This is a genomic window from Hymenobacter cellulosivorans (assembly GCF_022919135.1).
GTDB lineage: Bacteria > Bacteroidota > Bacteroidia > Cytophagales > Hymenobacteraceae > Hymenobacter > Hymenobacter cellulosivorans.
This window is the reverse complement of sequence record NZ_CP095049.1, coordinates 1,802,501-1,917,843: the sequence shown is the minus strand read 5'-3', so window position 1 is coordinate 1,917,843 and position 115,343 is coordinate 1,802,501. Positions and strand designations below refer to the sequence as shown.

98 protein-coding genes, 2 rRNA genes and 3 pseudogenes (2 of these 103 running past the window's edge) are annotated in these 115,343 nt (G+C 58.8%); 43 read left to right on the top strand and 60 right to left on the bottom strand.

All coding sequences use genetic code 11. The features are described from left to right. Both MUN80_RS08280 and MUN80_RS08275 read left to right on the top strand, forming a co-directional pair. A protein-coding gene (locus MUN80_RS08280; RefSeq protein ID WP_244722172.1) for a sensor histidine kinase crosses the window boundary here: on the top strand, positions 1 to 17 show its final stretch. 1,027 nt of this gene lie to the left of the window's left edge; 17 of the gene's 1,044 nt are visible here — the last part of the coding sequence; the start codon falls outside the window, past its left edge; it ends in the stop codon at positions 15 to 17. Between the two features lie 4 nt (positions 18 to 21). Then, entirely contained in the window at positions 22 to 753 is a 732-nt protein-coding gene (locus MUN80_RS08275) for a LytR/AlgR family response regulator transcription factor (protein ID WP_244722169.1), read from the top strand. A gap of 6 nt (positions 754 to 759) precedes the next feature. Here MUN80_RS08275 and MUN80_RS08270 read toward each other — a convergent pair whose 3' ends face one another. Beyond that, the gene (locus MUN80_RS08270; protein WP_244722167.1) at positions 760 to 3,858 is read right to left on the bottom strand and encodes a lantibiotic dehydratase; all 3,099 of its coding nucleotides are present in this window, start codon (positions 3,856 to 3,858) and stop codon (positions 760 to 762) included. A 248-nt stretch (positions 3,859 to 4,106) separates the two neighbouring features. Here MUN80_RS08270 and MUN80_RS08265 point away from each other — a divergent pair, with 248 nt between their 5' ends. Continuing rightward, on the top strand, positions 4,107 to 4,658 hold the full coding sequence (locus MUN80_RS08265; protein WP_244722165.1) for a hypothetical protein: 552 nt from the start codon (positions 4,107 to 4,109) through the stop codon (positions 4,656 to 4,658). 50 nt (positions 4,659 to 4,708) lie between these two features. On the opposite strand, the gene MUN80_RS08260 is transcribed toward MUN80_RS08265, so the two are convergent. Beyond that, a complete protein-coding gene (locus tag MUN80_RS08260) occupies positions 4,709 to 5,920 on the bottom strand; it encodes a PAS domain-containing sensor histidine kinase (RefSeq protein WP_244722163.1) in 1,212 nt (403 codons plus the stop codon). A 169-nt stretch (positions 5,921 to 6,089) separates the two neighbouring features. Here MUN80_RS08260 and MUN80_RS08255 point away from each other — a divergent pair, with 169 nt between their 5' ends. Beyond that, on the top strand, positions 6,090 to 6,512 hold the full coding sequence (locus tag MUN80_RS08255; RefSeq protein ID WP_244722161.1) for a response regulator: 423 nt from the start codon (positions 6,090 to 6,092) through the stop codon (positions 6,510 to 6,512). A gap of 384 nt (positions 6,513 to 6,896) precedes the next feature. After that, positions 6,897 to 8,567, top strand: a complete 1,671-nt coding sequence (gene pruA / locus MUN80_RS08250; RefSeq protein WP_244722158.1) for an L-glutamate gamma-semialdehyde dehydrogenase — start codon at positions 6,897 to 6,899, stop codon at positions 8,565 to 8,567. 120 nt (positions 8,568 to 8,687) lie between these two features. Here the strand turns inward: pruA and MUN80_RS08245 are convergent, their stop codons facing one another. From MUN80_RS08245 to MUN80_RS08220, 6 genes are all read right to left on the bottom strand, one after another. After that, a complete protein-coding gene (locus MUN80_RS08245) occupies positions 8,688 to 10,010 on the bottom strand; it encodes a gluconate:H+ symporter (protein ID WP_244722154.1) in 1,323 nt (440 codons plus the stop codon). Positions 10,011 to 10,056: 46 nt separating this feature from the next. Next, positions 10,057 to 10,569: a gluconokinase gene (locus tag MUN80_RS08240; RefSeq protein ID WP_244722150.1), complete on the bottom strand. Its 513-nt coding sequence runs from the start codon at positions 10,567 to 10,569 to the stop codon at positions 10,057 to 10,059. Positions 10,570 to 10,795: 226 nt separating this feature from the next. Then, positions 10,796 to 13,657 carry a TIM-barrel domain-containing protein gene (locus MUN80_RS08235; RefSeq protein WP_244722148.1) on the bottom strand — a complete coding sequence of 954 codons (2,862 nt, stop codon included), beginning with the start codon at positions 13,655 to 13,657 and terminating at the stop codon, positions 10,796 to 10,798. A 104-nt stretch (positions 13,658 to 13,761) separates the two neighbouring features. After that, on the bottom strand, positions 13,762 to 16,044 hold the full coding sequence (locus MUN80_RS08230) for a glycoside hydrolase family 3 C-terminal domain-containing protein (RefSeq protein WP_244722145.1): 2,283 nt from the start codon (positions 16,042 to 16,044) through the stop codon (positions 13,762 to 13,764). A gap of 157 nt (positions 16,045 to 16,201) precedes the next feature. Next, positions 16,202 to 17,713: a RagB/SusD family nutrient uptake outer membrane protein gene (locus MUN80_RS08225; RefSeq protein ID WP_244722130.1), complete on the bottom strand. Its 1,512-nt coding sequence runs from the start codon at positions 17,711 to 17,713 to the stop codon at positions 16,202 to 16,204. Between the two features lie 48 nt (positions 17,714 to 17,761). After that, positions 17,762 to 20,914 (bottom strand): SusC/RagA family TonB-linked outer membrane protein, encoded by a 3,153-nt coding sequence (locus MUN80_RS08220; protein ID WP_244722127.1) that lies wholly within the window; start codon positions 20,912 to 20,914, stop codon positions 17,762 to 17,764. Positions 20,915 to 21,550: 636 nt separating this feature from the next. Between MUN80_RS08220 and MUN80_RS08215 the strand changes: the two genes are divergently transcribed. Continuing rightward, positions 21,551 to 22,339, top strand: coding sequence for an NUDIX hydrolase (locus MUN80_RS08215; protein WP_244722124.1), 789 nt, complete (start codon positions 21,551 to 21,553; stop codon positions 22,337 to 22,339). 125 nt (positions 22,340 to 22,464) lie between these two features. Here MUN80_RS08215 and MUN80_RS08210 read toward each other — a convergent pair whose 3' ends face one another. Next, the gene (locus MUN80_RS08210; RefSeq protein ID WP_244722121.1) at positions 22,465 to 22,839 is read right to left on the bottom strand and encodes a DUF7079 family protein; all 375 of its coding nucleotides are present in this window, start codon (positions 22,837 to 22,839) and stop codon (positions 22,465 to 22,467) included. A 403-nt stretch (positions 22,840 to 23,242) separates the two neighbouring features. On the opposite strand from MUN80_RS08210, the gene MUN80_RS08205 reads away from it, so the two are divergent. The 12 genes from MUN80_RS08205 to MUN80_RS08150 all read left to right on the top strand — a co-directional run bounded on the left by MUN80_RS08205 (position 23,243) and on the right by MUN80_RS08150 (position 32,572). Next, positions 23,243 to 23,638: an NADH-quinone oxidoreductase subunit A gene (locus MUN80_RS08205; RefSeq protein WP_244722118.1), complete on the top strand. Its 396-nt coding sequence runs from the start codon at positions 23,243 to 23,245 to the stop codon at positions 23,636 to 23,638. A 78-nt stretch (positions 23,639 to 23,716) separates the two neighbouring features. Further along, complete coding sequence (locus MUN80_RS08200; protein WP_100339094.1) at positions 23,717 to 24,274, top strand: NADH-quinone oxidoreductase subunit B; 558 nt, start codon at positions 23,717 to 23,719, stop codon at positions 24,272 to 24,274. Positions 24,275 to 24,340: 66 nt separating this feature from the next. After that, on the top strand, positions 24,341 to 24,910 hold the full coding sequence (locus tag MUN80_RS08195; RefSeq protein WP_244722115.1) for an NADH-quinone oxidoreductase subunit C: 570 nt from the start codon (positions 24,341 to 24,343) through the stop codon (positions 24,908 to 24,910). A gap of 104 nt (positions 24,911 to 25,014) precedes the next feature. Then, on the top strand, positions 25,015 to 26,280 hold the full coding sequence (gene nuoD / locus MUN80_RS08190; protein ID WP_244722112.1) for an NADH dehydrogenase (quinone) subunit D: 1,266 nt from the start codon (positions 25,015 to 25,017) through the stop codon (positions 26,278 to 26,280). A 21-nt stretch (positions 26,281 to 26,301) separates the two neighbouring features. Then, positions 26,302 to 26,478, top strand: coding sequence for an NADH-quinone oxidoreductase subunit NuoE family protein (locus tag MUN80_RS08185; RefSeq protein ID WP_244722110.1), 177 nt, complete (start codon positions 26,302 to 26,304; stop codon positions 26,476 to 26,478). Further along, positions 26,463 to 26,876: an NADH-quinone oxidoreductase subunit NuoE family protein gene (locus MUN80_RS08180; RefSeq protein WP_244722107.1), complete on the top strand. Its 414-nt coding sequence runs from the start codon at positions 26,463 to 26,465 to the stop codon at positions 26,874 to 26,876. The genes MUN80_RS08185 and MUN80_RS08180 overlap by 16 nt, the downstream gene beginning before the upstream one ends. Before the next feature lie 27 nt (positions 26,877 to 26,903). Further along, positions 26,904 to 28,244 carry an NADH-quinone oxidoreductase subunit NuoF gene (gene nuoF / locus MUN80_RS08175; protein ID WP_244722105.1) on the top strand — a complete coding sequence of 447 codons (1,341 nt, stop codon included), beginning with the start codon at positions 26,904 to 26,906 and terminating at the stop codon, positions 28,242 to 28,244. A gap of 93 nt (positions 28,245 to 28,337) precedes the next feature. After that, positions 28,338 to 29,345 carry an NADH-quinone oxidoreductase subunit G gene (locus tag MUN80_RS08170; protein ID WP_244722102.1) on the top strand — a complete coding sequence of 336 codons (1,008 nt, stop codon included), beginning with the start codon at positions 28,338 to 28,340 and terminating at the stop codon, positions 29,343 to 29,345. A 98-nt stretch (positions 29,346 to 29,443) separates the two neighbouring features. Continuing rightward, the gene (gene nuoH, locus MUN80_RS08165) at positions 29,444 to 30,526 is read left to right on the top strand and encodes an NADH-quinone oxidoreductase subunit NuoH (RefSeq protein ID WP_244722099.1); all 1,083 of its coding nucleotides are present in this window, start codon (positions 29,444 to 29,446) and stop codon (positions 30,524 to 30,526) included. Positions 30,527 to 30,578: 52 nt separating this feature from the next. Then, positions 30,579 to 31,124 carry a NuoI/complex I 23 kDa subunit family protein gene (locus tag MUN80_RS08160; RefSeq protein WP_244722096.1) on the top strand — a complete coding sequence of 182 codons (546 nt, stop codon included), beginning with the start codon at positions 30,579 to 30,581 and terminating at the stop codon, positions 31,122 to 31,124. A 100-nt stretch (positions 31,125 to 31,224) separates the two neighbouring features. After that, complete coding sequence (locus tag MUN80_RS08155) at positions 31,225 to 31,746, top strand: NADH-quinone oxidoreductase subunit J family protein (RefSeq protein WP_244722095.1); 522 nt, start codon at positions 31,225 to 31,227, stop codon at positions 31,744 to 31,746. A 199-nt stretch (positions 31,747 to 31,945) separates the two neighbouring features. After that, complete coding sequence (locus MUN80_RS08150; protein ID WP_244722094.1) at positions 31,946 to 32,572, top strand: hypothetical protein; 627 nt, start codon at positions 31,946 to 31,948, stop codon at positions 32,570 to 32,572. Positions 32,573 to 32,659: 87 nt separating this feature from the next. On the opposite strand, the gene MUN80_RS08145 is transcribed toward MUN80_RS08150, so the two are convergent. The 3 genes from MUN80_RS08145 to MUN80_RS08135 all read right to left on the bottom strand — a co-directional run bounded on the left by MUN80_RS08145 (position 32,660) and on the right by MUN80_RS08135 (position 34,518). Next, a complete protein-coding gene (locus MUN80_RS08145) occupies positions 32,660 to 33,175 on the bottom strand; it encodes a DUF1003 domain-containing protein (protein ID WP_244722093.1) in 516 nt (171 codons plus the stop codon). A 217-nt stretch (positions 33,176 to 33,392) separates the two neighbouring features. After that, positions 33,393 to 33,785, bottom strand: coding sequence for a DUF1682 domain-containing protein (locus tag MUN80_RS08140; RefSeq protein ID WP_244722092.1), 393 nt, complete (start codon positions 33,783 to 33,785; stop codon positions 33,393 to 33,395). A 130-nt stretch (positions 33,786 to 33,915) separates the two neighbouring features. Continuing rightward, positions 33,916 to 34,518: an RNA polymerase sigma factor gene (locus MUN80_RS08135; RefSeq protein WP_244722090.1), complete on the bottom strand. Its 603-nt coding sequence runs from the start codon at positions 34,516 to 34,518 to the stop codon at positions 33,916 to 33,918. A gap of 359 nt (positions 34,519 to 34,877) precedes the next feature. Between MUN80_RS08135 and nuoK the strand changes: the two genes are divergently transcribed. From nuoK to MUN80_RS08115, 4 genes are all read left to right on the top strand, one after another. Then, entirely contained in the window at positions 34,878 to 35,210 is a 333-nt protein-coding gene (gene nuoK, locus MUN80_RS08130) for an NADH-quinone oxidoreductase subunit NuoK (RefSeq protein ID WP_073109636.1), read from the top strand. A 122-nt stretch (positions 35,211 to 35,332) separates the two neighbouring features. Next, positions 35,333 to 37,315: an NADH-quinone oxidoreductase subunit L gene (gene nuoL, locus MUN80_RS08125; RefSeq protein WP_244722088.1), complete on the top strand. Its 1,983-nt coding sequence runs from the start codon at positions 35,333 to 35,335 to the stop codon at positions 37,313 to 37,315. A 61-nt stretch (positions 37,316 to 37,376) separates the two neighbouring features. After that, positions 37,377 to 38,861, top strand: a complete 1,485-nt coding sequence (locus MUN80_RS08120; RefSeq protein ID WP_244722085.1) for a complex I subunit 4 family protein — start codon at positions 37,377 to 37,379, stop codon at positions 38,859 to 38,861. Positions 38,862 to 38,878: 17 nt separating this feature from the next. Next, entirely contained in the window at positions 38,879 to 40,276 is a 1,398-nt protein-coding gene (locus MUN80_RS08115) for an NADH-quinone oxidoreductase subunit N (protein ID WP_244722083.1), read from the top strand. A 76-nt stretch (positions 40,277 to 40,352) separates the two neighbouring features. On the opposite strand, the gene MUN80_RS08110 is transcribed toward MUN80_RS08115, so the two are convergent. The 5 genes and pseudogenes from MUN80_RS08110 to MUN80_RS26180 all read right to left on the bottom strand — a co-directional run. Then, entirely contained in the window at positions 40,353 to 41,705 is a 1,353-nt protein-coding gene (locus MUN80_RS08110) for an OmpA family protein (protein WP_244722081.1), read from the bottom strand. 189 nt (positions 41,706 to 41,894) lie between these two features. Continuing rightward, positions 41,895 to 42,689 carry a 3'-5' exonuclease gene (locus MUN80_RS08105; protein ID WP_244722079.1) on the bottom strand — a complete coding sequence of 265 codons (795 nt, stop codon included), beginning with the start codon at positions 42,687 to 42,689 and terminating at the stop codon, positions 41,895 to 41,897. 435 nt (positions 42,690 to 43,124) lie between these two features. Next, entirely contained in the window at positions 43,125 to 43,781 is a 657-nt protein-coding gene (locus tag MUN80_RS08100) for a response regulator (RefSeq protein ID WP_244722078.1), read from the bottom strand. A gap of 126 nt (positions 43,782 to 43,907) precedes the next feature. Further along, complete coding sequence (locus tag MUN80_RS08095) at positions 43,908 to 46,493, bottom strand: sensor histidine kinase (protein ID WP_244722076.1); 2,586 nt, start codon at positions 46,491 to 46,493, stop codon at positions 43,908 to 43,910. A 23-nt stretch (positions 46,494 to 46,516) separates the two neighbouring features. Next, positions 46,517 to 46,981, bottom strand: a pseudogene (locus tag MUN80_RS26180) (ligand-binding sensor domain-containing protein); the annotation flags it as partial. A gap of 207 nt (positions 46,982 to 47,188) precedes the next feature. On the opposite strand from MUN80_RS26180, the gene MUN80_RS08090 reads away from it, so the two are divergent. Continuing rightward, positions 47,189 to 48,223, top strand: coding sequence for a phytanoyl-CoA dioxygenase family protein (locus MUN80_RS08090; RefSeq protein ID WP_244722073.1), 1,035 nt, complete (start codon positions 47,189 to 47,191; stop codon positions 48,221 to 48,223). Positions 48,224 to 48,295: 72 nt separating this feature from the next. Here MUN80_RS08090 and aspS read toward each other — a convergent pair whose 3' ends face one another. Continuing rightward, positions 48,296 to 50,059 carry an aspartate--tRNA ligase gene (gene aspS, locus MUN80_RS08085; protein WP_244722070.1) on the bottom strand — a complete coding sequence of 588 codons (1,764 nt, stop codon included), beginning with the start codon at positions 50,057 to 50,059 and terminating at the stop codon, positions 48,296 to 48,298. A 299-nt stretch (positions 50,060 to 50,358) separates the two neighbouring features. Between aspS and MUN80_RS08080 the strand changes: the two genes are divergently transcribed. The 4 genes from MUN80_RS08080 (at position 50,359) to MUN80_RS08065 (ending at position 52,919) form a co-directional block, all read left to right on the top strand. Then, entirely contained in the window at positions 50,359 to 50,817 is a 459-nt protein-coding gene (locus MUN80_RS08080; protein ID WP_244722067.1) for a T9SS type A sorting domain-containing protein, read from the top strand. Positions 50,818 to 50,979: 162 nt separating this feature from the next. Beyond that, positions 50,980 to 51,549, top strand: a complete 570-nt coding sequence (locus MUN80_RS08075; protein WP_244722064.1) for a DUF1795 domain-containing protein — start codon at positions 50,980 to 50,982, stop codon at positions 51,547 to 51,549. Between the two features lie 218 nt (positions 51,550 to 51,767). After that, entirely contained in the window at positions 51,768 to 52,202 is a 435-nt protein-coding gene (locus MUN80_RS08070) for a nucleoside deaminase (RefSeq protein WP_244722062.1), read from the top strand. Positions 52,203 to 52,310: 108 nt separating this feature from the next. Beyond that, the gene (locus MUN80_RS08065; RefSeq protein WP_244722060.1) at positions 52,311 to 52,919 is read left to right on the top strand and encodes a superoxide dismutase; all 609 of its coding nucleotides are present in this window, start codon (positions 52,311 to 52,313) and stop codon (positions 52,917 to 52,919) included. A 78-nt stretch (positions 52,920 to 52,997) separates the two neighbouring features. Here the strand turns inward: MUN80_RS08065 and MUN80_RS08060 are convergent, their stop codons facing one another. Genes MUN80_RS08060 through MUN80_RS08045 form a run of 4 tightly spaced genes read right to left on the bottom strand, consistent with a single transcriptional unit; the run spans position 52,998 to position 54,847 of the window. Next, positions 52,998 to 53,303: a winged helix-turn-helix domain-containing protein gene (locus tag MUN80_RS08060; RefSeq protein ID WP_244722058.1), complete on the bottom strand. Its 306-nt coding sequence runs from the start codon at positions 53,301 to 53,303 to the stop codon at positions 52,998 to 53,000. Beyond that, on the bottom strand, positions 53,287 to 53,877 hold the full coding sequence (locus tag MUN80_RS08055; RefSeq protein WP_244722056.1) for a hypothetical protein: 591 nt from the start codon (positions 53,875 to 53,877) through the stop codon (positions 53,287 to 53,289). Before MUN80_RS08055 ends, MUN80_RS08060 begins: the two co-directional genes overlap by 17 nt. Before the next feature lie 45 nt (positions 53,878 to 53,922). Continuing rightward, entirely contained in the window at positions 53,923 to 54,249 is a 327-nt protein-coding gene (locus MUN80_RS08050) for a hypothetical protein (protein WP_244722054.1), read from the bottom strand. A gap of 31 nt (positions 54,250 to 54,280) precedes the next feature. After that, positions 54,281 to 54,847 carry a hypothetical protein gene (locus MUN80_RS08045; RefSeq protein ID WP_244722045.1) on the bottom strand — a complete coding sequence of 189 codons (567 nt, stop codon included), beginning with the start codon at positions 54,845 to 54,847 and terminating at the stop codon, positions 54,281 to 54,283. Positions 54,848 to 55,227: 380 nt separating this feature from the next. Between MUN80_RS08045 and MUN80_RS08040 the strand changes: the two genes are divergently transcribed. After that, positions 55,228 to 56,517, top strand: a complete 1,290-nt coding sequence (locus tag MUN80_RS08040) for a nucleoside permease (RefSeq protein WP_244722043.1) — start codon at positions 55,228 to 55,230, stop codon at positions 56,515 to 56,517. Positions 56,518 to 56,857: 340 nt separating this feature from the next. Here MUN80_RS08040 and MUN80_RS08035 read toward each other — a convergent pair whose 3' ends face one another. Then, positions 56,858 to 57,277 (bottom strand): nucleoside-diphosphate kinase, encoded by a 420-nt coding sequence (locus MUN80_RS08035; RefSeq protein WP_244722040.1) that lies wholly within the window; start codon positions 57,275 to 57,277, stop codon positions 56,858 to 56,860. Between the two features lie 374 nt (positions 57,278 to 57,651). On the opposite strand from MUN80_RS08035, the gene MUN80_RS08030 reads away from it, so the two are divergent. The 5 genes from MUN80_RS08030 (at position 57,652) to MUN80_RS08010 (ending at position 61,388) form a co-directional block, all read left to right on the top strand. After that, positions 57,652 to 58,695 carry a DHH family phosphoesterase gene (locus MUN80_RS08030; protein ID WP_244722038.1) on the top strand — a complete coding sequence of 348 codons (1,044 nt, stop codon included), beginning with the start codon at positions 57,652 to 57,654 and terminating at the stop codon, positions 58,693 to 58,695. Between the two features lie 39 nt (positions 58,696 to 58,734). Further along, a complete protein-coding gene (locus MUN80_RS08025; protein WP_244722036.1) occupies positions 58,735 to 59,691 on the top strand; it encodes an FKBP-type peptidyl-prolyl cis-trans isomerase in 957 nt (318 codons plus the stop codon). 76 nt (positions 59,692 to 59,767) lie between these two features. Continuing rightward, positions 59,768 to 60,274, top strand: a complete 507-nt coding sequence (locus MUN80_RS08020; RefSeq protein WP_244722033.1) for an FKBP-type peptidyl-prolyl cis-trans isomerase — start codon at positions 59,768 to 59,770, stop codon at positions 60,272 to 60,274. A gap of 70 nt (positions 60,275 to 60,344) precedes the next feature. Then, the gene (locus MUN80_RS08015; RefSeq protein ID WP_244722031.1) at positions 60,345 to 60,896 is read left to right on the top strand and encodes an FKBP-type peptidyl-prolyl cis-trans isomerase; all 552 of its coding nucleotides are present in this window, start codon (positions 60,345 to 60,347) and stop codon (positions 60,894 to 60,896) included. A gap of 12 nt (positions 60,897 to 60,908) precedes the next feature. Next, a complete protein-coding gene (locus tag MUN80_RS08010; protein WP_244722029.1) occupies positions 60,909 to 61,388 on the top strand; it encodes an FKBP-type peptidyl-prolyl cis-trans isomerase in 480 nt (159 codons plus the stop codon). A 92-nt stretch (positions 61,389 to 61,480) separates the two neighbouring features. On the opposite strand, the gene recO is transcribed toward MUN80_RS08010, so the two are convergent. The 3 genes from recO to MUN80_RS07995 all read right to left on the bottom strand — a co-directional run bounded on the left by recO (position 61,481) and on the right by MUN80_RS07995 (position 65,332). Further along, positions 61,481 to 62,200: a DNA repair protein RecO gene (gene recO, locus MUN80_RS08005; RefSeq protein ID WP_244722026.1), complete on the bottom strand. Its 720-nt coding sequence runs from the start codon at positions 62,198 to 62,200 to the stop codon at positions 61,481 to 61,483. Positions 62,201 to 62,303: 103 nt separating this feature from the next. Further along, positions 62,304 to 64,652: a type IX secretion system anionic LPS delivery protein PorZ gene (porZ, locus tag MUN80_RS08000; protein ID WP_244722023.1), complete on the bottom strand. Its 2,349-nt coding sequence runs from the start codon at positions 64,650 to 64,652 to the stop codon at positions 62,304 to 62,306. Positions 64,653 to 64,711: 59 nt separating this feature from the next. Continuing rightward, positions 64,712 to 65,332 carry a thymidine kinase gene (locus MUN80_RS07995; RefSeq protein ID WP_244722020.1) on the bottom strand — a complete coding sequence of 207 codons (621 nt, stop codon included), beginning with the start codon at positions 65,330 to 65,332 and terminating at the stop codon, positions 64,712 to 64,714. A 279-nt stretch (positions 65,333 to 65,611) separates the two neighbouring features. On the opposite strand from MUN80_RS07995, the gene MUN80_RS07990 reads away from it, so the two are divergent. Continuing rightward, the gene (locus MUN80_RS07990) at positions 65,612 to 66,808 is read left to right on the top strand and encodes a PAS domain-containing sensor histidine kinase (RefSeq protein ID WP_244722017.1); all 1,197 of its coding nucleotides are present in this window, start codon (positions 65,612 to 65,614) and stop codon (positions 66,806 to 66,808) included. 10 nt (positions 66,809 to 66,818) lie between these two features. Here MUN80_RS07990 and MUN80_RS07985 read toward each other — a convergent pair whose 3' ends face one another. Then, positions 66,819 to 67,142: a 2Fe-2S iron-sulfur cluster-binding protein gene (locus MUN80_RS07985; RefSeq protein ID WP_244722011.1), complete on the bottom strand. Its 324-nt coding sequence runs from the start codon at positions 67,140 to 67,142 to the stop codon at positions 66,819 to 66,821. 34 nt (positions 67,143 to 67,176) lie between these two features. Here MUN80_RS07985 and MUN80_RS07980 point away from each other — a divergent pair, with 34 nt between their 5' ends. Both MUN80_RS07980 and MUN80_RS07975 read left to right on the top strand, forming a co-directional pair. After that, the gene (locus tag MUN80_RS07980; protein WP_244722006.1) at positions 67,177 to 68,382 is read left to right on the top strand and encodes a DUF8457 domain-containing protein; all 1,206 of its coding nucleotides are present in this window, start codon (positions 67,177 to 67,179) and stop codon (positions 68,380 to 68,382) included. Then, positions 68,375 to 69,475 (top strand): hypothetical protein, encoded by a 1,101-nt coding sequence (locus MUN80_RS07975; protein ID WP_244722003.1) that lies wholly within the window; start codon positions 68,375 to 68,377, stop codon positions 69,473 to 69,475. The genes MUN80_RS07980 and MUN80_RS07975 overlap by 8 nt, the downstream gene beginning before the upstream one ends. Here MUN80_RS07975 and MUN80_RS07970 read toward each other — a convergent pair. The 22 genes from MUN80_RS07970 to MUN80_RS07865 form a co-directional block, all read right to left on the bottom strand. Beyond that, positions 69,472 to 71,046: a hypothetical protein gene (locus MUN80_RS07970; protein ID WP_244722001.1), complete on the bottom strand. Its 1,575-nt coding sequence runs from the start codon at positions 71,044 to 71,046 to the stop codon at positions 69,472 to 69,474. The genes MUN80_RS07975 and MUN80_RS07970 overlap by 4 nt on opposite strands. 24 nt (positions 71,047 to 71,070) lie before the next feature. Then, complete coding sequence (gene rodA, locus MUN80_RS07965; protein ID WP_244721998.1) at positions 71,071 to 72,369, bottom strand: rod shape-determining protein RodA; 1,299 nt, start codon at positions 72,367 to 72,369, stop codon at positions 71,071 to 71,073. Positions 72,370 to 72,371: 2 nt separating this feature from the next. Beyond that, positions 72,372 to 74,204 (bottom strand): penicillin-binding protein 2, encoded by a 1,833-nt coding sequence (gene mrdA / locus MUN80_RS07960; protein ID WP_244721996.1) that lies wholly within the window; start codon positions 74,202 to 74,204, stop codon positions 72,372 to 72,374. A 264-nt stretch (positions 74,205 to 74,468) separates the two neighbouring features. Then, complete coding sequence (locus MUN80_RS07955) at positions 74,469 to 75,002, bottom strand: hypothetical protein (protein ID WP_244721991.1); 534 nt, start codon at positions 75,000 to 75,002, stop codon at positions 74,469 to 74,471. After that, on the bottom strand, positions 74,999 to 75,925 hold the full coding sequence (mreC, locus tag MUN80_RS07950; protein WP_244721988.1) for a rod shape-determining protein MreC: 927 nt from the start codon (positions 75,923 to 75,925) through the stop codon (positions 74,999 to 75,001). Before mreC ends, MUN80_RS07955 begins: the two co-directional genes overlap by 4 nt. 96 nt (positions 75,926 to 76,021) lie before the next feature. Further along, entirely contained in the window at positions 76,022 to 77,047 is a 1,026-nt protein-coding gene (locus tag MUN80_RS07945) for a rod shape-determining protein (protein WP_100339144.1), read from the bottom strand. Positions 77,048 to 77,465: 418 nt separating this feature from the next. Beyond that, a complete protein-coding gene (purH, locus tag MUN80_RS07940; RefSeq protein WP_244721987.1) occupies positions 77,466 to 78,998 on the bottom strand; it encodes a bifunctional phosphoribosylaminoimidazolecarboxamide formyltransferase/IMP cyclohydrolase in 1,533 nt (510 codons plus the stop codon). A 236-nt stretch (positions 78,999 to 79,234) separates the two neighbouring features. After that, positions 79,235 to 79,720: a DUF4890 domain-containing protein gene (locus MUN80_RS07935; RefSeq protein ID WP_244721985.1), complete on the bottom strand. Its 486-nt coding sequence runs from the start codon at positions 79,718 to 79,720 to the stop codon at positions 79,235 to 79,237. A gap of 70 nt (positions 79,721 to 79,790) precedes the next feature. Next, positions 79,791 to 80,249 carry a hypothetical protein gene (locus MUN80_RS07930; RefSeq protein WP_244721984.1) on the bottom strand — a complete coding sequence of 153 codons (459 nt, stop codon included), beginning with the start codon at positions 80,247 to 80,249 and terminating at the stop codon, positions 79,791 to 79,793. Positions 80,250 to 80,773: 524 nt separating this feature from the next. Continuing rightward, complete coding sequence (locus MUN80_RS07925) at positions 80,774 to 82,102, bottom strand: DUF4270 family protein (protein WP_244721982.1); 1,329 nt, start codon at positions 82,100 to 82,102, stop codon at positions 80,774 to 80,776. Beyond that, positions 82,095 to 83,099: a Kelch repeat-containing protein gene (locus MUN80_RS07920; protein WP_244721980.1), complete on the bottom strand. Its 1,005-nt coding sequence runs from the start codon at positions 83,097 to 83,099 to the stop codon at positions 82,095 to 82,097. The genes MUN80_RS07925 and MUN80_RS07920 overlap by 8 nt, the downstream gene beginning before the upstream one ends. A gap of 309 nt (positions 83,100 to 83,408) precedes the next feature. Then, positions 83,409 to 84,152 (bottom strand): LytR/AlgR family response regulator transcription factor, encoded by a 744-nt coding sequence (locus MUN80_RS07915; RefSeq protein ID WP_244721979.1) that lies wholly within the window; start codon positions 84,150 to 84,152, stop codon positions 83,409 to 83,411. After that, complete coding sequence (locus MUN80_RS07910) at positions 84,149 to 85,249, bottom strand: sensor histidine kinase (protein ID WP_244721977.1); 1,101 nt, start codon at positions 85,247 to 85,249, stop codon at positions 84,149 to 84,151. Before MUN80_RS07910 ends, MUN80_RS07915 begins: the two co-directional genes overlap by 4 nt. Before the next feature lie 133 nt (positions 85,250 to 85,382). Then, the gene (locus tag MUN80_RS07905) at positions 85,383 to 85,781 is read right to left on the bottom strand and encodes a DoxX family protein (protein ID WP_244721975.1); all 399 of its coding nucleotides are present in this window, start codon (positions 85,779 to 85,781) and stop codon (positions 85,383 to 85,385) included. A 64-nt stretch (positions 85,782 to 85,845) separates the two neighbouring features. Continuing rightward, the gene (locus tag MUN80_RS07900; protein WP_244721972.1) at positions 85,846 to 87,015 is read right to left on the bottom strand and encodes a BamA/TamA family outer membrane protein; all 1,170 of its coding nucleotides are present in this window, start codon (positions 87,013 to 87,015) and stop codon (positions 85,846 to 85,848) included. A 179-nt stretch (positions 87,016 to 87,194) separates the two neighbouring features. Beyond that, positions 87,195 to 88,397: a BamA/TamA family outer membrane protein gene (locus MUN80_RS07895; protein ID WP_244721970.1), complete on the bottom strand. Its 1,203-nt coding sequence runs from the start codon at positions 88,395 to 88,397 to the stop codon at positions 87,195 to 87,197. Between the two features lie 95 nt (positions 88,398 to 88,492). Further along, positions 88,493 to 89,401, bottom strand: coding sequence for a geranylgeranylglycerol-phosphate geranylgeranyltransferase (locus MUN80_RS07890; RefSeq protein WP_244721967.1), 909 nt, complete (start codon positions 89,399 to 89,401; stop codon positions 88,493 to 88,495). A gap of 143 nt (positions 89,402 to 89,544) precedes the next feature. Then, positions 89,545 to 89,739, bottom strand: coding sequence for a cold-shock protein (locus tag MUN80_RS07885; protein ID WP_044511773.1), 195 nt, complete (start codon positions 89,737 to 89,739; stop codon positions 89,545 to 89,547). Positions 89,740 to 89,868: 129 nt separating this feature from the next. Continuing rightward, complete coding sequence (locus tag MUN80_RS07880; protein ID WP_244721964.1) at positions 89,869 to 90,375, bottom strand: KdsC family phosphatase; 507 nt, start codon at positions 90,373 to 90,375, stop codon at positions 89,869 to 89,871. Between the two features lie 50 nt (positions 90,376 to 90,425). Beyond that, complete coding sequence (iscX, locus tag MUN80_RS07875) at positions 90,426 to 90,665, bottom strand: Fe-S cluster assembly protein IscX (protein ID WP_244721961.1); 240 nt, start codon at positions 90,663 to 90,665, stop codon at positions 90,426 to 90,428. A 107-nt stretch (positions 90,666 to 90,772) separates the two neighbouring features. After that, positions 90,773 to 91,102 (bottom strand): 2Fe-2S iron-sulfur cluster-binding protein, encoded by a 330-nt coding sequence (locus tag MUN80_RS07870; RefSeq protein ID WP_244677258.1) that lies wholly within the window; start codon positions 91,100 to 91,102, stop codon positions 90,773 to 90,775. A 100-nt stretch (positions 91,103 to 91,202) separates the two neighbouring features. Next, positions 91,203 to 91,994, bottom strand: coding sequence for a Rossmann-like and DUF2520 domain-containing protein (locus tag MUN80_RS07865; protein WP_244721958.1), 792 nt, complete (start codon positions 91,992 to 91,994; stop codon positions 91,203 to 91,205). Positions 91,995 to 92,178: 184 nt separating this feature from the next. Here MUN80_RS07865 and MUN80_RS07860 point away from each other — a divergent pair, with 184 nt between their 5' ends. After that, positions 92,179 to 94,065, top strand: a complete 1,887-nt coding sequence (locus tag MUN80_RS07860) for a T9SS-dependent choice-of-anchor J family protein (protein ID WP_244721955.1) — start codon at positions 92,179 to 92,181, stop codon at positions 94,063 to 94,065. A 353-nt stretch (positions 94,066 to 94,418) separates the two neighbouring features. Here the strand turns inward: MUN80_RS07860 and ccsA are convergent, their stop codons facing one another. From ccsA to MUN80_RS07815, 9 genes and pseudogenes are all read right to left on the bottom strand, one after another. Further along, positions 94,419 to 97,016 carry a cytochrome c biogenesis protein CcsA gene (ccsA, locus tag MUN80_RS07855; RefSeq protein ID WP_244721951.1) on the bottom strand — a complete coding sequence of 866 codons (2,598 nt, stop codon included), beginning with the start codon at positions 97,014 to 97,016 and terminating at the stop codon, positions 94,419 to 94,421. A 110-nt stretch (positions 97,017 to 97,126) separates the two neighbouring features. Further along, on the bottom strand, positions 97,127 to 97,555 hold the full coding sequence (locus tag MUN80_RS07850; protein ID WP_244721949.1) for a cytochrome c maturation protein CcmE domain-containing protein: 429 nt from the start codon (positions 97,553 to 97,555) through the stop codon (positions 97,127 to 97,129). A gap of 138 nt (positions 97,556 to 97,693) precedes the next feature. Beyond that, positions 97,694 to 97,942, bottom strand: a complete 249-nt coding sequence (locus MUN80_RS07845) for a CcmD family protein (RefSeq protein WP_244721946.1) — start codon at positions 97,940 to 97,942, stop codon at positions 97,694 to 97,696. Continuing rightward, positions 97,923 to 98,594 (bottom strand): cytochrome c biogenesis protein, encoded by a 672-nt coding sequence (locus MUN80_RS07840; protein WP_244721943.1) that lies wholly within the window; start codon positions 98,592 to 98,594, stop codon positions 97,923 to 97,925. Before MUN80_RS07840 ends, MUN80_RS07845 begins: the two co-directional genes overlap by 20 nt. A 121-nt stretch (positions 98,595 to 98,715) precedes the next feature. Continuing rightward, on the bottom strand, positions 98,716 to 99,384 hold the full coding sequence (locus MUN80_RS07835; RefSeq protein ID WP_262922071.1) for a heme exporter protein CcmB: 669 nt from the start codon (positions 99,382 to 99,384) through the stop codon (positions 98,716 to 98,718). Positions 99,385 to 99,549: 165 nt separating this feature from the next. Then, complete coding sequence (locus MUN80_RS07830; RefSeq protein ID WP_244721941.1) at positions 99,550 to 101,067, bottom strand: T9SS type A sorting domain-containing protein; 1,518 nt, start codon at positions 101,065 to 101,067, stop codon at positions 99,550 to 99,552. A gap of 126 nt (positions 101,068 to 101,193) precedes the next feature. Then, on the bottom strand, positions 101,194 to 104,418 hold the full coding sequence (locus tag MUN80_RS07825) for a hypothetical protein (RefSeq protein WP_244721938.1): 3,225 nt from the start codon (positions 104,416 to 104,418) through the stop codon (positions 101,194 to 101,196). 23 nt (positions 104,419 to 104,441) lie between these two features. Further along, complete coding sequence (locus MUN80_RS07820; RefSeq protein WP_244724851.1) at positions 104,442 to 105,107, bottom strand: NAD(P)/FAD-dependent oxidoreductase; 666 nt, start codon at positions 105,105 to 105,107, stop codon at positions 104,442 to 104,444. Positions 105,108 to 105,220: 113 nt separating this feature from the next. Next, positions 105,221 to 105,535, bottom strand: a pseudogene (locus tag MUN80_RS07815) (FAD-dependent oxidoreductase); the annotation flags it as partial. Between the two features lie 166 nt (positions 105,536 to 105,701). Here MUN80_RS07815 and MUN80_RS07810 point away from each other — a divergent pair. The 6 genes and pseudogenes from MUN80_RS07810 to MUN80_RS07785 all read left to right on the top strand — a co-directional run. After that, positions 105,702 to 106,337: an MBL fold metallo-hydrolase gene (locus MUN80_RS07810; RefSeq protein WP_244721936.1), complete on the top strand. Its 636-nt coding sequence runs from the start codon at positions 105,702 to 105,704 to the stop codon at positions 106,335 to 106,337. Positions 106,338 to 106,360: 23 nt separating this feature from the next. Beyond that, positions 106,361 to 107,047 (top strand): CDP-alcohol phosphatidyltransferase family protein, encoded by a 687-nt coding sequence (locus MUN80_RS07805; RefSeq protein ID WP_244721934.1) that lies wholly within the window; start codon positions 106,361 to 106,363, stop codon positions 107,045 to 107,047. Between the two features lie 136 nt (positions 107,048 to 107,183). Further along, a complete protein-coding gene (gene porU, locus MUN80_RS07800) occupies positions 107,184 to 111,158 on the top strand; it encodes a type IX secretion system sortase PorU (protein ID WP_244721932.1) in 3,975 nt (1,324 codons plus the stop codon). A 73-nt stretch (positions 111,159 to 111,231) separates the two neighbouring features. Further along, positions 111,232 to 112,407 (top strand): type IX secretion system outer membrane channel protein PorV, encoded by a 1,176-nt coding sequence (gene porV / locus MUN80_RS07795; RefSeq protein WP_244721930.1) that lies wholly within the window; start codon positions 111,232 to 111,234, stop codon positions 112,405 to 112,407. A gap of 9 nt (positions 112,408 to 112,416) precedes the next feature. Continuing rightward, on the top strand, positions 112,417 to 113,694 hold the full coding sequence (locus tag MUN80_RS07790) for a M16 family metallopeptidase (RefSeq protein WP_244721928.1): 1,278 nt from the start codon (positions 112,417 to 112,419) through the stop codon (positions 113,692 to 113,694). 173 nt (positions 113,695 to 113,867) lie between these two features. Continuing rightward, positions 113,868 to 113,951: pseudogene (locus MUN80_RS07785) on the top strand (trehalase family glycosidase); the annotation flags it as partial. Positions 113,952 to 114,118: 167 nt separating this feature from the next. On the opposite strand, the gene rrf reads toward MUN80_RS07785, so the two are convergent. After that, a 5S ribosomal RNA gene (rrf, locus tag MUN80_RS07780) occupies positions 114,119 to 114,230 on the bottom strand. Between the two features lie 78 nt (positions 114,231 to 114,308). After that, a 23S ribosomal RNA gene (locus MUN80_RS07775) occupies positions 114,309 to 115,343 on the bottom strand (it continues 1,869 nt past the right edge of the window).

Here is a 115,343-nt window from a genome sequence, read left to right as displayed (position 1 = left end):
TCACCATTGACCTCTAAGCCAATGATTTCCTGCCTGATAGTGGATGACGAACAGGGTGCCATCGACATTCTGAAGACGTTTATCGATAAAACCCCTTTCCTGACACTGGCGGGCAGTACAACCAATCCGATTGAGGCGTTGAGTATTGTGCAGGATCAGGCCATCGACCTGATTTTCCTGGATATTCACATGCCCCAGATTTCGGGCCTGGATTTTATGCGCTTGCTCAAGGGCAAGAGCAAAGTCATCCTGACCACGGCCTACAGCGAGTTTGCCGTGGAAGGCTTTGAACTCGAAGCCCTTGACTACCTGCTCAAACCCATTGCCTTCGAGCGGTTTCTGAAAGCGGCTCAAAAAGCCCTGAACACCTCCATGGACAGCACCGCCCGCTGGCAGACCGCCGAAAAGGAGGATGACTACATTTTCGTGAAAACGGAGAGCAAGGGCAAGATGACCAAGGTCAACTTCGATGAAATTGTATTCGTCGAAGGAATGAAGAATTACATCTCCATCAATACCGCCGACGACCGTATTGTTACCCTGCTGAATATCAAGGACCTGGAAGACCGACTGCCCCCCAAAAACTTTATGCGGGTGCATAAATCCTACATCGTATCCTTAAACAAAATCAAGGCACTGGACGGCAACCAGATTCTGTTTAAGGACATGAAGGCCTACGTGCCGCTGGGCGAAACCTACCGCAACGCCTTTTTTGAGGCGTTGCAGGAAAAGGTCATGGGAGGGAAGAAGTAACGGCGGCTAGGCCGTTATGGGCGCGCTTTTTTGCAGGGCCTGCTGCGACTGGTACTGCCGGTGCAGAAAGTCGTAGAGCACCATTTCGTGCAGGCGGGCATCCACCGGAATCAGGCGGTTGAGCAGCATGTGAATGTAGCTGCTCAGCAGGCTGGGCAGCTCTACTTCCAGAGCACCCTGCCGGCCCAAGGCATTGATTTGCTGGGCAAGGCTGCGCACCCGCTGCTTGTGCGTGGTGCCACCCGCCAGCTCCTGCTGCCATAGCGCCTGCTGAATCGTGGGGCGGTAGCTGCGGTACTTGGCATCGAGTTGCAGCTTCAGGTTTTTATCCATCCCAAACTCGCGGCCGAAGCTTTCCTTCAGGGAGTGCAGCAGGGCTAGCTTTTCGGTCAGCGGGTAGTCGAAGGCATCGAGCAGCTCGTCAATCTGGTGCAGGCCCCACACCCAGAGGTTGGCACTGTCGTCGCCGGCGGTTTCGGCCAGCATGGCCAGCACGGCTCGGCTGTTTTCGAAAAACAAGGACTCGGACAGCTCTATGCTACTTGAGCCGTAGCGCTCCAGCTCACGCCGGTAGGTGTCAATCTGGGTTTTCCAGATGTAGCCGTTGCTCACGTAGGGCTGCACGCAGGCATTGACCAAGTGCACGATGCTGCCGATGCGCTGCACGTCGGGCAGGTGCAGGCGCAGACGAATGTGATTGTCCGGGTCGGCATAGCGAATGAAAAACCACTTATCAATCAGCTCCTGGCGCAAGAGCTCCTCGGTGAGGGGCCGGATAACGTCGATTAGCACCCGGTCGGCTACTTTCTGACCGCAGTAGAACTTGTAATAGAGCCACTCCGAGCCCATCGAAAACTCCCGCACCACCTCGGTGTGCTGGCTCATCTGGGTTCGGCCCAGCGCTGTGTAGCAGGGCGCCTTGCGCAACAGCAGCGCCACAAGCTGGTGTACATAGGCCCGCCCCTGGGCGTCTTGCACGGGGCTAGCCGCGCCGGCAAACAGAAACTCCTTGAGCTTGACCACCGGCCGGCTTCGAATGGCGCCCAGCCACACGGCCACGCTGGTGGGGTTATCGGCATCCACGAGCAGCTCGTTGTCGCCGTCGGCCAGGGTGAAAAAGCGCGGCAGCTGCCAGCGGGGGCGAAATTCGAGCAAACGGGCTTCCACTTCGGCCGCCGAAGCCGCCAGCAGGTCGCGCAGGTCGGCGCGGTCGAGCTGCCAGGAGGCTGCCTGCAACACTACTTGGCGGAAAGTGAGGCGGGGCAAAAACTTGGCGTAGAGTGACACCGCGCTCCACGAAAAGCCCAGTTGGTGCTGCAGGCCCTGGGTTTGCAGATCACACAAAAACTCGTACACCGGCAGGGCGTGGTGGGCAAAGTTGTGGGCTGTGCTCAGGCGAGGCACAATAACCTGGTTGGTAAGGCGGGAACGAAGCACCAGTTGCTGGCCCTGCATGGCCAGAGTCAAATCCTGGAGACGGATCTGGTCTTCCGCCGGCCGTCCCGACTGAGCCAAATAGGGAATTTCGAAGTCGCGAAACGCGGGCCGCAGCAGAATATTTCCCACGCGGCTCACCGGCAAATGGGCTATTTCAGCAAAGGCCACGCCTGGGTTCTGGTCTTGCTCGTGCCGGGTTACTTCCCGGATAATCTCCTCAATCCGGCTGTCGGCATGGGCAAAGCGGCCCAGCAGGTTGACGGCGCTGGAGCCGCCTGCGTTTTCGAGCAGAACCTGCCCGTCATCGAGCAGACGGAACATCACCGGCAGGGACGGCGGCAGCGGGTTGGTTACGGCCGTGAAGTCCTGCACCTCGGCCCGGGTAATTTCCACGCTGTACTGGTGGTTGCGGTCGGCTTCGCGCAGCTTTTGGTACATGAAGTGCTGCACCTCGTTTTGGCGCAAAGAGCGGCCCTTGCTGCTTTGCCCGCCCAGGGCCAGGTCGTGGACCAGGGGCGAATAGGTGCTTTTGCCAAAATCGGAGTAGCGCAGACCACTTTCGTTGTCGAGGGCTTCGAGTAGCGGTACGGCCTGGCCCTCGTAGCGCGCCTGAAACCGCTCCTTGAAGTCTTCCAGCCGCTCGTTGCGGTGGGGCGTGGCCAGATAGGTCAGCACGTCCAGGGCTTCGAGCAGCTGGTCCTGCACGGCGGTGCTGAGTGTGGCAGTGGGCTCCAGGCCACGGATGGAATCAGTCTGAAACAGCTTGTTCTTTTGAATCGGAATACCCAGCGGGAGCAGGGCCGCCACGATTTGCTCGTAGGCAGCTGCCGAATTTACCGTGTTCTGGTCGAGGCGGTGCAGCAGCTCGGCCACCTCTTGCAGGGTGGCTTGCAAGGCCTGAATTTCGGCATTGGGTGCGGCGGCCTGCAGGCGGGCCAGCACAGATTGCAGGTGGGTGTAAAACTCGGGACCAGTAACGGTGGGCTCCAGCTCACTGACCAGCACCTGGGCCTGGATCAGCTGGTCGATGTAAGCTTGGGCGGGCGGCAGCTCGTCGTCGTTTTCGGCCAGCAGCTGGGCCAGCTCCCGGCGGGTTTGGCCCGGCTGGCTGGCTTCGATGACCTGCCGCAACGTGTCTGAAGCCGCCGCCGAGCTGATCTGGTGCACCCGCTCGTCCTGCACGAAGTGGTGCTCGATGTAGCGCACCTCCTGCCCGATCTGGTAGATACTGGTGTTAGGAAAATATCGAATCCGCTCTTTTACCGCCGTCAGCTCCGAAATCTGGTAGGCCAGGGCGCACAGGTAGTGCATATCGAGGCGGGTGTGGCGGGAGTTGTGCTCGGAGGCCAGGGTTATGCGGCTAGCCGGGCCCCATTGCAGCACCGAGCACCCTGCAAACAGGCCAAACGGCGTGCAGCGGCTGCTCATGCGGGCGTAGTAGCGCGCTACGGTGCTTTGCAGCTTCTCAATCTTCTTGGGGTCGGTCAGCTCGCCGCTCTGCCACTTGCGGCACTCCTGGCACAAATCGGGGGAAGCCAGGTATAGTGCTTCCATAAAGCCGGTGTCCTGCAGCTGGCTTTGCAGCGTGGCCCCATCGAAGCTACTATCGAAAGGGGCGGCGGGGGTACGTAAAACGAGGTTGGGATGAAAATGGTAGAGGTGTTTCATCAGCAAGTAGCGCAATAAGTGGGATGGCGAAGCAGGTGACCAAGCGCCTCAATCGTTGAGCGGCCAAAGCCTTGGATTTCCGGATCATCAAATTGCACAAAACATTTTCATCAACAAAACGTAGCAGCTCGACTATATTTTATTATTTCTACTCCCCACCAAGCCGGAACTACGCCAAAAACTGGTCGGTAATTGGAAGCCAGCAAAACCCATCGGACCTTGCGGCCTTTTCCATCCCCCGACTTCCTATGGTTCAGCTCATTGGTCTTTCCGGCAAGCGCGGTAGCGGCAAAGACACCGTGGCCCGCTTGCTGCAGCAGCTTCAGCCCGAACGCAACTGGCAGATCCTTTCCTTCGGCGACGCCATCAAGGCCGTGTGCGCCACGCTGGCCGGCGAAGAAACGGCACCGTACTACCACCAGCGGGGCAAGGCAGAGCTGCTGCCCGATTTTGGCCGCACCCGCGGCGAAATGCTGCAGCAGGTAGGCGGGGCGCTGCGGGCCTGGGACTACGAAATCTGGGTCAAGGCCTTTTTTGCCCGCCTGCCGCCCGGGCAGTGCGTGCTCGTGCCCGATGTGCGCTTTCCCAACGAGGCCCAGCCCATCCTGGACCGGGGCGGCATCATGCTGCGCGTGGAAGGCGACCCGCTCAAGCAGCAGGGCGACGGCACCCGCGACGACAACCACCCCAGCGAAACGGTGATGGACACTTACGGGCAGTTTACGGCCGTGCTGCACAACTCAGGCAGCCGCGAGCAGCTCCAGCAGCAGGTCAAGCAACTGGTGCTGCCCTTGTTGTAGAAGGCCGGCACTGCTGTTTGCGGCCGGCTTTCAGCGCGGGAAAGTCGTCCTTACAAGTCGATAAAGAAGGTGGTGCCCTCGTTTTCCTTGCTTTCGAGCCATATTTTGCCCTGGTGCATTTCCACGATCTGCTTGGTGATAAATAGCCCCAGGCCCGTAGTCGTGTCACCGTAGAGGCCGGGACGGGAAGCGGAGGTAAACTTGTCGAACACGTGGGGCTGCAGCGCTTCCGGAATGCCTAGTCCGGTGTCGTGCACTACGAGCCGGATGCGCCCCTTTACCTTGCGCAGCCCCACGCGAATCTTTCCTCCGGCGGGCGTAAAGTTCAGGGCGTTGGAAAGCAAATTGTCGAGAATACGGCCAAACTTGTCGGCGTGAATGTTGGCGTGTAAAAGCGTTTTGGGCAGCTCCAGCCGGAGCTGAATGCCCTTTTCCAGGGCGGAGAGGCGGAACACGGCCATGCGCTTGTCCAGAAAAGAGCCTAGGTTGGTGCGGTGCTTTACCGAGCGGGTAGCCTCCAGCTGCCCCAGAAACATCACGTCGCGCAGCAGGGCATTGGCCTTGCCGCAGGCCTGCTCCACCAGCACAATTAGCTCCTGCACATCTTGCCGGGCCGTAGCCGAGTCGATACTAAGAATCCCGGCGTGACGCCGCAGCAGCGTCATAATCATTTCAATGTTGTGAATGGGGCTTTTCAAATCGTGAGCCGCCAGCTGCAGAATAGTTTCCTGGGTATCGTAGAGCTGCTGGTTGGCCAGCTCTAGTTTCTTGCGCTCAGTTATGTCTTCCAGCGTGGTATAGCCTAACTCGCCCTCATCGTCGGGGAAGAGCACCGACGTCACCCGGCACCAGAAAGACGACTTATCGTGGCGCACCAGGCAGGTTTCCAGCACAAAGCTGGGCTCTTTGTGGTCCCAAAGCCGCTGCTGCAGCTTTTCCCAATCCTGTACAAAGTCGGGATGGGCAAAGTCCATGATTTTACGGCCTACCACCTTGGCCGGGCTTTTCAGGCCCAGCATGCCCGCCAGCGCCTGATTGGCTTGCCGGATGCACAGGTCGGAGCCAATGATTTTCTGGCCCAGCGGGGAGTTCTCAAAGACAGTGCGGAACCGGTCCTGGCTGCGCTTATAGCGTTCAGCAACGGCCTGCTGCTCATCGGCCACCGACTTCTGCTTCTGCAGGCGAGTGTTTTTCTGCTGCAGAGTTTTTACCTGGGCCGTTTGAGCATCAAGCGAAGTCGGCTTAGGAGAACGAGAAGTCATACAACAAACGTAAGGCACTGGTTTAGGCAGAGAAAGCCCGTTCTGGCGCTTACGCAGAAAAAGGATAACCGACCAAATGCCCCCGGGCAGTTCCTACCCGGAAGATATTAGTTTTGCCATTTCAGAACTACCCGGTCCTGGGCGCGGTTTCGTAGCCATACTCAGTATCATGAAAAAGCTATCCAGTGTATTGCTGGTCGATGACGACCAAATGACGAATACGCTCAACGAACGTCTGCTCAAAGATTTGAATGTAGCCGAGCAGTATCTTAGCGCCCGTGACGGCGCTGAGGCGCTGATGGTACTCGATGAAATCAGTGCCAGTGCCACGCCCCTGAGCCCGGTGCTCGTACTGCTGGATATCAAGATGCCGGGAATGGACGGCATGACGTTTCTAGAAGCCTACCAGGGCCTGTCCCAGGCCCAGCAGGAAGCCGTGGTGATTGTACTGCACACAGCCTCCATGCACTCGCAGGACTTAAACCGGATTGATGAGCTGCCCGTGGCAGGCCTGGTCAGCAAGCCCCTGACCAAGGAGAAAATGGACACCATTCTCAAGCTGCATTACCAGCGGCAGTTTCCGGCCAGCTAGCCCGCCAGCCTTAGCGTTAGGGCGGCCAATGGCTCAGGCGGGGTATTTTTGCTTCTTTTCCAACAGTGCCCGCCAGCGTGAACTAGCTTTCGCGCTGGCGGGCACTCTTTCCTAGTACTGGCCAGTAACGGCTCCTTGAGGGCAAGCTGGCCCTGGGTTGGGGCAACGGCAGCGTTACCGGGCAGGTTTGCGCCACTGATTCCTGGCTGGTCGGGCCGACTGACACCCTGCAGCGCTGAAAGGCCACCAGATACGGTGGGGCCAGTAGTAGCCGGATGCTTGCCCTTGGCTTTGGAATGCTCCTGATGGCCGGGGCACACCGCCTTTCTCTCTACCTTTGTGCTCCCCACTCTCCGATAAAACAAAACCAACCCCTTTTCCGCTATGGCCAACGGCTTTTTCAACGTCCCGACCCCGATCAATGAACCCGTCAAAGGCTACGCGCCCGGCTCCAAGGAGCGCGCCGAGCTGCAACAGGCCCTAAAAGACCTCAAGAAGCAGCAGGTTGACATTCCGATGCACATCGGGGGCCAGGAAATCCGGACCGGCAACACCCAGAAAATTACCCCGCCCCACGACCACCAGCACGTGTTGGGTTACTTCCACGAGGGCGACGCCTCCCACGTGCAGCAGGCCATTGACGCCGCCCTGGCCGCCCGCACCCAGTGGGCCGAGCTGCCCTGGGAGCACCGCGCTTCTATCTTCTTGAAAGCCGCTGAGCTGCTGGCCGGCCCCTACCGGGCCCGTATCAACGCGGCCACTATGCTGGGTCAGAGCAAGAATGCCTTCCAGGCGGAAATCGACGCGGCCTGCGAGCTGATCGACTTTTTCCGCTTCAACGTGTTCTTCATGCAGGAAATCTACAAGCAGCAGCCCGAGAGCCTGCCCGGCATGTGGAACCGCCTGGAGCAGCGCCCTTTGGAAGGCTTCGTGTTTGCCCTCACGCCCTTCAACTTCACCTCTATTGCCGGCAACCTGCCCACGTCCGTGGCCATGATGGGCAACGTGGTGGTGTGGAAGCCCGCCTACACCCAGATCTACTCGGCCCAGGTGCTGATGGAGCTGTTTAAAGAGGCTGGCGTGCCCGACGGCGTCATCAACCTAGTGTATGTGGATGGCCCCACCACCGGCGACGTTATCTTCAACCACCCCGACTTTGCCGGCATCCACTTCACCGGCTCGACGGGCGTGTTCCAGAACATCTGGAAGACCATCGGCCAGAACATTCACAAGTACAAGAGCTACCCGCGTATCGTGGGCGAAACCGGCGGCAAGGACTTTATCCTGGCCCACCACTCGGCTCACCCGCGCCAGGTAGCCACCGCCATTACCCGCGGCGCCTTCGAGTTCCAGGGTCAGAAATGCTCGGCCGCCTCGCGCGCCTATATTCCCAGCAACATCTGGGACGAGGTGAAAGGCTACGTGCAGGAAGATCTGAAGTCCATCAAGATGGGCGACGTGGAAGACTTCTCCAACTTCGTCAACGCCGTTATCAGCGAGGCTTCCTTCGACAAGCTGGCCCGCTACATCGATGCCGCCAAAGCCGACGACTCGGTGGAAATCATTGCTGGCGGCGGCCACGACAAGTCGAAAGGCTATTTCATCGAGCCCACGGTGATTGTGACCAAGAACCCGCAGTACGTGACCATGTGCGAGGAGCTCTTCGGCCCCGTGCTGACCCTGCACGTCTACGATTCGCAGGACTTCGAGAAGACCCTGGACCTGGTGGACGGCACTTCGCCCTACGCCCTGACCGGCGCCATCTTCGCCCAGGACCGCTACGCCATTGATCTGGCCTCGAAGAAGCTGGTGCACGCGGCCGGCAACTTCTACATCAACGATAAGCCCACTGGCGCCGTGGTTGGTCAGCAGCCTTTCGGCGGCGCCCGTGCCTCCGGTACCAACGACAAGGCCGGCTCGATGCTGAACCTGCTGCGCTGGGTGTCGCCGCGTGCCATCAAGGAAACCTTCGTGACGCCCGTCGACTACCGCTACCCCTTCCTGGGCGTGGACACCGGCGAAAACCTGAACGTAACGGGTCAGGGCGGCTTCTAAGCTGATTCTGCAAGACACCAAAAAGGCCGCTCCAGGATTCCGGAGCGGCCTTTTTGGTGATTCGTGACAAGGCAAATCCTGAGTGCTGCTACAAGCAGACTTCCGATTTAGCAGCAGCTGCTACAGCAGCGGCAGCAGCCAGTCGAGCAGCAGCACGCCCGCCAACCCAACCACCGAGACGATGGTTTCCATCACGGTCCAGGAGCGCAGCGTGTCGCGCACGGAAAGGTTGAAATACTCCTTGAAAAGCCAGAAGCCCGCGTCGTTGAAGTGTGACAACAGCAGGCTGCCGGCCCCGATGGACAGCACCATGAGGTTGGGGTTGGCGTGCGACTGGGCCATGGTGGGTAGCATCACGCCGGCAGCCGTCAGGCCGGCAATGGTGGCCGAGCCCAAACTTACCCGGATGGCGGCGGCAATCAGCCAGCCCAGCAGCAACGGCGGCACCCCGGTATCGAGTAGGCCCGCGGCAATAGCGCCGCTGATGCCGCTGGCTACCAGCACCTGCTTGAAGGCCCCGGCCCCACCGATGATAAGCAGAATCAGCGCTACATCCTTCACCGAAGCTGAATAGGCATCCATTACCGCCGCCAGGCTCCTGCCCTGCCGGATGCCCAGGCTAATGGTGGCCACCCCGACGGCAAGCAGCATGACCACCACCGGCTCGGCCAGAAACGTCAGCACCGAGGCCGCCGCAGTATCGGCGGGCAATACCGCCTGCAAGCCCAGCACCGGCGCCAGCAGCAGCACGGGCAGCAACGACGATAGAAAGCTGTTCAGTCGGCCCGGTAAGGCACTTTCGGGGCGGGTATCGGCCACAAACCCCGCCAACGGGGCAGCCACAATGTGGCGCAGCGTCTGGGCGTACACCGGTCCGGCCAGGATGATGGCCGGCACCGCAATGAGCAGGCCGTAGCAGAAGGTCAGGCCTAGGTCGGCGTGAAACTGGGCTACTAAGGCCGTGGGGGACGGGTGGGGCGGCAGAAAACCGTGCATCACGGAAAGCGCCGCCAGCATGGGCAGCCCCACGAATACAGCCGGCAGCCGGTACTTATAGACCACCGAAAAGATGAGCGGTATCATGAGCACGAAGCCCACGTTGTAGAACAGCGGAATACCGATAATAAAGCCCACAACCATGAGCGTCCACTGAATGTAGCGGGTGCCGAAGGCAGCAATCAGGGCGGCGGCAATCTGCTGGGCGGCTCCGCTTTCGGCCACGATTTTACCCAGCATAGCGCCCAGCACAATGACAATCAGTACCGAGCCCAGGGTTTCGCCCAAACCCTGCGACACGGCCGCCAGCAACTTAGGCGTTGGCAGGCCCAGGGCTACTCCTATCCCGAGTGAGACTAGCAGAAACGCCAGAAACGGATGCACTTTCGCCCAGCTGATGAGCCCAATCAAGGCCAGCACGGCCAGTAGCAGAATCACGAAGGGCATACAGGAAGCTTACTTGGGCTAAATGGAGTCAAGGGTAATGGGGGCATTAAGCTGGCGAATCGGCCTTGTTGAAATGAGCAACTATCCGGTTTACCAGGTATTCCGGAGCAGCGTCGATGGGCAGGCACAGCGCGTAGGCCGGCCGCTCCAGGGTTGCAAACTGCGAGTCCAGCAGGGCCGGGTTCATGTAGTGGCCTTGCCGCCCTTCCAGCCGCCGGCGCACCAGTTCCGGCGGGCCATCCAGCAGCGTCCAGGCAATAGGCTGAGAATCGGCGGCACTGAGCTGCTGGCGGTACTTTTCCTTCAGGGCTGAGCAGGCCAGCACGGCGCCCGGCCCCTGGCTCCATCCTTCAATGCTGGAGGCCAGGCGGGCTAGCCAGCCCTGCCGGTCGTCGTCGGTGAGCGGGGTGCCGCCCTGCATTTTGGCTATGTTTTCGGGCGAGTGAAAGTCGTCGGCATCGAAGAAAGGCAGCTCCAGCGTTTGCGCCAGCAGGCGGCCCACCGTGGTTTTGCCACTACCCGATACGCCCATAATGATAAAAACCTGGCTGGCTGACATGCTTAAGAGGGAAGTTGCTATGCGGGTTTGAAGAAAAAGAAAGCTGGATACAAGGTACATCCCAGCCGGCTTTGGCTAGCCGTGGGAGCTACGGAAGGTGCTGCCCTTGCAGAGGCAACCTCTTTCGCAGCTCATTCACGCACCACTCTACTGCCGGACCACCCGCTCAGCAAGCAGCCTGTTTTCACCGTTCAGTACTACCCATTACTCTGATACCCGCTATACTTTATTCTACCGGCACGGTCACGGCCTGTCCGGAGTAGCTGACGGTTTGGCCCGAGGCTTGGGTAAGGTCGGCGGGTACGGGGTGGGCTTTGCTGACGGCTACCACCCGAAACGTGCGCTGGGTCGTCATGCCCGGAAACGCACCCTGCCGGGCCCCGATGGTCAGGGTCCGGGCCTTATCGTCGTAGCGCAGCGGAATAGTGGCAAAGGCGCCCTTTTCGTAATTGTAGTTCACGTCCTCGTCTTCGTAGAGCGTAAACTGGCCGTCGCGGCCGGTGTAGACGTAGAGCGTCAGCGGGTCGGCGGGCTTCTCGGCGGCGTACTGAATTTCGGGGCCGAAGGGCAGAATGGCGCCTTCGGGCACGAAGAGCGGCATTCTTTCCAGCGGAGCCGCCTCCACTACTTGCCGGCCGCCGGCCTGGTGCTGACCGGTGTAGAAGTTATACCAGCCCGTGCCAGCCGGCAAATACAGCGACTTTTCCCGGGCCTGGTAGTCGGTGATGGGGCTGACCAGCAGGCTAGGCCCGCACATATATTGGCTGCCGATGCTACGCACGTTGGGGTCGGCGGCAAAATCCATCTGCAGACCCCGCATCAGGGTGTAGTTTTCGTGGTGCACCCGGCCGGCCAGGGAGTAGAAATACGGCATCAGACGGTAGCGCAGCTGGTCGTAGTAGAGCATGCTTTGGTAGGCCGGATGGGTTTCCGGCGCAACGTTGAACATTTCGCGAAACGGGTACTGCCCGTGCACCCGAAACAATGGGCAGAAGGCCCCAAACTGAAACCAGCGCGCCTGCAGCTCCCGCCACTCTTCCAGGTCGGCAGCGTTGGGCTTTTCGTAGCGCCGCTCCACGGCAAAGCCCCCGATGTCGGTGGTCCAGTACGGAATGCCCGAGAGGGACAAATTCAGGCCGGCTGGAATCTGGTTGCGGAAATCTTCCCAGCGGGAGCCAATGTCGCCGCTCCAGATGGCCGCCGCGTAGCGCTGGGAGCCGGCGTAGCCTGAGCGGGTGAGTAGGAACACCCGCTGGTTGGGCGCCGTCTGCCGCTGGCCCTCGTAGATTCCCTTGGCGTTCTGAAGCGGAAAGCCGTTAAAATACTGCGTGGCCGAGCCCAGGAAGGTGGGGGTCATCAGTTCCTTGCGCGTGGGCACCGAGGTGTTAGAGTAGATGTCGGGCTCGGAGGCGTCCATCCACCAGGCGTCGATTCCCTTGGTGAAGAGCTTGGTGTTCATTAGCTCCCAGAAGGCTTGGCGGGCCCGGGGGTTGAAGGCGTCGTAAAACGTGGAGGTGTAGCCGGGCGCAATCCAGTCCTTGGTGCGGTTGGCAATGTTGCGCGGGTAGAGGTAGCCCTTGCTTTGAAAGTCGCGGTAGGCCGGGATGCCCTCGTAAAACTTGGCCCACACCGAAATCATGAAGTGCAGGTTGTGCTCGTCGTGCAGGGTTTTAATCAGGCCGTCGGGGTTGGGAAAGCGACTGGGGTCAAACTCCTGGCTGCCCCACTCAGCCGGTTTCCAGTACGACCAGTCGAGCACGATATTGTCGATGGGGATGCGGCGGCGGCGAAACTCGGCGGCCACGTCCAGCATTTCCTGCTGGGTTTTGTACCGTTCCCGGCTTTGCCACAGGCCCATAGCCCAGCGCGGCACCATCGGGGCCTTGCCCGTCAGCTGCCGGTAGCCACTGATAACTTCGTCTAGGTTCTGGCCGTGCACGAAGTAGTAATCCAGGCTTTGCCCGGCTTCGGAAGCCAACCCAAACTCGTGCTGACTTTGGCCGACCAAAGGACTCAGCCACTTCAGGCCCAGGTAAGATTCATCGCCGTCGGGGTTCCACTCAAGTTTAATGGGGTATTTCCGGCCGGCTTCCAGGTTGAGGGCCACGACGGAAGTGCCCGGATTCCAGGCCTGCCGCCACTTGTCCACCTGCAGCTTGCCGTCGACATATAATTTCACGTAGCCGGCATTCTTGAGCAGGAAATGGTGCAGGCCGGCCGTGCCCGACTCAATTGAGCCTTCCCAACTGACCAGCGTGTTACCCAGCTTGAGGCCGGCCGGGAAGTTTTTCTGGTCTTCCAAGTATTCGTAACTCAGCACCGACTCGGGCCGCTGTATCAGTACTTCGGTGGGCTTGTCCTTACGCACGTAGGTAGCTGTAAGCCAGCCCTGGGTGCCGTCCTTGGCATACAGCTTGAGCGAGGAAAGCGGCTGGTAGTCGCGCGTGTCCCCGACTTTGGTGATGGAGTAGTTGTCCCAGAGCAGACCATAGTTGCGGCTCGATACAAGGAAGGGCACGGCTACATCGGTGTTGTTCTGGGCCAGCTCTACCTGCTGGCCGCGGTAGTTCATCACCCCGTTCTGGTGCTGGCCCAGGCCGTAGAGTCCCTCCCCTTCCGGCGAGTCGAAGACCTGTTCCAGCTGGTAGAGCGGCTGCCCGTCGGCCACGATGGGCCGGAAGGTTTTGCCGCCGCCCGGCCGCTCCTGGAGTACCAACTGGCCCTGAGCATCAAAGAAGCTGACCTCGCCGGTGCTGAGCGAAACTGTAGCCCGTAGCGCGCCGGTACTGATGGTGCCTACGCCTTTTTTCTCCTTATACTGCCACTTCACGGCAGTAGGCGGCTGCTCCACGACCATCAAACTGGGTGGCGCGGCTATGCTTTCCTGCGGACTTGCCTGCACATGGATAATCTGGTCGGACAGTACCTGCAGGCGGACCGTGCGTGGGTCGTTGTCGTGGCGGCGGGGCAGATGCACTATAATGCCATCTGCCTGCCGCTGCACCAGGGCTTGTTGGGCCAGGGTGGTAACGGCAGGCAGCAGAATAGCGCCAGCTAGGATACAAGCACGGAAATAATATTCACCCATAAAAAGTAGGTAAGGGGCCTACCCAAAACCGTCCGTTTTCTTCCGCCACCCAAGCACGAGCAGACGTGCCCAGTGGCGGAAGAAATTGGACGGCCTGGGTTTGCTTACAGGGTCACGTTGCTGGTGAGACGAATGTCGCGGGAGGAGCTGCCGACGAGTACGTCGAACTTACCCGGCTCCAGCACCCACTGCTTTTTGCCCTCGTCGTAGTACTGGAAAGCATTCGAGTCGAGGTTTACGGTCACCGTCTTCGACTCGCCGGGCTTGAGGAAGACCTTATCGAAGCCTTTGAGCTCCTTCTCGGGGCGATTCACGGCAGCCTGGTCGTCGTGCACGTACACCTGCACCACTTCGGCCCCGGCGGTTTTGCCGGTGTTGGTCACGGTCAGCTTCACGGTGGCACTCTGGTTGCCGGGCGTTACGGTCAGCTTGTCGTACTTGAAGGTGGTATAGCTCAGGCCGTGGCCGAAGGCAAACTGCGGAGCCACTTTGTAGGTATCGAAGTACCGGTAGCCCACGAAGATGTCGTCCTTGTAGAACTGCTTGAGCGGGTTGCCGGGCGTGCTGGGGTATTCGCCCAGCTTGTGGGCCGGCGAGTCTTCCAGCTTCACCGGAAACGTCAGAGGCAGCTTACCCGAGGGGTTCACGTCGCCAAACAGGATGTGGGCCAGGGCGTTGCCACCTTCCATACCGGGGTACCAGGCTTCCACAATGCCTTTGGCTTGGCCGGCCCAGGCCGATACGTCAATCGGGCCGCCGCCCATGAGCACGACTACCGTGTTGGGGTTGGCCTTAAGCACAGCCTTTACCAGCTCGTCCTGGCCGAAGGGCATGTTCATGTCGGGCTTGTCCACGCTTTCGGCGTCGTAGGCGTTTTCATCCCAGACGCTGTAGTCGAAGCCGTGAATCCAGCCACCGACGATGATGGCCACTTCCGAGGCTTTGGCGGCAGCTACGGCTTCGGCAATCAGCTTGGCGTCGGCCTGCTGGCCCCGCGCCACTTTGTAGCCGGGCGCGTAGGTAATCTTGGCCTTGGTGCCCAGGGCGTTTTTCAAGCCTTGCAGGGGCGTAATTTCATACTTGGCCTTCACCTGGGCACTGCCGCCGCCCATAGCATTTTCGCGGGTAGCGTTGGCCCCAATAACAGCCACGCTCTTCACGGTTTTCTTCAGGGGCAGAATGTTGCCGTCGTTTTTGAGCAGCACAATGCCCTCCTCGGCTACTTTCAAAGCAGTGGCCTGGTGCTCCTTAGTGTTGTAGGCGCCGGCCTTGCGCTTGGCCCCGTCGAGCATGTTGGTAGCGTACATTATCCGCAGAATCCGGCGCACCTTGTCGTCGAGCAGAGGCTGCAGGCTCGGGTCTTTCTTCACGGCTTCCAGGGCCGGATTGCCCAGGTAAAACCGGTCGTAAACCGTTTCGCTGAGCTTTTCCTTGTTGATGCTGCCCGAAGTCTGGGAGGTGCCCTGGTAGGCCAGCACCAGGTCGGTGCCCATTTCCAGGTCAGTGCCGTTGCGCAAGGCGTTCATCGTGTTGTGCACCGAGCCCCAGTCACTCATGACGACCCCGTTGAAGCCCCACTCCTTTTTCAGGATGTCGTTCATCAGGTAGGCATTTTCGGTGGCAAAGGTGCCGCGAAACTTGTTGTAAGAACCCATCAGCGTGTTCACCCCACCTTCCTGAACTGCGGCCTTGAAGCCCGGCAGGTAAATTTCGCGCAGGGCCCGCTCGCTCATATCCACGTCCACGTCGTTGCGGTGAATTTCCTGGTTGTTGGCCGCGTAGTGCTTCACGCAGGCCGACACGCCCTGATCCTGCACGCCCTTGATGTAGCCCACTACCATTTTCGACACCAGGAAGGGGTCTTCGCTCAGGTACTCGAAGTTGCGCCCGTTCAAGGGGGCCCGGATAATGTTGATGCCGGGACCCAGAATTACGTCTTTGCCGCGGTAGTTGGCTTCCGAACCCAGCACCGCGCCGTAGGCATAGCCCAGGGCCGGGTTCCAGGTCGAGGCCAGGGTGTTGTTGGTCGGCAAATACGTGCCGGCGTCGTCCACGCCTTTTTGGGCCGTCCAGCCCCGGCCGTGCTCGAAGCGCACCCCGTGCGGGCCGTCGGAGGTTTCCAGCTCGGGAATATTGAGCCGTTCCACACCGCCCGAGTTGAACGACGATACGGCGTGGACCATCTTGATTTTCTCTTCCAGCGTCAGCTTGCTGAGCAGGGCGTTTACCTTGTCGTCATTGGCGGTAAGGCGAGCCTGCTGATTTTCCTTGGGCGCGGGCTTCTTGGTAGTCGGACTCGACTTGCTTTGGGCAACGTAGACGCTCATCATGGCAGAACAGACGGCAGTGCCCAGCAGAGCCGCAAAACGGGGGGATTTGTAAAGCATACGAGTAAGAGGTAGAAGGTTACGCGGGGTTTCGCCCGGCGCCGTGGCCCGCTGCGGGGCCAGAGCCAGGTTACCGCCGGGGAAAAGCAGCGCCCGTTGCCAGACGCCACTTTTCCCACCAAACGGGGTGCCGTAGCCAGTTGCTACGGCCAGAAACTTAGTAGCCGGGGTTTTGGGTCAGATTCGGATTCACATTGCGCTCCGACTGCGGAATGGGTAGCAGGTTGTTGAAGTCTTTGGCGGGTTTGCCCTGGGCATTCATCGTCTTGACGAGATTGTCGGTGCGCTTCAGGTCATACCACCGGTCCATTTCGAAGGCCAGCTCGTAGCGCCGCTCCCGCAGCACGGCCGCGTCGAAGTTGGGAGTAGCGGCCGTGAGGTCTTTGGCCGAAGGCGAATTGATGGGCAAGCCAAACGCGCGGCGCCGCACCTTGTTGATGGCCTCCAGGCCTTCGGCGGTTGGGCCGGAGGCCTCGGCCAGAATCAGGTAGATTTCCGCTAAGCGCAGAATGGGCACGTTCAGGGGCGAGTCCCAGTTGTTCACGTTCACGGTGCCCACAAAAAACTTGCGGATGTTGAAGCCAAATGGGTCACCGACGAGGGAAGCAGGCTGCACCTGTCCGTCGGGGTACTTGTCGCCGGGCACGAACACCGTGGGACCCTTGCGCAGGTCGCCGGGCTCGTAACCGTCCACAAACTCCTTCTCGGGAATGTTAAACCCGTAGCCCCCCGACGATACGACGTAGGGTGTGCCGAAGAAGCGGGCTCCCCAGAACTCGTTCATGACCGAGCCGGGTCCGTCGGTAGAATAGCTGCTCAGGCCGTTTTTGAACTGCACCTCAAACAAGGACTCCTGCCCGTTCTCGTTTTCCACCTTGAAATTGTCGCCGTAGTTGGTCCACAGGCTTTTGCCCGAACCGGCAATAACGGCCTTAGCTTGGGCGGCAGCCTCGGGCATTTTTTTCTCCGTCAGATACACCTTGGCCAGCAAACCCAGCGCCGACCACTTGGTGGCCCGGCCCAGGTCGTCGCCGGTGTAGGAGGCAGGCAGCTTGGTGCTGGCGTCGAGCAGGTCTTTCTCAATCTGGGCGTAGACCTGGGCGGCCGGCGTGCGGCTCAGGCTGGCGGCTTCAGCGGCCGACTGCGGGGGCGTCAGCACCAGAGGTACGTCGCCGAAGCCCCGCACGAGGTAGAAGTAGTACAGAGCCCGCAGAAAGGCTGCTTCGCCCAGGCAGCGGTTTTTGATGGCGGCATCCATTTCAATGGCCGGCACCCGGGCCAGCACTTGGTTGGCCTGCCCCACGCCCAGGTAAGCGCGCTGCCAGTGGCTGGTCGTGAGCGGGTTGGTAGCCGGAATGGTGAAGTTGTCGAGCTGCTGAAACTCAACGCCATCGGCGGCCCCGCCCCCTCCCAGGAAGGAGTTGTCCGACATTACGTCGCCGATGCCCCAGAGCGAATAGTTGAACATCCCGTTCTGGCTAAGCTGGGAGTAGGCGGCGTTGGTGGCCTGAATGGCGTCGTTCTGGGTTTTGTAGAAGATTTCGGTGGTTACGGCATTGCGGGGCTGCAGGTCGAGAAAGTCTTTGCCGCAGCTGCTGAGCAGGCCCAGGGAGCTCAGGGCCAAAAGCAGCGTGTTTTTACGCAGGAGAGTAGTGGGTTTTTGCAACATAGTCGTCGGAATTGAAAGGATGAAAAGGCAACTCAACGGGCGGGCGGCCTAGAAGCCGATGTTGATGCCGGCCAGGAAGGTGCGGGCCTGCGGATACACGCCCCGGTCGACGCCGAAGCTGCCGCCCTGATTGCCCAGCTCGGGGTCGAAGCCTTTGTAGTTGGTGAAGGTCAGCAGGTTCTGGCTGCTCACGTAGATGCGCAGGCGCTGGGTATAGATCTTGCTGGCCAGCGTGGCAGGCAGCGTGTAGCCCAGCGTGAGCAGCTTCAGGCGCAGGTAAGAGCCGTCTTCGAGGTAGTGCGAGGAGATGCGCAGGTTCTGGTTGGGGTCACCGGCCACTGCCCGCGGAATGTCGTTGCTGGTGCCCGGGCCGGTCCAGCGGTCCAGCGTGATGGTGCTGGCGTTGGAAGCACCGTAGAGGCCGCCTTCGGTATAATAGCGGTTCAGGTTGTACACGTCGTTGCCCTGGGAGCCCTGCAGGAAGACGTTCAGATCGAAGCCCTTAAAGCCCAGCGTATTGTTCAGGCCGTAGGTAAAGTCTGGGTTCGGGTCACCGATAAAGGTGCGGTCATCGGCGTTGATGATGCCGTCGTTGTTGAGGTCCTTGAAACGGATGTCGCCGGGAGCCGTGCTCTTCGTGGGGTCAGTGCCAGCCACCTGCACGGCGTGGTTTTTTACGTCCTCAGTGGTTTGGAACAGGCCGTCGGCCACGTAACCATAGAAGGAGCCAAACGGCACGCCTGCTTCGTAGCGCACTAGGTTGCCTCCGCCCCGAGTATTTTGCCCGTCGAAGGGCTTACCGGCACCGAGCGAGGTAATTTCGTTGCTATAGGCACTCACGTTCAGCGAGGTCGACCAGGTCAGGCCGCCGGCTTCGCCCACGAAGTTGTTGGTCGTGATGGCCAGGTCGATGCCGCGGTTGGTGGCCGAAGCAGCGTTGGTGTTGATGCTCTCACTGGTCCCCGATACGTACGTTACTGGCACGGCCGCAATCAGGTTGGGCGAGGTGCGGCGGTAGAGGTCAATCGAGCCCGAAACCCGGTTTTTCCACAGTCCCACGTCGATACCCAGGTTAATCTGCTCGTTATTTTCCCAGCGCAGATCCGCGTTTTGCAGGCGCGTCGGCGCCCCGCCGATTACCTGCGACTGGCTGCCGGAGCCGAATACGTAGCCCGTGCCCGGCACCCCGTTGTTCGACTGCGGCGTCGAGTTGATGGTGGTCAGGTAGGCAAACGTGCCCGCGTTGAGCGGATTGCCCACTTTGCCGTAACCCACGCGCAGCTTCAGGTTGCTCAGGTAGGTGTTGTCTTTCAGGAATTCCTCCTCCGAAATGCGCCAGCCGGCCGAGGCCCCGGGAAACACCCCAAATTGGTTATCCGGAGAAAAGGCTGAAGAACCGTCGTAGCGCAGAATGGCTTGGAACAGGTATTTGCCGGCAAACTCGTAGTTGGCCCGGCCAAAGTAGCTGGCCAGACGGGTGCGGCTGTTACCGCCGTTGTTGCTGAGCTGGGAATTCACCGGCCCGCGGTCCAGAATCGTCAGATTGTTGGTGCTGTACCCGATGCGGCTACCACCCAGATAGAAGTTGTCGAACTGCTGGGCCGACTGCCCGAGCAGCAGGCTGAACTGATGGTTGCTACCAATCAGCTTATCGTACGTCAACGTATTTTCAATCAGGTAGCTGGGGCTATAGTTGGAGCTGCTGTTGGCCGTAGCCTGGGACGTGGGATACTTCGACGAGCCCACAATGGAAGGGAAGAACTGGTCACCCTGCAAAAACTGCAGGTCGGTGCCCACGTTCGTGCGCAGGCGCAGGCCTTTGAGCGGCTCCAGTTCGGCGTAGAACGTGGAAGTAACCCGGTTACGGTTGTTCTTGATCTGGGGGCGCCGGGCGGCTGTCACGGGGTTTTCCTCGCCGTAGTTGTCGGCGCTGGTAAACTCGTAGTAGCTGCCGTCGGGGTTGAAGGCCGGGGCCGTGGGCGGGGCTTGCAAGGCCAACTGAATAACGCCCGAAAACTCGTTGTTTTCGTTGTTGAGCGTCTGTTCTTCCTGGTGCGTAAGTCCCAGCGTATTACCAATTTTCAGGGCCTTGCTGAGCTGCACTTCCCCGTTGGCCCGCAGCGTAAAGCGCTGAAAGCTGGAGTTGATAATGGTGCCGTCTTGCTGAAAATACCCCGCGCTGGCCGCGTAACGGGCCTTTTCACTGCCGCCGGTGGCCGAAATGGCGTAGTTCTGCATCTTGGCCGGCCGGAAAATCTCGTCGAGCCAGTTGGTGCCGGCTCCTAGTGCGCCAGGGTTAGCGTACTTCGGTATCACGTCCAGGCCCCCGTTGCGGCGCGCTTCGTTGTTGAGCTGGGCAAACTCCTGAGCATTGAGTAGCGGAATCTGGCGCCACACCTGCTGAGTACCTACGTAGGCATCCAGGTTGATAGAAGACACGCCAGCTTTGCCCCGCTTCGTGGTAATAATAACAACCCCGTTAGCAGCCCGCACCCCGTAAATAGCCGTGGCGGAGGCATCTTTCAGTACATCAATGCTTTCAATGTCGTTGGGGTTAATGCTGTTCAGTTCGTTGCCGGTTGCGTTGCCATTGCCATCCACGGCTGAGGGCAGCGGAAAGCCATCTACCACGTAGAGTGGGGAGTTGTTACCGGCCGAAGTAATACCGCGCACCCGCACCGAGGTTCCGCCCCCGCCCGGCGCGCCGGAGTTGGACACTACCTGCACGCCCGCCGCCCGGCCCTGAATGGCCTGGGCCGCATCGGCGACGGGCTGGGTTGCTATGTCGCGCCCCGATACCGAGGCTACAGCTCCCGTCACGCTCTGCCGCTCCTGGGTACCATAGCCTACTACCACTACTTCCTTCAGCGCCTGAGCGTCCTCGCTCAAAGTCACGTTGAAGCTGGTAGTAGCTTCCGTTACTGGCACTTCGCGGCGTGAATACCCCACAAAGCTGAATACCAAAACGCTACCCTCGGGCACATCCAGGCTAAAGTTACCAGTTGCATCGGTACTAGTGCCCTGAGTGCTACCTTTCACTACGACCGTGACGCCGGGCAGGCCTTCCCCGTTGGCTTGCGTCACGCGGCCGGCAACGCGGATATCGGCTAGCTTACCGGGCTGCTGGCTGGCCCGGCTAACTGGCCGCCCCGGAGCCGCGGAGGCCACAAACGTTTGCAGGCTACCTGCCGTAAGTAGCACAGCTCCTTGTAGAAGGATTTTCCGGTGTGATTGTGAAAGCATAGAGGTGGGATTTTAAATGGGAGTTAGTGGACAAAAGTGGGCAAAGGGGTGCCAGGCAAAAGCGGAGCGGCTTTTGAATAGTAGCAGAGCGGAACACAAAACAGATAATCTACTCGTTGTAAAGTTCAATTTCACAACGAATAGGGGCATGCTGATTCGGGCCGAAAAAATTTCGGCTTTCAAACACGGGCAAGGAGGTGCGGGAGTGCCGAAAATTGGGCACTCAGGTAGTATACACCGACTCAAGACCTGATCAAGCAGGTCCTAATTGGGCGCGGGCAAACAGTGGCAAAGCTGCTCATTGACCAGGTGCCACAAGAACGGAAATGTTAAATAATGGCCGACTTTACTCGCTCAGCCAAAGAAAGACGGAGTAAGAAGCCGTATAGAGCCGGAATATCCGGCCGGATGTTCTGCATACGCTTAAGATTAGCAGTGGGAATTTCAGCAGGTCGGAAGCAGAGGATAAGCAGGAAAAACAGGAACTTGCGTATCGGGATAGGGCAAGCTGATACGGGTTGCTGCACTGTCTATGGGACGAATATAGAAACATTTGTTTACAATGCGTAAATTCTACGCAATAATCTTTTCCTTATGAATACCCGTCAGGAAGTCCTGGATTTTGTGCACCACGGCGCAGAGCGGTTTTTGCCCCATCTTTCCATCGACTGCGCCATTTTTGGCTACCACGACCATGAGCTCAAAACGCTGCTGATCCGGCACCACGGGCAGGAAAACTGGAGCCTGCCCGGCGGTTACATCGGGCGCCACGAAACCCTGACCGAAGCGGCCCACCGCATCCTGGCCGAGAAAACGCAACTCACGGGCTTGTTCCTGCAGCAGTTCTATACCTTCGGTGACAGCGCCACCCGGATGAACAACATCAAGACCGAGCAGACCCACAACACGACCTACTCCAAAGTAGGCGTCAGCCTCAGCCCGGGGCACTGGCTGTCGGAACGCACTTTGTCTATTGGCTACTACGCCCTGGTCGACTACCTGCAGGTAGTCGTGACACCCGAGTTTTTGGTCGATGAGTACTGCTGGCTCAACGTGGCCGACATTCCCGAACTGGTCTACGACCACAACGAAATCATTCAGAAAGCTCTGCTAACCTTGCGGGCCCATATTTTTCAGCAGCCCATTGGCTACAACCTGCTGCGGGACAAGTTTACCCTGCCCGAAATTCACTCCCTCTACGAAACCATCCTGTGCCGGCAGATTGACCGGCGCAACTTCCGCAAGAAGCTTCTCACCCTGGGCCTGATCCGGCAGCTCGACGAGCAGAAGAAAATCGGGCCCCACCGCTCTCCTTTCTTATATGAGTTTGACCTGGAGAATTACAGCCGGGCCTTAGAAGACGGCTCGATTTTGACTTTTTAGACAATAGAGGCGGGGTTATACAATAGCACCAAGCCGCCTTGGAATTCTGAAATGGCTTGTACTATCAAGTGGTGCCATTGACAGGTCAAAACATACCCTGCCGCAAGGGGCGTAGGACAGCAGAATTAGCTTTCAACAAATATCTGGCGAAGGTATTTTTTACTGAACAAATCAATATACCGCCTGAACAACCACTGTAAACCCGGAATACTCATTTTTAAGAATTTCCGATTTAATCGTTCTAGAATGGATTCCACCAGCCACTGCTGATCAAACTCCGACCAAACTCCTGCAACACCCAAGGTATTCGCTATTACGATTGGAGCTACCTCGTTGTAGTTCATCGCCAAAACCTGCTGCTTGCTGTAGCCGCTTTCCACTATTACAGAACGGATACGGGCAATATCGTTTCGCTCCAACTCGGTATCCAGATAAAACTCGGATAGTGCTATCCACACTGGCTTTCTACGTTGAATTTCACTACTACTTAAGCTCGCCATACTGCTTACCAATAGGATACTAAATGGTTTACTAATCTGCGGACGGCGTAAACGCTGTCATCCAGCCGAAACTACTTTTTAGAAAGATGTGTGACGACAAAATGCCTGCTACCATTATTAAGGCTTTCCGCGTCGGTTGAGGTCAATCCAGCCGGAGCATAAGCAGCCCCGACTCAGCCAGCCGAGGGCTCATGTCCCTCGTCAGATACCCGCTCGAAAGCCGGGTGCTTTCCTAACGCGTAGCGCCGGGCGGCAACTGGGTTGGGCCCACATTAATAAAACCTAATTTGTCCAAATATACGCCATTGCGAACCAGGGCCCGCAGAACCTTTGTTCCCAAGCCTCTAAGCCCTACCTTTGCCCTCCAACGCCCATTCCAAGGGGCCTTTAACTGCTGAATCGTATGCTTCTCGCTGTAACTACTAATTACCAGCCGGTTGATTTTCTGCCCATTGTGGTACAATTCGGCCTGGCCATTGCCTTCGTGGCCTTTGCCATGATTGTGTCCCACCTGGTGGGCCCCAACCGCAAAAGCAAAGTCAAAAATGAGGCTTTCGAGTGCGGTATCGAGTCGGTGGGCAATGCCCGCACCCCGATTTCCATCAAATACTTCCTCACCGCCATCTTGTTCGTGCTCTTCGACGTGGAGGTAATCTTCATGTATCCCTGGGCCGTGAACTTCCGCAGCCTGGGCTGGGACGGCTTCGTGCAGATGATTGTGTTCCTGACCCTGCTGATGGCGGGCTTCGCCTACGTTATCAAGAAAGGCATTCTGAAGTGGACCGGCACCCACGCCTAAGTCCAATTCAACCAAACTTTTACCGGCGCGCTGGTGTTCGGATAAAGGGCAAATAGCCCCTCCAAACTGACAAATCTCATGAGCGATATTCGTGTTCCTGAAATAAAGATGGTTGAGGCCCCCGAGGGCGTAGAAGGCGCTGGCTTCTTCGCAACCTCCCTGGAGTCGGTAGTGGGCATGGCCCGCGCCAATTCCCTGTGGCCCCTGCCCTTCGCTACGTCCTGCTGCGGCATCGAGTTTATGGCGACCATGGGCTCGCACTACGACATCTCCCGCTTCGGCTCGGAGCGTCCGTCGTTTTCGCCCCGGCAGGCCGACCTGCTGATGGTGATGGGCACCATCGCCAAGAAGATGGCCCCCATCGTGAAGCAGGTGTACGAGCAGATGGCTGAGCCCCGCTGGGTGCTGGCCATGGGCGCCTGTGCCTGCTCGGGTGGCATCTTCGACTCCTACTCCGTGCTCCAGGGCATCGACCGGATTATCCCCGTCGACGTGTACGTGCCCGGCTGCCCGCCCCGCCCCGAGCAGGTTCTCGATGGCCTGATGCGAGTGCAGGATTTGGCCCGCACCGAATCGATTCGCCGCCGCAACGCGCCCGAGTACCAGGCGCTGCTGGCTTCCTATAACATCAAGTAGTTTGAAAATTGGCGCTGCAAGCTTCTTGCAGCGCCAATTTTCGCCTCTTAGCTTCTCTACACAGGAATGGCTGAAAATACCCAAGAATCCGCGGCAGAATCTCAGGAAGCAGCGGCTCCACTAGATCCGCAGGCGGTTAAGAATGCTCAGTTGCTAGCGTTGCTGCAGCGTCTGTTCGGCGCCGACACCTTCATGGACGTCGAGGAGCCTTACGGCCTGCTGACTGTGACGACCACGCGGGAGCGGATTCACGAAATCATTGCCGGCTTGCAGCAGGATCAGGAGTTGCAGCTCAACTTCCTGACTACGATGTGCGGCATTCATTACCCCGAAAACGAGGGTAAAGAACTAGGCATGATTTACCACGTGCACAGCCTGGTAAATAACCTGCGCCTGCGCATCAAGATTTTCTTCCCCATTGCCGACCCGGTAGTGCCCACTCTGACCGACCTCTACGCCACGGCGAACTGGATGGAGCGCGAGGCCTACGACTTCTACGGCATTATCTTCACGGGCCACCCCAATCTCATCCGCATTCTGAATGTGGAAGACATGGACTACCACCCCATGCGCAAGGAATACGCGCTAGAAGACGGTACCCGCGAAGACAAAACAGACCTTTTCTTCGGCCGCTAATCTTTAGAACTCAGAACTGAGAGCTTAGAACTTAGAATGTTCTTGTTTTCAAACTTCTTCCTCAAATTCTAAGCTCTAAGTTCTAGCCTCTAAGCTCTAAAACAATGGCAGTAAACGACACGCTGGAAGGTACCCACAAGATCATCCAGGAAGCCCGGGAACAGCAGCAGAACAGCGGCCTCGTTCCCACGCTCAACGACTTCAGCCAGGAACTGACGACCCTTAACCTGGGTCCGACGCACCCGGCCACGCACGGCATTTTCCAGAACATCCTGCAAATGGATGGGGAGCGGATTATTTCCGGCGTCCCGACCATCGGCTATATCCACCGGGCCTTTGAGAAGATTGCCGAACGCCGGCCCTTCTATCAAATCACGCCCCTCACCGACCGGATGAACTACTGTTCGTCGCCCATCAACAACATGGGTTGGCACATGACGGTAGAAAAGCTGCTCGGCGTAACGGTGCCCAAGCGTGCCCAGTACATGCGCGTCATCGCCATGGAGCTGGCCCGCATCACCGACCACCTCATCTGCAACTCGATTCTGGGCGTAGACACCGGCGCATTTACCGGCTTCCTCTACGTGTTCCAGGAGCGGGAAAAGGTGTACGAGATTTACGAGGAAATCTGCGGCGCCCGCCTGACCACCAACATGGGCCGCGTGGGCGGCATGGAGCGTGACTTCTCCGACGTGGCCATTCAGAAGCTGCGCGACTGGCTCAAGACCTTCCCCGCGGTGATGAAGGAGTTTGAATCCATGTTCAACCGCAACCGCATTTTCATGGACCGCGTGGTGAACGTGGGCCCGATTACGGCGGAAAAAGCGCTGAACTACGGCTTCACCGGCCCCAATCTGCGCGCCGCCGGCGTCGACTACGACGTGCGGGCCATGAACCCTTACTCCAGCTACGAGGACTTCGACTTCGAAATCCCCGTGGGTACCAAGGGCGACACCTACGACCGGTTCATGGTGCGCAACGAGGAAATCTGGCAGAGCCTGCGCATCATCAACCAGGCCCTGGAAAACCTGCCCGAAGGCCCGTTCCACGCCGATGCTCCGCACTACTACCTGCCCCCTAAGCAGGCTGTGTACAAGAACATGGAGGCTTTGATTTACCACTTCAAAATCATCATGGGTGAGATTGAAGCGCCGGTAGGCGAGGTGTATCACTCTGTGGAAGGTGGCAACGGCGAGTTGGGCTTCTACCTAATTTCCGATGGGGGCCGCACGCCTTACCGCCTGCACTTCCGCCGCCCCTGCTTCATTTACTACCAGGCTTACCCCGAAATGGTGGTGGGCAGCAGCCTCTCCGACGCCATCGTGACCTTGTCGTCGATGAACGTAATTGCCGGCGAGCTGGACGCGTAGTTTTTTGCTGAATTTGACTTTATGGAATCGACAACCGCGCCCGTGAAACCCCAGTTTTCGGAAGCTGCCAAGGCTGAAATAGACCGTATCTGCAAGCAATACCCGGAGGAGCGCCGCAAGTCGGCGATGCTGCCGGTACTACACATTGCCCAGGCCGAATTCGGGGGCTGGGTAGCCCCGAGGTGCAGGACCTGGTAGCCGAGGTATTGGGCGTGAAACCCATCGAGGTGTACGAGGTTTCGACTTTCTACACCATGTTCAACCTCAAGCCGGTAGGCAAGCACGTGCTGGAAATCTGCCGCACGGGCCCTTGCCAGCTGCGCGGCTCCGACGAGCTGACGGCCGAGCTGGAGCGTATCACCGGCGCCAAAGTAGGCGGTGGGCCTTCGGCCGACGGGCTGTTTACCTTGAAAGAGGTGGAATGCCTGGCCGCCTGCGGCTTTGCCCCCGTGGTACAGGTGCGCGAGAAATACTACGAGCAGCTCGACACCGAAGCTTCGGTAAACGCCATGCTCACCGAGCTGCGCAACATGGTGCACCGTCCGGCGCTTCCCTGGGAAGAAAAAGGCCTGCCCAACGCCGTAGCCAACAATTAACCTCTTTCAGCTTACCGCTCAGACACTATGGGACGCAAACTGCTGACCGAACATATCAACGTTGAAGGCATCGACACCTTTGAGGTATACCGCAAGCATGGCGGCTACCGCTCGGTGGAGAAGGCCCTCAAAACCATGACCCCCGACGAGGTGGTGGAAGAGGTGAAAAAGTCGGGCCTGCGTGGCCGCGGCGGTGCCGGTTTCCCCACGGGCATGAAATGGAGCTTTCTGGCCAAGCCCGAAGGCGTGCCGCGCTACCTCGTTTGCAACGCCGACGAATCGGAGCCGGGCACCTTCAAGGACCGGCAGCTGATGTCGAAACTGCCCCACCTGCTGGTGGAAGGCATGATTACGAGCTCCTACGCCCTGGGCGCCAACACTTCCTACATCTACATCCGTGGGGAGTTGTTGTACGTGCTGCGCATCCTGGAAAAGGCCATTGCCGAAGCTTACGCAGCCGGTTTCCTGGGTAAAAACATCCTGGGCTCGGGTTACGACCTGGATTTGTACGTGCACCCCGGTGGGGGTGCCTATATCTGCGGCGAAGAAACAGCTTTGCTTGAATCCTTGGAAGGCAAGCGGGGTAACCCGCGCAACAAGCCCCCATTCCCCGCCGTGCAGGGCCTCTACGCCCGCCCCACGGTGGTGAACAACGTGGAGTCTATTGCCGCCGTGCCGGTTATTGTGAATGATGGCGGCGACGAGTACGCCAAGATTGGCGTGGGCCGGAGCACCGGCACCAAGCTGATTTCGGCCTGCGGCCACCTCAACAAGCCCGGTATCTACGAAATCGAACTGGGCGTGCCCGTCGAGGAATTCATCTACTCCGATGAGTACTGCGGCGGCATCTGGAAAGGCCGCGACCTGAAGGCTGTCGTAGCCGGCGGTTCGTCGGTGCCAATTCTGCCCAAGGAATTGATTCTGAAAACCGCCGCCGGTGAGCCCCGCCTGATGACCTACGAGTCGTTGTCGGATGGCGGGTTTGTGACGGGTACCATGCTGGGCTCCGGTGGCTTCATTGCCATGGACGAAACCACCTGCATCGTGCGTAACACCTGGAACTTTAGCCGCTTCTACCACCACGAGTCGTGCGGGCAATGCTCGCCCTGCCGCGAGGGTACGGGCTGGCTGGAGAAAATCCTGCACCGCCTGGAGCACGGCCACGGCAATGAGCGCGACATCGACGTGCTGGCCAGCGTGGCCAAGCAAATCGAAGGCAACACCATCTGCCCCCTGGGTGAAGCGGCGGCCTGGCCAGTTTCGGCCGCCATTCGTCACTTCCGCGACGAATTTGAGTGGCACGTGCGCTACCCCCAGGAAGCTACCCGCCCCGGTGCGGTGTTTCCCGGCAAAGCAGTCCTTGTTTAGAACTTAGAAGTGAGAGCTTAGACATAGACGACTTGGATTTAACTTTTAATCTAAGTTCTGACCTCTAAGCTTTAAGCTCTCAACCCAAGAATAATGGCTAAAATAACATTTGACGGCATCGAGGTTGACGTTCCGGACGGAACCACCATCCTCAACGCGGCCCGCACCATCGGCGGCGGCATCGTGCCCCCGGCCATGTGCTACTACACGCCGCTGAAAGGCTCGGGCGGCAAGTGCCGCGCCTGCCTCGTGCGCGTGGCGGCTGGTTCGGCCAAAGATCCCCGCCCCATGCCCAAGCTCGTCGCCTCGTGCGTGACGCCGGTGCAGGACGGCATGGTGGTCGAGAATACGACCTCCGAGCAGGTGCTCAACGTGCGCAAGGGCATCGTGGAAATGCTGCTGATTAACCACCCGCTGGACTGCCCCGTGTGCGACCAGGCCGGGGAGTGTGACCTGCAGAACTTCGCTTTCGAGCACGGCGTGAGCACTACCCGCTATGAAGAGGAGCGTCGCACCTTCGAGAAAATCGACATCGGGCCGCTGATTCAGCTGCATATGACGCGCTGCATCCTATGCTACCGCTGCGTGTTCACCGCCGACCAGCTCACCGAGAAGCGCGTGCACGGCGTCCTGGGCCGCGGCGACGCTGCTGAAATCGGTACCTACATCGAGAACATCATCGACAACGAGTTCAGCGGCAACGTCATTGACGTGTGCCCGGTGGGCGCCTTGACCGATAAAACCTTCCGCTTCAAGCAGCGCGTGTGGTTTACGAAACCCGTAAACGCTCACCGTGACTGCGAAAACCCCAAGTGCTGCGGCCGCGTGGTGCTCTGGTACAAAGGCAAGGACGTGCTGCGGGTAACGGCCCGCAAAGACCAGTACGGTGAGGTAAAGGAGTGGATCTGCAACACCTGCCGCTTCGACAAGAAGGAAACCGCTGACTGGACGCTGGAAGGCCCGGCCCACATCGACCGCTCGTCGGTGATTTCGGCCAACCACTACGAGCTGCCCGTGCTCAACGCCCAGGTTATTGCCGACTTGCCCGAAAGCTCGCTGCGCGACCTGGAACAGAATCCTCCCATGCGCTTAGGTAACTAGTTAGTAGTTGTTAGTTGCTCGTTGTCAGTTGTTAGGCCTAAAGAGTCCTCAACTAGCATGCAGAACTAACAACTGACAACTATCAACCAACAACTAACATGATAGAACTACCAACCTTAGGCTGGCAATCCATTGTTATCCTCGTCGTTTTCGGCGTTTCGCTGCTGATTGCGACTTACTGCACCTACGCCGAGCGGGTTATTGCAGCCTTTTTGCAGGACCGCGTCGGCCCCGACCGGGCTGGTCCCTTTGGCCTGCTGCAGCCTCTGGCTGATGCCGTGAAGCTGTTCACTAAAGAGGAATTCTTCCCGGCCGGTGCCAACCGGGCGCTGTTCGTACTGGGTCCTTGCTTGGCCATGATTACGGCCCTGATGTCGTCAGCGGTAATTCCATTCGGCAACGTCATTCAGTTTGGCACCAACGTGTTCAACCTGCAGGGCATTGAAGTCAACATCGGCATGCTGTGGGTGTTCGGCATCGTGTCGTTGGGTGTATACGGGGTGATGATTGGCGGCTGGGCTTCCAACAACAAATTCTCCCTGCTCGGCGCCATTCGCGCTGGCTCCCAAAACATCAGCTACGAACTGGCTATGGGTATGGCCCTGATTGCCGTGCTGATGATTTCGGGCACCTTGAGCCTGCGCGAAATCACGCTGCAGCAGTCGGTAGCGGGTGAGTGGCACTTCTGGAACATCGTTAAGCAACCCTTGGGCTTCATTATCTTCCTGGTCTGCGCCTTTGCCGAAACCAACCGCACGCCCTTCGACCTACCGGAGTGCGAAACGGAGCTGGTGGGCGGCTACCATACCGAGTATAGCTCCATGAAAATGGGTCTGTACCTGTTTGCTGAATATGTTAACGTCTTCGTGGCTTCGGCCGTGATGAGCGTACTGTACTTCGGCGGCTTCAACTTCCCTTTCCAGTACGAGCTGCGCGACTGGTTGGTATCGGCTCAGGGCTGGGAACTGGTTTCGGCTCAGAACCTGATTTCGATTCTGGGTCTGCTGCTGCTGTTCGGAAAGATCTTCGCCTTCATTTTCTTCTTCATGTGGGTCCGCTGGACCCTGCCCCGCTTCCGCTACGACCAGCTGATGCGCCTGGGCTGGACCATCCTGATTCCGCTGGCCATTTTCAACATCCTGCTCACCGGCGGCCTGATTCTGGGCGGTATCATTAAGTAATCGAACTATGCAGTCCTTAAGCAATAGAGCCAAAAAGTTAGAGGCCAAGCCGATGACGCTGGCCGAACGGGCTTACCTGCCGGCTATTTTCCAGGGCCTTAGCATCACCATGCGGCACTTTTTCCGGGCCGCTACCAAGAAGCAGGTGACGGTGCGCTACCCGGAAGAAAAGCGTCCCTTCTCCCCCATCTTCCGGGGCCTGCACGTACTCAAGCGTGACGAAGTGGGCCGGGAGCGGTGCACCGCCTGCGGCCTTTGCGCCGTAGCCTGTCCGGCCGAAGCCATTACAATGGTAGCTGGCGAGCGGAAAAAAGGCGAGGAAAATCTCTACCGCGAGGAGAAATACGCCGTCAGCTACGAGGTAAACATGCTGCGCTGCATCTTCTGCGGCCTCTGCGAAGAAGCCTGCCCGAAAGCCGCCGTGTACCTGCAGCCCGACAAGATGGCTCCGCCACGCTTCGAGCGCGACGAGTTTATCTACGGCAAAGACCGGCTGGTAGAGCCCGTTGATCCGAATGCTCGCAGCATCCGCGGCATTCAGCTTACGCCCGAGCAAGCTCAGGCTTTAAGCCAGAAAATCAGCCAGCAACCGGCATAAGGCAGTAGCGCGAAGCTCCAGCTTCGCGTGTAGCCCGCGCCGCAGTACCGATTATCGTTCAACGATACGCGAAGCTGGAGCTTCGCGCTACCTTTTGCCAATGGCCTCTTCCCCTTCCCTGTTTTTCTTCTTGTCGTTTGTGGCCTTGTTTGCGGCCCTAGGCGTGGTACTGGCCAAAAACCCGGTACACAGCGTGCTATTCCTGATTCTGACGTTCTTCTCACTGTCGGGCCACTACCTGATTCTGAACGCGCAGTTCCTGGCCGCCGTGAATATCATCGTCTACGCCGGCGCCATCATGGTACTGTTCCTGTTCGTAATCATGTTCCTGAACCTGAACGCCGACACGGAGCCCCACAAATCGGCCTTATCGAAGGTAGCAGCAGCGGTAGCCGGCGGATTACTGCTGGTGGTAATGGTAGCCGCCCTGCGCGACATCCAGCCCGGCACCACTTTCAACGCGCCAGTATTCAACTCGCAGATTGGTATGGTAAGCCAGCTAGGCATGATTCTTTACACGAAGTATCTGCTGCCCTTCGAGTTGGCCTCGGTACTGTTCCTGGCCGCTATGGTCGGGGCCGTAATGCTGGGCAAGCGGGAAGCCGGGGAGCGGAACTTCTAGGCAAGCAGCTTTCGCAAGAAACGAAAAGCGGCGTCTGAAGCACCAGACGCCGCTTTTTTATGCCCTGAATTTCCAATGGTGCCCGACTACTCGCTAAGCAACAGGAGTAGATACTGCTGCTTCACCTGAGCAACAAATGAGGAGCTACCAATAAAAGCTCATCTTCGTGCCCGGAAAGACTACTCTACTACTGGTACCTATGAAGTTAATTGCCTCCCTGGGCTGGGCAGCCCTGCTACTTACGGCGGCGGCCTGCTCACGCGAGAAAGTGCCGGTTCAGGAAGTTGAGGTACGTGGCTTCAGCCGAAGTCCCAAAAGCAGTTCGCCCGCGGATGCCGTTAAAATGATTCTGGGTCAGGTTAATGACCAGCAGGCCAGGCAGGCGACAGGCCAGGAAGAAGTTACCCAACTGGGACTAGAGCAGGAGGACGGCTCTGTGGAAGTGCCCCACCTGGCTAACACCGATTACCTGGTGGTCACCAACGACTCTACCTTACAGCAAGTTCTGGAAGCACAAGGTCCGGGCGCGGCACCCGACAGCATTGACTTTAAGCGCGAGTTTGTGGTGCTGCTGATCCATCCGCCCGTCGCGTTTACTGGCACGACCTTTCTGGATAACGTAGAGGCCGAAGTTGAAGAGGATACCGTCGTGCGACTCACGCTCTCCTCAGTTACTATGCCCGCCGTGGATATGACGGGAGGACTGGGATACGGGCAGTATGACTATAAGGTCAGGATGTACAAGCTACCCCGAAAGAGCTTCCAAAAAGCCCGTATTGTCTTCGAGAAACAAGACGATACTCCGGAAGTATACGTGCCCCTGTAAGGATGGAAAGCCGCCCGGCAGTGGTTAGCTGCTAGCTGCCGAGGCCCACTGGGGTATGCCCTGGTGGAACGACCACGCCCGCCGAAACTAGTCAGCCTTCTTTTCCTGCTCTATTTTCTGCTGGTACTGTTCTATTGTGTCGAGGACCCGCTCGGGATGCACATCCTGGGCCAGCTCGGGAATTTCCGGGTCTTGGGCTTCCTGAATGTCCATCTTCTGGGCTATTTCCCGTACCAGGACTACCAAACGGGTTATTTCGTGCTCACTAAGCAGGCTCACCTGCAGGTTCAGGTCGGCGCGCTTGTCGGCCAGGGCGGCCATACGGTTCTGGCTGATGAGCACGAAAGTGGACAGGAAAATGGCCTCTACGGAAGCCTCCATGGCCAGAATCACCAACGAGGGGTCGAAGGGCTTAAGGCCAAGCCAGCCCACGTTCCAGAGAATCCAGCCGGCAAAGAACACCAGGTGAATAAGGACAAAAGCCATGCTGCCTGTAAACTTGGTTACGGCGTCGGCGGTACGGTCTTGCCAGGTTCGTTGCTTATCCTCGGCTTGCTGCCGTTGCAGCAGGGCTTCAATATTGCGCTCCACTACCTGGGCCATTCCGCCACGGGTAGCTTGCTGAGAGTTGGGGGAAGAATCAGGACTGGCCATTGGGCTACAAAAGATGCTGCCGTTGTATACGGACGGCCCGAAAATGGCAGCTGCGCCGTAGCCAACATCTTTTTATAAGTTTCACCGGGTCAATTCATTGGCCTACTCCTACGCTTGAGCAGCACAAAAAAGCGGCCCCTGATTCTTCAGGAGCCGCGGCTTTTCTTTACTCGGCTTGGGCATTAAACGCCGTTTCGGTTGGTTGTCGGCGCATCCAGGCGGGCGGGCCGCAGCTGGCGCGCATTTTCTGCCGGAATTTCTCCTGCTCTTCCGGCGTCATGCCGGCCATGCGGCTTTCCATCTTCTGTTTCCAGTCGTTTTTGTGCTGCTGCCACTTGCGGCTGAACCCGGGCCGGCCCGAGCCACCCTTAAAACCGGTAAGCAGGCGGGTGAGCAGCAACAGGCCCAGCGTTTGCCAGAAGTTAATGACCGGGCCGTGGAAAAGGTCGGGTACCAGCCAGTTCCAGAGGCTCATCGTCACGTAGCCCATAGCGGCCACGAACAAAATGCCCAGGAGAACGAATTTGAGGACGCGAAGCGGCCAGGGTTTAGGATTCATGATGTGGGAATGTGCTGATGTGGGGTTAATGTGCTGATGCGGTAATATGCTTATGTGCTACTCTTTGAGTTAGCAAAACGCGCTGTAGTCAATCATCAACAGCACATGAGCACATTGGCATTCTAGCACACTAATCAGTGAACAAGTTGGTGTAAAGCGCCTGCAGGCGCTGCCGCAGGTGCTGCACGGCATAGTGCTTGCGCGAAATCAGGGTTTTGAGCGGGACGCCAGTTTCCTCGACTAACTCCTTGAAGCTGCGGCCTTCCAACTCGTGCCACACAAAGACGTCACGCTGGTTTTTGGGCAACTCCTCCAGGGCTTCGGCCAAGGCCTCCATCAGGGTTTCGCGGAGCAAACGGTTTTCGGGGGCATCGTCGTCGGCGGGCAGCACGTCGGCCAGCAGCAGGGAGCCTTCCTCGTTGTCGTCGGCGTAGCGAAGCATTTCCTCTTCCAGCGACGCCGTTTTCTTTTTACGGTAGAGGTCGGTGATACGGTTGCGGGCCACGCGAAACAGCCAGGAGGCCACTTTTTCGACAGGTTTGAGCATCCGGTAGCTTTCGACCAGCTCGCCGAAGACATCCTGCAGAATATCCTCGGCATCGTCGGGGTCGGGCACGCGGCGGCGGATGAAGGCCAGCAGCCGACCGCGCTGTTCCTGCACGGCCTCCTGAATCTGCCGGTCCTGTCCTCTCATCGTGCCTATGGGCAAGGCGTTTAGTGCTAGTGCGTCCATTCTGACTAAGCAGACGCGAAAGGCAGCAAAATACTTTATCCGGCCGAGAATATTTTGCGGAGTATATAACGGGGTTGCAAATAAAAACAACGGCCTGTCGACTGCCGGTAGACATCTCGCGTGCTGCTGACAGGAGTAGCAATCTAACGTCAGCACGCCAGCTGTCCTGCGGCGGCCGACAGGACGGACGAATTAAATGTTTCTAATTCGGCTCCCGATGGGCCTTATCTTCTAGTGGCAAAGGGGCAGAACTGTACTTTTCCCTGTGGATTTACCGATTTTCAGGATACCTTTGCCAGCTAATTAACCCCAGCTGAGCTTTGGCTGGGCCTCTTTGCCTTGTCCGCTGACCCCACTGCATGGAACAGACCATCCCGGAAGTCATTCGCACCGTCCCGCTTGAGTATTACGTGTACTTCGCCACGGCGCTATTTGCCATCGGCGTAACGGGGGTGCTAACCCGGCGCAATGCCATTATCATTTTTATGTGCGTGGAGCTGATGCTCAACGCCGTAAACGTGCTGCTGACGGCTTTCTCCGCCTACCGCTCCGACCCCAACGGACAAATCTTCGTGTTCTTCATCATGGCCGTCGCCGCCGCCGAAGTCTCGGTCGGGCTGGGCATCATCGTGATGATTTACCGCAACTTCCAGAACACCGACGTCAACCTGCTTAACCGTCTTAAGTGGTAATGATAACTCGCCTGTCATCCTGAGCCTGCGAAGGACCTTACCGCACCAGAACGAGTCGTTCCATTGGCACAAGGTCCTTCGCAGGCTCAGGATAACAGACGGTTTTCTTATAGCATACTCCTATGCAAGAAACTGTAATACCCGCAGCCGGCGCTCCTTTTCCGACACTGCTGTACGTGCTGATTCCACTGCTGCCGTTTTTGGGTTTTCTCATCAATGGCCTGCTGAACAAAAAACTTTCGGGCACGGTAGCCGGGGCCATCAGCAGCCTGATGGTGCTGGGTTCCTTTCTGATTTCGGTAACCCTGTTCTGGGAATTCCTGCACCCCTCAGCCCAGTGGCTGGCCCCCGGCGCTACGGCCCACCAGGCCTACACGGTGAAGCTCTTCGACTGGATTTCGGTCGGCACGATGCAGATTCCCTTCACTTACCAGATTGACCAGCTCAGCTTGGTTATGCTCTTGCTAGTGACGGGCGTAGGCTTCCTGATTCACGTCTACAGCATCGGCTACATGCACCACGACGAGAACGTGGGCAAGTTTTTCGCCTTCCTCAACCTGTTCGTATTCAGCATGCTGGTGCTGGTGATGGGGGCCAACTTCGTGATTCTGTTTATTGGCTGGGAAGGTGTGGGCCTCTGCTCCTACCTGCTCATCGGCTTCTGGAACAAGGAAACGCCCAACAACAACGCCGCCAAAAAGGCCTTTATCATCAACCGCGTCGGTGACCTGGGCTTCCTGCTGGGCATCTTCCTGATCTACCTGACCTTCGACTCGGTGCAGTACGGGGAAGTGTTCCACAAGGCTTCAACTCTGCAAGTCGGCACCGGCGTCGTAACGGCCATTACCCTGCTGCTCTTCGTGGGCGCCATGGGTAAGTCGGCCCAGCTGCCGCTCTACACCTGGCTGCCCGACGCTATGGCTGGCCCTACTCCGGTTTCGGCCCTGATTCACGCCGCTACCATGGTAACGGCCGGTATTTACATGGTGCTGCGCTCGAACGTGCTCTTCACCCTGGCTCCCGACACGCTCCACGTTGTGGCCTGGATTGGTGGTATCACGGCCCTATTTGCGGCCACCATCGGCCTGGCCCAGAACGACATCAAGAAAGTGCTGGCTTACTCCACGGTTTCTCAGCTCGGCTACATGTTCCTGGCCCTGGGTGTCATGGGTTACAGCACCTCGCTGTTTCACGTGCTAACCCACGCCTTCTTCAAGGCCCTGATGTTCCTCGGTGCCGGTTCCGTGATTCACGCCATGAGCAATGAGCAGGATATTCGCCGCATGGGCGGCCTGCGCAAGGCCCTGCCGATTACCTTCCTCACGTTCTTTATCGGCTGCCTGGCTATTTCAGGCATTCCACCTTTCTCGGGCTTCTTCTCGAAAGACGAAATCCTGGAGCACGCCTTCCAGCACAACAAGATTCTGTGGGGCATGGGTTTGCTGACAGCTTTCCTGACGGCTTTCTACATGTTCCGTCTGCTGTTCCTGACGTTCTTCGGCGAGTTCCGCGGCACTGAGGAGCAGAAGCACCACCTGCACGAGTCGCCGGCTTCGATGACGCTGCCGTTGATTATCCTAGCTGTTCTGGCCGCCGTAGGGGGCTTTATGGGCGCCCCGATGTTCGTGGGCAAGCACTATCTGGCTGATTATCTAGCCCCGCTCTTTACGTACTCACGGGCTCTGAACCCCGAAGCTTTTGCTTCTGAGCTGGACCACGGCACTGAGCTGATGCTTATCGGTCTGTCGGTAGCGGCTGGCGTGCTGGGTATCATCTTCGCCTATGTGCAGTACGTGAGCCGCCGGGTGCGCCCGGCCGAAGACGACGCCCAACGCTCGGCGCCCGAAAGCCTGGTCTACCACAAGTACTACATCGACGAGCTGTACGACGGCATCTTTGTGCGGCCCGTCATGAGCTTGTCGAAGGGTTTGTACCGCTACGTGGAACAGGGCATTATCGACCCCATCGTCAATGGCTTCGGCCGCGTCACGCTCGGTGGCGGGCAGCTGCTGCGCTACGTGCAAACCGGCTACGTGGGCCTCTACCTGATTCTGATGGTCGTCGGCATCGTGCTGATTCTGGCTTTGAACGTCTTCCAATTCTAACGCTTCCTCTGGACGGCCGGCGTGGAAGATTTCCCCGGCTTCATCTGCATCTGAATAAAGTATGCTGACTGCCTTTTTACTTTTCTTTCCCGTCGCGGCGGCGCTTCTGCTGCACTTTGCCAAAGGCAATGCGGCGCGGGTAATGGCCCTGGGGGCAGCCCTGGTGGAATTTGCCGTAGCCGTGTTTGCCGCCATTACGGCTGCCTCGGGCATGACGCCCGGCAACAGTGAGGCCGCTTATTCGTCCTTTGCCGTTAATATTCCCTGGATAGCCTCGGCCGGCATCAACTTCCACATTGGCATGGATGGGCTGAGCCTGCTGCTGGTGCTGCTGACCACCTTTCTGGTGCCGCTCATCATCCTGGCTTCCTTCCGCCACGACTATCCCAACGCCTCGGCCTTCTACGCCCTAATTTTGTTCATGCAGACCGGCCTGATCGGCGTGTTCGTGTCGCTGGATGCCTTCCTGTTCTACTTCTTCTGGGAAGTGGCCCTGATTCCGATTTACTTCCTGGCCGGTGTGTGGGGCTCCGAGCGCCGCATTGCCGTTACCTTCAAGTTCTTCTTGTACACCATCATCGGCTCGCTCTTCATGCTGGCCGCCTTTGTGTACCTCTACTTCCAAACCGGAGCCAACGGCGGGGTTCGGTCGTCCGACATTGCGGCTTTCTACAACCTGACCTTGTCGGCTGGGGAACAGGCCTGGCTGTTCTGGCTGATCTTCATTGCCTTTGCCGTGAAGATGCCGATTTTCCCCTTCCACACCTGGCAGCCCGACACTTACACCGAAAGCCCCGTGCCCGCTACCATGCTGCTCTCGGGCATTATGCTCAAGATGGGTATCTATGGCACGTTGCGCTGGCTGCTGCCTGTGGTGCCGCTCGGCACGAGCCAGTGGGGTAAGCTGGTCATGATTCTCGCAGTTATCGGCATTATCTACGGTGCCATCATTGCCATTCGCCAGCAGGATATGAAGCGGCTTATTGCCTATTCGTCTCTGTCCCACGTGGGCTTAATGGCCGCCGGGGTATTTTCGCTGAACATGATGGGCCTGCAGGGCGCCGTGATACAGATGCTAGCTCACGGCGTAAACGTGGTTGGTATGTTCTTTATCGGCGACATTATTCAGCGCCGCACCGGCACCCGCCAGATTGCTGAGCTGGGTGGCCTGACCAAGCACACGCCGCTGCTGTCGGTGAGCTTCCTGGTGCTGCTGCTCGGCACGGTAGCTTTGCCGCTCACCAACGGCTTCGTAGGCGAATTCCTGCTGCTGGCCGGTGTGTACAAGTACAACATGTGGCTGGGCGCCGTGGCCGGTGTGACCATCATTCTGGCGGCCGTGTACCTGCTGCGCATGTTCCAGCGCGTGATGCTGGGTCCGGAAACCTCCCTGACTTCTACTATTCAAGACCTGACTGGTAGTGAGCTGGCCGTGCTGGTGCCCCTGATTGTGCTGGTATTCTGGATTGGCCTTTTCCCCAATACCTTCCTGCAAATTTCGGAGCCGGCCGTACTGCAGATCTTGACCCTGATGGGTAAACAATAAGCCCTGATTCCGACGACATGACTTCCATCATTCTGCTCTCCGTTCTCGGCATCGTTAACCTGTTTTTCGGGTTCCTGAAGTCCAACAAGATCCTGCTGCCGGCAGCTATGGTCATTCTGGCCCTGGTGTTCGGCGTGAACCTCATTGATTGGAATACCGACGCTCAGTCGTATTTCAATAACATGCTCACCATCGATTCGTACTCGGTGGCTTTCACCGGCATCGTGGTCCTGACGACGCTGCTGCTGATTCCCTTCTCCCAGAAATACGTGCGGGAAGGCCAGGAAAACCTGGCCGAATACTACTCCTTGCTGCTCTTCTCGTTGGTAGGCGCCATTATGATGGTGAGCTACAACAACCTGCTGATGCTGTTCGTGGGTATCGAAATTCTGAGCGTTTCGATGTACGTGGTAGCTGGCTCCGATAAGCGCAACGTACGCTCCAACGAAGCGGCCCTGAAGTACTTCCTGATGGGCTCCTTTGCCACTGGCATTCTGCTCTTCGGCATTGCTCTGGTGTACGGCGCCACGGGCACCTTCCAGCTTACCGACATCAATGCCGGTATTGTCAATCCAGCCAATGCGTCCCTGCAGCCCATGCTCTACCTGGGCATGTTGCTCATGTTCATTGGCATCAGCTTTAAGGTGTCGGCGGCTCCCTTCCACTACTGGACACCCGACGTATACGAAGGCACGCCGACTTTCTTCACGGCCTTCATGAGCACGGTGGTAAAAACCGCTGGTTTTGCCGCTTTCTTTAAGCTGCTGATTGCCGCCTTTAATGCGGCACAGGGCTTCTGGGTGCCCACTATCATGGCCATCACCGTCCTGACGCTGCTCATTGGCAACGTGGGGGCCGTGGCCCAAAACAGCGTGAAGCGGATGCTGGCTTACTCCAGCATTTCGCACGCCGGTTACCTGTTTATTGCCCTGGTAGCCGTAAACGCCAAGCTTTCGGCCAACGCCATTTTCTTTTACTCGCTGGCTTACTCAGTGGCCACTGTAGCTTCTTTTGCCGTGCTCAAGCTGGTGTCGGATCAGCGGCAGCGTGAAGACTACGCGGGTTTCAATGGCCTGGCCAAAACCAACCCGCTGCTGGCTTTCGTGATGACCGTGGCCATGCTGTCCTTAGCCGGTATCCCACTCACGGGGGGCTTCTTTGGCAAGTTCTTCACCTTCGGCGCGGCCATCGACAGAGGCTACATTGGCCTGGTAGTATTCGCCGTGATTATGTCAATGGTGAGCATCTACTACTACCTGCGCCCTATCATTGCCATGTACATGCAGCCCGCCGAAGACGAAACGGCCGAACCGATTGCAGTAAGCGGCTTCCAGTCGGCCGTGCTGGTGCTGCTGGCGTTGCTGACGGTAGTGCTGGGTGTACTGCCGGGCTTATTCAGCGAGGTATTCAAGTAGGCTGGCTTCCGGTTTATCCAGCAAAAAGAGCGGCCTGCGGGCCGCTCTTTTTGTTTTCCATCCACTCAGGCAAAGCTTATTTCTGGGTTACCCGAATACTGATCCGACGGTTCAAGGCCCGGCCCACGGGCGTAACGTTGCTGGCCACGCCATGCTTGCCACCGTATCCTTTGGCTTCGAGCCGGCTGAGCGGAATGCCCATAGTCACGAGCTCAGCCACGGCCGCATTGGCCCGGTCCTGGCTGATTTTCAGGTTGGCCAACACGGTGCCGGTGCTGTCGGTGTAGCCGCCAATCTTGGCTCGGGCGCCGGGGAAGCTTTTCAGAATGCTGGCCACATTGCGCAGCTGCTGCCGCGACTCATCCGAGAGCGTAGCCTTCTTGGCGTCGAAGTTGACCCGGTCGAAATTGATCCAGCCCTTGGTCCGGTTTACGGGGTCGACTTGCAGCGCGGGGTTGGCTAGGAAAGTATAGAGGCGGTTTTCGGTGGAGTTCACGCCCACGGTTTGGCTGGTTCCATCCACCATAGTTAGCGTCACGGGCCGGCCCGGGTCGTACACGTAGGTGTCGAGGGATGCGTCGTAGTAGCCGCCGGGCGTAGCTGGAGCAGTCAGCTCTGCGCCGGCCGTGGCTGTATTCGGTGTGGGAGCCGCCGTGGCGCTGGTCAGCCCCAGGGTTGCCGGGCTCACCTTCGGAGCGCCGTCCACCTGGTTGTGCATCACGAAGTACTCGGCTCCCGCTCCCAGGATTACCACAGCCAGCACCCAGGCCCAGCGGGAAGTTGGCGTGGCTGATTCCGGCGCTGGCGCCGGCGGTGCGCTGTAGGTATGGCCCCCGCCAACCGAAGCCCACATGCCGCCCGACTCGGTAAGAACACCCGCTACAGCTTCGGGCCTGGCCGGCCGCCCGGCTGCCGGCTCCACAGCTACGGACCTCGCGGAACTGCCCGGCACCATAGCTTCGAGTACCTGAGCCCGCTGGTTTTTCAGAAAACTGAACAGCTCCTCGGGGTTCATGTCGTGCTGGGTTGCGTAGCTGGCTAGCCGGTGTAGCACGGCCTGGGCCGCAATGGCCAGCAGGGTTTCTACCGACGGCGCTTTGATGGCCGTAGCCGTAGCAATACGGGCCACGGTAGCCCCGTAGGCTTCGCCGAGCAGGGCCCGCATCAGGTCGGAGCGGCGCTGTAGGGTATCGGCCGTGAGCAAGTCGGGTAGCACGCCCGATTCGGCGGCTTCGTGGGTTAGGGTCCAGAGGGCTTCCGGGCCACCAGGCCGCTCAGCACGGCCCATGAAACTACTGAGAACAAGCGGGGTAATTTTGCCTAAAGCCTTCCGAACTCCCTCCTCACTCTCGCCCACCACTACACTGGTCTGGCTTACGGTATTGCCCGTAAAGTACGTTTCGACTTCTTCCAGTAGGTTCTGATGCATACTTGTCGAGTTTAAACGTGGTTAATAGATAATAATACTAATTTTTATTCAAATAATAATAATTATTACCAAGTATGAAATTCTTCCCTTCAGCTATTTCCACACGCATATGCCTAAAAAGCAAGTGGCCAGTCCCTGCGTGCAGAGACTGGCCGCCAGAGAAGCCGAGCAGCAAAATCGGGCCGGACGCTACACGCGTTTCATCACGGCGCTAACCGCGTCGGCGTAAATGACGGCCTCGTCGGGAAAGGGTGTTTCGCCGCGAAACTTCTGCAACAGCCGGGCCGTGGTGATGATGTCCTTCTGGCAGTAGTGCACGATGCGCGGCAAATCGTTGTCGGTGTAGTACACCCGGGCCACGTCGGCACCGGTAATATCGTCCTTAGGCGTCGGGATGTTGAACATGGCCGCCAGCAACGACAGGGACGTGTAGGATTTCCGGTCGCCGAACTTCCAGAGCTCCATTGTGTCGAGGTGGTTAATTTCCCAGGGTTTCTTGCCGGCAATATCGAGCTGGGGCGGCAGCGGCAGCCCGTTGATAAGCAAACGGCGGCCCAGGTAGGGAAAGTCGAATTCCTTGCCATTGTGGGCGCACAGCATATAATTGGGCTTACGCGCCAGTAGCATCGAGAACTCGCGCAGCATAGTTACCTCATCGTGGTCGGCAAAGCTTTTCACCCGGAAACGCCACTGCTCCTCCTGTTTGTCGAACGTGAAGCAACCTACCGAAATGCACACCACCCGGCCAAATTCAGCATAGATACCGGCCTGCTCAAACAAGGACGCCGCTTCGAGTTGAGAAGGCATTTCCTCCACGTCGGCGCGAGTCGAGCTCCAGCCTTTTTCGCGGCGCAGTGCGTGGCACTTATGCTCCCACAGCAGCCGCAGCATGTCATTCAGCTCATCGTGGCAGCCTACGCACGGGACGGTTTCGATGTCGAGAACGAACACCTGCTCCAGGGAAATATTGCGTAAAATCTGCATAGCAAAGCGCTCCAACCAGTATTTGAATACCGAAGATAACCGCCGGACGCAAGAATCGTCTTAAAAATATGCCGGCTCCAGCAGGCAAAGACAATCTGCCTACCTAGTGGGAAGGCTGTAAAACTACGCCGCCCGACCTCCGGCGGTGTGAGACCGGAAATCGGGCGGCGGATGCCGGAAGCCGGTGGGCAAGGCGCGGAGCCTGCCGTTCAAGCCAGGGCCGGGCGGCCTCTAAGCCAGAGACCCAACAACACGAGCAACGCTTGGCGGTGTGATTTTGGCATGGCTTCCGACAATTTAGGGAGAGAAAGAGCCAACGACTCTGCTTGCCCGCTGCATGACGGATTCGGCAGAGCCATTGGTCGTATCCAAGATGGTGCTTTCCGGCTTACTCGTCAATCACATGATTATGTGAGTAGCCTGACCTCTACGGGCCTAGGTCAGGCCCTGGCGCAGGGCTTTCGACACGGCCTCGGTCATAGAGCGCACATGCAGCTTCTCGTAGATTTTCTTGATGTGGGACCGAACCGTATCGATACTGATGCCCCGGTCGGCGGCAATCATCTTGTAGCTGTAGCCTTCCACTAGCAGCCCCAGAATTTCCTGCTCCCGGGCACTCAAGTTGGCCGGCGACTCATCGGTAGCGGTAGCAACCGGAGGCTTGGTGCGCGGAAACAGGCGCAGTACCTGCCGGGCAATGGCAGGCGTCATGGGGGCGCCCCCGAGCCGCACCTCCCCGATGGCGTCGAGCAGCTTTACGGGGGGCGTCTTTTTGAGCAGGTAGCCGTCGGCGCCGGCGCAGATGGCCTCAAACACCCGGTCGTTGTCCTCAAACACGGTCAGCATCACAACATTCACCTGGGGCGAGGCCTTTTTGATGCGCTTCAGGCCCTCAATTCCGTTAATGCCGGGCATGTCGATGTCCATCAGGATGACGTCGGGCGTGAGGCGGGCTACGTCGGTTGTGGCCTGGGTGCAATTGCCCAGCGCCCCCACCAGCTCCAAGCCCGGTGAGCCGGCGAGCAGCTGACTCAGACTGGCCCGCAGGTCAGAATTGTCTTCGTAAATCAGGACGCGGGTGGGAGTTTCCATGCAGTGCGACTAGTGAATTTGGTGATGGCAAAGATACGGGGCTCACGGTCCTGGTTGAGCCTACATAATAATGTGAGCAACCTTTTGGCAGCGGCACATCGTTCTTTTTACTGCTATAAATCAACCCTATAGCGGCACGCTCAGGCGTAACACGGTACCCTGGCCGGGTGCAGTCTGAATGTCGAGTGCCCCCTTCATGGCGGCGGCCCGGCTGCGCATGTTGGTCAGGCCGTTGCCACCACCCTGGGCCGGGGCACTGGGGTCGAAGCCCACGCCGTCGTCTTGCACCGTGAGCAGCAGGCGGTGGTGCTCGTAGGTGAGCGAAATAGCGGCCTGATTGCACTGGGCGTACTTGGCTAGGTTATTTACGGCTTCCTTGAACAGCAGGAAAAACTCCCGCCGGGCCCGCATGTTCAGGCGCAGTCCCGTCACCGACGGGTCGGCGCGGAAGGTGAAGTCGATGCCGCGGGCTTCGAGCACGTCGGAGGCAAAACTGCGCATGCGGGCCACCACGTCTTCCATCGAGTCGTGGGCCGGGTTAATGGTCCAGACGATGTCGTCCATGGCATCCAGCATACGGCGCGAACTGTCGCCAATCTGGTCGAGCAGGGCGGTGGCCTGCTCGGTGCGCTGATTGTGCTGGTGGGTGCGGGCAATCTGACTCAGAATGGAAATGCTGCTGAGCGTGGAGCCCATATCGTCGTGCAGGTCGCGGGCAATATTGTGGCGCACCCGCTCCAGGGCCAGCAACTGGCGCACCCGCAGGCGGTAAGCCAAAAACAGCAGTCCGAACAGCACCCAGCTAACCAGAATCCGAAACCACCAGGTGCCGTACCAGTGGGGCTGCACCACAATGGTCAGAGCCGTACCCCGTGCATTCCAGATTCCGTCGTTGTTGGTGGCCCGCACCCGGAAGGTGTAGGTCCCGGGGTCGAGGTTGGTATAGGTAGCCTCGCGCTTGGTGCCGGCCTGCACCCAGCCCGGGTCGAAGTTTTCGAGCCGGTAAGCATAGCGGTTTTTCTCCGGCAGACGGAAGTTGAGGGCCGCAAACTCCAGGGAGAAAAAATAGTCGCTCGGAGCCAGCACGATGCGGCGGCGCACACTGATACTGGTATCGAGCTCTACGAGCTGGTTGAACTTGCGGAAGCCAGTGAGCACCACCGGCGGCGGCACGGAGTTGGTGAGTACCGCGGCCGGGTTGAAGCTGACCAACCCCTCTACCCCGCCGAAGTACATTCGCCCGGTGGGACTGGCGTAGTAACCGCCGGCGTTAAACTCGTCGAAAGGCAGCCCGTCGCGGGTATCGAAGGTGTAGAACTGCCCGCTGGCCGGCGTAAAGCGGGCCAGGCCCTTATTAGTGGAAAGCCACAGGTGGTGCCGGGCATCTTCCAGGATGCCATATACCACGTCGTTGGGCAACCCCTGGGGTTCCCGGAAGGTGGTAAACACGCCCCGCCCGGCATCGTCGACGCGGCAGAGGCCGCCGCCTTCGGTACCCACCCAGAGCTGGCCGCGGTGGTCTTCCAGGATGGAGCGCACGAAGTTGCTACTCAGGCTGCGCGGGTTCCGGTCGTCGGTGTGAAAAGCCGAAAACTGCCCCGTGGCGGGATTATAGCGGCACAGCCCGCCCCCTCCGGTACCCACCCAGATGAAACCGGTGCGGTCCTGGTGCACCACGCGCACGAAGTTGTTGCTGAGGCTATGCGAGTCGTTAGGCACATTGCGGAAGGTGATAAAGCCATTTTGGGTCGGCTCGAAGCGGTTCAGTCCGCCCTCGGTGCCTACCCACAGCCGGCCGCCGGGGTCCTCGTAAATGGTGCGGATAAAATCCTCGCTGATGCTGGTTTTCACCGCGGGGTTGTGGCGGTAGTGCACGAAACGGGAGGCCCCGGGCTCCAGGCAGTCGAGGCCCTGGCTTTGGGTGCCCACCCACAGCCGCCCCTGCCGGTCGACGCACACGGCCCGCACGAAATCCTCGCTCAGGCTGCCGGGGTTCCGGGGGTCGTGCCGAAACTGCCGACGCTGGCCGGTGGCGGGGTTGTAACTGACCAGGCCCATCCTTTCGGTGCCCACCCATACTACGCCGCTGGCATCTTCGGCCACGGCCCATACTGGTCCGTTGGGGTTGCCAGCCAGGCCGGGGTAGGCCAAAAACGCGCTGGGCCGCGCCTCGAAGCTGCTGATGCCGCCCTCGGTGCCAGTCCAGAGCAGACCTGAGCGGTCCTGAAACACGGAGAGCACCACGTTGTCGGGCAGGGAGTGAGCCACACCGCGCTGGTGCTGGTAGCTGGTGAAGGTTTTCGGGCCCGGCTGGTAACGCACCAGGCCTTTGTTGGTACCAATCCAGACGTGCTGCTGCTGGTCGAGAAACAGGGCCCGGATGGCTTCCCCGGGCCCTTGAGCGGAGTGCTGACCAACGCGCTGCCGATTGCCGGTAGCGGGCAAGTACCAGAGGCCGTCGGTTTCGGTGCCCACCCACAGGCCGCCCTGCGCATCGGGCTGCAGGGTCGTAATGGCGCTGGTGGCAGCCCAGCGCGGGTCGGCTTCGAGGTGGCCCGTGCCAGGATTGAGTTGGCTGATACGGCCTTCCCCAGTCCCGACCCATAGCCCGCCGGCAGCCGACTGGGTAATGGCCCGCACGGAGTTACGGCGCAGATTTTCGGGAAAGGTCGCCGCGTGGGCAAAACGCTGGAAGTGGTTTTTGGTGGGCACGAAGCGGTGCAGCCCCCTTCTGTACCGGCCCACACCTGGCCTTGCTGGTCGCAGTAGACCACCCGCACAAAGTTGTCGGCCAGGCCATTTACGTCATTAGGCTCGTACTCGAAGGTGCGAAAACGGCCCGTCACGGGGTTGTAGCGGCACAGTCCGCCCCCACCGGTGCCTACCCAGAGCTGCCCCTGCTTATCCTCGGCCAACGACAAGATGAAGTTGCTGCTCAGGCTGCCCGCGCGCTGAGGGTCGTTGCGAAACACCCGAAACTCTACTCCATCGTAGCGGCTCAACCCATCCTGGGTGCCAAACCAGAGGAAGCCCTGCTGGTCCTGCACAATGCTGTACACGCTATTCTCCGACAAACCCTGGGTGGCCGTCAGGGTATGAAAGGTCAGGGCGGAAGAGGTTTGGGCGCGCACCGGTACCACCAGGCTAACCAGTAGCCCGAGCAGCCCCAGCCGCCGCCACGCGGCAAACAGGTAAGTCATAGGAAAGAACTTAAGCCCGAACCGACCGCAACAGCGCCGCCACCAGTTCGGGCTGCAACCTAGGTATTTCCCTGCGTCCGCCCAATTACCGGCTGGTTCTGGGAAAGTGGACAACCCGCCCCGAACTCCGTTTTTTCGATTCCGGCATTTCGGTACCTTGCCTTATCCTCTACTTCTATCTTCTGCTAGCTAGTTCGCGCACCGTATATGCCTGAATCCCTACTCCAAATCAGTTCCGCGGAAACCGGCCGGTTGGGCGTCCGCCACGTCAAGCGTTTTTGGTTTCACATGCAGGCCAAACGGGCCGGCCACCACGTAGAGCTCACCGAGCAGGACTGGCGCTTCGATAACCTGCTGCTCAACGGACTGGGGTTGCCGCTGGAAGAAACCACGCAGTATCTGCTTCAAACGGCTGCCTCTTTCGACGAGTTTGAGCAGTGGATTCTCACCAGGAACGAGGGCCAGCTTCGGCCTGAGCAGGTGGAGCGGCTGAACAGCATTTTCTGCGGCCAGCCCTACGGCCCCGCCCTGCGCGCTCATCTGCAGCAAATAGAGGCCTACCCCGCTGTGCTCAGCACCGACGACTTGCGCTTCTGGGACGAGCACGGCTACGTGGTGGTGCGTCAGGCTATTCCGCGGGAGCAGGCCCGGGCCACCGAGCTGGCCGTGTGGGAGGCCCTGGGTATGGAGCCCGATAACCCAGCATCCTGGTACCAGAAACCCATTGGCAAAGGCATCATGATGGATTTCTACCACCACCCAACGCTGAGCGCCAACCGGCAAGTGCTGCGGATTCAGAAAGCCTTTGCCCAGCTCTGGCAAACTCCCGACCTGTGGACCACCACCGACCGCACCAGCTTCAACCCACCCGTTACCGAGGTGTTCCCCTTCCAGGGTCCGCACCTGCACTGGGACGTGAGTTTGCAGCCGCCCTTTCACTTCGGCACCCAGGGCCTGCTCTACCTCTGCGACACACCCGCCGAGCAGGGTGCCTTCTGCTGCGTCCCCGGCTTTCACCGCCACCTCGATACCTGGCTGGCTAACCTGCCCGCCGGCACCGACCCGCGCCGAGTAAACCTCGACGCCCAGGCTGTGCCCATTGCCGCCCAGGCCGGCGACTTCGTCATCTGGCACCACTTACTGCCCCACGGCAGCAGCCCCAACCGCGGCACGTACCCGCGCATTGTGCAGTATCTGAATATGTACCCGGTGGAGTTTCGGGAGAATATGGAGTGGGTATAAAAAACCTGCTTTAAAAGCAGAAGCGGCACCTGATCCTTCAGGTGCCGCTTCTGTTAAGTTAATTCTCAAAACCTACTTCTTCTCCACCGCCGTGGCAATGCTCAACTCCTTGAGTTGGGCGCCGGAAATGGGCGAGGGCGAGTCAATCATGACGTCGCGGCCGGAGTTGTTTTTGGGGAAGGCAATGAAGTCCCGGATGGAGTCGGCGCCACCGAAGAGGCTGCAAAGCCGGTCGAAGCCGAAGGCAATGCCACCGTGGGGCGGGGCGCCGTACTCGAAGGCGTCGAGCAGGAAGCCGAACTGGGCCTTGGCTTCTTCATCCGAGAAGCCCAGCAAACTGAACATGCGGGCCTGCACGGCCCGGTCGTGAATGCGGATAGAGCCGCCGCCCACTTCCACGCCGTTGATGACCATATCGTAGGCATTGGCCCGCACCTCGCCGATGGTGTCGGGGTTGTCGAGCAGGGCCACGTCCTCGGGCTTAGGCGAAGTGAAGGGGTGGTGCATGGCGAAGTAGCGGCCTTCCTCCTCGATGTACTCCAGCAGCGGAAAGTCCACGACCCACAGCGGCGAAAACACGTCTTTGTCGCGCAGGCCCATGCGCTGGCCCATTTCTAGGCGCAGTTCGCTCAGAGCCTTGCGGGTTTTGTTGGGCTCCCCGGCCAAAATCAGCAGCAAGTCGCCGGGCTGGGCGTTGAAAGCGGCTTTCCACTTCTGCAGCTCGTCCTGGGAGTAGAACTTGTCCACCGACGACTTCACGTTGCCGTCTTGCTCCACGCGGGCGTACACCAGGCCGGTAGCACCCACCTGGGGCTTCTTCACAAACTCGGTCAGCTCGTCGAGCTGCTTGCGGGTGTACATGGCCGAGTTGTGCGCGTTGATGCCCACCACGAGGCCGGCCGCGTCGAACACCGGGAAGCCCTGGCCTTTCACCACGTCGTTGAGCTCCACAAACTTCATTTCGAAGCGGGTGTCGGGCTTGTCGTTGCCATAGTAGCGCATGGCATCGGCGTAGGTCATGCGGGGCAGCTCCCCGATTTCCAGGCCTTTCACTTCCTTGAACAGGTACTGCACCAGGCCCTCGAAGGTGTTCAGAATATCCTCCTGAGTCACAAACGACATTTCGCAGTCAATCTGGGTGAACTCCGGCTGACGGTCGGCGCGCAGGTCTTCGTCGCGGAAGCACTTCACGATCTGGAAGTACCGGTCGAAGCCCGACACCATCAGCAGCTGCTTAAACGTCTGGGGCGACTGGGGCAGGGCGTAGAACTCGCCGGGGTTCATGCGTGAGGGCACCACAAAGTCGCGGGCCCCTTCGGGCGTGCTTTTAATCAGCACGGGGGTTTCTACTTCAATAAACTGCTGGCCGTCGAGGAAGCGGCGGGTGGCTTGAGCCACGCGGTGGCGCAGCATCAGGTTGTTGCGCACGGTATTGCGACGCAAGTCGAGGTAGCGGTACTTCATCCGCAGGTCGTCGCCGCCGTCGGTTTCGTCCTCAATCAGGAAGGGCGGCAGCTTGGCCGGGTTGAGCACCTCCAGCTTCTCCACCCGAATTTCGATGCCGCCGGTTGGCATTTTGTCGTTTTTGGAGTGGCGCTCAGCCACGCGGCCCGTCACGCTAAGCACGTATTCGCGGCCCAGTTCCCGGGCCTGGGCCCGCACCTCTTCGGTTTCGACGCCTTCTTCCAGGGCCAGCTGGGTCAGGCCGTAGCGGTCGCGCAGGTCAATCCAGAGGATGCCGCCCTTGTCGCGGGTGCGCTGTACCCAGCCGGTCAGGGTTACGGTTTGGCCAATATGGTCGGGGCGAAGTTCGCCGCAAGTGTGCGTACGGAGCATAGTCGAAGGGTATTCTGGATTGAAAGAAGCGCGCGGGCCGGCGCAAAGATAGGATTCATGGGCGCGTGCGCCACATATACCCGGCAATGCCGCCGAATTTGCCAGCCGGACCCAGGCGGCACACGGTTCGGGTACACTTTTCGTTAGAATTCACGGCAGCTCTAATGGTCACAACAAGGCTAACCGTGCTACCTTCGTGGCGCAGGCCCCCGGGCTCACTACCATCCCATAAAATTGGCCCGGATTCTGCAATGCGCCTTCCCGACACTGCTACAGCGCTTTCTTCCCTCCATCTGCATATGAAACGTACCGTTCTTCTCGCCGCCGCTGCCCTATTTACGTTCTCTGCGGCCCAGGCCCAGACGAAAGTTAAAACCAAGTCGAAATCGGAAACCGGCGCCTCGGTTAAAACCAAGACCGAAGCCGATGCCGAGCCCGTAACCCTGAACGGCCCCATTAAGCGGGTAGAAACCCTGTCGGGCATCGACGTATTCCCGGCTTCGGGCGGGCAAACGATTATGCTCAGCTTCACCCAGCAGTTTACCAAGCCCGGCACGCTGGTCATGACCGACTACAAGAACAAGCCGATTTACACTACCGAGCTGGACCCGGCCAACAACACCGGCGCGCCGGTCGACCTGGGCCGCATTCCGGCCGGCACGTACATGATAGAAGCCAAGACGGGCAACTACGTGTACTGGAAGAAAGTCCGCATCAAGTATCCGTCGGCGCCAGTATCGACCAAAAAGCGTCGTTAATCCCCGCTAATGCCTTTTTTCGCCTCCGAAATCGTTCTGGTTCCGGAGGCGTTTTATTTGGCCCGGCGGCCGGAACGAGGCTGGGCTCTTTGCGCGTTTTACCCTGAAGTTTACGACCCTACTGTTCCCTTTGCGGCCAGTGGGCTACCTTGCTGCACTCTTATGAAAACATCCGCTTTCCTGGGGCGCCTGGCGGCCCTGCTGCTGGTCGTCGGGCTGCTCACGGCCTTTGCCGGCCCCAAACTCACCAAGACCTCCGTCGGTAAAAACATTACCATCGGGGTGCCCGACGGCTTCACAACTCTGCCCGATGATGGTATTGCGGCCAAATACCCCGCCGCGCGCCGGCCGCTGGCCGTGTTTACCAACCCCAGTGGCCGCGTGGATCTGAGCGTGGCCCAAAAGCCTACCACTTTCACCGACCGGGACTACGGCCTGCTGCTGAAAATCTACAAGTCCAGCATTCAGAATATGTACTCCAAGGTCGAGTTTCTGTCCGAGGACATTCGCACCGTCAATAAGCGCGACTTTATTGCCTTTGAGTTCGTCTCGTCGGTAGCCGACAACAAGCGCGGCAGCAACCTGGCTCCTATCCGGCGCTACCAGTTCGTGCAGTATGCCATTCAGGGCGACCAGCTGCTGGTCTTCACCTTCAACTGCCCCGCCGACGAGCAGCCCCAGTGGCGCCCCACGGCCCAGGCCCTAATGCAGACGATTACGGTGAAGAATTAATGTGCTAATGCTCCTGTGTCCTTGCGAGCGGAGCCGTGGCAATCCGTCCTCTGCAATGTACGGAGTGTCCCAAAGTGAAAAGCCCTTTCTCGTTGCGTACGGGAAAGGGCTTTGTGGTACAAGAACGTGCCTACCTTCGCAGAGCACGGATGGCTTCGTGCCTTGCAAGGACACATTCTCCCACATTCTCCACCTTAGCACCTGAGCACATCAAACCCATGTTTTCCGACGAGCACTACATGCGCGAGGCGCTGAAGCAGGCGCGCTACGCCCTGCAGGAAGAGGAAATTCCGATTGGGGCCGTGGTAGTAATGGATAAGCAGATCATTGCCCGGGCCTATAACCAGACCGAGAAGCTGCGCGACGTGACGGCCCACGCCGAAATGCTGGCCCTGACGGCGGCGGCCAATTACGTGGGCAACAAGTACCTGGCCGAGTGCACGCTTTACGTTACCGTGGAACCCTGCGTGATGTGCGCCGGGGCCAGTTTTTGGGCTCAGGTGAAGCGCGTGGTGTACGGGGCGCCCGAGGAAAAACGCGGTTTCCGGCGGCACGGCAACCTTCTGCACCCACGTACCGAGTTGGTAGCGGGCGTACTGGGCGAGGAAGCCGCCGGACTCATGCGGGAGTTTTTCGCACAACGCCGTAAATAATCTACTTTTGGCCGCGCCCGGTTACCGGACCATAACCATATCGGGGACATCGGAGTTACTCTCCTGACCTCTTCCACCATCCATCCATTCAACTCAACACCCTTTCTTATGGCTTTCGAACTGCCCCAACTGCCTTACGCCTACGACGCGCTGGAACCCCAAATCGACGCGCAGACGATGGAAATCCACCACACCAAGCACCACCAGGCTTACGTTACCAACCTCAACAACGCTATTGCCGGCACCGACCTGGAAGGGAAGTCGCTGGAAGAGCTGATGCACAACATTGCCTCGGCTCCGGCTGCGGTGCGCAACAACGGTGGTGGCCACTGGAACCACTCCCTGTTCTGGACCATCCTGGGCCCCAATGGCGGTGGTGAGCCTACCGGTGCCATCGGCGAAGCCATTACCACGGCTTTCGGTAGCTACGACAAGTTCAAGGAAGAATTCACCAAAGCCGCCACTACGCGCTTCGGCTCGGGCTGGGCGTGGCTGTGCAAGCAGGCTGACGGCTCGGTGCAGATCTGCTCGACGCCCAACCAGGACAACCCGCTGATGCCCGACACCGGCTGCAAAGGCACCCCGGTGCTGGGCCTCGACGTGTGGGAGCACGCCTACTACCTGAAGTACCAGAACCGTCGCCCCGACTACATTGCCGCCTTCTACAATGCCATCAATTGGGATGAGGTAAACCGCCGCTTCGCCGAAGCCAGCTAAGCTTTTCGGTTCCGACCCAACAAAAAAGCCCGCTCCAATTTCTGGGGCGGGCTTTTTTATACGACATACATTCCGGCTTTATACCGAATCCGGAGGCTTGAGGTAGCGCTGCAACGACTGCACGTAGGCCTCGAAGGCGGCCACACCCTGGGGCGTGATGGCGCAGCGCGTGAGCGGGTAGCTACCGCTAAATTCCTTGGTCATGGTCAGGTAGCCGGCATCCTTGAGCTTGCCGATCTGCACGCTCAGGTTGCCGGCAGTGGCCCCGGTTTTTTCCTTCAGAAAGGTGAATTCGGCCTCCCGCACGCTCAGCAAGAGCGACATCACCGCCAACCGGAGCTGGGAATGCAGCAGCGGGTCGAGGTCCTCAAACGGCGCGGCCACGACGGAAACGAGCTTTGAGCAGATGCCCGGGAATAATATAGGCCACCACGACGGCTGCGCAAAGCAGTAGCAACTGCGTCTGAAACGGTACCATAAAAGCTACCGTGGCTAAAAGCCAGCACGCGGCCCCACCGTACACCAGCGGCCGGAAACGCAGCACCCCACCCGATACAAATGTTCCCAAGCCATATAAGGCAATCAGCAGCGGATACGCTTTTTGCCAGCCCTGCACCATTCCAATACCCACGAACATGACGAGCAGCACGCACATCCCCGCCCAGAAAAAGCCCAAGAAGTCGCCGACGGGCGTATGCACTTTGCGGCGCTTTTCCTGCCGGTAATGATAAATCCCGACCACGACGCTGCCCAGCGGCATCGTCACCCAAGGCAACCAGGGCCGTTCGTACCCGGCCAGCAGCAGCACGTAGTTGCCTAGCGCGGCCGCCAGCACCAGCCAGCCCCAGAACAGAAAGTCGAACGAGTTGTCGCTCAAATCCTCTTTGGCAGCCTGAATCATTTGCTGAATCAGGTGCAGGCTTTCCGGTCCGGTCAGCGGTTTATCAGTGGTGTCCATGAAGGGGCAAGCAAAAAAGCAGAAGCAAAACTACAGAGAAGCGGGCTAGAGTAGCTCGAAAAATGGATTACAGCGAATTTCCTGGGGCTGATAGTAAGCCGGGCGAACGGGCCGGTGCTTCGGGGCAACCGGCAACACTGGCTGCGCCCTACGGTGTGCCGGCCGGCTTAGCGCCCGGCCCAGCACGAGGCCCAGGGTGAAAATCAGGACCAGGCTCCCGAGCAGCGCCGCTCCGCCGAAGCTTAGGAGCTCCCACGCCAGCGTGCTTGCCACAGCCAGCACAATTGCCGCCAGAGCAGGAAGAATAACACCAAGGCGAAAAGGCAGGCGGTTTTCCAACGAAAAGTCAGCAAGGAAAGAAGCGGGCAGCATGGCAGTAGGTGCTGGATGTATAACCAAGGACCTAACGGCGGGCAGCAGCGCGCAGCACGGCACCAGGCACGAGCAAAGCAGTGGCGGCAGCGGCCAGCAAGAGCAGCATCTGGTCGGTGGGCGCCTGGAAGCGCAACGCCAACGAGCCGAACACCCACGCCGCGGCCCCGCCAAAAATCAGGGTGCGCAGCTGCAGAATGCCGCCGGCCACGAACGTGCGGGTACCAATGGCGAACAGCATTAGCGGCAGCACCGTGGCCCAGCCCAGCTTGGGCACCAGGGCCGGCAGCACGGCCAGCACCACCCAGGTAGCCAGGCGCAGCAGGCGCACGGCCTCACCCTGCCCCGAGCGGGCGGGCAGCCGGTAGCCGCGGTAAAAGTGGAAGGCAAAAGCCGAGAGGCCGGCTCCGGCAATGGCCACCTGGAAAGGCAACCCCTGCAGGCTCGGAGCTACGGCCTGCACCAGGGCCGCCGAACCCAGGGCCGTGCCCCAGAGCAGGTAGTCAATAGCGTTGGTGGTCAGTTCCTGGGGCGTGATGGGCAAGGGCTGACCAGCGGCGGCAGAAGAAACAGGAGCGAAAGTAGTGGAGGTCGACATAGCGGTAACGGGTTGAGGTTGTGGAGGTGATTGTAATTATGTGCTTGAACGATGCAAACATAAACTAGTTTACAATATAAACTACATCACAACACAAACTTTTTTTCAGCCGCTATTTTATCCGGTCCTACTAGCTGACTTTCTGTTGAGCTTTTATCGGCTTCCGAGTCGGATACCATCCCTCACCACGCTGCCGGCTTCGGGCTGGCTCCGACCTCGCCTTGGTAGTAGGTGGTTTGCGTACGGTGGCGCACCGCGGCAGTAGCCTGAGGGCGCGCTTTCTACCAGCCTGACCAAACCCCGGGCTCAAATTTCCTGGGGCGGAAATCTTGTATATTTAGGAGCAAAAATTCCCTCCCTCCCTTTTTCAATTGAATTGCATGAGTACGAAGTTGCGTCTCACTATCCTGAGCTTCTTACAGTTTTTTATCTGGGGCTCGTGGCTGATAACCATTGGCGCGTACTGGTTTCAGACCAAGCAATGGTCGGGTGCACAGTTCGGCGCCATCTTTTCCACGATGGGCATTGCGTCCATCTTCATGCCCTCCCTGATGGGCATTGTGGCCGATAAGTGGGTGAATGCCGAGAAGCTCTACGGGGCCCTGCACATCCTGGGCGGCATCGTGCTGTTCACCGTCCCACTGGTCACCGACCCTGGCACCATGTTCTGGGTGATGCTGCTGAACATGATTTTCTACATGCCCACGCTGGCCCTGTCCATTGCCGTATCGTATTCGGTGCTGAAGCGTGAGGGCCTGGATGTAGTGAAGGACTACCCGCCCATCCGGGTCTGGGGTACTATCGGTTTCATCGTGGCCATGTGGACGGTGAGCTTGCTGGGCTTCGAAAAGTCGGCCAACCAGTTCTACGTGGCGGCCGGTGCCGCTATTCTGCTCGGAATCTACTCTTTCACGCTGCCTAAGTGCCCGCCTACGGCCAAAGATACCCCGAGCCGTTCCTTGGTCGACGTGCTAGGTTTGAAGTCGTTTGCCCTGCTGCGTGACACCAAGATGCTGACCTTCTTCCTGTTTGCCCTCCTCCTGGGGGCTGCCCTGCAGCTTACTAACGCCTACGGCGACACGTTCCTGCACGATTTCGACCAGAACCCGGCCTACCAGAACACGTTTGCGGTGAAGTATCCGGCCATCATCATGTCCATCTCGCAGGTTTCCGAGACGCTCTTCATCCTGGCTATTCCCTTCTTCCTGCGCCGCTTTGGTATCAAGCAGGTGATGCTGTTCAGCATGATTGCCTGGGTACTGCGCTTCGGCCTGCTAGCCTACGGCACGCCCGATAACCCCGGCATCTGGCTGATTGTGCTGTCCTGCATCGTGTACGGCATGGCCTTCGACTTCTTCAACATCTCCGGTTCCCTCTTCGTCGAAACGCAGACGGCCCCGTCTATCCGGGCCAGCGCCCAGGGCCTATTTATGATGATGACCAACGGCTTTGGCGCGGTGCTGGGTAGCCTGGTGAGCGGCGTGGTTATCGAGCGTTACTTCACTTACGCCGATCAGAGCAAGAACTGGCACGGCATCTGGCTAGCCTTCGCCGCCTACGCCTTGGTTATTGCGGCATTGTTTGTGGTGCTATTTAAGCACAAGCATGACCCGGAAGCGGTATCCAATACCGAACACGCTGAGCCTCTTCTGTCCGTCGAGCAGGCATAAGCTGCTTCGGCAAATGCCAAACTTGGAAAGCTCCTGGGCGCTGCGCTCAGGAGCTTTCTGCTTTATAAGCGGGCCTTTTACGCGGTAAAAGCTTCGCCGTGTGGAAACCAAAATCTGCACTGTTGGCCTGCTTCGTTTTTTCACTCCGATGGGCCCAGCAATGCCATTTTCCTTCTTACTTGCTTAAAATCAAACCGTTACTTCTCTGCGCACTGCTTTCAGACCATAACTTGGTTTAAAAAAAGTATGTGTTTGGTATAAAAAAAGCATATCAATAGCACACGAAAAAACCCGCCCTGCACGCAGCAAGGCGGGTTTTTGCTAAAAAATAATCTGCCGCTTAGAACTGCTCGTCGGCAGCGAAGTAAAAGTCGCCTTCGATCTGGGCATTCTCGTCGGAGTCCGAACCGTGCACGGCGTTGGCTTCGATGCTCTTGGCGTATTTCTTCCGGATGGTGCCTTCAGCAGCCTGGGTGGGGTTGGTAGCGCCAATCAGGGTGCGGAAGTCGGCTACGGCGTTGTCCTTCTCCAGGATGGCAGCCACGATGGGACCCGACGACATGTACTTTACCAGGTCGCCGTAGAAGGGGCGCTCCTTGTGCACGGCGTAGAATTCACCGGCGCGCTCGGCGGTCAGCTGTACTTTTTTCAGAGAAACGATGCGGAAGCCACCCTCTTCGATCATCTGCAGGATGCCACCAATGTGGTTGTCCTGCACCGCGTCGGGCTTAATCATCGTGAACGTGCGGTTAGTTGCCATTCGGGAGAAGTTTTATAAAGTTGAAAGTTAAAATCAGGCGTTTATCGGCCGGGGCAGATTGTGGCCGCAAAAGTAGCCGAATCTGGTCAGTTCAATACAATACTCCGCAAATAACGACCTCGCCAATCCGCCCGGTCCACTTTTCTTGCGCCCAGTTCGCACCCCGAATTAGCGGTTTGCGCAGCCTATTTGGCCTTTCTGAAGCTCCTCTACCGGGGCGCCCTACGGATTAGCAGCCTGTAGGTTACCTTTGTGCGAACCCAAAGCCCGGCAAGCATTGTTAGGTCATCGGCGATTATCTGCGGAATATTTCCGACTTTTGCCGCCTTGCTTCCGGCCTAAACCACCGAATTTCAGCCACCTATCAGTAGGCAATGTCCACTATCAGCGAACTGAAGGAGCTGCTCGCGCAGCCCCGGCAGATTTTCATCACCACGCACCACAAACCCGACGCCGACGCTCTTGGCTCCTCGTTGGGCTTGGCGGGCTACCTCCGCAAAAAGGGCCACCAGGTCACCGTCGTCACGCCTTCCGACTACCCCAGCTTCCTGTCGTGGATGCCCGGCAACGACGAAGTAGTGGTGTACGATGCCCGGCAGAACGACGCGCAGGTCCGCGAGATTATCGGCACGGCCGAAGTCCTGTTCTGCCTCGACTTCAGCTGCCTCGGCCGCATCAACGAGATGGGCGAGTACATCCGCACAGCGCCCGGCACCAAGGTCCTCATCGACCACCACCTGGAGCCCGAGCAGTTTGCCGACCTCGACTTCTCGAACCCCAAAGCCGCCGCGACGGCCGAGCTGGTGTTTGAAGTAATCCGGGACCTGGGCGACCAGGACATGATTGACGTCGGTATCGGCGAGAGCCTGTACGCCGGCATCATGACCGACACGGGCTCATTTCGCCATCCCAGCACCTCGCGCAACGTGCACCTCATCATTGCCGAGCTGCTCAACGCCGGCATCGACCTCTCGTCGGTGCACCGCCGCATCTACGACTCGCACTCCGAAATGCGCCTGCGCTTTCTGGGCTTCGTGCTCAAGGACAAGCTCACGGTGCTGCGCGAATACAACACAGCCTACATTGCCATTACCCAGGACGAGCTGCGCCAGTACCAGTCCAAAACCGGTGACACCGAGGGCCTCGTGAACTTCGCACTTAGCATTGAGGGCGTCGTGTTTGCCGCCGTGCTCATCGACCGGGGTCAGGCCGTGAAGATTTCCTTCCGCTCGGTGGGCGACTTCTCCGTCAATGAGTTTGCGCGCAAGAATTTCAACGGCGGCGGCCACCACAACGCGGCCGGCGGCATCAGCCACGATCCCCTGGAACCCACGGTACAGCGCTTTCTGGAGCTGCTGCCCCAGTACCAGACCCAGCTCGTGACGGCGCCTTTGGCAGTTGCGCCCCCTTCGGTGTAACTTGCCTCAAAATATACTTTTTCCAACCCTTCCTTTTTCATGTCTTTTCAACGCAATTTTCTGAGCCTGGCCCTCGCTGCCGGCGTTCTGGGCCTGGCCTCCTGTAACAAGGGCGGCGGTGATTTCACCAAGACCAAGTCTGGCATCGAGTATAAGATCTTCAAAAGTGAAGGCGGCAAGTACAGCGACAAATCGGTAGGTGCCGAGGGCGACGCCACGTACAAAGACCGGCTGGGCAAGATTCTGGCGCTGAACGTGGAATACCGCACGGCCAAGGACTCGGTATTGTTCAACTCCCGTAAGCAGAATCAGGGCATTCCGATGCGCATCAAGCTGCAGGAAGTAACCACCAAGGGTGGCATCGAAGAAGCCCTGGCTTTATTGCAGCCCGGTGACTCGGCCGTGTTCCGCTTCAATGTGGACACCATCTTCGCCAAGTCATTTAAGCAGCCCGTGCCCCCGTTCATGAAGAAGGCTGGCAACACGATGAGCATGTACGTGAAGGCTGATAAGCTGCAGACCGAAGACGAGGCCAAAGCAGCTCAGCAGACGGAGATGGAAGAGCAGCAGAAGAAGATGATGGCCTACGCTGAGCAGCAGCTCAAGAAGGACGACGTGATTCTGCAGGAATACATCAAGAAAAACAACCTGACCGCGCAGAAAGACCCCTCGGGCGTGTACTACGTGGTAACCAAGGCCGGCACCGGTGCTAAGCCCACGCCGGGCCAAACCGTTTCGGTACTGTACAAAGGCAGCCTGCTCGACGGCAAAGTATTTGACTCGTCAGAGAAGATGGGCAACAAGCCAATCGAGTTTCCCTTGGGCGTAGGCCAGGTAATTCCGGGCTGGGATAAGGGCATTGGCCTGCTCAATAAGGGCACCAAGGCAACCCTGCTGATTCCCTCGTCGCTGGCCTACGGGCAGCGCGGCGCTGGTGCCGACATTCCGGCCGACGCTCCCCTGCGCTTCGACGTTGAACTCGTGGACATCAAATAAGGAACGTCCCTCATACCCGAGCCGCCGTGCTTGCGCCCTGGGGCCGGGCGCGGCGGCTTTTTTGATTACTGGGCTTATGCTATACCGTTTTTCCTTCCGTTCGCTGACCCGCCCCGTGCTACTGGGACTGGTGAGCACCCTGAGCTTGGTGTCGGCCTGTAAAAAGGAAGACGAAAAAGACTACACGCAGATTGATGAGGAAATCATCAAGCAGTACGTGGCCGATAACAAGCTGACGGATGCGCAGCGCCAGAGCTCCGGCCTGTATTTTGTGCCCACAAATAAAACGACCGGCGTGCAACCCAAAGCGGCCCAAACAGTCTCCGTGTTATACACGGGCACGCGGCTGGATGGCACCGTTTTCGATGCTTCCTCCAAACACGGCGGTGCGCCCTTCAGCTTTGTGCTGGGGGCCCGGCAGGTGATTACGGGGTGGGACGAGGGTATTGCCTTGATGACCAAAGGCAGCAAGGCAATCCTGTTGATTCCGTCGCGGCTGGCGTACGGTGCGCGCGGCGCCGGCAGCTCAATTCCGCCGAACACTGTGCTGCGCTTCGACGTGGAGCTCGTGGATGTGAAGTAATACCATGTCCGGGCCCGCCCTTTAAAAGCATACCCAGCATTTTTTAGTACCAGAGAACAAGCACAACGAGATGAAAAAGATGTTTCCCCGCTCGATAGTCACGCGCCTGGCGTTGTGGCTGCTGGCCGCTCCCCTGCTCCTGGCTTCCTGCAACAAGGATACCGACGCCATCAAGGCAGCCAAGGCTCACGAAGAGGAATACCGGAAGATAGACGATGCCTTGATTCAGGCGTATTTTACTCGTCACAACATCAGCAGCAGCAACTATCAGCGCACCGAGTCGGGGCTGTATCTGGTGAAGCTGGAGGATGGGGCGGGTGAGCTGATTAAGGCCGGCAACAAGGTACAGGTGAAGTACATCGGCAGCTACCTCCGGGAAGAAAACGAAAACGTCGTATTCGACAAGTCGTACGGCAACCGCACCCTGTGCGAGTGTACCGAAGTAACGGTGGGTCAGGGCCAGGTTATCCGGGGCTGGGAAGAAGCGCTGAAGCTGATGAAACCCGGCGACAAAAAGCAGGTGTTTATCCCCTCCTATCTGGCCTACGGGCCCTACCCCGGCAACAGCATCCCGCCGGATGAGCCGCTGCAGTTCTACATGGAAATCAAGCAGGTGCAGTAAGCCAACCGGCTCATGCGCAGTATCTGGCTTTTTTTCGCTGCCTTCGCAGTGCTGCTTGGGCTGAGTTCGGGCCGGGCCGCCCAGGCGCAAACCACCGCCCCACGCCCAACGGTACTGGCCGACACTATACTCAGCCAACGAACTGCCAGCGGGGTGCGCTACACGGTGCGCCAGCGCGGCACCGGCGCCCAGGCCCAGGCGGGTGACCGAATGCTGGTGCACTACACCGGCTTTTTACCCGACGGTCACATTTTCGACTCGTCGGTAAGCCAGGGCCGGCCACTGCGGCTGCGCGTGGGCAAGGGCGAGGTAATTCCGGGCTGGGACGAAATTCTGCTGCTGCTGCCCGCCGGCAGTCGGGCCCGGGTCTGGATTCCGGCTGCGCTGGCCTATGGCGCCCAGGGCGTACGCAACCCGGACGACGATTCGCAGTTTACCATACCGCCCAATACCAACTTGGTGTTTGAGCTGGAAGTCGTGAAAGTCCACTGAAACCTACTGTCATCAAACAACAACGCCCACCGGAGAACGGTGGGCGTTGTTGTTTGATGACAGTAGGTAAGACGTAGTGCCCGGTAGGCAGACTACTCGGCCAGCACTTCCGAGAGAATATCCAGGGAGCGAATGTCGCCCAGCTTCTCGATGTGAAGCTGGTAGTAGCGGATAACCACATCGAGCAGTTCGCGCCGGATGCGGCCATTGGGAATGGTTGAGTGCTCGGGAGTTTGAAGCAGTTCGTTGAAATACTGATCGAACTCGCGGAAGCGCAGGGCGGCAGGGCTGGAACCAGCTGCCGTAGCGGGGGCCGCCGACGCAAACGCCACCTGGCTGGTAATCTCCTCCCCCGACTCGGCTCCGAACCCCAGGTAGCTGGCCAGTTCCAGCAGAAAAACCAGGGCAAAGTTTTCGTATCCGTCCCGCTGCTGGTCGAAGCGCACGATGGAGTCGTGCAAGAAGTGGAACAGCGGCTCGTTTTCCTCTTCCTCCAGCAGCGTGCGGCTCACTACTTCCGACAGAAAGAGTACCACGCTGCTTTTGTGCACGTCGTAGGGCAGCGTGCTAAAAGGCAGGGCACAGCGGTATTCGGAAAGGCGGGTGATGCCACCCTGCCGCGAAGTATAAGCCACCAAGTCCAGCAGGGTAAAAGGCTGAAACAGGGCAATACGGCCCGGCGGCTTAGCCTTACGCACGCCGTTGATGATATAGGTCTGCAAGCCCAGCCGCTCGGTGTAGATGCGGGCAATAATGGACGTTTCGCGGTACTTGATGTAGTTCAGGACAATGCCCCGGGTCTTGATCAGCATGAACAAAAAGGCTGGTAACAGCGCAGAGCCAGCGTATCTGGCCGGCGCAGAAATACAACACCACCGGGCAACAGATAACTCCCGGGCCAGTCTCGGGCCGGCTTTATTTCTGCACTACGGCAATTTTGCTGATGCAGCCGTTTTTGCCGTCGGCATCGGACGACAGCAGCAGATACACGCCCGACTGCACCTTGCGGCCGTTGTAGTCGGCCAGGTTCCAGATGACGGTGCCGCCATTGGCCTTGGTCTGGTACACGAGCTTACCCGTCACGTCGGTTATTTTGACCAAGCCGTTGTTGGCCAGCCCGCTGATGCCAACCTGCCCAGTAAAGTCGGTGCGCACCGGGTTCGGCGAAACTTTGGCGCAGTCGGGCTTGCCCTCGGTCACGGAAGCCGAGCCGCGGTACGATACCAGCCCGGCAGTGGTACTGACGAATACTTCCCCGGTTTTGTCGTTTACTTCCACGTCCACGATGTCGTTGGAAGGCAGCGGGCTGTTTTCGGTGGTGAAATGCTGCAGCCCCTCATCGGCATCTTCGCTGAAGAGCCACAGGCCCCGGTCGGTACCAAACCACTTGCGGTTGGCCCCGTCTACGGCCACACATTTTACTACTTCGCCGAGCAGCGCCCGGAAGCCGCTGCTGATGCCGCGCCGGATGACGGGCTGCTGAAAACTCCCGGCATTGGTGGGCAAAAACACCGTGCTGGGGTCGGTAAAGAGAGCAATACCCTTCGCCGTAGCCACCCAGATATTGCCTTTGCGGTCCTTGGCTATATCATAGACAGCATTGTCGGGCAACTCGCTGTTGCTGGTATTAAAATACCGGCTATTCTGCTCCACTGGGTCGTAGGCAATCAGCCCAATACCATCCTTGCGCGATTGTGAAACCCAGATATAATCGTTGTCATCCACAACGATACGGTCCAGCACTTCGAATCCCGGGAGGTAGGGCATGGTCTTCCACGTGTTCGTGGCGGGCAGGTACTGGTGCAAGCCCGATACTCGGGGCAACTCAGAATGCCGGTTTACAACCCACACGTTTTCTTTGGAATCCTTGGCCAGATCCGTAATGCGAACATAGTCGAGACTACCGGGAATGGCGCTTCTTAGCGGGGAACCCGGGGAACCTTCAGTAAACTGCTCGTATTCCCAGGGCCCTTTCCATTTCAGTAAGCCGTAGGCGTAGGAAGCAATGTAAAGTGTACCATCCTTGGTGCGCACTCCGCGGGTGATATCCTTGAACTTTGGGAACGTTGGCGTTGGGGTGAAGCCCTGGTTGGTAAAATTGGTCCAGTGGCCATCTTTATACTCAAAGAATCCCCCGAGCCATTCCTCCTGCACGTAGGCGCTGGTGTAGCCGCCGCTGAATACATCCACGGTATTGGAGCGGGCGTCGGCCAGCACGCTGAACGAGCGGGAGGAAGCCGGGGCATTGGTCGTGAATTTCTCCACCTGCTTGTTGGCCGAGAGCTTCACTAGGCCATTCTCGTAATCGGCCACGTAGAAATCCCCGGTTGGACTTTGCAGCACGGCTTGCGGCGACGGGCTCTGCTCGGTCGTGAGCAGGCGCTCGGTATTGCCCGGCGATTTGATGAGCGTCACCTTCCCGTCGCCGACGGCCAACAGACCAGCCGTCGAAGCGGTAAGCTGCTGGTAGCGGCCGCCCACGTAAAGGCTGTAGTCGGGCTGCCAGGGCGCGCTGCTGCTGCAGTTGTAGCAAAGCAGGTTGCCGGCATCTACACCGGCGTATACGAATTTACCAACTGTGGCCAGGGTATGATACCGGGCCGTAGCGGCGCTGGCCGAGGGCAAATCAATGGTCCAGCGCCGGTAGTCGAGCAGGTTGTCGGTCAACTGTCCGCGCATCAGTCCCGAGGAAGTAGCCGCAAACAGCGTGTTATCAAGCACTGTAGTGGCATACACATTCACTTGGGCACCATTGGGCCCAATGTTGTTGTAGGTATCCCGGATTTCGCGCTTGGCCATATCCACCACGACCAGGCCGAAACCGGCGCTCAGGTAGGCCCGCCCCCTGCTGAAGCTGATGTGGGCAATGGTTTTGTCCCCGACAATGGTTTTGCGCTGAATATCACTGACGTTGAGGATGTCGCCGTCGGCCGTGATAAAATCCAGGTTGCCGTTGCGGTACACCACCAGCACCTGCTTGGTCACTGGGTCGTAGCCCAGCGTGCTGACGCCCACATCGTGCAGCCCGTCGCGACTGGAAAGCAGCTGAGTGGTATTAAGTTCTTTATCGTAGAAGAAAAAAGCATCCTCCGTAGCCACGTAAACCCGGTTGCCGGCTTCGGCCAGGGCCTTGGCCCGGTTATTTGGCAGATACAGCTGCCAATCGCCGTAGCCGGCCGTGTTTTGCGCTACGGCCCCACTGATAGCCAGCAGGAACAAGAAGAAGGTACCGGACCACCGGCGGGCGCGTAACAGATAATTCATTGGCAAAGACAAAAAGTCTACAAGAATAGAGTTAGGCGCATAACGCCAAGCTGAGCGGATTAGTGCTTGGCCGCCGACGCGGGCTCGGTGGTTTTTTCCTTCATGCCTTCCAGGAAGCAGGCCCGGCAACGGGCCTCGTACGAATCGGTTTCCCCGAGCAGAATCTTGTCGTCGGAGGCGGCAATGCGGAAGGAATAGGTGGCCAGCTCGCCGCAGCACACGCACACGGCGTGGACTTTGGTGACAAACTCGGCAATGGCCATCAGCGTGGGCATAGGACCGAAGGGCTTACCCATAAAATCCATGTCGAGGCCGGCCACGATGACGCGGGTGCCGCGGTTGGCCAGCTGGGTGCAGACCTCCACCAGGGACTCGTCGAAGAACTGGGCTTCGTCGACGCCCACCACGTCGCAGGCACCGGCCAGGAGCAGCATTTCCTGGGCAATCGGGACGGGGGTGGAGCGGATGCTGTTCGAATTGTGCGACACCACGTCGTTTTCGTGGTAGCGGGTATCGAGGGCAGGCTTGAAGATCTCGACGCGCTGGCGGGCAATCTTGGCCCGGTTCAGGCGGCGGATGAGCTCTTCGGTTTTGCCCGAAAACATGGAGCCGCAAACGACTTCAATCCAGCCCCGGCGGGGCGTATCGCGGCTCGTGCCGACGCGGGGTTCTATAAACACGGTGCTATCTGTTGTCGGTGGTCGAAACCCGGCGGGCAGGCTCCAGTTGGAACCTCTAAAGTACGCGTTTCAGGGCGGAGCCTCAAATGATCGGCAGCGGGCTTTTTATCACTGCGTAGAGTATCAGCGGCTTATAACTCAACAGTCTTGTGCAAGCCAGGCGCCGGGGTGAGCGGGCTTCTTGGCCACTGAACCGAAAGTCCCGAACCGACTGGCTGCCGGGCCGTACCTTGTCAGCAGTATCCCGCTTCCACCGCCTTATGGATACTCCTCCCTCTCATGTTTAGCCCCAGTGACTCTGCCGAAATAGAAATCAATGCCCTGCGGAAAGAAATTCAGCAGCTGCGCCAGCACCAGGCCGCGGCCCAGGAACTCACGCAGCAACGGGAGCAGCACGCACAAAGCCAGAAGCGCTTCCGCACGGTGTTCGAGAACTCGCCCCTAGGCCAGAAAATAATTGCGCCCGACCTGACCATCCGGCAGGCCAATGCCACCCTGGTCGGTATGCTGGGCGTAGACAGTACCGATGCGCTGGTAGGCCGGCACATCCTGGATTTTGCGCATCCGTACCACCGCTACGACTGGCAGCTGCTGCAAGAGCGCCTCTGGGACCACAAGACGCCGAGCTTCTCACTCGAAACCTGCCTGGTGCGCCCCGACGGTTCCTCGTTCTGGTGTCGGGTCACCTCCATTCTGTTTGAAGATGAAGCCGGCCTGATGGGGTATACCACCCTAGAAAATATCTCGGAGCGGAAGGCGGCCGAGGCAACCCTCAAGCGCCTTTACGACGCGCAGGAAACCATTATGCACCTGGTTGCGCACGATCTGAAAAACCCGCTGACCAACATTCAGATGCTGGTGGAGGTGCTGCAGCGCGACGAAACCCTGCTAAGCAGCTGCCCGGCCAGCACGCAGAAAGAAACCAAGGCCTTTCTGAGCATGATTGAGCAGGCCTGCACCGACGCCAATGCCTTGCTCAAAGACGTGCTCTACCTAGGTGAGCTGGACGCCAAACGCCTGGAGAAGCAGCCCGTCAACATGAACGACTACCTGGACGCCCGCCTGCTGGTGTTCCGGGTAGTGGCCCAGCAGCAGGGCATTGAGCTAGTACTGGAGCTGCCTTCCGAAATAATAGAAGCCCATATTCACCCCGGCCGGTTTAGCCGCGTACTAGACAACCTACTAACCAACGCCCTGAAATTTACGCCCCGGGGAGGCCTCATTCACGTCAGGCTGCAGGAACAGCAGGGCCAGGTCCATATCCAGGTGCAGGATACCGGCCAGGGCATACCGGCCGAGCTGCAGGGACAGGTCTTCGATAAGTTCAGCACGGCCGCGCGGGAGGGCCTTTACGGCACTGCCACCACCGGGCTAGGCCTTTTCATCACCAAGCAGATTGTGTTACTGCACGGGGGCAAGATCTGGCTGGAAAGCACTGAGCACGAAGGAACTACTTTCTTTATCGAGCTTCCCTGACCCAGCAACCTTACTCGGAGTAGTGCTGGTGGGGCAGCTTCGTGGCCTCGGGCACGCGCCCGGTTACGCTGCCGGCAGGCAGACGGGTTTGGCACGTAAGGCGCTCGTGAGGCAGCAGGCGGCCGGCCGTGCGGTAGCGCAGCTCCGCGTCGGTGGGCGGGCTAAGCAGTTCCAGGCCTTCGGTGACTTCCAGTCGGCAGGTGGTGCAGCGGCCTTTGGCCCCGCAGGCGTGCATCCAGTCGTGGCCGGCGGCGTGCAGAGCGACGAGTAGCGTAGCGCCGGTGGGCACCGAAACTACGGCGCCAGACAGGTTTTGCACGGTTAGAGTGGGCATCTTTGCGTAAATTGCCCGTTGAACCAGGCTTTCGATGAACGACAAATATAGCTCCGCAAAACGCGAACAATACGGTCAGCGGCTGGCCGCTCAGCTCTGTGACCAGCACTTCGGCCCCGCCCCCACCGCCACCCTCGACGGACCGGCCGTGCTGCGGTTTACGCCCATTCGGCAGGTAAACCTGTTTGTGGTGCAACAGTTGCTGGCCCAGTGGACCGGGGAAATGGCCCGCCTGCGCAGTCCTTACTTCGACTTCGAAGCACCCGACGTGCGCCAGGCTCTGACCCAGTTTATGAACACCCTGTCGCGCCGCATCAAGCTAGGCCGGGCTGCTTTCGAACCCCTGCTGGCCCGGGCCATCAGCGACACGCTCGGCGTGGCCACTGACCCGCAGCAGGCTTTTGAGCAGAAGCTCTGGGGCCAGCAGCCCACGGCCACGGCCGAGCAGCTGCGCGACTCGCTACGCTATTTGGATATCGATAAAGCCTTCTTTCAGGGGTTTATTGATACGCTGACACCGGGCACTGCATTGGAGCGGGACTCGGTGTTGGGCCGTTTCCGGCTCTACCAGGAAGCCAACTACAAGGACCACGCGCCCCTGGAAAAAGTGGTGGAAGAGTTCAGCCAGCTGCTGCCACTGTCGGTAGCCGACTTGCAGGAAACAGCAGCTTCTGCAGCGGCTCCGGTATCCGAACCGGCTCCCGCTCCGATGGTAGTAGCCCCGGCTCCGCCGGCAACCCTGGAAGCGCCGGCTCCTGTGGCTGCCAGCGTTCCGGAATCCACCCCGCCCCCAACTTTTGTAGCTCCTGCGCCGGCCCCTGCCCCGGTTACAACGCCTGCTGCCGAGCCCGAACCTATTCGCCGCTCACTGGCCGAAACGGCCGTGCCGGCCGGGGTGCCCTTGTACGAAAAGCTCAGGGCCGAGCGCCCGGCCACGGCACCGCTCAGCGAGACGCTGCGGGCGGAACGGCCCAGCACAACGCTGGCCGAGAAGTCGGCCCCCAAGGTGGAATCGTTGCGGGAGGCTATTTCCATCAACCAGCGCTTCAGCTTCATCAACGAGCTGTTTAACGGGGAAAACATGGAATACCACACCGCCATTCAGCACCTCGACACGCTACCAAATGCCGAAGTGGCCAAGCGCTACGTGACGGAGGATTTGGCCCACAAATACGGCTGGGTCCGCAAGGAAGAGCACATCAATAAGCTGCTCAAGCTGCTGGACCGCAAGTTTGCCTAACCCCAGAGGCGGCGTGCTTTTCCAGAAAGTACCGGGGCTGGCGTCGAGGGGGCTGCACTGGCGGCAGCTGCTGCTGGTGTACGTGCTGGCCGTGGGCCTGCTGGCCGGCAGCGCCTACACGATGTACGTGCACTACGACTTTTCCCACTCCCTCGACACGCGCAGCTACTTGAGCATGGCCCGGGGCGAGTTTCGGGGCGTCAGCATCACGCGGCGCTACCGGGTGCCGGTGCCGGCCGTAGCGGGGGCCGTAGCCTGGCCCGTGGAGCAGGTCTACGCCCGGATCTGGCCCCAGCGGGCCGCCACCGACTGGCCCCTGCGGCTGGCCTTTTACCTGGTCAATACCCTGGTGCTGGCCGGAGCGGGTCTGCTTATTTTCCGCAGCTGTGTGCTCTACGGTGCCTCACCGCCGGCTGCTCTGCTGGCGCTGGTGGCGGTCCTGACTAGCCGCTGGGCCGTGTACACGGCTGGCCTGCCGCTGGTAGATAGTCTGTATCTGCTGGTGTTTGCCCTGGCTTTTTACGCCGCCCGCAGCGGCTCAGCAGCGGCGCTGGTGGCCTGTATTCTGCTCGGGCCGCACGCCAAGGAGTCCTTCATTTTTCTGGCGCCGTGGCTGCTCTGGTTTGCCCGCCCGGCGCTGTCCTGGCCCCGGCAGCTAGGCTGGCTGGCCTTGTCGGGAGCCTTGGCCTACGCGGTGCGGCACTGGATTGACACCCAGGTAGGGGCCCCGCCCCAGGAAAGCCTCAACAACGCCCTGGACCATCTGCACAACATTACCTATTCGCTGCGCCGGCTGCTGTCGGTGAAAGGAGCCGGGGAAATATTCAGCATCTTCGGCTTCTTCTGGCTGGTGCTGCTGGCCGGCTGGCGCTTTTCCAGCCAGCTGTGGCTCCGGCCGCTAGGCCTTGGCGGCCTAGCCCTGTTGGGCGTCATCTTGGTACACATGCTCCTATCGGGTGACCTGGGCCGCATGGGTTACCTGGCTTCCCCGGTATTTGCCGTGGTTTTCGCCCTGCTGCTTACCCATCATCCGGCTTTGCAGTGGCTGGGCGGCACGGCGGCCGAAACGGAACCACCCAAGCCAGTTGCCTAGCGGATTTCAGTTAGGTAATATGGCCCGAACGACGTGGCAAAGGAATCTACCCGCTGGGTTTGGAAGCCGCGCAGCAATTTTGCGTTTTGGTTGCCGTACACCAGTTGGGCCCGGTCCAGGAGCTGGGGGCCGTGCAAACCGGTGGTGTAGAGCCGGTGGCCGGCCCGACGCTGCTCCCGCAGCCACTGCCGCAGCCGCTGCGGCGACTGGCCCGGACGCTGCACCAACAGCGTGGGCGTCGGCAGCACGTTGGGCGGGGCCACGGCCTGCCCCGTCTGGTAGTGAAGCTGGTTGAGCACCAAGTTGTGATTATCCAGCAAAAACCGGCTTTGGGGCTCCTGCCGAATCCGGCGGAGCAGGGTGTCGTTGTTGGCAAAGCGCAGCTGATGAGCTGGCGCTAAGCCAAAGGCCAGGTTCCAAAGCAGTAACGCCAGTCCGGTTACCAGCACTGCCCGCTGCGGCACCCAGGCCAAGCCCGGCAACAGACCAAGCACTATTGCCAGCAGCGCCGGGAGCATGACCATAAACTCGGCATTGCCTTCGGCCGATACGGCAAACAAGAACTGCACACCCAGAATCAGCCCGTGCGTGCGAATAACCCGGTTTATCAGCTCAGCTGGCTCCGCCGAATACCCAGCCGGACTCCGCTGCCGGAAACTGCGCCATAGCAGCCCAGCCGCGTAGGCCAACAAGGCCAGAAACCCTGCTCCCACCAGCCACAGTGCCGGATACTGCCGCAGCAAGGCCAGCGTGGAGCCGTGCAGCTGCATAAAGGTGCGCACCAGATTAATGACCGAGAGCAGCAGGCCGTGGCCCGAAATGCTGCCGCCGGCCGTGCCCGCGTAGTAATCATGGAACACGAAGCGCCAGAGGGCCGGCAGCGTCAGGGGCTGGTGCCAGGTGGGCAGCGCGGCCAGGTACGCCGCCGGTACCAGCAGGGCTGGCAGGCTGTAAAGTACCCCACTGCGCACTTTGTGGTGGGCGTACCACACCGTACCCAGCAGCAAACTCAGCCACCAGAAAAAATGAATCTGGTGAAACAGGCAGGCTACGGCGGCCCAGAAGCCGGCCCAAAACAGGTTCGTCGGCCGTTGCCCGCACAGCTGGTAGCGTACCCAGGCCAGGCTACCCAACAACGAGAGCAGCAGGGGCTGAATGTAGGTTTCATTTTCGGTGGCAAAGCGCAGCACGCCAAAGCTGCCCCCGACCAGCAACAGCCAGGCACCCACCGGCTTGACCGGCGCTACCACCCGCAGTAGTTGCCGCAGCACCAGCAGACTGCCTGCCGCTGCCAGGGCATTCAGAGCCTTGAGTGCCGCCAGCGTATCAGGCTGCAACCCTAATATTTGCAGCGCCTTCACCCACAGCCAGCCGGCCGGATTATACAGCAGGTGGTGGGCCAGAAATAGTTCGTGGCCGTGCCGCACGCAGGCCGCGTAGTACCAAGCGTCCAGGGTAGAATTCCGGGTCGGCAGCAGCAGGTACACCAGCGTCAGCAGGCCAATAACGATGAAATCGGAATGTTGCGTTATGAATTTTCTCCAGGTCGACGGCGCCAATTCATACTGCATAATTCGACGTTTTGAATTCCCGGATTACCGCACCAAGTCCTGCTTGCGGTAGGCATCAATGGCCAGCAGGATGAATAGCAGCACGGTGAACGACCACAGCGAGGAGCCACCGTAGCTGAAGAACGGCAGCGGAATGCCCACCACCGGCGCCAGCCCGATAGTCATACCGATATTGACAGCAAAGTGGAAGAACAGGATGCTGGCCACACAGTAGCCGTAGGTGCGCCCAAACACCGATTTCTGCCGCTCGGCCACGTACAGCACCCGGCCCAGAAGCGCCATAAACAGCACGATAACCACCGTGGTACCCAGCCAGCCCCCTTCCTCACCGATGGTGCAGAAAATGAAGTCGGTGCTTTGGGCTGGCACGAAGTCGAACTTGGTTTGGGTGCCCTGCAAAAACCCTTTGCCCACCAGCCCGCCCGAGCCAATAGCAATCTTGGACTGGGTCACGTTCCAGCCTACGCCCAGCGGGTCGGCCGAGGGGTTGATGAGCACCTCGATGCGCTTACGCTGGTGGTCCTGCAGCACGTTGTTGAAGAAGAAATCCACGCCGAAGACCATGCCAATAACTACCGCCCACACCGACAAGGACAACGGCAGATGGTGACGCAGCACTTTGGGGTTGGCAGCAAAAACCAGAGCCAGAATGACGGTAAATGCCCCGACTAGCCACAGCTTGGGCACCAGCAGCGCCAGAATCAGAATGATGGCACCAGCAGCCAGAATCACCAGAATCAGCGGCGACATCCCCTCGCGGAAGTAGGCCAGCAAAAAGGCGGCAAACACCAGGGCCTGCCCGGTTTCATTGGCGGCCAGAATGAGCACCGGCGGCAGCAGCGTGAGCCCGGCCAGCACGGCCTGGTCACGGAAATTCTGCTGGCGCAGATTGATGCTGGCCATGTAGCGCGACACGGCCAGCGCGGTTATAAACTTGGCAAACTCGGCCGGCTGCAGCCGCATGGGCCCCAACTCGAGCCAGGAGCGCGACCCGCCAATGGGCCGGGCAATAAACGGCGTGATGATGAGCAGCGCTATCATGATGCCGTAAAGCACGAAGGCAAACGTATCGTAGGCCTTGTAGTCGATAACGACGAGCACCACGATGAGCACCACGGCGGTACCAATCCACAGGATTTGCTTGAACCAGTCGAAGGCCATGAGCTGCTGGAAGCTCAGGTTGCCAAATAGGCTGCCGTTGGTGGGAACATCGGGCGAGTAGCTGGCCGCATACACCGTGAGCCAGCCCAGGCCCACCATCAGGGTGTAGATGCCGACGGTAACCCAGTCGAGACTGCGACTATAGCGTGCGGGTAAGGCCATACTTAGCGGCGTTTTACGAATTTTTCGGCGCTGCCTTGCAGCCAGTACTCCCAGTTCTTGCGCACCACTTTGCCTCGCAGATACTTCTCAATCATGAGCGAAGCCAGGGGCGCGGCCGAGGTGCCCCCGAAGCCGGCGTTTTCAATGAACACGGCAATGGCAATCTTGGGGTCTTCGGCCGGGGCAAAGGCAGCGAAGGTGGCGTGGTCGTCGCCGTGGCGGTTTTGCACGGTGCCGGTTTTGCCCGCCACCGAAATACCGAACTGGGCCAAGCTGGCGAAGTTGCCGGTACCGCCGCGCCCGTCGACCACGGCCTGCATCCCCGGAATCACCGACTCAAAGTACTTCGGGTCGACGCTGGTCATGTGGCGCTGGGTGTACTCAGGCAGCGGCCCGCCCTGCCCGATGCCGCGCACGAAATGGGGCGTGTAATAGTAGCCGCGGTTGGCAATGGTGGCCATGATATTCGCCATTTGCAAGCCAGTAATACCGATTTCGCCCTGCCCAATGCTGAGCGAGTACACCGTCTTGTAGCCCCAGCGGTGGTAGCCATAGGCCTTGTCGTAGAACTCGGGCGAGGGAATCAGCCCCTTTTTCTCACTGGCCATGTCCACGCCCAGCTTGGCTCCCAGCCCAAACGACATGACCTGCCGCCGCCACTCGGCCAGGCCCAGGCGGGCGTCTTCGAAACGGTTGGTGGAGCGGCCGCGCAGCACGCTGGCCCGCATCACCTGGTAGAAATACGGGTTGCAGCTGTTCTTGATGGCAATGGTCACGTTGCGGGGCGGCTCGTGGCGGTGGGTGCAGCGCACCAGCTTCCAGTTGCAATCAAATGGCGTTTCGGGCGTCACCACCCCCATTTGCAAAGCCACCAGCTCGTTTACCATCTTAAACACCGAACCGGGCGGGTACGTCGCCATCAGCGGGCGGTTGAACAAGGGCCGCTCAGGGTTATTGAGCAGTTCCATGTAGCGGTTGCCCATGCCCTTGCCGGTCAGAATGGAGGGCTCATACATCGGGGCCGATACCATGGCCAGGATTTCGCCGGTTTTGGGGTCGAGGGCCACGATGGAGCCCCGCTTGCCCTGCATCAGCATCTCCCCGTACTTCTGCAGTTCGATGTCAATGCTGGTGTGCAGGTCCTGGCCGGCTACGGAAAGCGTATCAAACTCGCCGCCCCGGAAAGCGCCCTTCTCAATGCCGCGCACGTTGACCATGCGGTACTGCACGCCGCGCCGCCCCATCAGCACCGATTCGTAGAACGACTCCAGACCGGTAATGCCCAGGTTGTCGCCGGGCAGGTACTTGGCGTACTTGGGCTTTTCCAGAAAGGCCGGGGTAATGGCGCCCACGTAGCCCAGGGCATGAGCCATGTTTTCGGTTTTGTAGGAGCGGGCCATCCGGGCCTTGATGCTGAAGCCGGGAAAGTCGATGAGGTTGTCCTGAATGGCGGCCAGCTCGGGCGTGCTCAGGTTCTGGACCAGCGGCGAGGCCTTTACCCGGGAGTAGGCGCGGGCCGTTTTCAGCCCCTCCCGGATTTCCTCCAGCGGCAGCTGCAGCAACTGGCTGAAGCGAACCGTATCGAGCTTTTTTACCTCCCGGGGCACCACCATCAGGTCGTACACCGGAATGTTCTGCACGAGCAGCTGCCCGTTACGGTCGTAGATCAGGCCGCGGTAAGGCACCTGCACGATGCGCTGCAGCGTGTTGCGGTCGGCGGCCAGCTTGTAGCTGCCGTCGAGGACCTGGATGTAGAAGAGTCGGGCCCCAAATACCAGCGCCACGACCAGGAATAAGGCCTGAACGACGTACTTGCGGCCTTCTAGGTATTGCAAAGCGAAAGAAACTGAGGGTAAACATGTTCCGACTCACCAGCCGGATTCACAAAGATACGAACGGTGAAGTGGTGAAATTGTGAAGCGGTAAGTTATATCCCGCACCTACCAGGCAACTTCATCAGCCGCCCACCTCTCACCGACTTCGCCTAACAACAGCCGAAGTTCAAAACGTTTTTCTCTGCTCAACAATTGCTTGCCGGAGCCAATCATTCCCCGGTAGATTTTCGGGCACAAACGCACCTACCCACCTCACCAGCTGCCCTACCTACTGCGGCGGCGGGTGGGGAAGAACACCAGCTGGCTAATGAGCAGCGTAAGGCTGGTGTAGAGCGTGCTGATCAGAATTTTGGCCAGCGTGAGGCCGAAGAAATGGAAGCTGCCCAGCTCCAGCAGGAAAAAGGTAGTGTGGTGAATCAGCACCAGCAGGCTCAGGTACACCACAAACCACTGCCAGCCCATCTGGTGAATACTGGCCGAGTCGGCCGAGTCGTATCCGTCGCGCGGGGTGAGCAGGCGCAGCACCCAGGGCCGGAAGTAAGCCAGCACAACGGCCGCAGCGGCGTGCAGCCCACCGGTGTCAAAAAACAGGTCGACCACAAAGCCGGTGATGAAGCCCAGCATGAGTTGCACCACGATGGGCGTGCTGATGGGCAGAAACAACAGAAACCCGATGTAGAGAATGCACCAGCCCAAATCGAACAGCACAAAGTCGGTGCCGCTGATCAGGAACACGTACAGGCCCACGTAGAGCACGAAGCGCAGCAGCTGAATGATGATGTCGCCTACTCCCCTCACGGCTTTTCCTCCTCTTCCAGCTTAATGCCCGTACGAACTTCCACTGTGTCGCGCTCAGCCTTAGGCCGGGCGCTGACCACGTACACGTAGGTGAGCTTGGTGAAATCGACCGACAGGCGCACCCGCACCGTCCAGAAGTTCTTATCCGGCTCCCGGACAAAGGATTCGACCCGGCCAATCATCACGCCTTCGGGAAAAATGGCGTTGTAGCCCGACGTCACGACGGTGTCGCCGCGCACCAGCTTGTTCTGCCGCGGGATGTAGTCGAGCAAGGCGGTGGTAGGGTCGTCGCCAAGCCACTTGATGCTGCCGAAGGTGCCGTCGCGCTGCAGCTTGGCCGAAATCGAAGTTTTGGAGTGCAGCACGGAAGTCACCGTGGCGTAATGCTCACTAGCTACTTTCACCCGGCCCACCACGCCAGCGGCGGCCAGCACACCCATGCCTGGCTTCACGCCATCCACGGAGCCGACGTTCAATGTAAGGTAGTTATCCACTTTTCGAAGCGAATTGTTGATAACTCGGGCCGGAATCAGTGGATAATCCGGGTCACGGGCCGGAATCTGGCGTAATCCCAGCAACAGAGAGTCCGGGCGAGCCAGCTTGCGCAGGCGGGCCTGGCTCACGCTGTCCTGGGCCACGGGTAGGGTATCGGCTTCCCGGCCGGCCACGTCGGAGCGGTAGAGTTGCTGGCGCAGCAGGGCGTTTTCGGCTACCAGGTTTCGGTTTACCTCAAACAGCCGAAAATAGTCGTACACCCGGGTCCGGACCGCCAGCACTTCGCCGGTATAGGCGTTGGCCGAGTTGAAAAACGCCGCTTTCTGGTACGAGCTGTTACGCACATACAGATACAAACTCAATACCTCCAATAGTCCGAACACCAGGATGCCCCGGTAGCGGAAAAGGAAGTTGAGCAGATTGTTCATGCGTAAGTCAGTCGGGAAATAAGAATGCAAGAAGGAGGAATGAAGAGGTCGGACCAGGTCCCTTCTTCATTCCTCCTTCCGCATTCCGCTTTGTAATTAGGTCAGCAGTACGCCTTTAAACGCCTGGATATCCTTGATGGCCTTGCCAGTGCCGCGCACTACGGCGCGCAACGGGTCTTCGGCAATATGAATCGGCAGCTTGGTTTTCACGGCCAGGCGCTTGTCGAGGCCGCGCAGCAGGGCACCGCCCCCGGTCAGGTGAATGCCGTTTTCGTAGATATCAGCCGACAATTCGGGCGGCGAAATCTCCAGGGCTTTCAGTACGGCCTCCTCGATTTTGGCTACCGACTTGTCCAGGGCAATGGCAATTTCAGACGAGGTTACCTTGATAACCTTCGGAATACCGGTCATCAAATCCCGGCCGCGCACCTCGAAGTCGGGCGGCGTCACGTCGAGCTCGGTCAGGGCCGCACCCACTTCTATTTTGATCCGCTCGGCGCTCCGTTCCCCAATCAGCAGGTTGTGCTGCCGGCGCATGTAGTCCAGAATATCCTGGTTGAACACGTCCCCGGCCGTCTTGATGGACTGGTCGCAAACGATACCTGACAGGGCAATAACCGCAATTTCGGTGGTACCGCCCCCGATGTCGATAATCATCGAGCCGATGGGTTGCTCCACGTCGATGCCGATGCCGATGGCGGCGGCCATGGGCTCCTGAATCATCCACACTTCCTTGGCTCCGGCGTGTTCGGCGGAGTCACGCACGGCGCGTTTTTCTACTTCGGTGATGCCTGAGGGAATGCAGATAACCATGCGGTGCGAGGGCTGAAACAGACGACGACGCGTGTCGATCATCTTAATCATGCCCTTTATCATTTCCTCGGCGGCGTGGAAGTCAGCAATTACGCCGTCTTTCAGGGGCCGGATGGTTTTGATGTTGTCGTGGGTCTTTTCGTGCATTTGCTGCGCTTGCCGGCCCACGGCAATTACTTTATTCGTTGTACGGTCTTTGGCGATGATGCTCGGCTCATCCACGACGATAATATCGTTGTGAATAATGAGCGTATTGGCCGTCCCCAGGTCAATGGCGATGTCGCTGGTAAGGAAGTTGAAGAAACCCATTGAGTAGCGGCAATTAGAAGAGAATGCACAGTTTAGCTCCGTGCAAAGTGGGCGCAAAAGTACACAAGTTTCAGCGAAGCACCACCGGTATAATCATGGCATGGCCGGCAACAGCGGCACCAAGGCAAAGGCCGAGCTACGACCTGCCGCGAAGCAGTGCCACCGCTGAAACGCAGCAAACGCAGATTCCGCTCAAGCATTGCCCGCCGAGCTTGTTTTTCGTTGGAAAACCTGGTGTCATGGCGAGCGAAGTGCGGCTATCCGTCCTCTGTGCGGACTTCTTTAAAGTAAAAAGCCCTGACGTTACGCTAACGTCAGGGCTTTCTGGTAAAAGGTCAGTCGTACTGTGCTGATGGTCCTCGTGTCATTGCTTCGCGCTGCTCGCAACGACACGAGGACCAATCAGCACAGTACCAACCTAGTGCTTGAAGTGGCGCACGCCAGTCATGACCATAGCCATGCCGAGCTGGTCGCAGGCGGCAATGCTGTCGGCATCCTTGATGGAACCGCCGGGCTGCACCACGGCCCGGATACCGGCGGCTCCGGCAATTTCGACGCAGTCGGGGAAGGGGAAAAAGGCGTCGGAGGCCATAACGGCGCCCTGTAAGTCGAAGCCGAAGGACTTAGCTTTCTCAATAGCCTGGCGCAGGGCATCCACGCGCGAGGTCTGGCCCACACCAGAGGCCAGCAGCTGCCCGGCCCGGGCCAGCACGATGGTATTACTCTTGGTGTGCTTGCAAACCTTGGCCGCGAAGACCAGGGCTTCCGTTTCCTCAGCCGTGGGCGCCGACTGCGTTACCACTTTGAAGTCGGCGGCGGTTTCGGTCTGCCGGTCGAAGTCCTGCTCAATGACGCCGTTGAGCAGGGTTTTTACCTGCTTCTTGGGAAATTCCACCGGCTTCTGGCGAAGTAGGATGCGGTTTTTCTTGCTTTGCAGAATCGGCAGGGCTTCGGCCTCAAACTCGGGGGCAATCAGCACTTCGAAGAACAGCTTGTTGAGCTCCTCAGCCGTAGCCGCATCCACGGGCTTATTGACGATAATCACGCCGCCGAAAGCGGATACTGGGTCACAGGCCAGGGCATTGAGGTAAGCCGCGTGCAAGGTTTCGGCCTGAGCTACCCCGCAGGCGTTGGTGTGCTTGAGGATAGCGCAGGCGGGCTGCCCGTCCTGGAATTCCTGCATGAGCAGCACTGCCGCGTCCACATCGACGAGGTTGTTGTAGCTGAGCTGCTTGCCGTGGAGCTGGTCGAACAGGGCCGACAAGTCGCCGTAGAAGGTGCCGGCCTGGTGGGGGTTTTCGCCGTAGCGCAGGCTGGTAGCGGGCTTCTGGCTTACTTTCAGCGCCGTACCGTCGATGGCGGTACCCTGGCTGAGGTAGTTGAAAATGTGGGTGTCGTAGTGGGAAGTGGCCTCGAAAGCGGCGGCTGCGTAGTGGCGGCGGTCCTCCAAATCGGTGGCTCCGTTCTTTTCGCGCAGCAGCTCGGTTACGGCCTCGTACTGGTTGCGGCTGCTGACGACCAGCACGTCGCGGTAGTTTTTGGCCGCGGCCCGCAGCAGGGAAATGCCGCCGATGTCGATTTTCTCGATGACGTCGGCTTCGTCGGCACCCGAGGCCACGGTTTCCTCGAAGGGGTACAGATCCACAATCACCAGGTCGATGGGCGGAATGTCGTGCTGCTCGGCCTGCTCCAGGTCACTGGCCTCGTGGCGGCGGTGCAGAATGCCGCCGAATACTTTGGGGTGCAGGGTTTTGACTCGGCCGCCAAATACTTCCGGGAAGCCGGTCAGGCTTTCCACGGCCGTTACCTCGGCGCCCAGCTCCTGGATGAATTTCAGGGTGCCGCCCGTGGAGTACAGCTTCACGCCGTGCTCTTTCAAAAGCGCCACCAGCGGCTCCAGACGGTCTTTGTAATAGACGGAAACGAGGGCGGAGCGAATGGGCTGCGACATAGCAAGAAAGGTTTTTGGTCTGAACGATTGACGGCGCGAAGGTAACCCCGCTGCCTTCGCCGAGCCAACCAGCCGTGTTACCGAATTGTTATGCCCACACATCCGTAGCAGCTCCGCCGTACGCACTACGCGTGAGTTGTTCCCGACCTGCCTCGGCTTATCCAGTGGTGAGCAGCGCACAAAAAAAGCCCCGACCACGAGCGGGTCAGGGCTTGTTGAGCGGCGGAAAAAGCGGCTTAGCTTTCGGTGGCTTTCACCTTTACTTTACCTTTTTTAGCTTTTACTTTATCGACCTGAGCACCGTCCTGCCCCCGACCACGGCCGCCGCGCTGCATGCGGTCCTGCTGCATTTGGGTGAACTTAGCGTACTGGTCGGCGGTCAGCACTTCTTTGAACTGAGCCTCGTACTTGTCGCGGTTGGCCTTCAGCTGAGCGCCCATCTGCTCACGGGTGGCGCCTGCCGGGCGGCCCTGACCGCGCAGGGCCTGGCGCTCCTGCTCACGGGTCAGCAGGATCTGCTTGATGCGGCTGGTTTGGTCGGTACTGAGGCCCAGTTGCTTGGTGAGCTGCTCGCTCTGCCGCGTGGCGCGCTCTTCAGGCGAGGCCTGCTGGTGCATGTCGCCGCGGCCTCTGGTGGCCGGAGCAGTGGTTGTAGTTTGGGCGGCGGCAGTGCCAATGGTGAGGGCAAAAGCGGCCAGCAGGGGAAGCAGGGGAAGTTTCATCGAAGAAGGGATTTAATAAGGATTGTCGTGTCTTTGATGGCAGAGCCAGAGGAGAGTTTAATGGCGGCACTTAGCGGCGACCATCGTAGCGGTTGTCGTTGCGGTGCTGCGCTTCCCAGCGAGCCCGCTCGGCGGCCGTCACGCGGTGACTGCGGTCGTAGCCGTAGTTAAAATCCCGGTCGTTGCGGTCGTTGCGGCGGCGCTCTTCTTCCAGGCGGCGCTGGGCTTCGAGTCGACGCTGCGTATCGAGGCGCTCCCGCTCCAGGCGGGCCCGCTCGGCCGAACTCAGTTTGTTTGAGCGGTTGGCATCGTTACGGTGGTCAGCTTCCCAGCGGGCCCGCTCCGCAGGCGTCACGCGGTGGTTGCGGTCGTAGCCGTAGTTGAAGTCTCGGTCGTTGCGGTCGTTGCGGCGGTCGTCTTCGCGGCGGTCATTTTTCCAGTCAGCGGCGGGAGCAGGCGCAGCGGCAAAGGAGTTGGCTGAAGCCAGCAGGGCAAAAGCGGCGGCCAGGGAAAGCAGGGAAGTTTTCATGTTGCGGGAAGAAAAGTAGCAGTGGAAAGGGAAGACTGCCGCGCCTAGTCAGGTGGAGGGCAAGCCGGTGAAAAGTTTGTTTCAAGCGCTTGATTCCCTCTTTGCAAGCTGAGTGCCACCTCCAGGCCCCTTGCCCGGCCGCCGCGCTTTCGTCGGCAGAAGCCCCGCTTCCATCGGCCGCCGCCCCGATTCAGCCGACCGAAACCAGCTTACCAATGCTGCTTTTGCCTCTTACCCGCCGCTTTTCCCGCCCAGGAAGCCCGCCGGTAGCCGCCTGTCTTTTGCTAAGGCTGCATAATTCCCTTGTTTGCTCTCCTTGGCTATTGAAGCCACGGCTATACATACTTTGCTTACCGCCGGGTATTTGTTTGTCCTGCGGGCAATAGCCTTCAGCCCTGGCCCGACGCTGGCTGCACCGGTGCAGGGTATATGCAAAAGGCCCGGGAAGGCATCTGCACCGGCGCAAATGCCTTCCCGGGCCTTCTGCCGCCAATGGCAGCAGGCGGCAGGGCGAACGAAATCAATTAGCGCGCGACGCGGGTGTAATACACGCGTAGGCGCAGCGGGTGAGTGGCATTTTGGGCGCTGCCCAGTACCGTGCGCTCAGGGGCCGCCACGCTTTCGGGCCCTAGCAGGATACCCTGATTGAGCAGCGTGCCGCGCAGCACGTTCTGCACGTAGGCGCTCATCCCCAGGGTGTAACGGCCTTGGTCGAGGCCGGTGCGCTCCGACACGCCCCGCTGATAGGCCAAAGCTACCAACGCCCCGTCGCTGGTCAGAAAGTAGGCCCCGTTGCGGTTGGCGCGGTCGGTGAGGCGGGCATAGAGGGTGGCGGGCGGCGGCCAGAACCGGTTTTCGGCATTGCTCACCGTTTCTATCGTCAGCTGGGCCGAGTTAATGACGATGGTGCCGCCCAGCTCTTTGAGTTGGGTTAGGTAAGGAAACTCCAGCTTGGTTTTGAGCCCTAACCCGGCCTGAATAAAGACTTCCTCCTCCGTAGCGGCGCTACCGATACTCTGCCGGATACCCGTCAGGGCGGCCAGCTTGGTACCGGTGCGGTCGGCCTGAAGCTGGAAGAAGTGGGTGAAGTCGCCGGCCAGGTTGATGGGGTAGCTCAGGGCCTCGGTGGGCGCGACCGGGTCGTGATAATACAGGAGCAGGGCGCAGGCCTCGGTAGCGGCGCTCCAGCGTACCAGGGCCGCGTCGTCGGTGGAGCCGGGCGTGAGTACCAAGCCCGGCAGGCGGCTTTGCAGCTCCCCCAGCGTGGTCAGCTGGCTGTTCTGCCCGGCCTGCCACAACTCCTGCCCCAGGCTATTATCGAGGCGCACCCGCAACTTACCCAGGCCCGCGCGGGCCCGGAAGGAGCGGCGGCCCAGCACCGGGGCCGCGTACGGCAGAGCGTCGTTGGCGAAGTACGTTTTGTTGACCTGAAAGGCCTGCTCCAGCCGGTGTACTTCCAGCTGCTGGGTACGGGTGGTATCGCCGTAGCGGTAGGTATCGGCGGTGAGCACCAGCACCAGCGAGTCGTAGCGCAGGGCCGGGTCGGGCGTGAAGGCCGCCGTAATGCCCGTCTGCAAATAACTCCGGCCCGTAATGGTACCCAGGAGCGGGTCGTGGTAGCGGCCCAGCAGCAGGTAGCTGGTGGTGGCCGAAGCTACCGAGTCGGTGAGCACCGTGCTGGCCCGCACCGTGATGGTATCCGTGTAGGCTGCGTCCAGGGCTACCGGGTTGGGGCTGGGTAGCTCCTCGCCCAGGTCGTCGGGGTCGGTGCAGGCACCCAGCAGGGCCAGCAGCATAGGCAGGGCCCGGGGCAGCAACTGCCAAACGAGGCCGTAAAAACGCAGCTTACTCATTTTTGGCATCGGGGGCCAGTTCCCAGGTGTCGTCGAGGCGGGTACTGCCCGAGTTGCCCAGGCTTACGTAGCCCCGGTCGCCGAGGGCAAAACCCACCGGATAGGTGCGGCCAGCGCCGGCAAAGGCGGTTTTAACCGTCCAGGTATCAGCACTGGGATTGTATTCCCAGCAGTCGGTTTTATTGCCGGCATTGGCGCCCAGGGCCACATAGCCTTTCTCGCCAATCACGAAGCTAGCGGCATTCTGGCGAGGCAGGGCGCTGTAGTCGTAGTCCAGGTCGTCGTTGCTGTCGTCGTGGTACACAAGGTCCTTGTGCTGGGTCCAGAGCTCAGTGCCGGGGTCATACGACCAGATATCGGTCTGGAAGATGCCGTTGTCGGCGCCCAGCAGCAGGTAGCCGGTATTGCCGATGCTGAAGGCCGTGGCCCCCATACGCTTATTGCCGCCGAAGCTGGGTTTCTGGGTCCAGGTGTCGGTAGCGGGGTCGTACTGCCAGAAGTCTTTCTTGGCGTTGCCGTCGTAGCCCGTGCCCACGTAGCCTTTGCCATTGATAGTCATGGCCGCGGCGTTGTAGCGGGCCGAGCCGCCGAAATCGGCCTTGCGGGTCCACTGGTCGGTGCTGGGGTCGTACTGCCAAAAGTCCCTGAGCCGGTTCACCCCGTCGTAGCCGGTGCCCACGTAGCCTTTGCCATCGGCAGCAAAGCCCACGGCCAGGTAGCGGCCCACGCCGGGGAAGTCGGCCCGCTGCCGCCAGGTGTTGGTCGTGCGGTTGTATTCCCAAAAGTCGGTGAACTTGTCGATGCCGTCGGTACCCAAACCCACGTAGGCTTTGTCGCCGATGGTGAAGCTGACGGCCGAGTTGCGGGCCAGGCCCTCAAACTGGGAGCGGCTGGTCCAAGTACCCAGCACGTCTGCAGTAGCGTCGTCGTCTTTGGAGCAGGAACCCAGGCCCAGCGCCAGGGCCAAGAGCAGGGCCAGCGAGAGTAGTTTTTTCATAAAGTAAGCAGCAGACAGTTGGTTGATATGTAGCAGGAGGAGCCTCCAGAAGGCCGGAGCGTTGCAGCGCCCGACCTTCTTTTCGCTTTTATTCACTCACCGGGGCAAACCTAGGCGCTGACCAAACCGGGCTGCCACCGCACTCGGCCACCGCCCTAAGTTCCTAGACCAACCGCCCGATTTCGTCGGCTGAGCTTCGCGCTTGTCGAAGGTTTTACAACCTGTTTTGCCCGCTGCTTTAGGCATAAAAAAGCCCGGCCACCACACGGGCAGCCGGGCTTGCAACCGGACGAAAATCCTATTCAAGAATCAGGTCCAGCGGCTCATAAACTGCATAAAGGCCTCCTTATACTGGTCACTGACGGCCAGCGTAGCGGGGCCAATCTGGACGGTGTTGCGGCGCACGGCCTCAATCTTGTCGAGGGCCACGATAAACGAGCGGTGAATGCGCAAAAACCGGCGAGCCGGCAGCTTCTCCTCCATGGCCTTGAGGCTCATTAGGGAAAGTAACGGCCGGGGCGCACTGCGCAAATGTACTTTCACGTAATCCTTGAGTCCTTCCACGTAGAGAATATCGTCCAGAGCCACCCGAATCAGCTCATATTCCACTTTCAGAAAGATAAAATCGTCCTCGGCGGCGGCTGGCGGCGCAGCAGGAGCCGGTGCCTGGTGATGCTCGGCGTAGGCCTTGGCCTTGGTAGCAGCCCGCAGAAACTCCTCGTAGCTGAAGGGCTTGACCAAATAGTCGAGAGCATCAACGCGGTAGCCGTCAAGGGCATACTGGTTGAAGGCCGTCGTGAAAATAATGCGCGGACCGGTGCCGGGCGTGCCGCGGTCTAGCACCCGGGCCAGCTCCAGGCCCGTCAGCTCGGGCATCTGAATATCGAGAAAGAGCAAATCCAGGTCGGGGTGCTCGTGCAGGCTACGCAGGGCTTCTACCCCGCTCGAATACTTGCCTACCAGCTGCAAAAAGGGCGTTTGCTCGATGAAGGCAGCCACCATGCCCAGAGCCAGGGGCTCATCATCGACGGCAATGCATTTGAGGATAGTCATACGGTGTGCAAGGTTAGGAAAACGCAGAATTCGCCTTCCGGCGTGGTTGCTTCCACCCGCAGCACGTAGCGGCCGGGATAGAGCAAATCGAGGCGGCGCTGCGTGTTGGCCAGCCCGATGCCGCTGCCCTCGTCGAGGCTGGTGGCGCTGGCGGCAAAGAGCGTATTGCACACTTCCAGCTCCAGCACGTTGGCCGAGGCCTGGCGCACGGCCACTCGAATCCGGCTGGGCTGAGTGGCACTCACCCCGTGCTTAAAGGCATTTTCGACGTAGGGCAAAAGCAGCATGGGCGCAATAGGCACGTCGCGCACGGGCTCGGGCCACTCCAGCTCCACCTGCACCCGCTCGGTCAGGCGCAGCTTCATCAGGGCCACGTAGTCTTGCACAAAGGCCAGTTCCTTGACCAAGGAAGTCGTGTCGGCGGGCGTTTCGTAGAGCACGTAGCGCATCATGCGCGAGAGGGTGTGAATGGCCTGCCGGGCCGCCGCCGCGTCGACCACCGTTAGGGCGTAGATGTTGTTGAGCGTATTGAAGAAAAAGTGCGGATTGATCTGGGCCTTCAGAAAGCTGAGCTCGGAATGCACTTTCTGCTGTTCCAGTTCCTGCCGCCGCTCGGTGTCGGTTTGCCACTTCTGCACCGCCGCCACGCTGGTACTGATGCCCAGCACGAGCAGCGTCGTAAGCAACCCCACCATATCGAAGCGGCGGGGTCGGAGCCGAAACGGGCCACCATTGCCCCCTCCGCCGCCCCGAAAGCCACCCGGCGGCCGTAGATGCTGGTCCATGAGCGTCTGCAGGTTTAGAGCCGACTCGGCCAGCTGGGACAAGGCCATCACGACAGCCGCCGTAAGCAGGATTACCAGCACAAACCAGCCCGCGTGCCCGCGAAACAGCAGGCGGGGCACGCTCACGTAGGCTGTCAGGTAAAACGCGACAATCCACAAACCGAATACCAAGGCTTGCTTGGCCCAAAACTGCCAGGGCAGCTCAAAACGACCCAGCAGTGGGTTGAGCAGCACTAGGCTCAGGCCAAACAGGCCCCACATCAACACGTGGATTAAGGGCGTCAGATAACGCCGGATTGGAAACGCAGCCATGCAGGTCAGCCCAAGGTTGAAAAGCCCAAACTTACTACCACGCCGGGCCTTAGGTGCGCGCAATGGACTGCCCCGCGCATTGCCTCGACTGGCGCGCCGCTTTCATCGACCAGCCAGCAGCCAGGGTGCACGACTACACCGCTCCGGCTACCGGACGGTTGGTGCGCAGGCTGTCGAGGCTCCAGATGCCGGACCCGTAGGCGGCTATAAACAGGAAAACAAAACAGTACACCACGGCCAGCTCGCCCTCGTTGATGATGGGCAGCGGATGCTTGGGAAAGTGAGCCATGAAGTAGGCCACCGCCATAGTGCCGCTGGCCAGAAAAGCCGCCGGGCGGGTAAACAAGCCCAGCATGATGAGCAGTCCGCCCACTAGTTCGATAATACCGGCCACGCCCATCAAGGACGCGAGGGGCATACCCGAACCGTCGCCGGGAAAGCCCAACAGCTTCTGACTGCCGTGCATGGCGAAAAGCAAGCCGACCACGATGCGGAGCAGGGCGTAGGCATAGGAAGCGTAGGAGGAGTTCATACAGCGCAGAGAAAAGGTGAAGTCTTTCCTACGCGCCTCCTCCCCTGCTAGTTAGCCCGAACCCCTAGAAGGCCTCGCCGATGCTGAAGTAAAAGCCCGTCGAGCCGTCGCGGGCCAGGCCATAGTCGAAGCGGATGTTGAGCCGGTCGCGGCGGTTGTACTTGAAGCGCAGACCCGCCCCCCCAATGGCCTTCAGCTCGTTGCGGCCCAGGTCGCCCACCGTGTTGCCGACTTGGCCCAGGCTGCCGAAAATGGCTCCGTTGAAGCGCCAGAACAGAGGCCGACGTAGCTCGGCCTGCAAGGCCACCAGTTGCCGGTCACGGTAGCGGCCTTCGTAGTAGCCCCGCAGAATTTTGTCGCCGCCCAGGTTGGCCAGCTCCCGAAACGGGACGTGCCCGCTGTGAAACTGCCCCACCAGCTGCGTTGCCAGGATGGTTTTACTATTCCGCCCCAGCGGCTGGTAGTGACGGGCATCGAGCAAGTAGCGGGTGAAACGAAAGTCGCTGCCCAGGGCGCGGCCGTTGAACAGGGCCGAGAGTTCCAGGTAGTTACCCGAGTAGGCGCTCAGAATATTGTCGCGGCCGTCGTAGAGGAAAGCCGGGCCTACGCCGGAGGCTACAGTACTGGCCTGCAACTCTTCCCCGGGCCGCTGTAGCAGCAGGCTGGGCCGTTGCTGGGGCGTGCCTTCGTCAATGTTCTTGCGCACCTGTACGTCGCGCAGGTTGGTTAGGCGGTATTGCAGCCCGGCAAATACGTTGCGCCGCACCTGCCGCAGCACCCGCTGGTTGACGATGATGAGCTTATACTCAATCGTGGATTCGTCGTCGCGGCTGGTGTTGGGCCCAAAGCCGTAGTAGTTGATGGGGTACTTGTAAAAGTAGCTCAGCTCGCCGTTAACCAGGAATTTTTCGCCCGGTGTGAAGACGTTGTGGGTCAGCTGCACCAGACTTTGGTTGTTTTGGGTGCGCCACACTACCAGGCGGGCGTTAGACTTGCGCGCAGTGGTATCCTGACCAAAGCGCCACACTGGCAGCATGGCCAGCCCGTAGCCAACGCCAGTTTCGGGCTGGGAAAACACAATCGGGAAGGGTAGAAAGCTGGGCTTGGCCGGTTTGGTCACGGCCGCTACTGGCGCAGCTGGCTCGGGCATAGCCGCCGAAGCTGGTGCAGGCGTCTGCGAATAGGCACGGGTAGCCAGCAGACTACCCAATAAACAGGAGTAAAAAAGGCGCATGCAGTAGAATAGGCGGTGGGGCTGATTGCCAAATAAGCAACAAATTATCCTATTCTAAACACCTTGCTTTCAACTTCTCAGCAGTTGCGAAATGCTCCGTTTTGGCCGGGCCAAAAACACGGCAGCCCCGCCGAGAACCTCAGCGGGGCTGCCAGTAGCCAAAGCCGGCGGAAAGCTATTTAGAAAGCTTCGCCAACGGCAAAATAAATGCTCGGGGCCGTATCGGTGCCGCCGGCGTAATCGAGGCGGATGTTGAGCCGGTCGCGGCGGTTGAAACGGAAACGCAGCCCCGCGCCGCCGGCCAGCTTGGTGTCGCCGAAGCTATACTCGCCTACTTTGTCGCCCACTTGACCAGCGCCGAGGAAAGCCGCCCCGTCGATGCGCCAGAACAAATGCTGCCGCACTTCGGCCTGAGCCGTCATCATCTGCCGGCCCCGGAAGCGGGCTTCGTAGAGGCCGCGCATCAGGCCGGCGTTATTATACTGCGAACCGCCCAGGTTAGCGCCCAGGCCGCCCAGCTCCCGGAACGGGACGCTGCCGGAATGAAATTGCCCCAGGTATTGCAGCGCCAGAATCGTGTTGTTGGAACCCAACAGCGGCCGGAAGTAGCGCAAGTCGAGCTGGTAGCGCTGAAATGTGTAGTCGCTGCCCAGGCCTTTGCCCGTGAACAGCGCGTGGGCATCAATGTAAATGCCGCGGTAGGTAGCCAGCACATTGTCGCGGCCTTCGTAGAGCAGCGAGGGGCCCAGGCCCGATACGATGCCCCCCTCCTGCTCTTTTTGGGGCAGGTTGCGGAACAGACTCGGCCGGTTTTCATTAATATCCTCAATGACACGCACCTTGCTGGTGTTGGTCAGGCGGTAGCGCAAGCCGCCGTAGAGGTTGTGAGCCGTAATGCGCCGCATAAACTTCTCATCAAACACGAACAGCTTGTAGCCAATAGTCGATTCGTCGCTGGATTTGGTGTTGTTGCCTAGGCCATAGTAGAAAAACGACAGGTCATACTGGCTCAGCTCACCAGCGAAGTAAAACTTCTCGTTGGGCGTGAAAACGGTATGCGTGAGCTGAATTGTGCTCTGCTTTTTCTGGGTATACCAGGCAATCAGGCGGGCGTTGGATTTGCGCACGGTGCTGTCCTCGCCGAAGCGCCACACTGGCAAAATGGCCCCACCGTAGCCGAAACCGGTTTCCTGCTGGTAAAACAGCACCGGCACCGGTATAAAGTTGGGCTTGTCGGCCGGGTTCTTGACGGCCGGCGCTACCGCGGCACCAATGGGGGCAGGAGCTTCCGGCAGGGCAATGTCCGGAATGACGGGAGCAGTTTGGGCGTGGGCAGCGGCGGCCAGCACTTGCAGGGCCAGCAGCGGGTATAGAAAGCGCATACTAAGGAATTGAAGCAGAAAAGGATAGCAACTAAGCTGAACACTTACCGTTCAGCTGCTCTAGCTACCCTAACGCAACCTTCTCCCCTACGGTTTTAGTAGAGCCGCACAAGTACCATCGACAGCACACCGGCCAGCATAATCCACTTGCACCAAGCGCTGAGCTGGGCGAAGTCGCGGCGGCGGTCGGCGCGGGCCAGGTAGCGACCCAGCCCGAAGGCCGGTATCAGTACGGTGAGCAGCAGCCAGCCACCCAGCAGCCAGTGCTGCTCGCGCAGGCTGTGCAGCACACCGCCCACCACCAGAATGACCAGATTCAGCAGAAAAAAGCCCACAGCCCACTTAGTGCGGGCCACGCCCCACACAATGGGTAGCGTGCGGCAGTCATGCTCGGCATCGCCGCGCATATCTTCCACGTCCTTCACAATTTCGCGCACTACGGTCAGCAGGAAAGCGGCCAGGGCATAGACCCACACCGTGGTTTGACCGGTGCGCAGCTGCAGCTCGGGCAAGAGCACCAAGGCGGCCGTAAGTAAAGCGATGCTGAGGTTGCCGACCAAAGCCAGCCGCTTAAACCGGGCCGAATACCCCCACAGCAGCAGGGCCGAGCCCATATTGACGGCGCCCAGCACCGGCGACAACAGCCCGGCCAGGCCCACGCCCAGGCCCGAGAGCAGCAAATGAGCCAACATGGCGTGCCGCCGGTTCACCACACGCCCCACCACCAGCCGGTCGGGCCGGTTGATGACGTCAATCTTGACGTCGTAGTAATCATTGATGATGTAGCCGGCGGCGGCTACGCTGAGGGCGGCTACGGCCAGCAAAATAAAGCGCACCGAAAGCAGGGCTGCCAGCGGGTCGGCGGGGCGCAGCAGGCAGGTTTGCACCAGGGCCAGGCACAGGGCCATGATGAGCAGGTTCGGAAAGCGGATCAGGCGCAGCAAGGGTGGCCAGCCGCCCCCGTTGCCCGCTGCTGCCACCGGCCGGGGAGTTGAACGGGCCATAGATACACCAGAAGTAGGAACCGTAAAGATGGCTCAAAAGCAGCAGATAAGGCTCTACGGTTGGGCTTGCTGGCAGGCAAAAAGAAAGCCTCTCCAAAGGGAGAGGCTTTCTAGAAAGCAAAAAACCTATTAAGGCCGAAAGCCTACAGCTTCTTTACGTTAACCGCATTAACACCCTTGCGGCCTTCCTGCGTGTCAAACTCCACGCGGTCATTCTGTTGGATCTGGCCCCCGTTAAGGCCGGTTACATGGACGAAGAAGTCTTCCTTCGTGCCATCTTCTGTAATGAAGCCGTAGCCCTTCGACTCATTATAGAATTTTACGGTTCCTGTTTTCATGAAACTAAAAAAAAGAAAATGGATGAATGGATGTTTGGGTAAATATAAAGGGAATTTGGAAAACCGCAATTACGCTTTGCCCCGTTCAGCTTCCCCACTTATTTGCCAACAACTTGGACCTGAGCTGCATTAATACCAGGTCTTTTGCTCCTTCATCACGGCCTCTACCAGCTCGCGCACAGCACCGTGGCCGCCAGGCAAGGCCGACGTATAGTTGCTGATGCGCTGCACGTCGGCGGCGGCATCGGCGGGGCAGGCGGCTATGGCACAACGGCGCATCACTTCGATATCGGGCATATCGTCGCCCATGTAGGCAATGTGAGCCGGGTCGAGACGATAGGTGTTGATATAGGTATTGAAGATTTTCATCTTGTCGGCCACGCCCAGAAAGATGTCGTGCACGTCCAGAGATTCAAGGCGACGGCGCACCCCTTCTTCCTCCCGGCCCGAGATGATAATGACGCGGTAGCCGCGGGCCAGGGCATGGCGAATAGCATACCCGTCGCGGATGTGGAAGGCGCGTGCCTGCTCCCCCGAATTCAGGGCCAGCAGCGTACCATCGGTCAGCACCCCGTCCACGTCGAATATAAAGGCTTTGATAGCAGATAAATCCGGGCTAGTACCGTTTGCACTCATAGGTAACTGATCAAGAAAATCGAATTGGCGGCCGGGCCACCAGTGAAGCGCTAGTTTTGGTTATCGCGCCACTCGTACACCCATTTGGCCTGAATCTGCTCGAGGTGGCCTTCGTTGGCCTGCTCGCGGGTTCCCACGAAGTTGGGCAGGGTCAGCACCCACTCCAGCAGGTCGGTGAAGCGAATACGGTAAATCTTTGCTTCGTCAAAAGAGTCCCCGAACTTCTCGTACAAGGCCATGGCAATGTCCTCGTGGTCGTTCCAGTGGATAGGCAGCTCAAAATGGGCCATTGGGTCGAATATGGAAAAATGTGGAAATGTGGTTAAATGCGGAAATGGTTTTATACGCTCTGTTGCAGCATATTAAACACATTTCTCCCATTCAAACACATTAAAAACTAGTGTCCCAGGAATTCCTGGCGCGGAATGAGGATAACTACGTCTTCGTTGCCCTGCATCACGCACTGGCAGCCCAGGCGGGAGTTGATGCGTGGGTTGACGGCGCGGTCAATGAAATCTTCTTCTTTGTCGCTGATTTCGGGCAGGTCATTCTCGCCCTTGAGCACGTACACGTGGCAGGTAGAGCAGCCACAGACGCCGCCGCAGTTGTGTTGCAGCTGAATTCCATTGTTCAAAGCCACGTCCAGCACCGATTCACCTTCCGCTGCTACGTGCGTCTGGTCGGGCTGGCCGTCTTGAAACTGGAAGGTAATATTGACGACTTTCACGGAGTAGAAACTTGAGCAGAGCAGAATTTGGGGCAAAGGTACGCACCCCGGCCCGTAATTAAAGCGGCGGACCCGGCGGCTTGTTTTGCCGGCACCTTCTTTACGTAGCTTGAATACTGGCTGTTAGCTCGTTATAAATCTGCCGCCACTGCGGATGGCCGAGCAGCAACTCGCGGTGCCGGTCGAGGGTGGCCGTATCCTGGCGCACTGCCGGGCCGGTCTGCACCGTAAAGGGCGGCTGAGCCAGGGCCTTTTGCACGGTTTCCCGAATCAAAGGCTCCAGCAGCGTGAAAGGCAGGCCAGCCTCCTGCACCAGCGCGTGGCCGATACCGAGCAGGTGGTTGGTGAAATTGCAGGCAAAAACGGCCGCCACGTGTATTGCCTGCCGCTGGGGCGTAGCTACTATTTCCACCACCTGACTAAGGCTCCGGGCCACTTCCGCCACCAGGTCCTGGTCGGCAGCCGTGCCCGCTTCCACGCAGATGGGCACGCTCAACCACTCAATAAGCCGGCCGGGGCTGAACGTCTGCAACGGGTACAGGACGCCGCCCCGCAGCGCCGGGTAAGGCGCAAATACCGCCAGCGGCAGGGCTCCAGCCGTGTGCACGACCAGGGCGCCGGCCGGAAAGGCAGCTTCGGCCAGCACGGCGGGCACGGCCCCATCGGGCACGCAAAGAATATAGAGGTCAGCGGCGGGCAGGCTTTGCAGGTCGAGGCTGGAGATGGGCAATGCGCCGGGCACTTGGGCTGCTACTGCCTGGGCCGAGGCTAGGGTCCGGCTCCAGACGTGGGTTACCGTGTGGCCGGCCCGCCACAAGGCCGGCCCTAGGTGCTGGGCAACGCGGCCGGCCCCCAGCAACAAGATTCGCCGCCCACTAGAAGGGTGATACATGGAAAGCAAAATGAATCAGAAGGAAGCCGGAAGGTACGCCGCAGAAATGTTTGTTTTTTTCGGCTTCTGTTTTTTCAAGGATTTTTAGCACCTTGTATTCGAAGCAACCCAATATTGGGCATTTCAACAACACAGACTTTTTTCTAAAACCTTTCAATTTTTCCCTCTTTCCAATCCATTCTTTATGACAAACTGGTACAAAACGGGTCGTTCAACGCAACGTTGGCAGAAGCTGGCTTTGGCCGCCCTGCTAGCTGGTGGAGCTACAGCAGCTCAGGCCCAAGGGCTGGACTATGGACCGGCTGGTTCGCAAAACGTGGCCGGCACCTATACCGATCTGGGCACCACTGGCACTGCCATTACGGTGGCCAATAACGATGACGCCAACTCGGCAGTTATTCCAATCGGCTTCTCGTTTACCTTCAACCGGACGGCTTTCACGGATTTCGTACTGAACACCAACGGCCTCATCAAGCTGGGCACTACTGCTCCAGCGGCCAACATTACGAACTACATTGCGGCTCCCGACGTGAACATCATTGCCCCGCTGGGCGGCGTTGACCTGGCAGGCTCGCCGAACCAGACGGCCTCGCCTACGGAGTTCCGGGTAGCTACCACGGGTACGGCCGGCAGCCGGGTTTGCACGATTCAGTGGGAAAACCTGGCCGACAAGACGGCTCAGTTCGCCACGATGCAGTTTCAGGTGAAACTCTACGAGGGCTCAAACCGCATTGAGTTTGTGTACGGCACTTGGACGGCCGGCACGGCTGCGCCCGTTGGTATCGGCTTCCTGGTAGGCCTGAAAGGCTCCAGCGCCAACTTGACCGACCGTCTGTTTGCCCAAAAGGCTTCCAGCGCCACGGCCTGGACCACAACCATCTTCGTTACCGATTCGGGCGGACTTATTCCGCCGCACTTTACGCGTAACACCTTCCTGCCCGATGCCGGTCGTACGTACCGCTTCGACCGGGTTACCTGCGCCCCCGTATCGGGCGTATACATTACCCCGAACGCCACCACGGCCCAGGTAGTATATAACGCCCCGAGCACGAGTGCAACCTACTCGCTGATCTATGGTGCTCCCGGCTTTAACCCCGCTACGGGCGGCACGACGGTAGCTGCCACGGCTTCGCCCGCCAACCTGACGGGCCTGACCCCTTCTACCACGTATCAGGTGTATGTCCGCTCTACGTGCAGCGCTACTGAGCAGAGCCTGTCGGGCCCATACACCCTGACCACGCTCTGCAACCCGACGGCGGTTACGACTTTCCCCTACACGGAGAACTTCGATGCCGTAGCCAGCGGCGTACTGCCCTGCGGTATTTCAGTTGCTAACACCAACGCTGACACCGTATCGTGGAAAAACCGCAACAACGTACCCGGCAGCCAGGGTCCTATCGTTGTAGCGTCTTCGGCTCCAAACGCCATGACCTACTACTACAACGAGGACGCCACAACTGCCGGCAACGACTGGTTCTACACTCCCCCACTGTTGCTGCGCACCGGCAACCGTTACCAGCTTTCGTTTAAATACCGCACTAGCGGTAACACCCTCTACCCCGAGAGCATGGAAGTGAAATACGGCAGCTCGGCTAGCCCCGCTGGTCAGACGACGACCCTGTGGAGCAGCAGCTCTATTGTTGCCAACACGTACTTGGATGCCAACGCAACCAGCACCATTCCAGTACTGCCCATTACGCCTACCGCTACGGGTAACTATTACATCGGCTTCCATGCCATGAGTGCTGCCGACCAGTTCTACATTGCTGTTGACAACCTGCAGGTAACGGCTACGGCTATCACCGGGACTTCGGCTGCTCTGGACTACGCTATCAACGTATTCCCGAATCCTTCGACGGGCTTCTTCAACCTGGACATCAAAGGTGCTAACGCCAAAGGTGCTATGCAGGTGGAAGTAATGAACTCGCTGGGCCAGATCGTGCACACGGCTTCGGTACGAGACAACCAGCTCAACAAGCTGGACCTGTCGAACCTGGCCGGCGGCATGTACGTCCTGAAAGTGAAGTCGGGCAACGACTTCTCGGTTCGTAACATTTCGATCCAGAAGTAATTTCTTCGGTTTCGGAATTCGAAAAGGGCAGCCCTGGGGCTGCCCTTTTTTATTGGGTTTTTTATAGTCTCAGCCCCTTCGGGAGGGTTCAGGCAGCTGCCACCCTACGAAGCCACGCCAAGCACAGATTGCCTGATTAGCGCTTTACTTAAAGGCATACTAGGTAAACTATAAAGTTGAGAGCGAGAGAATAAGCTCTAGCTCGTTGGTTTTAATATCTACTGGGCCATTACCAGCAATTACTTAACTCTCCTAGTATTGCGCGGAACATAACCAGCGTGACGACAGTAAAGCTCACAAAAAAGCCTGTGCTGAATCCAGCACAGGCTTTTTTGTGACAAATAGCGGCAGCCTTACGCGGCTACTTGAGGCTTAGCCTTACGCACTTTCACCGGCGCTGCGGCAGGAGTTTTGGCTTCGGCCACACGAGCTTCGCGGCGGCGTTTTACCAGGGCCATACCGAAACCAAGAGCCATCAGCAGCGTACCGCTCCAGAGCAAATTGATGAAGGGTTTCTCCATGGCCTTCAGGATGATATAGTCCTTCTGGGTGGTGCTTACGCCGAAGGTGAACTTCTGCTTGGTGGGGTCCACGTTGATGAACACCATGCGCAGACCCAGGTCTTCTACCTCATCCGATACGCGGCCTACCTGGCTGTTGCGCACCACAAACATGGGGTGTACGTGGTACTGCTTCTTCTCGCCAAATACTAGAAAATCGCCCTGAATGGCCAGGTCACCCTTGGCCAGGCCCAGGCCCGCCGTTTCGTGGGCTGGCTCTACGCCACGGAACACGGCGAAGTAGTCGTTCAGGTAAATCGTGTCGCCGATGGACAGCACGTGCTCCTTTACTTCGCTCCAGTCCTTTTCCTTGCTGGGGTCGGGCACGGAGCTAATGTGGGAGTATATGTCGTGGCTGGCGAAACGCTTGATGTCTGGCGAGGCCAGCAGGCCGCCCATTTCCTCGTTTACCTGGGCCCGAGGATACAGCGTGAAGGTGTTGCCCGACTTCTTTTCCTTGTAATCAACCTTATAGTAAGTGTTTTCGGGCAGGATTTCGACCGTGTCACCAGCCTTGTAATACACTTTGCCTTCGGCCTTGATGTCGGCGCGGGCCAGAGCCTTGTACTCGTCGTCGGTGCGGAAAAGTAACTCCTTGTTGACGTAGCCAGGCACGCCGGGCACGTCGTAGTACTGGCCGGTGTAGCTGATGTCGTAGCCGCCCATCGGGGCCGACTCGTTGCGCCACAGCAGCACGTTGTCACGGTTCAGATCTTCGGGAAACTCCTTGGAGTACACCATACCCGACACGTTCTTGGAAATAATGTTAGAGTAGCCGGCCGAGGCCAGAATACCCAACAGCATTAGCGAAATACCGATGTGGGCAATACCACCGCCCGACAGCGCCACGCGCCGCCGAACCAGCGTCAGGACTACTCCCAGGTTGGCCAGCACGCCAAACAGGCCGGTGGTGAGCAGCACGATGTAGACCGGGCTCATCTGCAGCTTGTTGTAGCGTACCAGCAGAATTACGAGGGCCGCGCTGAGCAGTGTAATCATGCCGGGCACGGCCAAGGAGTTGGTGAGGGTTTCCTTATCGTTCTTCTGCCACCACATGATTTGGGCCAGGCCCGTCAGGAAAGCTACCAGCACGCCCATCCACAGCTGTATTTTGGTGTAGTGCGCAATTTGGTCGGCGGGCAGCGCCAGGTTCGACTTGATGCCCAGGAAGCCCAGGAAGGCATTATACACCGGAATGCTGGTCGTGAACAGCACCTGGAAAGCACCCAGGCACAATACCGTAGCGCCCACGAATACCCACAGCTCGGGGTTGTACGTAGTTAGCTCTTTCTCCGAAACCGGAATCGACTTCCAGCGGGCTACGAGCAGCCAAATAGCCAGCACCACGAAGGCCATCAGGTAAATCAGCAGCTGGCCCGACAGCCCAAGATCGGTAAAGGAGTGCACTGAGGCATTGCCCAGCACGCCGCTCCGGGTCAGGAAAGTAGCGTAGAGAATGAGTAGGAAGGAGGCAATAACCAGCACGAAAGACGTGCGCAAAGCCGTGCGGCTGCGCTGCCACAGCACCATGCCGTGAATAGCGGCCACCAGCACCAGCCAAGGAATGTAGACGGCATTTTCAACCGGGTCCCAGTTCCAGTAGCCGCCGAAGTTCAGCGTTTCGTAGGCCCAGTAAGCGCCCATCATAACCCCTACGCCCAGCACGAGGCCACCGAGCAGCGCCCAGGGCAGGGAAGGTTTAACCCATTTGATAAGCTCCCCTTTCCAGAGGCCAGCAATAGCAAAGGCAAATGGCACCAGCGTCAGGGCAAAGCCCAAGAACAGCGTGGGCGGGTGAATCACCATCCAATAGTTCTGCAGCAGCGGGTTGAGGCCAGTACCGTCTTTGGGCACAAAGTTGGGGTTCATCTTGAACACCGGCAGATCAACCAGGAAGTCGCGCAGCAGGATGAAGGGCGAGGAGCCCAGCTTTACGTCCAGCACCACCACACCCAGAATCATGGACGTCAGGAAGAGCTGCACGAAAGCAAATACGGCCATTACCGGGGCCTCCCACTTACGGTGAAAGCGCATGATGGCCAGGCCCAGGCATACATGCCAGAAAATCCAGAGTAGGAACGAGCCCTCCTGCCCTTCCCAGAAGCAGGAAATCATGTAGTGCACCGGCAGGTGGTTGCTGGAGTGGCTCCAGGCGTAATAGTACTCGTACCGGTGAGTGTAGATGATGGTAAACAGGCAGACGATAATGGAAATTACCGCCACGCTGTGCAGTAAAAACGCACCGCGCCCAATGCGCAGCCACGACCCATCGGTTTCCCCGAGCGGCTGGTTGCGGGCCGCCATATAATAGGAGTAAGCCGCTACCGTGGCAGCCACAAAAGCCACGATAACACTCAGGTGCCCCAGGTCACCGATGAAGGTATTAAGCATGTTTTCTTAATTAAGAATTAAGAATCAGGCAATAAGAATTACAACTCAAGCCACTGTGGTACAATTTAATGCCCGTAGCTACTCAAGTAGGGACTCTTACTTCCCGATTACTAATTAACTGAGGCGGTAGCGCCCTTAATGTCCTTCTCCACGTACTTGGAAGGACATTTCAGCAAAATCTTGTCGGCCACGAACACGTCGTTGCGCATAGCCCCAGTGATAACCACCTGCTCCGACTTGTCGAAATCCTGGGGCTTGGGGTTGAAGTAAATCACGCGCTGGGCAATGCGGTTGGTATCGACCAGGGTAAAGGCAAAGTAGTTCGGGTCCAGCGTCGGGTTATACTCCAGGCCCAGAATGTTCTTTTGCCCATCGCGCGGCAGACGCCCTACCACGTGTACTTTGGTCAGGTTGCCATCGGCGGCCCGCTCCCGCGCCTCGCGGAACGAGACGTACACGCTGGCATCGCCCACGGTACTCATGATGATGACAATAGCAACGGCAATGATGCCAATGACGAAGAGATGAGATTTTTTCATGATGCTTCAACAGCGCCGGACTCGATGGGCCGGCTTTACTGAACAACCAAAGGTCCCCGAAAAATCCGTCGGGTCGGAATTCATTTTGCACCCGGCCGCCTGATCTTTGTCAGGTAGCCGAATTGACTTTTTTGTTTGCTAGTCTTTCAGCTCCCGCTCAAGGCGGCCCACCTTACGGTCGAGCGACACGAGGAAGGCCAGCAAACCAGCCAACACCACGGTAATGACGGCCACTACCACGTAGATTTTACCGTTCTGGCGCAGGGTATCGGCCATTTCGGGCGAGTCAGCGCCAGTAGCCGACTGGGCAGCGGCGTGGAACACGGGCAGCAGCAGGGCCACCAGCAGCACCAGAGCCGAACGGAGCTTAGGCAAGCTGTTTTTCATATACTTTTTGTTTGAGCAGAGCAATGCGGCTGGCCACCTGAGCCAGCCAGAAGGCCAGTAGCGTCCAGCCAATAACGGCCGGGTAAAACACCAGGCGCATATTGTCGTCGAGGTCGTACTTGGCAAACGCCGGGTTGCCGCCCGCGCCGGGATGGAGCGAGTCGGTGAGGCGGGGCAGGATGTAGAAGAGCGGCATAGCCGTGGCGAAGGCGAAGATGTTGTAGATGGCCGAAATCCGGGCCCGCTGCTGCTCGTCGGTAAAAGAGGAGCGCAGCACCAGATATGCGCCATAAATCAGCATGGCAATGGCCGCGCCGTTGAGCTTGGGGTCGTTGGTCCACCACGTGCCCCAGGTATATTTGGCCCAGATGCTGCCCGTAGCCAAACCCACGCAGCCCATCAGAATACCGGTACGGGCCGCCTCGTGGGAGCGGATATCCAGCTCGGGCAACGGGTTGCGCAGGTAGCGCACCGAGTACACGACCGAGGCAATCAGGATGAAGGTCATGCCGAACCACATTGGCACGTGGAAATACAGGTTGCGGATGGTTTCGTTTAGAATAGCCAGCCGGGGCACCGGCACGAGCAAGCCTGCCACCGCCGTATACAGCAGCAGCACCACGGCCAGCGCTTTCCACCAGTTGTTTTTCATGAGCAGCAATCGGTAAGCTGCGCTGGACGAACCAACACAGGACGCAGGAATAACAGGCAAGCAGGTTGATTTGTCACAACTTGCAAAGCAGATTTATCGTTTAACCCGCCGCGCTTTTGCATTAGCTCCGCCATAAGAAGGGAAACAACAGGTACGACACGGCACTCACAATCATGTTCAGAGCCACCAGTGTGAGCAGGGAGCTGCGGCTGGCCTCAAACTCCAGCCCGTCCAGCGCGTTCTTGGATACTTTGATAAGCAGCAGCAGCATGGGCACCATTAGCGGAAAGCCCAGCACAGCCATCAGCGTGCTGCTATTGGTGGCTTTGGCCGCAATACCCGACACCAGGGTTAGCGTGGAAGCAAAGCCCACGGCACCCAGCACGACGTTGGCCAGAAACAGCGGCAGGTTTTGCACCGGGTTGCCCAGCACAACGGCGTACAGCCCGAAGCCAGCTAGTGCCAACCCTAACAGTAGCAGGGCGTTATACACAATCTTGGCCATAATAACGGCCTGGGGTTGCACCAAAGTGTAATAGTAGAGCAGCCGGCCACGGCTTTCCTGTAAAAACCCTTTGGCCACGGCATTCACGGCGGTAAAAAGCAGAATAATCCAGAACAGGGCGTTCCAGGCGGGTACTGGCAGCTCGCCACCACGCAGAGCGAAGCTCAGGTAGCACACAAATACGGTGCTGCCCACGTAGAGCAGCATCCCGCTGAGGGCGGCGCGCTGCCGCCATTCCAAGCGGAAGTCCTTCTGAATCAAATACCAAATCTCGCGGAGGAGCAACACGGTACAGCGGCTGGTGAACAGGGCCGCAAAGATACAACCCAACCTCCGGATAGGCCTCACCTAAGTTCATTATTCGCCACCAGCCCGGTTGGGCAGTAAATAGTTGGGCAACAAAAAAGCCTTCTGCGGAGAGCAGAAGGCTTTTTTTAGGAGGCGGCAGGCCTACTTAGCTACGGCAAACTTCCCGGTAGTGGTAGCACTTTCCTGAGTCAGGCGGTAAGTATAGAGGCCGGCGGCCAGTGCCTGGGTTGAAAATATCAGACGCCCCTGCACGGGCTGGGCGGCGTAGGTAGCCACCACGCGGCCCGTTAAATCGAGCACGCGCAGCTCGGCCGGCACCGTGGATTTATTCAGCTCAAAGGTGATGAAGCTCGTAGTCGGATTAGGATACACGGCCGTAGTCAGCACCTGGGCCGAATGGGCGGCCAGTATCGGCGTGCGGAATGGCAGGAAATCGACTAGGCCCAGGGCGGCGTTATCGGGCTGATGGTAGACGTGAGCCTCAATTTCAGCGGCCGAGTTGGTGCCCCAGTCATTGTTTTCGGCTTTGAAGCTTTCGGCGGTGTTGTTGTAGATATCGTACACCTGCCCTCCGTTACCGTTACCCGTCAGCAGGTTACGACCCACATTGGTTGTATCAGTGCTACTCAGGTCGCCGAAGCTCACGCGCGGGGCCGGCGTACCGGTATTAGAGCGTTGTAGGGTCACGCCGTAGAGGTTGCCGCGAATGATGTTGCGCGACACCACCCCTACCTGCGTCTGGGTACCATTGAAGTTCAGCCCGCTGCCGCCGGTCTGGGCGTTGGGGTTAATGTTGTTATCGGCGACAACGTTCTGGGTGATATAGCTCGTGATATTGCCCCCGACAATGGCAATACCGTAGCGGTTGTTGCGCACAATGTTGCGCCGGATCAGAACCTGGCTCACGGCGGCAGTGCCCAGTAGGTTGGAAACGCTGATGCCACCCGCCATCTGGAAACGACCTACTACCAGGTTGCCCTGAATAATAATGGGCGTAGCGCCTCCAATGCCCAGGTTAATCTGGGGCCAGTTGCCATTCTCGGTGCTGTTGGCCACCAGCACGTTGTTGCGGATAATGGGGGAAGTGGGCCGGTTCGAAGGGCTCAGGATACCGGAGCGGGCATTGCCATAGATGCGGCAGTTGGTAATGCGCGGCGTGCCGCCCGACAAGCTAATGGCCCCGCTGTTGGTAGCCCTGTTGTTGATGGAAGCCACCTGGTAGCGCACTACGCAGCTATCGAGCACCAAGCTGGCGTCTACCACTTTCAGGCCGCCACCGTACTCCACCACGGTTTTGCGCAGCACGGAACCTTCGCTAGTGGCTGAAAAGGAGAAGCTGTGGAAGGGCTTGGTTGGGTCAATGGCGGTGAATTTGACCGAGTCGCGCGGGTTAATGAGCAGCACTCCATCCACGTAAAATAAAGCCAGAGAGGCCATTTTAATAGTGGCGTTAGTGCGGATGTCCAGCGTGTCGCGGGCCGACAGCCGGATGGTGTCGTTCACCTGCACTGCGCCGGCCACCGTCGTAACGTAGCCCCCGGAAGCGGCCTGCAGCTGGGCTAGCGTCCAGCGGACGCCAGTGCCGGGCGTGCGGTACTGGGCCTGGGTTGGCAGCCAGGCACTAATCATCAGCAAAAGCAGGAGTAAGCATTTCTTCATAGGAAGAGCGGAAAAAAGGAGTTGGAAAGGAAAAGGAAGATAGGCTAAAAACTCAGATGAGGCCCCCGGGTTGCCCCAAGTGCCTCATCTGTGCCGGCGTAACCGGTGGCGGATGCCCGAACCGGCTTAGAAATCGTAGCCGAGCGTGAAGTAGAATTTCGGACCTTTCTGCACGTAATCTTCCTGGCCCCAGGCTACGTCGGCCTTGCCGTAGAAACCCAGCAGCGTGGTCCGCATCCCGAAACCGTAGCCTATCAGCATCGGGTTGCGGAAGTTCACGACGGTAGCCGTGAAGGCGTTGCCGTTGCCGCCCCGCACCTGGGTGTTAAACGAGTTGTTTTCGTTGAATGGGTTGGAGCCCGAGTAAGCCGAGCCGGCATCCCCAAAAGCGGTGAGCTGCAGATTGCGGAAGAAGCCCGAGTAGATAGGCTTGCGCGACAGGTACTGAATGATAGGCACGCGCAACTCGGAGTTGAACAGCACGTAGCGGGGGCCGTTGCGCTTGCTGTAGTCGAAACCGCGCAGGTTAGTCACGAACTGCTGGTAGAACACCTGGGTGGGGTCGCTGAGCAGGGCTGTGGTGGGCGTTAGGCGGGAATCTTCGTAGCGGGCGTTCAGCCAGTTGTCCATACCACCGAGGCGGAAAGTCTGGGCCGATTTACCAAAGAAGGAGCCAAAGCTGGCCCGGTTGGCCCAGGTAATCTGCCGGTGAATCTTCTGGTAGTGCCGCAGGTCGATATAGATTTTACCGAAGTTCTGGTCCCCGTCGTCAATGCCGTTGAGCTTGAGCAGACCAATTTTCATGCGGGTGCCTTCCATGATATTGACCCCGGTAGAAATGGCGTTGTCAAAGACAAGTTCCCCGCTCAGGCCGATATAATTGCGGCTGATATCGTCCTCGGTACTGAATTTGGTGATAACCGTGCGGTTTACGTTTACGAAACGCGGACCGCCACGCACGCTCAGGTTATGAGTAAGTGGGTAGGCAATGGTCGGCGACACTTCGTGGCGGCCAAAGCGCAGCCGCTGATTCTCGGCGTCGAAAAAGTACGCCTGCTTCTGATAGCCAATGCTCCAGTCGTAGCGCTTCTTCAGATTGGTGTACTCCGCGTACATGTTGCTAGTGCGCAGGTCGGTCAGGGCGAAGATGCCGGCCCGGATGCGGTGATCCTCAAACATATCCGACAGATTGGCCTGGCCAATTAGGCCCAGCCCCAGCAGGGGGTCGGCATAGAGCGACGACACCACATTGTCGATGCTGAAGCGCTTGTCATACTTGTAGGGGCCGGCCACCGAAAATGCCTCCGCCGGCGGGGCGGTGGGCAGGGCTGCTACAACATCGGTACGCTTGCGACGCGGGGCGTTGACCCGGCTAGGCGCGTCTTCTTCAAACTGATAGTCGCTGGTATTGATTTGCCCGTCGCTCTTACGGGGCTCGTTGGCCGGTGCCGCGTTGTTGCCCTGGGTATCGGCAGCTATGGGTTTGGCAGCTGGAGCGGCAGCCCGTACCGGCGTTTTCGACCGGTCTTCCAGGGTTTCCTGCCGGGCTGTTTTGTAGAGAATCAGGTTTTCGGGCAGCGCGTACGACGGGTAGATGTATACCAAGTCGCGCGACTTATCGGCCGCCACAAAGCCCAGCGCACCGGTTGTAGCGTTGTAGTCGAAATTATCAATGTTGGGCAGAAAGCTGCTGACCGGCACGTGTTGCTTGGTCTTGAACAAGTACCGGTAGATACTGCGCACGCCACTTTCCTCGCCCAGGAACAGGATTTCGTCGTCGGATATGGCCCGGGGCCTGCTTTCGTTGGAAATAGTGCTGACCAGAGTTTCCACCGGCTGCGTACGACCATCAAGGTGGTAGATAAACAGGTCGTAGTTGTTTACCACATTACCAAACGAGCCTTTTGCCGTGCCGGCCGAGTCCAGCCAGCGGTTGGAGCTGAAGACGATGCCGCTGCCGTTGGGCAAAAACACGGGTTGCACGTCGTCAAAGACGTCGTCGGTGAGCTTTTCGGGCGTGCGGCTACCGGCCCGGAGCACGTACAGGTCGTTTTGACCATTACGCACCCCACTAAAGACCAATGACTTGCCGTCGGGCGAGTAGTTCAGGTCCAAGACCTGAGAGAAAGGCCTGAAAATCGAGGAAGAGTTTCGGCCGAAGAGGGCATCCACGAACTGAAACACGAAGTTGGTAGGCCCCGCATCGGCCGAAACCAGGCTCAGGCTCATGTTGCCCTTCACTTCACCGGCCACGGCTACCTGGCTGTTGCTGCGCCAGGCCAGGGCCGGCAGACGGGTTTCTACCTGCTGGTCGGGAGTTTTGTAGCCCCCGCGGTAAATGGCGTGGCGGCCCGAGCCATCCTTGTTGGCTACCATTACCCGGTAGCGGCCCCGCTCGTTCGACACGTACGCCAGGCGCTGGCCGTTGGGGCTCAGCACGGTCTGGGAATAAATGATGCCTTTACGGTTAGTCTTCACCACCTGAGTGCTTTCCTCGGGCAGGATCAGCGGTGTCTGGGGCTGGGCATTGAGCTGGCGGTAATAGGCCACCCAATCCTTGAGAAACACCTTGTAGGGCACGTTTAGCGAGCTGCTAATGCCCACCTCCACGTCGCGGGTAATGCGCGTCAGGTTCAGAATGTTCTGAATGGTGGTATAGCCGTAGCGCTCGGCAATGTAGTTCCAGATGCTTTGGCCGGCCAGCTCGGGGTTGCGCACAAAGAACTGCGCGGGCCGGTTCGACTCCACTTTCTGGGTCATGTCCCGCATGTAGTCGTCCATGTCGACGCTCCAGCCTTCGGAGGCATAAGCCGAGGCCCCGGATACAAACCAGTCGGGCAGCTGCAGCAGGTAGCTGCTCTGGATAACCTCCTTCAGGGAGCCGCCATACATCATGTCGTTGAGCAGTACCTTAGTAATCTGGTTGCTCAAGTCGCGCTTAAACAACGTTTGCTGGCCCTGAAAGGCCAACTGCACCTTGCTCATGCGCAGCAGCTCGGTTTCGCCACCGGTCTGATACTTATCAGTGTCCAGGCCCACGTTGCTCTGCCGCAGGTCGCCCACGGAGTTATAGAGCATAACCGTGGTTTTGGAGTACGGGTAGTAGCCGATGAGCGAAGTGATGCGCTGCAGTTCCTTTTCCGCGTACTCAGCCGCTCGGCGGGCGGCCACTTCCCCACCGGCGTAGTAATAAATGTTAAAGTTCTGGGTGCTGAGCTGCTGCCAGTTGAAGTCCTTGTATTGAATACGGACCCGCCCAAACGGCTCTTGCGCCGACTGGGCCTGGACTGCGTCTCCCGCCGACAGCACCACTGCTGCCGATAACGCCACGAGTAAGGATACGTGCTTCATAGAGAAGGCGAAAAGCGGAGAAATCAGGAAGAAACGCCAGCCTCGGAAAGACTAGCTAAGTATAACGCAGAATACCGCTCGATATTGACCTCGGACCATAATTCCGCGGTGCCTTCCAGCACATCGGCAAAATGGGCGGCCAGCCGCGGAGCAATCATTACTCCCTTGGAGCCGAAGCCATTACATATACTCACAACCGGCCGGGCCGGATGCGTACCCACCAAAGGTTTGCGGTCGGGCACGGTCGGGCGCATTCCCATGCGCTGGCCGGTCACCACAAACGGCTGGTCCGTCATCGTGCTCAGCTTGTGGCTGAGCTCCTGCCGGGCCTCGTCGGTAATCGATTCCGCAAATGGGGGCCGCCGGTACGTGGCTCCCACCCGAAAGCGTTGCTGTCCTAGTGGCACTACGTAAGCGCCCCGGTTGAGGACCTGGGCTTCGGATAAGCCCGGGCACTCCACATCGAGCACCTCGCCCTGGTTGGGTCGCAGCGGCAGCCAGTTAAAGTACGGATTTTGCGTCGCCGCGCTGCCTTCACAGAAGATAATATGCCGAGCCCGCACACTTTCCCCGTAAACAACGCCGCTGTCGGTGACAACAAGCTGTTGCGGGTCAAAAGTTTCGCGCCGCAGCCACCCATTTTGCAGCCCCTCAGTGGCCAAGGCCTCCAGCAACTCGCGCAGGGCCACGTAGCCCCCCGCCGAATGGTAACACCGCCAAATTCCTGGCGCAACCCGGCCTGGGGCGCGGGGCCCAGGTTGATTTCGGCCACAAAATCCTGCCACGGATTATCGGCGCTACGGGCCAGAATAGCATTTTGCTCGGCCACCGAGGATAGCAGTTTCAGAATAGGCACTTCGAAAAAGAACTGCCGGCCGAAATGAACGGCCAGCTCCCGGTAAAAATCTGTGGCGGCCGTCATCAGCTCGTCGGCCCGCCAGGTGAGGGCGAAGCGCTGCCCGGCTACGGGGTTCATCAGGCCGGCCGCTACGTTGGAAGCCGAATCCGGCTGGTAGGCATCCAGTACCAGCACGCCGTAGCCCCGGCGGCGCAACTCATAGCTTAAGGCAGCACCGGCAATACCGTGGCCGATAATCAAGTAATCAAAGCTTGTCATGGGCGGCAAGGTAAGAGGAAAACGGCGGGGCTACGGTGTTCAAAAGCCCAAGGTAGCGCCACAGCCAATGGCGACGACCAGGGGCTACCATGCATGTTCGCGGCAAGACTCGTAACTTACCTCCCCAATCTCTCTGGCAGCTGCCAGGTTTATTTTATTAAGCTGCATGACCGTTTCTGGCTTTACGTTCAACGCCTTTTCCGAAAACACTTACCTGCTGCATGATGCCACCGGCCAGTGCGTCGTCGTCGACCCTGGCTGCTACGACAAGGCCGAGCAACAGGCACTGCAGGCTTTCATCGAGGCCCAGGGGCTGCAGGTAGTGCTGCTGGTGAATACCCACTGCCACATCGACCACGTTTTCGGCAACGCGTTTATTCTGGACACCTACAAGGTTCCGTTTCTGATTCACGAAGCCGACTTGGCCACGCTGCGGGCCGTGCCGACCTACGCGCCCAGCTACGGCTTCGCCCAGTATAGCCCCGCCGAGCCCACCGGCTTTCTGACGGCCGGCACGCCCGTCCGGTTTGGCAATACCGAGCTGGAGGTGCGCTTCACGCCGGGCCACGCCCCGGGCCATGTCGTGTTTTACCATGCCCCTACCCAGGTGGTTATCGGCGGCGACGTGCTGTTTCAGGGCAGCATCGGCCGCACCGACCTGCCCGGCGGCGACTACCAGACGCTTATCAACAGCATCCGCACCGAGCTACTCACCCTGCCCGATGCCGTGACGGTATATCCCGGTCACGGCCCAGCCACTACCATTGGGGCAGAACGAATAGGCAATCCGTTCCTGCGCTAAGTCCGTTTGTCTTTTACCCTTACATGAAGAATCACCTTCCTAACGCGGTTACCTGCCTCAATCTGTTTGCGGGTTGCCTGGCCCTGTGCAACATTTTCGCTGGTCACCTCGAAACGGCTGCCTACCTGGTGGGCCTGGCCGCCGCCTTCGATTTTGCCGACGGGCTACTGGCCCGGGCCCTGCACGCCTCCTCTCCCATCGGCAAGGACCTTGACTCTTTAGCCGACATGGTGTCATTTGGCGTAGTACCCGGGGCCATTCTGTTTCACTTGCTGGGCCAAAGCAGCGGGCTGCCGGAGTGGCTGCCTTACGCGGGTTTTATCGTGACGGTCTTCTCGGCTCTGCGGTTGGCCAAGTTCAACAACGATACCCGGCAGACAACTTCCTTTATCGGGCTGCCTACGCCGGCCTGTACGCTGGTGGTAGCCTCTTTGCCCCTCATCCTGGCCCACGACTCATTCGGGCTGACCTCCTTCATCCTCAATCCGTGGGTGCTGCTGGGGCTGACGGTACTGCTTTCCGGGCTGCTGGTGGCCGAAATTCCGCTGTTCGCCCTCAAGTTTAAGAACCTGACCTGGCAAGACAACTCCCTGCGTTTTATCTTTCTGCTGCTGGCCGTAATTCTGCTCATCGGACTGCAAGCCACCGCCATTCCGCTGATTGTGCTGTTGTACGTACTGCTGTCGGTGGTGCGGCCAGCCTACGGCTAACATTTTGGATAGCAGCTCTACAATATTTGTTCTTTTCGGTAGTTAAGTACCGGTGTAGGGATGAACCGCTTTTATAGTGAGTGTGTTGCAAGCTCATCTCTGTTTCTGCCCCGCCTATTGCCCGAATCTACCTAGTATGCGCTACTCTACTTTCCTGGTTGTTGTATGGTTTCTCACTGCTGGAGCCCTGGGGTCATCTTGGGCTCAACAACCGGAGCAGGTAGTCCGGCAGCAAATCACCTGGAACGGCTACATTGAAGCCGGTAGCAGAATGGGCCAGCTGCGCAAAGTCCCGATGTTCAAGGATGCCCTTTTCGGCTCCGGCGAGCAGTATCCCAGCTTTCAGGTACGTATTATCGGCCGGGTTAGTCAGGGTACCGTGCGCAATGCCGTATACGAGGCTTTCTCCCCTGCTGATGCCAAGCTGTTTGATGGCATCAATCTGCCAGCTACAGCAACGACAACGGTAACCACCGGCACGGAACAGCGCCGCCACGTGAGCTTCGCCCGGATTCCGGCCGTACGCCGCAACGCCCAGAGCGGACTGGCCGAAAAGTTGGTTTCCTTCGAATACGCCTATTCCCTGGCTACTGAGCAAGGCCGGCCCGCCGGTACCCAAGCCCGCACGTACGCCAAATCCTCGGTTTTGGCCCAGGGCGACTGGTTTCGGATTGGCGTAGCGAACAGCGGCATTTACAAGCTGGATAAAAAGGCATTGGAGAGCATGGGAATCATCACGCAGGGTCTTGACCCGCGCCGCCTCCAGATTTATGGCAACGCCATGGGTACCCTTCCCCAGGCTAACAGCGCCTACCGCCCCGATGACTTGGCTCAAAATGCCATTTTTGTGGCCGGCGAAGCGGATAATTCCTTCGACGACGCCGACTATATTCTGTTCTACGCCCGCGGCCCTCACACCTGGAGCCTTGATACTAATAGTACAACCCGGCGGTTTAAGCACGAGCTCAACGCCTACGTCGATACAGCTTACTACTTTGTTACGGTCGGCAATGCACCGGGCTTGCGCGTGGGTACTCCCCGCACCGTCAGTGGTACCCCCACGGCCACCATCAACCAGTTCCTGGACCGGCAGTTCTACGAGCGTGAGCTCGTAAACCTGGCCAAATCGGGCCGGCAGTGGCTGGGCGAGGGTTTTACCAATAACAGCCCGGCCCGCGAATTTACGATTCCTACGCCCGACTTAGTACCCGGCGCCACCTTGCAGCTTACCTCTCAGGTGGTAGCAGCATCAGCGATGGGCATGCCCACCAGCTTCCAGGTGGCTCTGAACGGGTCCACTCTCGGTACGCAGCAGATTTCGGGTTTTAGTAACTCGCCACAGGATTACCCGGAAGTAGCAAATTCTAGCTTACAAACCTTCTCGTATGCTGTTCCTTCCGCACCTGTGGCGCAGGCCCGGGTCCGGCTGGTGTTCAGTAGTCCCACCGACGCTTCGGGCCAGGGCTACCTCGACTACTTGGAAGTAAATGCTCCGCGTCGGCTGCGGCTGTCGGGCAACCTACTAGAGTTTAACTCGCTGCCTGGCGCCCCAATCAGCGAGTTTCAGCTAGGTGCCGGCAGCGGGACGACCGTCTGGGACGTAAGTAACCCCCGCCAGCCGGTCTCGCTGGCCCTGAACGGCAGTGGCAATTTCGTGGCCCGCACCGATAGTGTCGGAGAGTTTGTGGCCTTTACCGGCAGCGACTTCCCAGCCCCACCCCGCTTGTTCAAGAACCGCATAGCCAATCAGAACCTGCACGCCCGCCTCAACCTGAACGGCAAGCTGGATCTGGTTATCGTCACCTATCCGCCCTTCAAGCCCGAAGCTGACCGCCTGGCTGCCTACCGCCGCTCCCACGATAAGCTGAACGTGGAGGTAGTAACCACCACCGAAGTATACAACGAGTTCAGCTCCGGGGGGCAAGATGTGACGGCCATTCGGGATATGATGAAAATGGTGTACGACCGCAGCACTTCCGGTAAGCAGCTCTACCTGCTGCTTTTTGGCGACGCCTCGTACGATTACAAATCGGACCCCACCAACAACATGGATTTGGTGCCCGACTGGTGGCAACAACGCTCACCGCTCGATGCAGACAAAAACGCGCAGAATTACGTCCCAACCTACGAGTCCCGGGAGTCTTTTGCACTGGTAACTTCGCGGGCTAACAGCAAGGGGGTTACCTTTTGCTCCGATGATTACTTTGGCCTGCTCGACGATAACGAGGGCGAATGGGACGAAGGCTACAGTAACGACCTGCTCGATATTGGCATTGGCCGCTTGCCCATTCGCACCCCCCGTGGCCAGTCCCGCTCCCTGACCCAGGCCACGCTGGTAGTGAACAAGCTGATTCGCTACGATGAGCCCGTTAGCTTTGGTAAGTGGCGCAACCGCATCACGTTCGTAGCCGACGATGGTAACGGCTCCATATTCATCAGGGACGCCTGCGAACCCCAGGCGCTCAGCGTAATAGCAGACCATCCGGAGTTTAACATCCACAAGGTTTACCTGGATTTGTATCCCCAAACCATTGCCTCCGGCGGCCAACGCTCCCCGGAATGCAACCGGGCCATTGACGAGTCTATTGAGCAAGGCTCGCTCATTGTCCACTACAGCGGCCATGGCGGCCCTAAAGGCTGGGCCGATGAGCAAATTCTGACGAAGCAGTCGGTGCTGGCACTACAAAACCGCAACCGCCTTACCTTCATGGTCACGGGCACCTGCGACTTTAGCACCTACGACAATCCGGAGGAAGATTCTGCGGGCGAACTGGCTCTCACGGATGTGGAAGGCGGCGCCATTGGCCTGCTCACTACTACCCGCCTGGCCTTGGCCCATGAAACGGTCAGTGTATCCAGCCAGCTGTATAATACTATTTTCAAGCCCACCAACGGCCAGATGTCACGGTTAGGGGACGTAACTCAGTTCTCCAAGAACAATGGCTCCCGTAGTACCTCCGCCCGCAACTATGTGCTACTCGGCGACCCGACCACACGCCTGGCGGCTGCCGAGCAGGAAGCTGTACTGGACTCGATTAATGGAAGTAGCATTACGGCCGTCTCGCTCGATACGCTGAAGGCACTTTCAAAGGTTAAACTTTCGGGTTTGATTAAGAATGGTCAGACAATCAATTCCCAGTTTTCGGGTCAGGCGCACGTTACGGTGTACGAAAAGCCAACGACGGTAAACACGTTGAAAAACGAGTTTGATGATGTTGTCCTGACGGTTCCCATCCAAGAAAACATCATTTACGATGGTCAGGCTACGGTTAAAAATGGCCGCTTCAAATTCAACTTCGTCGTTCCTAAGGACATCAACTACAGCGTCGGCCTAGGCAAGATCCAACTCTACGCTAAAGATTCGGTACGCATAGTCGACGCCAATGGCCACCGTCCAACCTACGTGGGCGGAGCCGCTACCCTGACGCAGCAAGACTCCATTCCGCCACTGATCAAGCTGTTCATGGATCGGGAGTCCTTCGTCTTCGGTGGGGTTACGGGCACTACTACCACGCTTATTTCTCACCTGTCCGACGCCAGCGGCATCAACACGGCCGGTGCGGGTATCGGGCACGAAATCACGGCTACCCTCGACAACGACCCCACCAAGCTCACGGTCCTCAACGACTTTTATACTGCCGATGTGGACAGCTATCAATCGGGAAAAGTAAAGTATCTGTTTAAAGACCTTGCCACTGGCCCGCACGTACTGCGACTCAAGGCCTGGGATACGTTTAATAACTCGGCTCAGCAGGAAATTGAGTTTATTGCAGCTTCTACCGAGAAGCTCGCTCTGGAGCACGTCCTGAACTATCCAAACCCTTTCTCTACCAAAACCACCTTTCAGTTCGACCACAACCGCACCACGGATGATCTGGACGTACAGGTACAAATCTTCACCATTTCCGGCCGCTTGGTACGCACGTTGCGCACAACTATCCTGGCGAGCGGTCCTCATGTAGGCCGCGACTTGGATGCTCTCACCTGGAATGGCCGCGATGAGTATGAGGACCAGCTGGCCCGCGGCGTGTACGTCTACCGCGTAAGTGTCCGCTCCCACCGCGACAATGCCACGGCTTCTAAGTTCGAGAAACTGGTTATTTTGAATTAATTCTCCGGCAAACTGCCATTTTCGTTTATTTCCGCTCTTCTTGTTTCCTTTTATGACATTGTTGAAGCTGCCTTTGCGATTAGCGCTCCTTCCCGGCTTACTGGGCGTTTCTATCGCAGCTCAGGCTCAGAGTTCACCGAACACCATCACAACCGCCGTTCCGATTCTGACCCTGAGCCCCGATGCTCGTTCGGCAGCTCTAGGAGAGGCGGGAGTAGCCATTTCGCCCGACGCCAATGCTTCGTACCACAATGCCGGCAAATTAGGCTTCGTGACCAGCAAGTACGGTGTGTCGCCCTCCTACTCGCCGTGGCTGCGCAACGTAACTGACGATATGGGCCTAGCGTACCTGTCGGGGTTTAGCAAGCTCGGCCAGCGCTCCGCTATTTCGGCCTCACTGATGTACTTCGATTTGGGCACTATTTCCTTCCGCGACGAAAGAAATAACCCCAAGGGCGACTTCAACCCCAAGGAGTATGCAGTTAGCGTTTCCTACGGGCAGAAGCTGAGCGAGAACTTCGGGGTGGGTATCACGGCCCGTTACGTCCGCTCTAACCTAACGGGCGAAACCATCAGCGGCAAACCCGGCAATGCCGCCGCCGTCGATCTGGGAGCGTACTACACCAAGGACCTCTCTATCGGCCCCGGCGAGTATAACCTGGGCTTGGGTGCCACTATCTCGAACATTGGCAACAAGATGACCTACACCAACCCGCTGCAGGCCGACTTCTTGCCCACCACCCTCAAGCTCGGCACGGCCATTACCCGGGAGCTTGATGCCTACAACAAAATCACCCTCACCGTTGATGCCAGCAAGTTGTTGGTGCCTACTCCCTTCTATATGGAAGGCGACACGGTTGGCTTTGGCAAGACCATCAAAGCCAAGAATGAGGATATCCGGGCCAAAGGCATTGTTGGCGGCATTCTTGGCTCCTTCAGCGACGCCCCAGGCGGCTTTAGCGAAGAACTCAAGGAAATCAACATTTCCGCGGGCTTGGAGTACTGGTACAACGACCTGCTAGCGGCCCGGGTAGGTTATTTCTACGAAAACCCTGTGAAAGGCGACCGTCAATACCTAAGCTTCGGTTTGGGGGTACGGTATCAAGTATTCGGTGTCGATGGCACTTACTTGGTTCCTAATCAGCGGGCCAACCCCCTAGCTCAAACTATTCGCGTATCCTTGCACTTTAACTTCAATAAGTCTGAGGAGGCCTTCGGACCCGGCGAGGGCTCCGCTCCCGTCAACTAACCTGTTTCTATGCTCGACCGTCAAGTCGCTCCTTCCGTTCAGCCGCTGGCCAGCGTTACGCTACCAGCGGCTGACGTGTTTTCGCTCCCCAATGGAGCTCGTCTGCACGTTATTCACAACGATGCGCAACCCGTCATTCGCCTACAGTTAGTCTTTCCCGCTGGTAAATGGTACGAGCCTATTTCAGGCTTATCCATGCTTACAGCCCGTATGATACTGGAGGGCACGCTCACGCGTACCGCTCGCCAGCTCGCCGACGAAGTTGCCTTCTATGGCGCTTCAATCGAATGTGAGCAAGGCTTCGACCAGGCTACGCTTACGTTGTACTGTCTCAGCCGTCACTTAGAACATTTGCTGCCCATCGTAACAGATGTTATATCGGCTGCCTCATTTCCCGAGGTAGAATTAGCTCAACTTAAGGCCCGCACGATTCAGAACATCCGGATTGAGCGTCAAAAAACCAGCTACCTGGCCTCCGAACACTTTTCTCGGACCCTTTACGGTCCCACCTATCCCTATGGGCGTATGTTCGATGAGGCCATTGTTCAGGACATGCCGCGTGAGGAGTTGGTAGGCTTCTACCAAGCTGCATACCGCCTGTCCAGCGCCGAGATTTTCCTCTGTGGCGACGTAAGTGCCGCCCATATTGCGCTGGTTACTGAGGCCATCGGCCAACTCAATACTGGCAAGATGGTCGATGCTGCCATAACTGATGTGCTGCCTACGCCTGCCACTGCTCCCAAAGAGTACGTCCAAGTAACGGATGCCATGCAGTCCTCTCTGCGGATTGGACGCTTGTGGCCTAATATGAGCCACCCTACCATGCACAAACTGCAGGTACTGGTCAAAGTGCTAGGCGGCTATTTTGGCTCCCGTCTCATGAAAAATATTCGGGAAGACAAAGGTCTAACGTATGGTATCTACGCTAGTATCGGCTCTCGAGAACACGCCAATAACTTCGTAATTGGCACGGATGTAAACGCAGCCTCAACTACTATAGCGGTGGAGGAGATTTATAAAGAACTCTCCACATTACAAGCCGAACTGATTCCAAGCGAGGAACTTCAAACAGTCAAGAACTACATGACTGGTAAATTCGCTAATGAGCTAAGTACAGTATTTGAACAGTGCGATAAGTATAAGAACTTAGTATTCCTGAATCTGCCGGCCTTATACTACTCCGACTTCATCAAGGAAATCAATCAGGTTACCGCAGAAGAATTACAAAGCTTGGCTCAAGAGTACTTGTCCCCTTCTTCTATGACTGAAGTCATTGCTGGCCCTTAGCTAAGCACTAATCCCGATAAGATAAAATGCCCCTGTTACGCACTGTGACAGGGGCATTTTATCTTATCGGGATTATTTCTAATAAGCTCTTGTATGAGTTGCTAGCGGTAAAACAACCTACAACACAGTTATAATTTGCTGTAGTTGCCCCATCCGTCTTAGCTGGCGGTGGAGAATACCCCCTGCAGGACGGCTTCGGCTGGACCAATGGCGTGCTGCTCACCCTGCTCAACCGCCAGACGCGCCCATCCCACTAATGCGCCCCCTCAACCGCAACGCGCCCCTGCCCCGCGTAAGGCCTGCGTTCCCACGTCCTTCTACCGCGCCTTCCACGGGTTCGGCAGCGGGCCGGCCGGGGCGGGTAGGCCCCAAACGAGAACACCCCCTCGCAGCCCGAAGTCGCGAGGGGGTGTTGCTAGAAAAAGGTTGGCGGCGACCGACTCTCCCACCGATGAAGGTAGTACCATAGGCGCTACGGGGCTTAACTGCTCTGTTCGGAATGGGAAGAGGTGAACACCCGTGCTAAAGCCACCATTACTGGTGTCCATGCAGGTTTGCATAGTCAATAACGTTGACGCAGGAAACGGGTAAGAAGAAAGAAGCAGAACTGGGTTTACTAGAAGCGCTCGAGTCATTAGTACTGCTCGGCTCGGCCATTTCGGACCTTCGACCTGCAGCCTATCAACGTGGTAGTCTACCACGACTCTTATTATGGGAGATCTCATCTTGAGGTGAGTTTCGCACTTAGATGCTTTCAGCGCTTATCTCATCCCAGCGTCGCTACCCGGCGCTGCAACTGGCGTCACAACCGGTGCACGAGCGGCTGGTCCAACTCGGTCCTCTCGTACTAAAGTCAGGTCCTCTCAAATCTCCAACGCCCACCACAGATAGGGACCGAACTGTCTCACGACGTTCTGAACCCAGCTCGCGTGCCACTTTAATCGGCGAACAGCCGAACCCTTGGGACCTTCTCCAGCCCCAGGACGTGACGAGCCGACATCGAGGTGCCAAACCTCCCCGTCGATATGAGCTCTTGGGGGAGATCAGCCTGTTATCCCCGGCGTACCTTTTATCCTTTGAGCGATGGCCCTTCCATGCGGAACCACCGGATCACTATATCCGTCTTTCGACCCTGCTCGGCTTGTAGGCCTCACAGTCAAGCTCACTTATGCTATTGCGCTCTGCGTACGGTTACCAAGCGTACTGAGTGAACCTTTGAAAGCCTCCGATACTTTTTTGGAGGCGACCACCCCAGTCAAACTACCCACCAGACACTGTTTCCCGATTAGAGATTAGGCGCCAAGCAACACAAGGGTGGTATTTCAACGTTGACTCCACGATGGCTAGCGCCACCGCTTCATAGTCTCCCACCTATCCTACACATGTGTTACCCAGCGTCAATGTCAAGCTATAGTAAAGGTGCACGGGGTCTTTCCGTCCCGTGGCGGGTACTCGGCATCTTCACCGAGACTACAATTTCACCGAGCTCACGGCTGAGACAGCGCCCAAATCGTTACACCATTCGTGCAGGTCGGAACTTACCCGACAAGGAATTTCGCTACCTTAGGACCGTTATAGTTACGGCCGCCGTTTACCGGGGCTTCGATTCAAACCTTCGCCTTGCGACTAAGTTCCCCTCTTAACCTTCC

Coding starts and splice junctions, on each gene's coding strand:
- MUN80_RS07910 (WP_244721977.1), bottom strand. CDS start 85,249: ATGGCTGCGTTTCCAATCCGGCGTTATCTGACGCCCTTAATCCACGTG.
- MUN80_RS07990 (WP_244722017.1), top strand. CDS start 65,612: ATGTTTAGCCCCAGTGACTCTGCCGAAATAGAAATCAATGCCCTGCGG.
- MUN80_RS08090 (WP_244722073.1), top strand. CDS start 47,189: ATGCCTGAATCCCTACTCCAAATCAGTTCCGCGGAAACCGGCCGGTTG.
- MUN80_RS07840 (WP_244721943.1), bottom strand. CDS start 98,594: ATGAAAAACAACTGGTGGAAAGCGCTGGCCGTGGTGCTGCTGCTGTAT.
- MUN80_RS07850 (WP_244721949.1), bottom strand. CDS start 97,555: ATGAAAAAATCTCATCTCTTCGTCATTGGCATCATTGCCGTTGCTATT.
- purH (WP_244721987.1), bottom strand. CDS start 78,998: ATGTCGCAGCCCATTCGCTCCGCCCTCGTTTCCGTCTATTACAAAGAC.
- MUN80_RS07905 (WP_244721975.1), bottom strand. CDS start 85,781: ATGAACTCCTCCTACGCTTCCTATGCCTACGCCCTGCTCCGCATCGTG.
- aspS (WP_244722070.1), bottom strand. CDS start 50,059: ATGCTCCGTACGCACACTTGCGGCGAACTTCGCCCCGACCATATTGGC.
- MUN80_RS08160 (WP_244722096.1), top strand. CDS start 30,579: ATGACGCTGGCCGAACGGGCTTACCTGCCGGCTATTTTCCAGGGCCTT.
- MUN80_RS08260 (WP_244722163.1), bottom strand. CDS start 5,920: ATGACTTCTCGTTCTCCTAAGCCGACTTCGCTTGATGCTCAAACGGCC.
- MUN80_RS08245 (WP_244722154.1), bottom strand. CDS start 10,010: ATGCCCTTCGTGATTCTGCTACTGGCCGTGCTGGCCTTGATTGGGCTC.
- MUN80_RS07885 (WP_044511773.1), bottom strand. CDS start 89,739: ATGAAAACAGGAACCGTAAAATTCTATAATGAGTCGAAGGGCTACGGC.
- MUN80_RS07860 (WP_244721955.1), top strand. CDS start 92,179: ATGACAAACTGGTACAAAACGGGTCGTTCAACGCAACGTTGGCAGAAG.
- mreC (WP_244721988.1), bottom strand. CDS start 75,925: ATGAACAATCTGCTCAACTTCCTTTTCCGCTACCGGGGCATCCTGGTG.
- MUN80_RS07880 (WP_244721964.1), bottom strand. CDS start 90,375: ATGAGTGCAAACGGTACTAGCCCGGATTTATCTGCTATCAAAGCCTTT.
- MUN80_RS08075 (WP_244722064.1), top strand. CDS start 50,980: ATGAAAACATCCGCTTTCCTGGGGCGCCTGGCGGCCCTGCTGCTGGTC.
- porU (WP_244721932.1), top strand. CDS start 107,184: ATGCGCTACTCTACTTTCCTGGTTGTTGTATGGTTTCTCACTGCTGGA.
- MUN80_RS08240 (WP_244722150.1), bottom strand. CDS start 10,569: ATGTCAGCCAGCCAGGTTTTTATCATTATGGGCGTATCGGGTAGTGGC.
- MUN80_RS08035 (WP_244722040.1), bottom strand. CDS start 57,277: ATGGCAACTAACCGCACGTTCACGATGATTAAGCCCGACGCGGTGCAG.
- MUN80_RS08040 (WP_244722043.1), top strand. CDS start 55,228: ATGAGTACGAAGTTGCGTCTCACTATCCTGAGCTTCTTACAGTTTTTT.
- MUN80_RS08120 (WP_244722085.1), top strand. CDS start 37,377: ATGCTGACTGCCTTTTTACTTTTCTTTCCCGTCGCGGCGGCGCTTCTG.
- MUN80_RS08110 (WP_244722081.1), bottom strand. CDS start 41,705: ATGCATCAGAACCTACTGGAAGAAGTCGAAACGTACTTTACGGGCAAT.
- nuoL (WP_244722088.1), top strand. CDS start 35,333: ATGCAAGAAACTGTAATACCCGCAGCCGGCGCTCCTTTTCCGACACTG.
- MUN80_RS08065 (WP_244722060.1), top strand. CDS start 52,311: ATGGCTTTCGAACTGCCCCAACTGCCTTACGCCTACGACGCGCTGGAA.
- iscX (WP_244721961.1), bottom strand. CDS start 90,665: ATGGCCCATTTTGAGCTGCCTATCCACTGGAACGACCACGAGGACATT.
- MUN80_RS07980 (WP_244722006.1), top strand. CDS start 67,177: ATGAACGACAAATATAGCTCCGCAAAACGCGAACAATACGGTCAGCGG.
- MUN80_RS07845 (WP_244721946.1), bottom strand. CDS start 97,942: ATGAAAAACAGCTTGCCTAAGCTCCGTTCGGCTCTGGTGCTGCTGGTG.
- MUN80_RS08155 (WP_244722095.1), top strand. CDS start 31,225: ATGGCCTCTTCCCCTTCCCTGTTTTTCTTCTTGTCGTTTGTGGCCTTG.
- MUN80_RS08055 (WP_244722056.1), bottom strand. CDS start 53,877: ATGGACACCACTGATAAACCGCTGACCGGACCGGAAAGCCTGCACCTG.
- MUN80_RS08195 (WP_244722115.1), top strand. CDS start 24,341: ATGGCTGAAAATACCCAAGAATCCGCGGCAGAATCTCAGGAAGCAGCG.
- MUN80_RS08115 (WP_244722083.1), top strand. CDS start 38,879: ATGACTTCCATCATTCTGCTCTCCGTTCTCGGCATCGTTAACCTGTTT.
- MUN80_RS07920 (WP_244721980.1), bottom strand. CDS start 83,099: ATGAAAAAACTACTCTCGCTGGCCCTGCTCTTGGCCCTGGCGCTGGGC.
- MUN80_RS07985 (WP_244722011.1), bottom strand. CDS start 67,142: ATGCCCACTCTAACCGTGCAAAACCTGTCTGGCGCCGTAGTTTCGGTG.
- MUN80_RS08010 (WP_244722029.1), top strand. CDS start 60,909: ATGCGCAGTATCTGGCTTTTTTTCGCTGCCTTCGCAGTGCTGCTTGGG.
- MUN80_RS08215 (WP_244722124.1), top strand. CDS start 21,551: ATGAATACCCGTCAGGAAGTCCTGGATTTTGTGCACCACGGCGCAGAG.
- MUN80_RS07945 (WP_100339144.1), bottom strand. CDS start 77,047: ATGGGTTTCTTCAACTTCCTTACCAGCGACATCGCCATTGACCTGGGG.
- MUN80_RS08275 (WP_244722169.1), top strand. CDS start 22: ATGATTTCCTGCCTGATAGTGGATGACGAACAGGGTGCCATCGACATT.
- MUN80_RS07915 (WP_244721979.1), bottom strand. CDS start 84,152: ATGACTATCCTCAAATGCATTGCCGTCGATGATGAGCCCCTGGCTCTG.
- MUN80_RS07790 (WP_244721928.1), top strand. CDS start 112,417: ATGCTCGACCGTCAAGTCGCTCCTTCCGTTCAGCCGCTGGCCAGCGTT.
- MUN80_RS07935 (WP_244721985.1), bottom strand. CDS start 79,720: ATGAAACTTCCCCTGCTTCCCCTGCTGGCCGCTTTTGCCCTCACCATT.
- MUN80_RS07895 (WP_244721970.1), bottom strand. CDS start 88,397: ATGCGCTTTCTATACCCGCTGCTGGCCCTGCAAGTGCTGGCCGCCGCT.
- MUN80_RS08015 (WP_244722031.1), top strand. CDS start 60,345: ATGAAAAAGATGTTTCCCCGCTCGATAGTCACGCGCCTGGCGTTGTGG.
- MUN80_RS07810 (WP_244721936.1), top strand. CDS start 105,702: ATGACCGTTTCTGGCTTTACGTTCAACGCCTTTTCCGAAAACACTTAC.
- nuoD (WP_244722112.1), top strand. CDS start 25,015: ATGGCAGTAAACGACACGCTGGAAGGTACCCACAAGATCATCCAGGAA.
- MUN80_RS08145 (WP_244722093.1), bottom strand. CDS start 33,175: ATGGCCCAGGTAGTGGAGCGCAATATTGAAGCCCTGCTGCAACGGCAG.
- MUN80_RS08140 (WP_244722092.1), bottom strand. CDS start 33,785: ATGAATCCTAAACCCTGGCCGCTTCGCGTCCTCAAATTCGTTCTCCTG.
- MUN80_RS08185 (WP_244722110.1), top strand. CDS start 26,302: ATGGAATCGACAACCGCGCCCGTGAAACCCCAGTTTTCGGAAGCTGCC.
- pruA (WP_244722158.1), top strand. CDS start 6,897: ATGGCCAACGGCTTTTTCAACGTCCCGACCCCGATCAATGAACCCGTC.
- MUN80_RS08025 (WP_244722036.1), top strand. CDS start 58,735: ATGTCTTTTCAACGCAATTTTCTGAGCCTGGCCCTCGCTGCCGGCGTT.
- MUN80_RS08225 (WP_244722130.1), bottom strand. CDS start 17,713: ATGTTGCAAAAACCCACTACTCTCCTGCGTAAAAACACGCTGCTTTTG.
- rodA (WP_244721998.1), bottom strand. CDS start 72,369: ATGGCCTTACCCGCACGCTATAGTCGCAGTCTCGACTGGGTTACCGTC.
- MUN80_RS08080 (WP_244722067.1), top strand. CDS start 50,359: ATGAAACGTACCGTTCTTCTCGCCGCCGCTGCCCTATTTACGTTCTCT.
- ccsA (WP_244721951.1), bottom strand. CDS start 97,016: ATGCTTAATACCTTCATCGGTGACCTGGGGCACCTGAGTGTTATCGTG.
- MUN80_RS08150 (WP_244722094.1), top strand. CDS start 31,946: ATGAAGTTAATTGCCTCCCTGGGCTGGGCAGCCCTGCTACTTACGGCG.
- porZ (WP_244722023.1), bottom strand. CDS start 64,652: ATGAATTATCTGTTACGCGCCCGCCGGTGGTCCGGTACCTTCTTCTTG.
- MUN80_RS08210 (WP_244722121.1), bottom strand. CDS start 22,839: ATGGCGAGCTTAAGTAGTAGTGAAATTCAACGTAGAAAGCCAGTGTGG.
- MUN80_RS08100 (WP_244722078.1), bottom strand. CDS start 43,781: ATGGAAACTCCCACCCGCGTCCTGATTTACGAAGACAATTCTGACCTG.
- MUN80_RS08200 (WP_100339094.1), top strand. CDS start 23,717: ATGAGCGATATTCGTGTTCCTGAAATAAAGATGGTTGAGGCCCCCGAG.
- MUN80_RS08205 (WP_244722118.1), top strand. CDS start 23,243: ATGCTTCTCGCTGTAACTACTAATTACCAGCCGGTTGATTTTCTGCCC.
- MUN80_RS07865 (WP_244721958.1), bottom strand. CDS start 91,994: ATGTATCACCCTTCTAGTGGGCGGCGAATCTTGTTGCTGGGGGCCGGC.
- MUN80_RS08020 (WP_244722033.1), top strand. CDS start 59,768: ATGCTATACCGTTTTTCCTTCCGTTCGCTGACCCGCCCCGTGCTACTG.
- MUN80_RS08265 (WP_244722165.1), top strand. CDS start 4,107: ATGGTTCAGCTCATTGGTCTTTCCGGCAAGCGCGGTAGCGGCAAAGAC.
- MUN80_RS08170 (WP_244722102.1), top strand. CDS start 28,338: ATGGCTAAAATAACATTTGACGGCATCGAGGTTGACGTTCCGGACGGA.
- nuoK (WP_073109636.1), top strand. CDS start 34,878: ATGGAACAGACCATCCCGGAAGTCATTCGCACCGTCCCGCTTGAGTAT.
- MUN80_RS07930 (WP_244721984.1), bottom strand. CDS start 80,249: ATGAAAACTTCCCTGCTTTCCCTGGCCGCCGCTTTTGCCCTGCTGGCT.
- MUN80_RS08105 (WP_244722079.1), bottom strand. CDS start 42,689: ATGCAGATTTTACGCAATATTTCCCTGGAGCAGGTGTTCGTTCTCGAC.
- MUN80_RS08070 (WP_244722062.1), top strand. CDS start 51,768: ATGTTTTCCGACGAGCACTACATGCGCGAGGCGCTGAAGCAGGCGCGC.
- MUN80_RS07825 (WP_244721938.1), bottom strand. CDS start 104,418: ATGAAGCACGTATCCTTACTCGTGGCGTTATCGGCAGCAGTGGTGCTG.
- MUN80_RS07970 (WP_244722001.1), bottom strand. CDS start 71,046: ATGCAGTATGAATTGGCGCCGTCGACCTGGAGAAAATTCATAACGCAA.
- MUN80_RS07925 (WP_244721982.1), bottom strand. CDS start 82,102: ATGAGTAAGCTGCGTTTTTACGGCCTCGTTTGGCAGTTGCTGCCCCGG.
- MUN80_RS08030 (WP_244722038.1), top strand. CDS start 57,652: ATGTCCACTATCAGCGAACTGAAGGAGCTGCTCGCGCAGCCCCGGCAG.
- MUN80_RS08255 (WP_244722161.1), top strand. CDS start 6,090: ATGAAAAAGCTATCCAGTGTATTGCTGGTCGATGACGACCAAATGACG.
- MUN80_RS08270 (WP_244722167.1), bottom strand. CDS start 3,858: ATGAAACACCTCTACCATTTTCATCCCAACCTCGTTTTACGTACCCCC.
- MUN80_RS08230 (WP_244722145.1), bottom strand. CDS start 16,044: ATGCTTTACAAATCCCCCCGTTTTGCGGCTCTGCTGGGCACTGCCGTC.
- MUN80_RS07805 (WP_244721934.1), top strand. CDS start 106,361: ATGAAGAATCACCTTCCTAACGCGGTTACCTGCCTCAATCTGTTTGCG.
- MUN80_RS07890 (WP_244721967.1), bottom strand. CDS start 89,401: ATGGCCCGTTCAACTCCCCGGCCGGTGGCAGCAGCGGGCAACGGGGGC.
- MUN80_RS08045 (WP_244722045.1), bottom strand. CDS start 54,847: ATGTCGACCTCCACTACTTTCGCTCCTGTTTCTTCTGCCGCCGCTGGT.
- MUN80_RS08135 (WP_244722090.1), bottom strand. CDS start 34,518: ATGGACGCACTAGCACTAAACGCCTTGCCCATAGGCACGATGAGAGGA.
- MUN80_RS07900 (WP_244721972.1), bottom strand. CDS start 87,015: ATGCGCCTTTTTTACTCCTGTTTATTGGGTAGTCTGCTGGCTACCCGT.
- recO (WP_244722026.1), bottom strand. CDS start 62,200: ATGCTGATCAAGACCCGGGGCATTGTCCTGAACTACATCAAGTACCGC.
- nuoF (WP_244722105.1), top strand. CDS start 26,904: ATGGGACGCAAACTGCTGACCGAACATATCAACGTTGAAGGCATCGAC.
- MUN80_RS08050 (WP_244722054.1), bottom strand. CDS start 54,249: ATGCTGCCCGCTTCTTTCCTTGCTGACTTTTCGTTGGAAAACCGCCTG.
- nuoH (WP_244722099.1), top strand. CDS start 29,444: ATGATAGAACTACCAACCTTAGGCTGGCAATCCATTGTTATCCTCGTC.
- MUN80_RS07830 (WP_244721941.1), bottom strand. CDS start 101,067: ATGAAGAAATGCTTACTCCTGCTTTTGCTGATGATTAGTGCCTGGCTG.
- MUN80_RS08235 (WP_244722148.1), bottom strand. CDS start 13,657: ATGGGTGAATATTATTTCCGTGCTTGTATCCTAGCTGGCGCTATTCTG.